The organism is Candidimonas nitroreducens (genome assembly GCF_002209565.1).
GTDB lineage: Bacteria > Pseudomonadota > Gammaproteobacteria > Burkholderiales > Burkholderiaceae_B > Candidimonas > Candidimonas nitroreducens.
On record NZ_NJIH01000003.1, the window covers coordinates 344,193 to 458,562 of the forward strand.

The 114,370-nt window shown below is 64.6% G+C and carries 97 protein-coding genes (2 of these 97 only partly in view); 44 read left to right on the forward strand and 53 right to left on the reverse strand.

Annotated elements, in window-relative coordinates; genetic code table 11:
• Positions 1–1,208: the 5' portion of an NCS2 family permease gene (locus CEY11_RS05280; RefSeq protein WP_088602309.1), read on the reverse strand. Its footprint begins 181 nt before the window's first position; the window shows 1,208 of its 1,389 coding nt (coding positions 1–1,208); its start codon is at positions 1,206–1,208; the stop codon falls past the left edge of the window.
• A gap of 546 nt (positions 1,209–1,754) precedes the next feature.
• Entirely contained in the window at positions 1,755–2,720 is a 966-nt protein-coding gene (locus CEY11_RS05285) for a LysR substrate-binding domain-containing protein (RefSeq protein WP_088602310.1), read from the reverse strand.
• Between the two features lie 298 nt (positions 2,721–3,018).
• Between CEY11_RS05285 and xdhA the strand changes: the two genes are divergently transcribed.
• The 5 genes from xdhA to CEY11_RS05315 all read left to right on the forward strand — a co-directional run bounded on the left by xdhA (position 3,019) and on the right by CEY11_RS05315 (position 11,165).
• Positions 3,019–4,500, forward strand: a complete 1,482-nt coding sequence (gene xdhA / locus CEY11_RS05290) for a xanthine dehydrogenase small subunit (RefSeq protein WP_088602311.1) — start codon at positions 3,019–3,021, stop codon at positions 4,498–4,500.
• 12 nt (positions 4,501–4,512) lie between these two features.
• Positions 4,513–6,873 (forward strand): xanthine dehydrogenase molybdopterin binding subunit, encoded by a 2,361-nt coding sequence (xdhB, locus tag CEY11_RS05295; RefSeq protein ID WP_088602312.1) that lies wholly within the window; start codon positions 4,513–4,515, stop codon positions 6,871–6,873.
• On the forward strand, positions 6,866–8,134 hold the full coding sequence (xdhC, locus tag CEY11_RS25655) for a xanthine dehydrogenase accessory protein XdhC (RefSeq protein WP_233154726.1): 1,269 nt from the start codon (positions 6,866–6,868) through the stop codon (positions 8,132–8,134). The genes xdhB and xdhC overlap by 8 nt, the downstream gene beginning before the upstream one ends.
• A gap of 477 nt (positions 8,135–8,611) precedes the next feature.
• On the forward strand, positions 8,612–9,982 hold the full coding sequence (guaD, locus tag CEY11_RS05310) for a guanine deaminase (RefSeq protein ID WP_088602735.1): 1,371 nt from the start codon (positions 8,612–8,614) through the stop codon (positions 9,980–9,982).
• A gap of 244 nt (positions 9,983–10,226) precedes the next feature.
• On the forward strand, positions 10,227–11,165 hold the full coding sequence (locus CEY11_RS05315; RefSeq protein WP_088602313.1) for a LysR family transcriptional regulator: 939 nt from the start codon (positions 10,227–10,229) through the stop codon (positions 11,163–11,165).
• A 123-nt stretch (positions 11,166–11,288) separates the two neighbouring features.
• Here CEY11_RS05315 and alc read toward each other — a convergent pair whose 3' ends face one another.
• From alc to CEY11_RS05330, 3 genes are all read right to left on the reverse strand, one after another.
• Entirely contained in the window at positions 11,289–12,332 is a 1,044-nt protein-coding gene (gene alc / locus CEY11_RS05320; RefSeq protein WP_088602314.1) for an allantoicase, read from the reverse strand.
• A gap of 165 nt (positions 12,333–12,497) precedes the next feature.
• Positions 12,498–13,445 carry an allantoinase PuuE gene (gene puuE / locus CEY11_RS05325; RefSeq protein WP_088602315.1) on the reverse strand — a complete coding sequence of 316 codons (948 nt, stop codon included), beginning with the start codon at positions 13,443–13,445 and terminating at the stop codon, positions 12,498–12,500.
• A 180-nt stretch (positions 13,446–13,625) separates the two neighbouring features.
• Positions 13,626–14,384, reverse strand: a complete 759-nt coding sequence (locus CEY11_RS05330) for a GntR family transcriptional regulator (RefSeq protein ID WP_088602316.1) — start codon at positions 14,382–14,384, stop codon at positions 13,626–13,628.
• Positions 14,385–14,550: 166 nt separating this feature from the next.
• On the opposite strand from CEY11_RS05330, the gene uraH reads away from it, so the two are divergent.
• The 3 genes from uraH (at position 14,551) to CEY11_RS05345 (ending at position 17,027) form a co-directional block, all read left to right on the forward strand.
• Positions 14,551–14,904, forward strand: coding sequence for a hydroxyisourate hydrolase (gene uraH / locus CEY11_RS05335; RefSeq protein WP_088602317.1), 354 nt, complete (start codon positions 14,551–14,553; stop codon positions 14,902–14,904).
• A 167-nt stretch (positions 14,905–15,071) separates the two neighbouring features.
• Positions 15,072–16,544, forward strand: a complete 1,473-nt coding sequence (locus CEY11_RS05340; RefSeq protein WP_088602318.1) for a urate hydroxylase PuuD — start codon at positions 15,072–15,074, stop codon at positions 16,542–16,544.
• 195 nt (positions 16,545–16,739) lie between these two features.
• Positions 16,740–17,027, forward strand: a complete 288-nt coding sequence (locus CEY11_RS05345; protein ID WP_088602319.1) for a 4a-hydroxytetrahydrobiopterin dehydratase — start codon at positions 16,740–16,742, stop codon at positions 17,025–17,027.
• 759 nt (positions 17,028–17,786) lie between these two features.
• Here the strand turns inward: CEY11_RS05345 and CEY11_RS05350 are convergent.
• A complete protein-coding gene (locus tag CEY11_RS05350) occupies positions 17,787–18,725 on the reverse strand; it encodes an AEC family transporter (protein WP_088602320.1) in 939 nt (312 codons plus the stop codon).
• A gap of 200 nt (positions 18,726–18,925) precedes the next feature.
• Between CEY11_RS05350 and CEY11_RS05355 the strand changes: the two genes are divergently transcribed.
• The gene (locus tag CEY11_RS05355) at positions 18,926–20,425 is read left to right on the forward strand and encodes an AMP nucleosidase (protein ID WP_088602321.1); all 1,500 of its coding nucleotides are present in this window, start codon (positions 18,926–18,928) and stop codon (positions 20,423–20,425) included.
• A 64-nt stretch (positions 20,426–20,489) separates the two neighbouring features.
• The gene (locus CEY11_RS05360) at positions 20,490–21,047 is read left to right on the forward strand and encodes a nucleoside 2-deoxyribosyltransferase (RefSeq protein ID WP_088602322.1); all 558 of its coding nucleotides are present in this window, start codon (positions 20,490–20,492) and stop codon (positions 21,045–21,047) included.
• A gap of 49 nt (positions 21,048–21,096) precedes the next feature.
• On the opposite strand, the gene CEY11_RS05365 is transcribed toward CEY11_RS05360, so the two are convergent.
• The 3 genes from CEY11_RS05365 to CEY11_RS05375 all read right to left on the reverse strand — a co-directional run bounded on the left by CEY11_RS05365 (position 21,097) and on the right by CEY11_RS05375 (position 24,948).
• Positions 21,097–21,894, reverse strand: coding sequence for an SDR family NAD(P)-dependent oxidoreductase (locus CEY11_RS05365; protein ID WP_088602323.1), 798 nt, complete (start codon positions 21,892–21,894; stop codon positions 21,097–21,099).
• Positions 21,895–22,028: 134 nt separating this feature from the next.
• Positions 22,029–23,918, reverse strand: coding sequence for a TRAP transporter large permease (locus CEY11_RS05370; RefSeq protein ID WP_088602324.1), 1,890 nt, complete (start codon positions 23,916–23,918; stop codon positions 22,029–22,031).
• A 13-nt stretch (positions 23,919–23,931) separates the two neighbouring features.
• A complete protein-coding gene (locus CEY11_RS05375) occupies positions 23,932–24,948 on the reverse strand; it encodes a TRAP transporter substrate-binding protein (RefSeq protein ID WP_088602325.1) in 1,017 nt (338 codons plus the stop codon).
• A gap of 232 nt (positions 24,949–25,180) precedes the next feature.
• On the opposite strand from CEY11_RS05375, the gene CEY11_RS05380 reads away from it, so the two are divergent.
• From CEY11_RS05380 to CEY11_RS05390, 3 genes are all read left to right on the forward strand, one after another.
• Positions 25,181–25,990 (forward strand): IclR family transcriptional regulator, encoded by an 810-nt coding sequence (locus CEY11_RS05380; RefSeq protein ID WP_088602326.1) that lies wholly within the window; start codon positions 25,181–25,183, stop codon positions 25,988–25,990.
• A 188-nt stretch (positions 25,991–26,178) separates the two neighbouring features.
• On the forward strand, positions 26,179–27,351 hold the full coding sequence (locus tag CEY11_RS05385; RefSeq protein WP_088602327.1) for an acetyl-CoA acetyltransferase: 1,173 nt from the start codon (positions 26,179–26,181) through the stop codon (positions 27,349–27,351).
• Complete coding sequence (locus tag CEY11_RS05390; protein WP_088602328.1) at positions 27,348–28,970, forward strand: acyl-CoA synthetase; 1,623 nt, start codon at positions 27,348–27,350, stop codon at positions 28,968–28,970. The genes CEY11_RS05385 and CEY11_RS05390 overlap by 4 nt, the downstream gene beginning before the upstream one ends.
• A 206-nt stretch (positions 28,971–29,176) precedes the next feature.
• On the opposite strand, the gene CEY11_RS05400 is transcribed toward CEY11_RS05390, so the two are convergent.
• From CEY11_RS05400 to CEY11_RS05415, 4 genes are all read right to left on the reverse strand, one after another.
• A complete protein-coding gene (locus tag CEY11_RS05400; protein ID WP_143322684.1) occupies positions 29,177–29,725 on the reverse strand; it encodes a hypothetical protein in 549 nt (182 codons plus the stop codon).
• 35 nt (positions 29,726–29,760) lie between these two features.
• The gene (locus tag CEY11_RS05405; protein ID WP_088602331.1) at positions 29,761–32,232 is read right to left on the reverse strand and encodes a YadA family autotransporter adhesin; all 2,472 of its coding nucleotides are present in this window, start codon (positions 32,230–32,232) and stop codon (positions 29,761–29,763) included.
• A gap of 345 nt (positions 32,233–32,577) precedes the next feature.
• Positions 32,578–32,790: a hypothetical protein gene (locus CEY11_RS05410; protein ID WP_088602332.1), complete on the reverse strand. Its 213-nt coding sequence runs from the start codon at positions 32,788–32,790 to the stop codon at positions 32,578–32,580.
• A gap of 128 nt (positions 32,791–32,918) precedes the next feature.
• A complete protein-coding gene (locus CEY11_RS05415; protein WP_088602333.1) occupies positions 32,919–33,542 on the reverse strand; it encodes an SET domain-containing protein in 624 nt (207 codons plus the stop codon).
• Between the two features lie 233 nt (positions 33,543–33,775).
• Between CEY11_RS05415 and ilvB the strand changes: the two genes are divergently transcribed.
• Positions 33,776–35,527: a biosynthetic-type acetolactate synthase large subunit gene (gene ilvB / locus CEY11_RS05420; RefSeq protein WP_408608101.1), complete on the forward strand. Its 1,752-nt coding sequence runs from the start codon at positions 33,776–33,778 to the stop codon at positions 35,525–35,527.
• A 9-nt stretch (positions 35,528–35,536) separates the two neighbouring features.
• Here the strand turns inward: ilvB and CEY11_RS05425 are convergent, their stop codons facing one another.
• Positions 35,537–36,319, reverse strand: coding sequence for an IclR family transcriptional regulator (locus tag CEY11_RS05425; RefSeq protein ID WP_088602335.1), 783 nt, complete (start codon positions 36,317–36,319; stop codon positions 35,537–35,539).
• A 94-nt stretch (positions 36,320–36,413) separates the two neighbouring features.
• Between CEY11_RS05425 and CEY11_RS05430 the strand changes: the two genes are divergently transcribed.
• From CEY11_RS05430 to CEY11_RS05445, 4 genes are read left to right on the forward strand one after another with little or no spacing between them, the layout of a single operon-like run.
• Entirely contained in the window at positions 36,414–37,217 is an 804-nt protein-coding gene (locus tag CEY11_RS05430; RefSeq protein ID WP_088602336.1) for an enoyl-CoA hydratase, read from the forward strand.
• Complete coding sequence (locus CEY11_RS05435) at positions 37,214–39,346, forward strand: acetate--CoA ligase family protein (RefSeq protein ID WP_158215187.1); 2,133 nt, start codon at positions 37,214–37,216, stop codon at positions 39,344–39,346. The genes CEY11_RS05430 and CEY11_RS05435 overlap by 4 nt, the downstream gene beginning before the upstream one ends.
• A 5-nt stretch (positions 39,347–39,351) precedes the next feature.
• Positions 39,352–40,215 carry an amidohydrolase family protein gene (locus CEY11_RS05440; RefSeq protein WP_088602338.1) on the forward strand — a complete coding sequence of 288 codons (864 nt, stop codon included), beginning with the start codon at positions 39,352–39,354 and terminating at the stop codon, positions 40,213–40,215.
• Positions 40,216–40,241: 26 nt separating this feature from the next.
• Entirely contained in the window at positions 40,242–41,234 is a 993-nt protein-coding gene (locus CEY11_RS05445; RefSeq protein WP_088602339.1) for a Bug family tripartite tricarboxylate transporter substrate binding protein, read from the forward strand.
• A gap of 76 nt (positions 41,235–41,310) precedes the next feature.
• Here CEY11_RS05445 and CEY11_RS05450 read toward each other — a convergent pair whose 3' ends face one another.
• From CEY11_RS05450 to CEY11_RS05460, 3 genes are all read right to left on the reverse strand, one after another.
• Positions 41,311–43,995, reverse strand: a complete 2,685-nt coding sequence (locus CEY11_RS05450) for a DNA topoisomerase III (protein ID WP_088602340.1) — start codon at positions 43,993–43,995, stop codon at positions 41,311–41,313.
• Positions 43,996–44,470: 475 nt separating this feature from the next.
• Positions 44,471–45,574: a tRNA glutamyl-Q(34) synthetase GluQRS gene (gluQRS, locus tag CEY11_RS05455; protein ID WP_088602341.1), complete on the reverse strand. Its 1,104-nt coding sequence runs from the start codon at positions 45,572–45,574 to the stop codon at positions 44,471–44,473.
• A gap of 201 nt (positions 45,575–45,775) precedes the next feature.
• Positions 45,776–46,237, reverse strand: a complete 462-nt coding sequence (locus CEY11_RS05460) for a DUF494 family protein (protein ID WP_088602342.1) — start codon at positions 46,235–46,237, stop codon at positions 45,776–45,778.
• A 334-nt stretch (positions 46,238–46,571) separates the two neighbouring features.
• Here CEY11_RS05460 and CEY11_RS05465 point away from each other — a divergent pair, with 334 nt between their 5' ends.
• The 4 genes from CEY11_RS05465 to CEY11_RS05480 all read left to right on the forward strand — a co-directional run bounded on the left by CEY11_RS05465 (position 46,572) and on the right by CEY11_RS05480 (position 50,858).
• A complete protein-coding gene (locus tag CEY11_RS05465; protein WP_088602343.1) occupies positions 46,572–47,726 on the forward strand; it encodes an acyl-CoA dehydrogenase family protein in 1,155 nt (384 codons plus the stop codon).
• A 10-nt stretch (positions 47,727–47,736) separates the two neighbouring features.
• Positions 47,737–48,768, forward strand: a complete 1,032-nt coding sequence (locus CEY11_RS05470) for an acyl-CoA dehydrogenase (protein ID WP_088602344.1) — start codon at positions 47,737–47,739, stop codon at positions 48,766–48,768.
• Between the two features lie 114 nt (positions 48,769–48,882).
• A complete protein-coding gene (locus CEY11_RS05475; protein WP_088602345.1) occupies positions 48,883–49,677 on the forward strand; it encodes a crotonase/enoyl-CoA hydratase family protein in 795 nt (264 codons plus the stop codon).
• Between the two features lie 38 nt (positions 49,678–49,715).
• A complete protein-coding gene (locus CEY11_RS05480) occupies positions 49,716–50,858 on the forward strand; it encodes a DSD1 family PLP-dependent enzyme (protein WP_233154728.1) in 1,143 nt (380 codons plus the stop codon).
• Positions 50,859–51,023: 165 nt separating this feature from the next.
• Here the strand turns inward: CEY11_RS05480 and CEY11_RS05485 are convergent, their stop codons facing one another.
• From CEY11_RS05485 to CEY11_RS05520, 8 genes are all read right to left on the reverse strand, one after another.
• A complete protein-coding gene (locus CEY11_RS05485; RefSeq protein ID WP_088602346.1) occupies positions 51,024–53,126 on the reverse strand; it encodes a TonB-dependent receptor family protein in 2,103 nt (700 codons plus the stop codon).
• Between the two features lie 47 nt (positions 53,127–53,173).
• Positions 53,174–53,716, reverse strand: coding sequence for a YcnI family protein (locus CEY11_RS05490; protein ID WP_088602347.1), 543 nt, complete (start codon positions 53,714–53,716; stop codon positions 53,174–53,176).
• A gap of 191 nt (positions 53,717–53,907) precedes the next feature.
• Positions 53,908–54,309, reverse strand: coding sequence for a DUF2946 domain-containing protein (locus CEY11_RS05495; RefSeq protein WP_088602348.1), 402 nt, complete (start codon positions 54,307–54,309; stop codon positions 53,908–53,910).
• A 138-nt stretch (positions 54,310–54,447) separates the two neighbouring features.
• Positions 54,448–56,472 carry an acetyl/propionyl/methylcrotonyl-CoA carboxylase subunit alpha gene (locus CEY11_RS05500; protein ID WP_088602349.1) on the reverse strand — a complete coding sequence of 675 codons (2,025 nt, stop codon included), beginning with the start codon at positions 56,470–56,472 and terminating at the stop codon, positions 54,448–54,450.
• Positions 56,473–56,606: 134 nt separating this feature from the next.
• On the reverse strand, positions 56,607–58,214 hold the full coding sequence (locus CEY11_RS05505; RefSeq protein ID WP_088602350.1) for a carboxyl transferase domain-containing protein: 1,608 nt from the start codon (positions 58,212–58,214) through the stop codon (positions 56,607–56,609).
• A 102-nt stretch (positions 58,215–58,316) separates the two neighbouring features.
• Positions 58,317–59,498, reverse strand: coding sequence for an acetyl-CoA C-acetyltransferase (locus tag CEY11_RS05510; protein ID WP_088602351.1), 1,182 nt, complete (start codon positions 59,496–59,498; stop codon positions 58,317–58,319).
• Positions 59,491–61,371: a bifunctional isocitrate dehydrogenase kinase/phosphatase gene (gene aceK / locus CEY11_RS05515; protein ID WP_088602352.1), complete on the reverse strand. Its 1,881-nt coding sequence runs from the start codon at positions 61,369–61,371 to the stop codon at positions 59,491–59,493. The genes CEY11_RS05510 and aceK overlap by 8 nt, the downstream gene beginning before the upstream one ends.
• 36 nt (positions 61,372–61,407) lie before the next feature.
• Positions 61,408–62,586, reverse strand: coding sequence for an isovaleryl-CoA dehydrogenase (locus tag CEY11_RS05520; protein ID WP_088602353.1), 1,179 nt, complete (start codon positions 62,584–62,586; stop codon positions 61,408–61,410).
• 223 nt (positions 62,587–62,809) lie between these two features.
• Between CEY11_RS05520 and CEY11_RS05525 the strand changes: the two genes are divergently transcribed.
• Positions 62,810–63,109, forward strand: a complete 300-nt coding sequence (locus CEY11_RS05525) for a helix-turn-helix domain-containing protein (protein ID WP_233154729.1) — start codon at positions 62,810–62,812, stop codon at positions 63,107–63,109.
• A 6-nt stretch (positions 63,110–63,115) separates the two neighbouring features.
• Complete coding sequence (locus CEY11_RS05530) at positions 63,116–64,336, forward strand: type II toxin-antitoxin system HipA family toxin (RefSeq protein ID WP_088602355.1); 1,221 nt, start codon at positions 63,116–63,118, stop codon at positions 64,334–64,336.
• A gap of 11 nt (positions 64,337–64,347) precedes the next feature.
• On the opposite strand, the gene CEY11_RS05535 is transcribed toward CEY11_RS05530, so the two are convergent.
• Positions 64,348–64,740 carry a MerR family transcriptional regulator gene (locus CEY11_RS05535; protein WP_088602356.1) on the reverse strand — a complete coding sequence of 131 codons (393 nt, stop codon included), beginning with the start codon at positions 64,738–64,740 and terminating at the stop codon, positions 64,348–64,350.
• Between the two features lie 132 nt (positions 64,741–64,872).
• On the opposite strand from CEY11_RS05535, the gene CEY11_RS05540 reads away from it, so the two are divergent.
• The gene (locus CEY11_RS05540) at positions 64,873–65,946 is read left to right on the forward strand and encodes an MBL fold metallo-hydrolase (RefSeq protein WP_088602737.1); all 1,074 of its coding nucleotides are present in this window, start codon (positions 64,873–64,875) and stop codon (positions 65,944–65,946) included.
• A gap of 62 nt (positions 65,947–66,008) precedes the next feature.
• On the opposite strand, the gene CEY11_RS05545 is transcribed toward CEY11_RS05540, so the two are convergent.
• Genes CEY11_RS05545 through CEY11_RS05555 form a run of 3 tightly spaced genes read right to left on the reverse strand, consistent with a single transcriptional unit; the run spans position 66,009 to position 68,680 of the window.
• A complete protein-coding gene (locus CEY11_RS05545; protein ID WP_088602357.1) occupies positions 66,009–67,025 on the reverse strand; it encodes a Bug family tripartite tricarboxylate transporter substrate binding protein in 1,017 nt (338 codons plus the stop codon).
• Between the two features lie 59 nt (positions 67,026–67,084).
• Positions 67,085–67,480 carry a hypothetical protein gene (locus tag CEY11_RS05550; RefSeq protein WP_088602358.1) on the reverse strand — a complete coding sequence of 132 codons (396 nt, stop codon included), beginning with the start codon at positions 67,478–67,480 and terminating at the stop codon, positions 67,085–67,087.
• Between the two features lie 3 nt (positions 67,481–67,483).
• On the reverse strand, positions 67,484–68,680 hold the full coding sequence (locus tag CEY11_RS05555) for an aromatic ring-hydroxylating oxygenase subunit alpha (protein WP_088602359.1): 1,197 nt from the start codon (positions 68,678–68,680) through the stop codon (positions 67,484–67,486).
• Positions 68,681–68,840: 160 nt separating this feature from the next.
• Here CEY11_RS05555 and CEY11_RS05560 point away from each other — a divergent pair, with 160 nt between their 5' ends.
• Positions 68,841–69,758 (forward strand): LysR family transcriptional regulator, encoded by a 918-nt coding sequence (locus CEY11_RS05560; RefSeq protein WP_088602360.1) that lies wholly within the window; start codon positions 68,841–68,843, stop codon positions 69,756–69,758.
• 131 nt (positions 69,759–69,889) lie between these two features.
• On the opposite strand, the gene CEY11_RS05565 is transcribed toward CEY11_RS05560, so the two are convergent.
• The 5 genes from CEY11_RS05565 to hutC form a co-directional block, all read right to left on the reverse strand.
• Positions 69,890–70,891, reverse strand: coding sequence for a Bug family tripartite tricarboxylate transporter substrate binding protein (locus tag CEY11_RS05565; protein ID WP_088602361.1), 1,002 nt, complete (start codon positions 70,889–70,891; stop codon positions 69,890–69,892).
• Positions 70,892–70,905: 14 nt separating this feature from the next.
• A complete protein-coding gene (locus tag CEY11_RS05570) occupies positions 70,906–71,877 on the reverse strand; it encodes a Bug family tripartite tricarboxylate transporter substrate binding protein (RefSeq protein ID WP_158215188.1) in 972 nt (323 codons plus the stop codon).
• 256 nt (positions 71,878–72,133) lie between these two features.
• Positions 72,134–72,760 carry a LysE family translocator gene (locus CEY11_RS05575; protein ID WP_088602363.1) on the reverse strand — a complete coding sequence of 209 codons (627 nt, stop codon included), beginning with the start codon at positions 72,758–72,760 and terminating at the stop codon, positions 72,134–72,136.
• A gap of 193 nt (positions 72,761–72,953) precedes the next feature.
• Positions 72,954–74,162 (reverse strand): cystathionine beta-lyase, encoded by a 1,209-nt coding sequence (gene metC, locus CEY11_RS05580; protein WP_088602364.1) that lies wholly within the window; start codon positions 74,160–74,162, stop codon positions 72,954–72,956.
• Positions 74,163–74,415: 253 nt separating this feature from the next.
• Positions 74,416–75,150: a histidine utilization repressor gene (gene hutC / locus CEY11_RS05585; protein WP_088602365.1), complete on the reverse strand. Its 735-nt coding sequence runs from the start codon at positions 75,148–75,150 to the stop codon at positions 74,416–74,418.
• Between the two features lie 397 nt (positions 75,151–75,547).
• Between hutC and hutU the strand changes: the two genes are divergently transcribed.
• Positions 75,548–77,269: a urocanate hydratase gene (hutU, locus tag CEY11_RS05590; RefSeq protein WP_088602738.1), complete on the forward strand. Its 1,722-nt coding sequence runs from the start codon at positions 75,548–75,550 to the stop codon at positions 77,267–77,269.
• Positions 77,270–77,505: 236 nt separating this feature from the next.
• A complete protein-coding gene (hutH, locus tag CEY11_RS05595) occupies positions 77,506–79,050 on the forward strand; it encodes a histidine ammonia-lyase (RefSeq protein ID WP_088602739.1) in 1,545 nt (514 codons plus the stop codon).
• A gap of 90 nt (positions 79,051–79,140) precedes the next feature.
• Here hutH and hutG read toward each other — a convergent pair whose 3' ends face one another.
• The 4 genes from hutG to CEY11_RS05615 all read right to left on the reverse strand — a co-directional run bounded on the left by hutG (position 79,141) and on the right by CEY11_RS05615 (position 84,065).
• The gene (hutG, locus tag CEY11_RS05600) at positions 79,141–79,959 is read right to left on the reverse strand and encodes an N-formylglutamate deformylase (protein ID WP_088602366.1); all 819 of its coding nucleotides are present in this window, start codon (positions 79,957–79,959) and stop codon (positions 79,141–79,143) included.
• 108 nt (positions 79,960–80,067) lie between these two features.
• Positions 80,068–81,696 (reverse strand): formimidoylglutamate deiminase, encoded by a 1,629-nt coding sequence (locus CEY11_RS25660; RefSeq protein ID WP_233154764.1) that lies wholly within the window; start codon positions 81,694–81,696, stop codon positions 80,068–80,070.
• 208 nt (positions 81,697–81,904) lie between these two features.
• Positions 81,905–83,137 carry an imidazolonepropionase gene (gene hutI, locus CEY11_RS05610; protein WP_408608102.1) on the reverse strand — a complete coding sequence of 411 codons (1,233 nt, stop codon included), beginning with the start codon at positions 83,135–83,137 and terminating at the stop codon, positions 81,905–81,907.
• A gap of 13 nt (positions 83,138–83,150) precedes the next feature.
• Positions 83,151–84,065: a HutD/Ves family protein gene (locus CEY11_RS05615; RefSeq protein WP_088602368.1), complete on the reverse strand. Its 915-nt coding sequence runs from the start codon at positions 84,063–84,065 to the stop codon at positions 83,151–83,153.
• Positions 84,066–84,753: 688 nt separating this feature from the next.
• On the opposite strand from CEY11_RS05615, the gene CEY11_RS05620 reads away from it, so the two are divergent.
• Positions 84,754–85,548, forward strand: a complete 795-nt coding sequence (locus CEY11_RS05620; protein WP_088602369.1) for an SDR family NAD(P)-dependent oxidoreductase — start codon at positions 84,754–84,756, stop codon at positions 85,546–85,548.
• A gap of 17 nt (positions 85,549–85,565) precedes the next feature.
• Here CEY11_RS05620 and arfB (CEY11_RS05625) read toward each other — a convergent pair whose 3' ends face one another.
• The 5 genes from arfB (CEY11_RS05625) to arfB (CEY11_RS05645) form a co-directional block, all read right to left on the reverse strand.
• Positions 85,566–85,967, reverse strand: a complete 402-nt coding sequence (arfB, locus tag CEY11_RS05625) for an alternative ribosome rescue aminoacyl-tRNA hydrolase ArfB (protein ID WP_088602370.1) — start codon at positions 85,965–85,967, stop codon at positions 85,566–85,568.
• Positions 85,964–86,317 (reverse strand): DOPA 4,5-dioxygenase family protein, encoded by a 354-nt coding sequence (locus tag CEY11_RS05630; protein ID WP_088602371.1) that lies wholly within the window; start codon positions 86,315–86,317, stop codon positions 85,964–85,966. The genes arfB (CEY11_RS05625) and CEY11_RS05630 overlap by 4 nt, the downstream gene beginning before the upstream one ends.
• Positions 86,318–86,354: 37 nt before the next feature.
• A complete protein-coding gene (locus CEY11_RS05635; protein WP_088602372.1) occupies positions 86,355–86,642 on the reverse strand; it encodes a type II toxin-antitoxin system RelE family toxin in 288 nt (95 codons plus the stop codon).
• Positions 86,632–86,880 carry a type II toxin-antitoxin system Phd/YefM family antitoxin gene (locus CEY11_RS05640; RefSeq protein WP_088602373.1) on the reverse strand — a complete coding sequence of 83 codons (249 nt, stop codon included), beginning with the start codon at positions 86,878–86,880 and terminating at the stop codon, positions 86,632–86,634. Before CEY11_RS05640 ends, CEY11_RS05635 begins: the two co-directional genes overlap by 11 nt.
• A gap of 109 nt (positions 86,881–86,989) precedes the next feature.
• Positions 86,990–87,394 (reverse strand): alternative ribosome rescue aminoacyl-tRNA hydrolase ArfB, encoded by a 405-nt coding sequence (gene arfB, locus CEY11_RS05645; protein WP_088602374.1) that lies wholly within the window; start codon positions 87,392–87,394, stop codon positions 86,990–86,992.
• A gap of 482 nt (positions 87,395–87,876) precedes the next feature.
• Here arfB (CEY11_RS05645) and CEY11_RS05650 point away from each other — a divergent pair, with 482 nt between their 5' ends.
• A complete protein-coding gene (locus CEY11_RS05650) occupies positions 87,877–88,572 on the forward strand; it encodes a hypothetical protein (RefSeq protein ID WP_088602375.1) in 696 nt (231 codons plus the stop codon).
• A gap of 110 nt (positions 88,573–88,682) precedes the next feature.
• Here CEY11_RS05650 and CEY11_RS05655 read toward each other — a convergent pair whose 3' ends face one another.
• Together CEY11_RS05655 and CEY11_RS05660 are read right to left on the reverse strand one after the other, a co-directional pair.
• Positions 88,683–89,006 carry a helix-turn-helix domain-containing protein gene (locus tag CEY11_RS05655; RefSeq protein WP_233154730.1) on the reverse strand — a complete coding sequence of 108 codons (324 nt, stop codon included), beginning with the start codon at positions 89,004–89,006 and terminating at the stop codon, positions 88,683–88,685.
• Positions 88,996–89,376: a type II toxin-antitoxin system RelE/ParE family toxin gene (locus CEY11_RS05660; RefSeq protein WP_088602376.1), complete on the reverse strand. Its 381-nt coding sequence runs from the start codon at positions 89,374–89,376 to the stop codon at positions 88,996–88,998. Before CEY11_RS05660 ends, CEY11_RS05655 begins: the two co-directional genes overlap by 11 nt.
• A 433-nt stretch (positions 89,377–89,809) precedes the next feature.
• On the opposite strand from CEY11_RS05660, the gene CEY11_RS05665 reads away from it, so the two are divergent.
• The 7 genes from CEY11_RS05665 (at position 89,810) to ubiA (ending at position 95,284) form a co-directional block, all read left to right on the forward strand.
• Complete coding sequence (locus CEY11_RS05665; protein WP_088602377.1) at positions 89,810–90,439, forward strand: hypothetical protein; 630 nt, start codon at positions 89,810–89,812, stop codon at positions 90,437–90,439.
• Positions 90,440–90,913: 474 nt separating this feature from the next.
• The gene (ddpX, locus tag CEY11_RS05670; RefSeq protein WP_198958836.1) at positions 90,914–91,561 is read left to right on the forward strand and encodes a D-alanyl-D-alanine dipeptidase; all 648 of its coding nucleotides are present in this window, start codon (positions 90,914–90,916) and stop codon (positions 91,559–91,561) included.
• A gap of 93 nt (positions 91,562–91,654) precedes the next feature.
• The gene (locus CEY11_RS05675; RefSeq protein WP_332888356.1) at positions 91,655–91,975 is read left to right on the forward strand and encodes a type II toxin-antitoxin system HigB family toxin; all 321 of its coding nucleotides are present in this window, start codon (positions 91,655–91,657) and stop codon (positions 91,973–91,975) included.
• Positions 91,965–92,324 (forward strand): helix-turn-helix domain-containing protein, encoded by a 360-nt coding sequence (locus tag CEY11_RS05680; RefSeq protein WP_088602379.1) that lies wholly within the window; start codon positions 91,965–91,967, stop codon positions 92,322–92,324. The genes CEY11_RS05675 and CEY11_RS05680 overlap by 11 nt, the downstream gene beginning before the upstream one ends.
• Before the next feature lie 96 nt (positions 92,325–92,420).
• A complete protein-coding gene (locus CEY11_RS05685; protein ID WP_088602380.1) occupies positions 92,421–92,681 on the forward strand; it encodes a hypothetical protein in 261 nt (86 codons plus the stop codon).
• A 219-nt stretch (positions 92,682–92,900) separates the two neighbouring features.
• Positions 92,901–94,103 (forward strand): aminotransferase-like domain-containing protein, encoded by a 1,203-nt coding sequence (locus CEY11_RS05690; RefSeq protein WP_088602381.1) that lies wholly within the window; start codon positions 92,901–92,903, stop codon positions 94,101–94,103.
• Positions 94,104–94,396: 293 nt separating this feature from the next.
• Positions 94,397–95,284 carry a 4-hydroxybenzoate octaprenyltransferase gene (gene ubiA, locus CEY11_RS05695; protein WP_088602743.1) on the forward strand — a complete coding sequence of 296 codons (888 nt, stop codon included), beginning with the start codon at positions 94,397–94,399 and terminating at the stop codon, positions 95,282–95,284.
• 24 nt (positions 95,285–95,308) lie between these two features.
• On the opposite strand, the gene CEY11_RS05700 is transcribed toward ubiA, so the two are convergent.
• Positions 95,309–96,208 (reverse strand): LysR substrate-binding domain-containing protein, encoded by a 900-nt coding sequence (locus CEY11_RS05700; protein ID WP_088602382.1) that lies wholly within the window; start codon positions 96,206–96,208, stop codon positions 95,309–95,311.
• A gap of 286 nt (positions 96,209–96,494) precedes the next feature.
• On the opposite strand from CEY11_RS05700, the gene CEY11_RS05705 reads away from it, so the two are divergent.
• The 4 genes from CEY11_RS05705 (at position 96,495) to CEY11_RS05720 (ending at position 101,774) form a co-directional block, all read left to right on the forward strand.
• Complete coding sequence (locus CEY11_RS05705) at positions 96,495–97,784, forward strand: metal-dependent hydrolase family protein (protein ID WP_158215189.1); 1,290 nt, start codon at positions 96,495–96,497, stop codon at positions 97,782–97,784.
• A gap of 13 nt (positions 97,785–97,797) precedes the next feature.
• The gene (locus CEY11_RS05710; RefSeq protein ID WP_088602384.1) at positions 97,798–98,751 is read left to right on the forward strand and encodes a Bug family tripartite tricarboxylate transporter substrate binding protein; all 954 of its coding nucleotides are present in this window, start codon (positions 97,798–97,800) and stop codon (positions 98,749–98,751) included.
• A 349-nt stretch (positions 98,752–99,100) separates the two neighbouring features.
• Positions 99,101–100,354, forward strand: coding sequence for a Zn-dependent hydrolase (locus tag CEY11_RS05715; RefSeq protein WP_269845253.1), 1,254 nt, complete (start codon positions 99,101–99,103; stop codon positions 100,352–100,354).
• Between the two features lie 85 nt (positions 100,355–100,439).
• The gene (locus CEY11_RS05720) at positions 100,440–101,774 is read left to right on the forward strand and encodes an amidohydrolase family protein (protein ID WP_158215190.1); all 1,335 of its coding nucleotides are present in this window, start codon (positions 100,440–100,442) and stop codon (positions 101,772–101,774) included.
• Between the two features lie 100 nt (positions 101,775–101,874).
• Here the strand turns inward: CEY11_RS05720 and CEY11_RS05725 are convergent, their stop codons facing one another.
• From CEY11_RS05725 to CEY11_RS05745, 5 genes are all read right to left on the reverse strand, one after another.
• Entirely contained in the window at positions 101,875–102,696 is an 822-nt protein-coding gene (locus CEY11_RS05725) for a citryl-CoA lyase (protein ID WP_088602744.1), read from the reverse strand.
• A 228-nt stretch (positions 102,697–102,924) separates the two neighbouring features.
• A complete protein-coding gene (locus tag CEY11_RS05730) occupies positions 102,925–104,124 on the reverse strand; it encodes a CaiB/BaiF CoA transferase family protein (protein ID WP_088602387.1) in 1,200 nt (399 codons plus the stop codon).
• Positions 104,125–104,151: 27 nt separating this feature from the next.
• A complete protein-coding gene (locus CEY11_RS05735) occupies positions 104,152–105,138 on the reverse strand; it encodes a Bug family tripartite tricarboxylate transporter substrate binding protein (protein WP_088602388.1) in 987 nt (328 codons plus the stop codon).
• A gap of 132 nt (positions 105,139–105,270) precedes the next feature.
• Positions 105,271–106,023, reverse strand: a complete 753-nt coding sequence (locus CEY11_RS05740) for an RraA family protein (RefSeq protein ID WP_198958837.1) — start codon at positions 106,021–106,023, stop codon at positions 105,271–105,273.
• Positions 106,013–107,011 carry a hydroxyacid dehydrogenase gene (locus tag CEY11_RS05745; RefSeq protein WP_088602746.1) on the reverse strand — a complete coding sequence of 333 codons (999 nt, stop codon included), beginning with the start codon at positions 107,009–107,011 and terminating at the stop codon, positions 106,013–106,015. Before CEY11_RS05745 ends, CEY11_RS05740 begins: the two co-directional genes overlap by 11 nt.
• 442 nt (positions 107,012–107,453) lie before the next feature.
• On the opposite strand from CEY11_RS05745, the gene CEY11_RS05750 reads away from it, so the two are divergent.
• The 3 genes from CEY11_RS05750 to CEY11_RS05760 all read left to right on the forward strand — a co-directional run bounded on the left by CEY11_RS05750 (position 107,454) and on the right by CEY11_RS05760 (position 112,015).
• Entirely contained in the window at positions 107,454–108,383 is a 930-nt protein-coding gene (locus CEY11_RS05750; RefSeq protein ID WP_088602389.1) for a LysR family transcriptional regulator, read from the forward strand.
• A gap of 352 nt (positions 108,384–108,735) precedes the next feature.
• Entirely contained in the window at positions 108,736–110,373 is a 1,638-nt protein-coding gene (locus CEY11_RS05755) for a GMC family oxidoreductase (protein WP_088602390.1), read from the forward strand.
• A gap of 235 nt (positions 110,374–110,608) precedes the next feature.
• On the forward strand, positions 110,609–112,015 hold the full coding sequence (locus tag CEY11_RS05760; RefSeq protein WP_088602391.1) for a putative Na+/H+ antiporter: 1,407 nt from the start codon (positions 110,609–110,611) through the stop codon (positions 112,013–112,015).
• An 81-nt stretch (positions 112,016–112,096) separates the two neighbouring features.
• Here CEY11_RS05760 and CEY11_RS05765 read toward each other — a convergent pair whose 3' ends face one another.
• Positions 112,097–113,593 (reverse strand): carboxylesterase/lipase family protein, encoded by a 1,497-nt coding sequence (locus CEY11_RS05765; RefSeq protein WP_088602392.1) that lies wholly within the window; start codon positions 113,591–113,593, stop codon positions 112,097–112,099.
• A gap of 227 nt (positions 113,594–113,820) precedes the next feature.
• Positions 113,821–114,370 carry the 3' portion of an ABC transporter permease gene (locus tag CEY11_RS05770; RefSeq protein ID WP_088602393.1) on the reverse strand. Its footprint extends 239 nt past the window's final position, so 550 of the gene's 789 nt are visible here — the last part of the coding sequence; the start codon falls outside the window, past its right edge; it ends in the stop codon at positions 113,821–113,823.

Below are 114,370 nucleotides of genomic sequence, written 5' to 3' on the forward strand. Positions count from 1 at the left end.
GACATGGCGTCCACCATGTCTTCCATGTCCAGCCGGCGCAGGCTGCCCAGCATCAGCAGGCCCACGTACATCAGTGCGGGCGCCGTGGCGTAGGCGGGCACCAGTCCGGCCAGCGGCGAGACGAAGATCAGCGCCAGGAACAGCACGCCGACCACTGCCGAGGCCAGGCCGGTCTTGGCGCCGGCCGCGACCCCGGCCGCCGATTCGATGTAGGCCGCTGCGGGGGCGCCGCCGAACAGCGACGAGAAGATCGAGCTGACCGAGTCCGCGGTCAGGGCGCGGCCGCCGTTGATGATGCGGCCCTGCTCGTCGAGCTGCCCGGCCTGGCCGGCCACGGCGCGTATCGTGCCGGTGGCGTCGAACACCGCCGTCATCACCAGCGCCAGCACGCTGGGGATCACCGCCGCCGACAGCGCGCCCTTCAGATCCATGGCGCCGATCAGCGAGGCGTGGCCCGGCGCCGCCAGCGAGGGCAGGGCGAAGATGCCGTGGAACTTCACGTGCGGATCGAAGGCCAGGCCGAAGGCCGACAAGGCCAGGATGACGATCAGTATGCTGCCCGGCACGCGGCGCCGTTCCAGGCCGAAGATGGCCGCCAGGCCTACCACCGAGGCCAGGGCCGGCAGCGCGTTCAGGTGGCCCAGCGCCACCGGCAGGCCCGGCCCGGGGTTCTTGACGATCAGCCCCACGCCGTTGGAGGCGATCAGCAGCAGGAACAGGCCTATGCCCACGCCCGTGCCGTGCGCCACGCCGGCCGGCAGGTTGCGCAATATCCACGAGCGCACGCCGGTGACGGAAATCGCCGTGAACACCAGGCCCATCAGGAATATGGCCCCCAGCACCACGGGCGGCGCCATGCCCTTGCCCAGCGCCAGGTCGAAGGCGGTGAAGGCCGTCAGGGATATGGCACAGCCGATCGCGATCGGCAGGTTGGCCCACAGCCCCATCAGCAGCGAGCCGAAGGCCGTGGTCAGGCATACGGCGATGAATACCGCCGAAGTGTCGAAGCCGGCCTTGCCGTACATCGAGGGTACGACGAACACCGAGTACACCATTGCGAGGAAGGTCGTGAGCCCCGCCAGGGTTTCCTGGCGCAGCGAAGAGCCGCGCGCGCCGATGCCGAAATAAGCTTCCAGGCGCCGGCGCAGCCCGGGCGGTGCGGCCGCGACGCCTGCTGCGGGGGTAAGTATGTATTCTTGGTCTGCCATTTCTTCTAGCTCCTTTATCAGCGTGCTGAAACGGGCGCCTGGGCCGCGTCATCAGGTATGCTCGTGCCGTCCTTTCGAGTGACGGCTGGCCTGGTCTGTGTAGTCCATGTCGTTGCGGGCGTCGGCATGCCGCGGGCCTTGTCGGGTGCCGCGGCATGCCGGCGTTTCTGACGCGTAGGGAATGAGTCTGGCGTCCCTGTTTGCCCGGCTCTCGAGCCAGTCGGACAGGGCACTAATGCGGGAGACTGCGCCGCCCGTGCTTCACGGGCGTGGCGCCTGCCCGTATGCCTGCGCCTTGAATAGGGCTGGCGTGCCGGGAATGGCCGCTGCGCCGCCGCGGGTAAGCGGCATGGCCGGGCCTGGGGCCGCCCCCGATCATGGGGCCGCCGTTTGCATCTTTGCCGTTACGGCGAAGGCGCCGTGTGTCTCCTCGCGTTTTTCGGCAGCCGGCAAGCCGGCTGCGGCTTTCTCTGCCGGATCGCGTTTCTTGCGAGGCCATTCTATCGGCGCATGCCGCGATCCTGCGTATGCCCGAGATGATGATGACTATCCATCTGTGGTGATAATGGCCGCACCCGCTTGCGGCGCGCTTTCCGTCAGGCCCAGCGCAACCTCGGCGACCAGGCGGCGCAGCCAGGTTACCTCGGGCGCGTGATGGGTGCGTTCGTGCCAGAGCTGGTAGAAGCGCATGGGGGGGAACTCGACGGGGGCGGGCAGCACGCGCACCGGCAGGTGGCGCGCATAGTGCTGCGCGAACTGGCGGCCGGTGGTGAACACCAGGTCGGTGGACATCAGTATGTAGGGTACCAGCCCGAAATACGGGATGGTCATGTGGATGTTGCGATGCAGGCCGCGCTCGGCCAGCTGGCCGTCTATGAAGCTGCTGCGTTCGGACACGTAGGGCGTGGGCGCCAGGTGGCGCAGTTCCAGGTAGTGCCTGAGCGAGATGCCGCGTTCGGCCAGCGGGTGCTGGGCGCCCAGCATGCACACCACCTCGTCGTCGAACAGGCGCGATATGTGCAGCTGCGGCGGCGGCTCCAGCCAGTTGCCGATGACTACGTCGAGATCGCCGTTTTCCAGCGCCGCCTGGTAGTCGTAGTCGGCGTTGATGGGCTGCACGGTCAGCCGGGCCTGCGGCGCCAGGCGGCACAGCGCCTCGGCGATATTGGGCAGGAACAGCGCGTCGAGATAATCGGGTGCGCCCAGCCGGAAGCTGCGCGTGGAGGTGTGCGGGTCGAACTCGCCGGCCGGCCGGGTGATGCGGTCTATGGCCTGCAGCGCCTCGCCGGCATAGGCCAGCAGCTCGCGGGCGCGTTCGGTGGCCACCATGCCGGCCTTGCCGCGCACCAGCAGCACGTCGCCCGTGATGTCGCGCAGCCGGCGCAGTGAATTGCTGACTGCGGGCTGCGACAGGCCCAGCTTCATGGCCGTGCGCGAAACGCTCTGCTCGGTCAGCAGCACGTGCAGCACGCGCAGCAGGGAGGTCTCCAGGAGTTCGCGTTGTCGTTCCATCGGGCTTATTATGGTGTGCAGGCGCGGCGTTTGTCCACGGCGGGCGTACGGCGCGGGTGGGTAAATAGGCTTGCGGTAGGCTTGCGGCGTTGCGGCGGGCTCCCTTTATCAGGGAAATCCCGAGGCCGGCGTGGCCCGCCCCGTTCCCCCTGGCCGGCGGTGATACGCACCATCACGGGCCGTGAATGCCGCCGGCAGTCTTGCGATGCTATCTTCAATCCGCTGCGTCGGACAGCCCCCGCAACCTCGGGCGGCCGCCTGTCCGGAGCGCAGGATCCTCGACGAAGAAGGGCAGGCCATGGAGACGCAGAATATCCGCTTTTATCATCGCGGCAAGGTGCAGGAAATCGGCGGCAGCGCCGCGACCCGCACTGTGCTGCAGTACCTGCGCGAAGACGCGCACTGCACCGGTACCAAAGAAGGCTGCGCCGAGGGTGATTGCGGCGCCTGTACCGTGGTGGTGGGCGAGCTCGATGCCCATGGCGCGGTGCAGCTGCGCGCCGTCAATGCCTGCATCCAGTTCCTGCCCACGCTCGACGGCAAGGCGCTGTACAGCGTCGAAGACCTGCGCCAGCCCGACGGCTCGCTGCATCCGGTGCAGCAGGCGCTGGTCGATTGCCACGGCTCGCAATGCGGCTTCTGTACGCCGGGCTTCGTGATGTCGCTGTGGGGCATGTACCTGGATCACCAGCCCGGCGACCCCATACCCGCGCGTGCGCAGATCGACGACGTGCTGTCGGGCAACCTGTGCCGCTGCACCGGCTATCGCCCCATCGTCGACGCCGCCCAGGCCATGTTCGACCTGCCCGCGGTGCCGTTCGACCGCGCGGCGCTGGCCGCGCAGCTGCGCGCGCTGCAGCGTGGCGACACCTTCACCTATCAATGCGGCGAGCAGGCCTTCCATGCCCCGCGTACGCTGGACGAACTGGCGCGGCTGCGCCTCGAGCACCCCGATGCGCGCATGCTGGCCGGCAGCACCGACGTGGGCTTGTGGGTCACCAAGCAGATGCGCGACCTGCCCGAACTCATTTATATCGGCCAGGTGGCCGAACTGCGCGAGATCCGTGCAGACGCCGGCTGGCTCTACATCGGCGCCGGCGCGCTGCTGAACGACGCCTACGGCGCGCTGTCCGCGCGCTACCCTGAACTGGCCGAACTGCACCGGCGCTTTGCCTCTTACCCCATCCGCAATGCCGGCACGCTGGGCGGCAATGTGGCCAATGGCTCGCCCATCGGCGATTCCGCGCCGGCCCTGATCGCCCTGGGCGCGCGCATCGTGCTGCGCTGCGGCGAACGCGAGCGCGACATGCCGCTGGAAGATTTCTACCTGGCCTACCAGAAAAACGCCCTGGAGCGCGGCGAATTCGTGCAGGGCCTGCGCGTGCCGCTGCCCCACGACGGCCAGCGCTTCCGCACCTACAAGCTGTCCAAGCGCTACGACCAGGACATTTCCGCCGTGTGCGCGGCCTTTGCCGTGACGCTGCAGGACGGCAAGGTGCAGCAGGCGCGCATCGCCTTCGGCGGCATGGCGGCCACCTCCAAGCGCGCCGCGGCGGCCGAACAGGCCCTGGCCGGCCGCGACTGGGACGAAGCCGCCGCGCGACTGGCCATGCAGGCCCTGGCGCAGGACTACAGCCCCTTGTCGGACATGCGCGCCAGCAGCGCCTACCGGGTCGCGGCGGCGCAGAATCTGCTGTACCGCTTTTATCTCGAGACCCGCCCGCAGGACGCGCTGGCCGAGGACGCAGTGAACGTCTATGCCGCCGTTGCGGCAGCGTAAGGAGAGGCCACCATGAACAAACAGGTCGAAGCCTTCATGGCGCCGCCGGCGGCCGCCGCCGGCCAGGCGGCGGGCAAGCCGCTGCCGCACGAGTCGGCCGCCCTGCACGTCAGCGGTGAAGCCACCTACACCGACGACATCACCGAACTGCAGGGCACCCTGCACTGTGCGCTGGGCATGTCGCAAAAGGCCCATGCGCGGGTGCTGGACATGAACCTGGACGCCGTGCGCGCCGCGCCCGGCGTGGTGGCGGTGCTGACCGCGGCCGACATCCCGGGCGAGAACAACTGCGGCCCGGTGCTGCACGACGATCCCTTGCTGGCCGACGGCCTGGTGCAGTACCTGGGCCAGCCGCTGTTCGCGGTGGTGGCCGACAGCCACGACGCGGCGCGGCGCGCCGCGCGGCTGGCGCAGGTGCAGTACGAAGAACTGCCGGCGATACTCACCCCGCAAGAAGCCAAGGCGCAGAACGCCGCGCTGCTGCCGCCCATGCGCATGCGCCGAGGCGATGCCGACGCCGCGCTGCAGCGCGCGCCGCACCGCATCACCGGCACCTTCGAATGCAACGGCCAGGAACAGTTCTACCTGGAAGGGCAGATTTCCTATGCCGTGCCCAAAGAGGCCGACGGCATACATGTCTGGTGCTCGACCCAGCATCCCAGCGAGATGCAGATGCTGGTGGCGCATGCCCTGGGCTGGCACTCGCACCAGGTGCTGGTGGAATGCCGCCGCATGGGCGGCGGCTTCGGCGGCAAGGAATCGCAGTCGGCGCTGCCGGCCTGCATCGCCGCGCTGTGCGCCACGCGCCTGCGCCGCCCCGTCAAGCTGCGCCTGGATCGCGACGATGACTTCATGATCACCGGCAAGCGCCACGGCTTCTATTACGAATACGACCTGGGCTACGACGACGAGGGGCGCATCGTCGGCGTGCGCCTGGACATGACCCTGCGTTGCGGCTTCTCGGCCGACCTGTCCGAGGCGGTGGCCACGCGCGCGGTATGCCACTTCGACAACGCCTATTTCGTGCCGGACATCGACGTTGCCGCCCTATGCGGCAAGACGCATACCCAGTCCAATACGGCATTCCGCGGCTTCGGCGGCCCGCAGGGCGCGCTGATGATGGAAGTGCTGATGGACATGATCGCCCGCCGGCTGGGGCGCGACCCGCTGGACGTGCGGCGCGCCAACTTCTACGGCATCGGCGAACGCAACACCACGCCCTACGGCCAGATGGTGGTGGACAACGTGCTGCATCCCCTGGTCGCCGAACTCGAGGCCAGCAGCGCCTACCGCGAGCGGCGCGAGGCGGTGCGCGCCTTCAACCGCGCCAGCCCGGTGCTGCGCAAGGGCCTGGCCCTGACCCCGGTGAAATTCGGCATTTCCTTCAACGTGCCGGCCTTCAACCAGGCCGGCGCGCTGGTGCATGTATACCGCGACGGCTCGGTGCTGGTGAACCACGGCGGCACCGAGATGGGCCAGGGCCTGAACACCAAGGTGGCGCAGATGGTCGCCGCCGAGTTCGGCCTGGGGCTGGGCCTGGGCCAAGTGCGTGCCACCGCCACCGACACCAGCAAGATCGCCAATACCTCGGCCACTGCGGCCTCCACGGGTTCCGACTTGAACGGCAAGGCCGGCCAGGACGCGGCGCGCAGGATCCGCCGGCGCCTGGCGAAGTTCGCGGCCGAGCGCTGGGGCGGCACGCCCGACGCGGTGCTGTTCGCCGACGGCATGGTCAGCGTCAATGGCGTGACCAAGCCTTTCGCCGAAGTGGTGGACGCGGCCTACTGGTCGCAGGTGCAGCTCTGGTCCGAAGGCTTCTACGCCACGCCGGGCATACGCTGGGACAAGGCCACCATGACCGGCAAGCCCTTTTATTACTATGCCTATGGCGCGGCCGTGTCCGAAGTCGTGGTCGACACGCTGACCGGCGAATGGAAGCTGCTGCGCGCCGACCTGCTGCACGACGTCGGCCAGTCCATCAACCCGGCCATAGACGTGGGCCAGGTCGAGGGCGGTTTCGTGCAGGGCATGGGCTGGCTGACCACCGAAGAGCTGTGCTGGAACGACCAGGGCCGCCTGACCACGCACGCGCCGTCCACCTACAAGATCCCCGCCGTCAGCGATTGCCCGGCCGATTTCCGCGTCAAGCTGTTCCGCAACCGCAATGTCAAGGACACGGTGCATCGTTCCAAGGCGGTGGGCGAGCCGCCCCTGCTGCTGGGCTTCAGCGTCTACAACGCCATTCGCGATGCGGTGGCCAGCGTCGGCGGCTACCGCCGCGAGCCGCAGCTGAACGCGCCGGCCACGCCCGAGGCGATACTGGCCGCGGTCATGCAGCTGCGCATGCAGGAACAGGACGCCAGCCATGCATGACTGGATCGCACAGGCCTGCCGCCTGCTGGAAGCGGGCGTACCCACCGTGCTGGTGACCGTGGCGCGCGCCGAGGGCTCGACGCCGCGCGAGGCCGGCGCGCGCCTGCTCGTCAGCGCCGAGGGGCTGTGGCAGACCATAGGCGGCGGCCACCTGGAATGGCGCGCCACCGGCATTGCGCGGCAGATGCTGCTGCGCCGCGACGGCCCGCAGGCCGCGCGCCTGGAGCGCCTGCCGCTGGGCCCAGCGCTCGGCCAGTGCTGCGGCGGCGCCGCCACCCTGGCCTTCGAGCCCCTGGATCGCGCCGACCTCGATTGGCTGCGCCGGCTCGACGCCGATCTGCGCGCCGGCCGGGCGTGCCGGCGCAGCAGTTTTTTTTCTTCTGCGCCGCAACGCAAAGAACGGCCCGTCGCAAGGCCCCGGCCCGATGCGGTGGGTGCGGTAGAGCAGACTGGTGCGGCAGAGGCGGCCGGGGCAGCCGGGGTGGCAGGGGTCAAGCCAGCAGGGATCAAGCCATTTTCCGCCGCCTTGCTCCAGGAAAGAATCATCTCCCCCGGCAGGCCGCAGGCCGGCGCGGGCGCCGCGGCGGCGCGGCCGTCTGGCGGCGCTGCCATGCCGGCGCTTGCCGCCCCGCGCGTCATGGTCGAACCGGCATCGTCCGGCGCGGACTCGCGCGACGCCTGCGAGCTGGTATGTGCGCACGACGGCAGCGCCGTCATGTCCGAAACCCTGGCGCCGGTCGACTTCCACATCGTGCTGTTCGGCGCCGGGCACGTGGCCCAGGCGCTGGTGCGCCTGCTGGGCACGCTGCCCTGCACCGTGCAATGGGTCGACGAACGCGACACCCTCTTCCCTGACCAGGTGCCGGACAACGTCGAGATCGAGGCCACCGACACGCCCGAGGCCGTGATCGAAGAAGCGCCGGCCGGCAGTTATTTCCTGGTCATGACCCATAGCCACGCGCTGGATCAGCACTTGTGCCAGCACATCTTCCGCCGCGACGACTACGCGTACTTCGGCCTGATAGGCTCGCGCACCAAGCATCGCCAGTTCGAGCGCCGCCTGCGCGAGCGCGGCGTATCGGCCGAGCGCTACGCCACCATGACCTGCCCCATAGGCGTGGCGGGCATCACCGGCAAGTCCCCCGCGGTCATCGCGGTGGCCGTCGCCGCCCAGCTGCTGCAAGTGCGCGAGCGCCGCGAGCAAGAGAAAATTTCCGTCCAGGCCGATGCCGCCCTGGCGCTGCATGCCTGCTCGCACTGAGGGGTGCAATACTGCCGCCGTGCCCTTATTCCATTTCCAAATCAATCGTGAACGCGAAAGCGAAGCGCAGACAGTACACCTAGTACGGCAAGCGAAGCTGACCACGAGCCAGAGCGCGAGCCCGCCCTTTGGGGCGGGGACGAGCGAGGCCTGGTTCATTTCGGCGCCGTAGGCGCCCCCGAATAGTGGCGGAGAGTCTCCGGCCGAGAGGCCGGAACTCTTCACAAAGTGCACGGTTGATTTGGAAATGGAATTACGTGTTTTATGGGCTGTGCCTGGCAGGATCGGGCAGCTGGAACACTGGCGGGCAGCACGGCCCTGCCGCAACAGAACCACGGGGGCTTGCCATAGCGCGGCTTGCCATTGCGTTGTAGGAACAGGCCCTGCATGTTGAACAAGGAAAATGGATTGATGGATGCCAAGCAAGGAGCCGGGCTGCCGGCATCGCCGGACGGCCCCTGCGCCTATCGCGCGCGCATGCTGTACTTTAAAGCTGCGCCCTGTGTGGAAGGGGCAGGCGTCGCCACGCCGGCCACTGCTGCGTTCGGTGCCGCTGCATCGCGCGCCACGGCTTCATCCGCGGGCGCCTGGACGGAGACTGCCAATGAGGCCGTAGCCTACCTGGACGACGGCCTGATGATCGTCGACCAGGGCCGCATCGTACGCATCGGCGACTACGCGGCGCTGGCTGCCGAGCTGGACGCGGGCGTGCACCTGACGGACTGGCGCGGCCGGCTGATCGTGCCCGGCTTCATCGACACGCACATTCACTACCCGCAGACCGACATGATCGCCTCGCCCGCGCCAGGCCTGCTGCCCTGGCTCGAGAATTACACCTTTCCGACTGAGCGGCGCTTCGAGAACCCGGAATACGCGGCCGAGGTCGCGAGCTTCTTCCTTGACGAGCTGCAGCGTTGCGGCACCACCACGGCGCTGGTGTATTGCACCGTGCATCCCGGCTCGGCCCAGGCCTTCTTCGCCGAAAGCCATGCACGCAACCTGCGCATGGTGGCCGGCAAGGTCATGATGGATCGCAACTGCCCGGAATTCCTGCGCGACACCGCCGAGTCGGGCGCGCGCGACAGCGAGGAACTGCTGCGCCGCTGGCACGGCACCGGGCGCCAGCTGTATGCGCTGACGCCGCGCTTCGCGCCCACTTCCAGCGCCGCGCAGCTGGGTGCCTGCGGCGAGCTGGCGCGCGCCTACCCGGACGTGTTCATCCAGAGCCACGTCGCCGAGAACCGCGACGAAGTACGCTGGGCGCACGAGCTGTTTCCGGGGCGCCGCAGCTATCTCGACATCTACGACCACTACGGCTTGCTGCGCCCGCGCTCGGTCTACGGGCACTGCATCTGGCTGGACGAGGCCGACCGGCTGCGCATGCGCGACGCCGGCGCGCTGGCCGCGCACTGCCCGACCTCCAACCAGTTCCTGGGCAGCGGCCTGTTCGACTACGCCGCAGCGCGCGGCGCCGGCATGCCCACCGCCCTGGCTACCGACGTGGGTGGCGGCTCGTCGTTCTCGATGCTGCAAACCATGAATGAAGCGCACAAGGTGGCGCGGCTTTCCGGCCACCACCTGAGCGCGCTCGAGATGTTCTACCTGGCCACTGCCGGGGCCGCGCAGGCCCTGGGTTTGCAGGACAGCATCGGCACGCTGGCCGCAGGTGCCGAGGCCGATTTCATCGTGCTCGACCCGCGCGCCACTGCGCTGCTGGCGCGGCGCACCGCCGGCGCCAATTCGCTGGAAGAACTGCTGTTCGCCTTTGCCATGCTGGGCGACGACCGCGCCGTGGCCGCCACCTATGCCGCGGGCCGCCTGCTGCACCGCCGTCCCGACAATTGCTGAGCCCGCAGGACGTGGCGCCGCCTGTTCCGTGCAAAATCGCGTGCGTGGGCTCGTGTAACGTTGCGCGCCGCGCCGTGTCGATACGCGCGGCCGTGCGCGGCTGCGGGCTGGCATGTCCTGGGCGGCGTACTCCGTACGCCGGGGCTACACAGACCTTGATATCCTCTTTATGATACGTACAGCGGATCCGCAGCCCGGGGCGCCGCGCGTCAGGAGAACCACGCCCGGGCTCTACGGAGGCGCGATGTCGGCCCGGCGCAGCGACGAATTGCTCGATACCTATTTACTGAAGGTGTTCAGCCTGCTGGTGGCCGAGCGCAGCGTCTCGCGCGTCGCGCTCAAGCTGAACCAGTCGCAGCCGGCCGTCAGCGTGGCACTGAAGCGCCTGCGCGAGATCTTCGGCGACCCGCTGCTGGTGCGCGAGAAGGGCGGCATGGTGCCTACCGAAAAAGCGCTGTCGCTGCTGCCGCACGCACGCGGCGCCCTGGCCGAAGTTGAACAGATGCTGGTGCAGCCCGAGGCCTTCGACCCGCACTCCAGCCGCCACGATTTCCGCATCGGCTCGCCCGATTATCTTGCGCCCTTGTTCATGGGCAGCGTCTCGGCGCGGCTGCGCCGCCAGGCGCCGCACGCGCGCCTGAGCATGCATGCGCTGGGCCCCGACTTCGATTTCGAACGCTCGCTGGCCGAGGGCGAGCTGGACGTGGTCATCGGCAATTGGCCCGAGCCGCCCGACCGCATGCATTTGTCGGTGCTGCTGGAAGACGAGATCGTCTGCCTGGTGGCCGCCGATCACCCCCTGGCCGCCAAGGGCCTGGGCCTGGACGACTACCGGCGCGCGGTGCACGTGGTGCCCATGCCGTATTCGGTCAGCCAGCGCGGCGTGATCGACGCCGTGCTGGCCGCCAATCGCATCGAGCGCGACGAGCGCGTGGTGGTGCAGTCGTTCAATCTCGCCCCTTACCTGCTGCCCGGCACCGACCTGGTGTTCACCACTTCGCGGCACTTCGCCGCCTTCTATGCGCGGCTGCTGCCGCTGGCCATCGTGGCATCGCCCGTCGCCTTTCCGCCCATGCGCTTCTACCAGCTGTGGCACCAGCGCAGCCATCATGCGCCGGCGCAGCGCTGGCTGCGCGGCCTGCTGGGCGAGTGCGGCCGCCGCCTGCAGCCCGCCCAGCCCTGAGGCCGGGCCCCAGCGCGTCTCGTGCGCAGAGTGGGTGGAGGGTGGGCGGGGTATCGGCCCACTGCAGTACGGCCGGCACGCATGGCCGGCGCGGTGCCCGTGGTGCCACCGGGCGGAGCTACGTCAATCGGCCAGCCGGCCCCAGATGCGCACGCGGCTGATGCCGCCGTCGGGGTACATATTGACCCGCACGTGGGTCACGGCGCCGATGCTTTGCACCGCGCCGCCCTCGAAGAAATGCTGGTGATCCATCTGCATCTTCTGCTCGCCCAGCAGTTCCGGCCAGAACATGGCCTGCGTGACCAGCGACTCGTCGGTGCTGGCCTCGACGCGCGCCGCCTGCACCGATACCCGGTCGGGATAATTGCCCTTGAAATAAGCGGTGTCGATCTCGATCTTCTGAACCAGGGCGGCGTGGCCCAGTTCGATGATGCACCAGTCGTAGCCCGGTTCGCGGCGGCGCCGCGTTTCCCAGCCGTCGCCCATGTTCACGCCGCGCCCCGGCATGATCAGCCGGAACGGCACGCCGAAATGCGCGTCGTTGTAGGCCGCGATGCGCCCGCCATTGGCCAGCGCCGAGACCTCGTGCAGGGCCTGCGGATCGCGCGCCGCCCAGTCGCAGGCCGGCTGCCCGTAGACGCGCAGGCGCGCCACGCCGCCGTCGGGGTAGATGTCCAGCCGCAGGTGCGTCCAGACCCGGTCGTCGCCCGCGATTTCCACGTAGTGGTGGGCATTGCCCTGCAGCGGGCGCGGCGCCACGATCTCCGTCCAGGCCGTGGAGTCGTCGGGCTCGCCCTCGCAGCGGCAGGCGTGCACCGACGCGGCGGGCGGGAAGTTGCCGGTGAAGTGGCTGGTGTCTATGTCCAGGCCGCGGATGGCGCCGGGCAGGCCCAGGCGCACGATGGCCTGGTCGTGGCCGCCGTTGCGGCGCCGCCGCGTTTCCCAGCCGTCCATCCACTTGCCGTGCTCGTCGAACTTGCCGACGATGAATACCGGCTCGGACGCCTGCAGCATGCGCTGGGCGCTGGCGAAGAACTCGTCCGAGCACGACAGCACTTTCGCGCCGAAGTCGGCGCTGGCCAGGTTGGCGTGGCGGGTAGCGTAAGGCGGTGGCTCGCTGTGCGGCGCGTTGACGATGGTGCCGTCGGGCAGGGCGGGCTTGGACATGGTGGTCGTGTCTCCAGAAAACGGGTTGATGCTTTGTTGCAGTCGGTGTTGCGGCTTCGCAGCCGGATCGGCAATGGCATTGGGGTATTGCGTTGCCCCGCCTTGCCGTTTCGATTGCAGGCTCGTGTGGATGGAAGATATTGCTATCGGTGCCGGCGGCGGCCTTCAGGCCCGGGCGCCTGCCTGCGGCGCCTGCCAGGGATGGCGCTCGGCCCAGTGGCGGGCGATCGCGGCGCGGGTGGCGATCCATACGCCGTCGTGGGCCTGTACATGGTCGAGGAAGCGCTGCAGGGCCTTGAAGCGGCCCGGCCGCCCCACCAGCCGGCAATGCAGGCCCACGGACATCATGCGCGGCGCCTGCGCGCCTTCTTCGTAGAGCACGTCGAAGGCGTCCTTCAGGTACTGGTAGAACTGCTCGCCGCTATTGAAGCCTTGCGGCGAGGCGAAGCGCATGTCGTTGGTGTCCAGCGTATACGGCACCATGAGCTGCGGCCGCGTGCTGCCGTCGCTTAAATGCACTTCGCTCCAGAAGGGCAGGTCGTCGCCGTAATAGTCCGAGTCGTACAGGAAGCCGCCTTCCTCGGCCACCAGGCGCAGCGTGTTGGGGCTGTCGCGCCCGGTGTACCAGCCTTCCGGGTGGCGGCCGATCAGTTCCGTGACGATTTCCACGCAGCGGCGCATATGCTCGCGTTCCACTTCTTCGGCCACCGACTGGTAGTGGATCCAGCGGTAGCCGTGGCAGGCGATCTCGTGGCCGAGTTCCACGAAGGCGCGCGCCGTCTCGGGGTTGCGCTGCAGCGCCATGCCGATGGCGAATATGGTCAGCGGCAGGCCGCGCCGCTCGAATTCGCGCAGCACCCGCCACACGCCGGCGCGCGAGCCGTATTCGTAGATGGACTCTATGGACATGTGCCGCGCCGGGTAGGACTCGGCGCCGACGATCTCGGACAAGAACTGTTCCGAGCCGGCGTCGCCGTGCAGCACGCAGTTCTCGCCGCCCTCTTCGAAATTCAATACGAATTGCACGGCGATGCGCGCCTTGCCGGGCCAGTTGGCCTGCGGTGGGTTGCGGCCGTATCCGGCCAGGTCGCGCGGGTAGTTCTGTTCTGGCATTTGCTGGGGCTCCGATCTGTTGAGGCCGCAGATCAGCCTGTCGCGCCATGCCGGCGCGGGGCGGGTCTGGTGTGCTTGGTTTTGTGGTCTGGGGTTGGCCGTGTCTGCTGTGTCTGTAGGTGTATGTGTATGTTCTGTATATGGGATGCCTGCACGGGGTGCCGGGCGCCGGCCTGGCCCTCAGCGCTTGACGCTGAAGGCCAGCCAGGGATCGGCCGCCGGCGCCTTGTCGGGTTCGCCCATGCGCTCTTCACAATCTTGCAGGTGATGCTGCATGGCCGACTTGGCGCCGGCGGCATCGCCCTGGGCCAGCTTGTCGAGTATGTCCTGGTGCTCGAAGTACGAGCAGGCGCTTTGGCCCGGCGTGTCGTAATAGGCGATGATCAGCGAGGTACGGGCGCACAGGCTGTGCAAGATATCGGTCAGCACCTCGTTGTCCAGCAGCTGCGCCAGTTCTACATGGAAGGCATTGGACAGGCGGATCCAGCTGATGCGGTCGCCGCACTCGAATGCCTGGCGTTCGCGGCCCACCATGGCGTACAGGGGTTCCAGGCGCTGCGCCAGGTCGGGCAGCGCCAGCAGCATGTCGACCACGGTGCATTCCAGGGCGCGGCGCATGGCGAACACATCGCGCGTTTCTTTGGCCTGCGGCTGCCAGACGAAAGCGCCGCGGTTCGGTTCGATCAGCACGATCTTGTCGTGCGCCAGCTGCCCCAGCGCCGCGCGCACCGTGGCGCGCGTGCAGTCGAACACCGAGCACAGCGTGGCCTCGGTCAGCTTGGCGCCGGGCAGCAGGCGGCGATCCATCACGGCATCGAAAATGTCGTCGTAGACGCGGTCGACCTCGGTTCTGGCGCCGGCATGCGCATGGCGCAGCGACGAGGCCCGCGGCGCCTGCAGGTCTTGGGACACATCCCGGCTAGCGTTCAGACTGAGCATGAGAAAAAACCTTGAACGAAGTATTGACAATTATTGGGGATGCGCCCAGAATCGTCAACATAAATTGTAAATAATAATTGGTGATCGGAAAAATATTTCTTTTCCCGCTCATTTCCCAGGGCCCGGCGGCGGCCGGCACCTGGCACATATCGACAGGAGGAGCCCGATGGGCAAGCTTTCCACTCATGTCCTGGACACCATGCATGGCGTGCCCGCCCAGGGCGTGCGCATCGACCTATATCTGGTGCAGGACGGCCAGCGCCAGCTGCTGGGGCATGCCGTCACCAACCATGACGGCCGCTGCGACCAGCCCCTGCTGCAGGGCGCGGACTTCACCCGCGGCGTTTACGAGCTGGTCTTCCATGCCGGCGATTACTTCGCCGCCCGCGGCGTACAGGCCGCCGAACCGCGCTTCGTCGACGAGGTGGCGCTGCGCTTCGGCGTGGCCGACCCCGGCCAGAACTACCACGTGCCGCTGCTGGTAACCCCCTGGACCTGGTCCACCTACCGCGGCAGCTAAGACGCAGTGGCGGCCGCGGCAAGCCCGCTGGCACAGCAGCTTCGGCGGCGCCGCCCGTCACCCCGGAGCCCGCAGGGGCCCCAACGTGTCCGCTACGGTCACAGGCATTGAATCCAGGCCCGCGGGCCAGCCAGGCAGGACACTGGCGCAACCAGAGTACCCACACTATGCAAGCTTACGTTCTCGAATTCGGCAACCTCCTGCTGCGCTGGCTGCACGTGGTCGCCGCCATCGCCTGGATCGGCGAATCCATCTACTTCGTCATGCTGGACAACAGCCTGCACCCGCCGCGCGGCGAGCAAAGCCGCCAGCGCGGCGTGTTCGGCGAAATGTGGGCCGTGCACGGCGGCGGCTTCTACCACAACCAGAAATACCTTACCAACCCGGCCGAACTGCCCGACGACCTGCACTGGTCGTTCTGGAAGTCGTACGCCACCTGGCTGTCGGGCTTCGCGCTGTTCTCGCTGCTGTACCTCACCAACCCGCAGCTCTACCTGGTCAACCCCGCCAGCCCCTGGCACTGGGCCGCCAACCTAAGCGGCCCGCAGGCGGGCGTCCTGGCAGTCGCCTTCCTGGTCGTGGGCTACATCGTCTATTCCCAGCTGTGCCGCCGCATCAGCCCCACCATGGAGCGCGACGGCTGGCTCAGCGCCGCCGTAGGCGTGATGATGGTCGTGGCCGCCTACCTGGCTACCCACATCTTCGCCGGGCGGGCCGCGTTCCTGCTGACCGGCGCCGTGATGGCCACCTGCATGTCGGCCAATGTGTTCTTCTGGATCATCCCCGGCCAGCATCGCATGATCAATGCCCTGAAGGCCGGCAAAAAGCCCGATCCCCTGGACGGCAAGCGCGGCAAGCAGCGCTCGGTGCACAACACCTACTTCACCCTGCCGGTCGTGTTCCTGATGCTCAGCAACCACTACTCCTTCGCCTTCAGCAGCGAGTACTCGTGGATCATCATGAGCCTGTTCATCTTCGCCGGCGCCGTGATCCGCCAGTACTTCGTGCTGCGCCACGTCGGCAAGAACCAGCTCGGCTACCCCATCGCCGGCATCGCCATGCTGCTGGTCATCGCCTGGTTGGCCGCCCCCACCCCCGCTCCCGCCGTGGCGGCGGCGCCCGCCGCGGCCTTAGCCTCGGCCAGCGGCAATGCCGCCAGCGTGTCGGGTGCCGCGGCCAACGGCACCGCCACCGCAGCCTCTTCCGCCAGCGCCTCCGCCGGCAATACCAACAGCAATACCAACAGCAATACCAACAGCAATACCAACAGCAATACCAACAGCAATACCAATGGCGATACCGCCGGAAACACCGTCGCCTCGGCTGCCGCCACGGCAGGTGCTGCAGCCGGCACCGCGGCCCACACGGCCAGCACCGGCGTCGCTGCTCCGGCCGCCGACGAACTGCAGCAAGTGCGCAACATCATCGGCCTGCGCTGCATCGAATGCCACTCCGCCAAACCCACCCAGGCCGGCTTCGCCTCCGCGCCCGCCGGCATCATGTTCGACACACCCGCCCAGATCCGCGCCCACGGCGCCCAGATCAAGCAAGTCGTGGCCAGCCGCTACATGCCGCTGGGCAACCTGACCAAGATGACTGACGACGAACGTGCCGCCATCGCCGCCTGGGCCGGCAAATAAAGCGGCAGGATCCGGGCGCATTTCACACCCCGGTCATGGTCTTGTCGCAGGCTGTGGCCAGGGTATTGGCCCCGGCCCCGGTGACGCCGTGCACCGCAGGCGCTCGAGCGCGCCGTTGCGGCCGATGAGCCAAGTACAATGGCCCATAGCATCTGCAGTCCTGATGCCGTGTCCCGCAACGGAAAAGGAGCGCACATGAAATCGCAACCCCAACTGGTGGGCGCGCCCGCCGCCCTCCTGCTGCTCGACGGTTGGTCGGCCGTGCCATCGCGCGACGCCATCCAGAAGACCTACGTCTTCAAGAACTTCAGCGAAGCCTTCGGCTTCATGACCCGCGTCGCCCTGCAGGCCGAAAAAATGGATCACCACCCCGAGTGGTCCAACGTCTACAACAGCGTCAGCGTCGTACTCAGCACCCACGACGCCAAAGGCGTCACCCAGCTCGACGTATCCCTGGCCGCCCACATGGATCAGCTCGTCTGATACGGCCTCGCGATCGGAAAGATAACGACGTTGCTTCGCCTTGCCTACTATTTGTATTGTTTTCCGGCTTCGCGCCTTGTTCTGTCAACGCGGTTGCCGTTTTGATCGCGAACCCGCATGCATGCTATTTTTGAATGAAGTGGAACCTTTGCGGCCCCTGCAGCCCGCCTGCTGGCTACGGCAGGGCTGCCACGATAATAGGACACAACCCTAAAGCAATTTTGACGCAAATGTTTAATGTGAAAGAAGCCTCTTTCATCCTCGGGGGTGGCCGCAACTGCCATCATCGTTAGGGATTTTTCGCAGCACCGGCTCGGTGCGACGCTTCGAAGACTGTAAACATCTGGATCGAAAATGTTCTAGAGCCGCGAACAAGCTCCAAAATCCCCCAACCCCGACTCTCTCAATAACTCTCCGGTCCAGCGTTGCGGTGGGCTGGGGGCTGGTCGGCGGTTTGTGCGCCCGCCGCTGCCGCAGGGACTTGCGTGGGTGCACGAGCGCTGTGTCTGAGCCGTGTTCGGAGCCCGGGGGGCTCCGGGCGCGGCGAGTTCGGCGCGAGCCACGCAAGTTCTTGCGACAGCGGGTAGCCCCGGCTACGCCGGGGCCGGGCGGACCTAGCCGGCCAGCCCCCAGCCCGCCGCAACGCGGCTTAGCACCATCAATCCCCCGATCTGACCAGCACCAGCACCAGCACCAGCACCAGCCCCAGCCCCAGCCCCAGCCCCAGCCCCATAAACCCCCTGGCGCTAATCAGCCCCGTCAACCCCCCGGCCTCATCACCGCCACCAGCGCCGAAACCGACACCACCGACAGCACCGTCGAAATCAATATCGCCCGCGACGTCACCGCCGCCTCGCGGTCATACAGCTTCGCCAGCATGAACGGCCCCGTGCCGATCGGCAGCGCGCTTAGCAGCACCGCCGACTGCGCCCACATCGGCGGCATATCGAACACCCAGTACGCCAGCACCGCCGTCACCGCCGGCTGCAGCAGCATCTTCAGGCCCACAATGCGCCACACCGCGCGCCCATGCCCGGCCGGCACCGACTGCGCCAGGAACAAACCTATCGTCACCAGCGCGCAAGGACTCGCCGAGTCCGCAAGCAGCCCCACGAACTGCTCCAGCGGCCCAGGCGGCCGCACATGCAGCAGCGGAAACACCAGCCCCGCCAGCGGCGCCACCACCAGCGGATTGCGCAGCACCGACAACAACACCTTGCGGATCGTGCGCGGCAGACTGCGCGTGCCCTGCAGATCAATCTCGATCAGCACGATCGAAAACGCGAACAACACACAGGCCGTCAACAAAGCAGAAATAATCGCCGCCGGCAGACTCTCGCGGCCGAACACCGCAAGGCACAGCGGAATCCCCATGAAACCCGAATTCGGATAAGACGCCGCCAGCCCCTCGATGCTCGCATCCGCCAGCCGCCCGCGGCGCTGCCGATCCAGCGCATACGAAGCCGCGAACACCACCGCAATGCCCAGCAGGAACGCCCAGGTGAAGCCGGGGTGATCCAGCTGATCCCAGGTGATGTGCGCCATCGCCTGGAACAGCAGCGCCGGCAGCGCCAGCCACACCACATACTTGTTCAGTGCGTCCACCGCGCCCGGCCCGAACAGCCGCTTGCGGGCGCATAAATAGCCCGCCGCAATCAGCGCGAACAGCGGCAGCACCGCGGTCAATACCAGATCCAAGCCACTTCCTTGCGAAAGTCCGAAAGTGTAGCGCCTTTACCCTTCATTCTCCTTGCATCGCTCCCCCCTGGGCGGCGCCGTATTGCACCGTATTCCTGTCGCATATTTGCGGTAAAGTGGTCGACACGGCCGGTGCGCAAGCCGCCCGGCGCAAGCGGTGCCGCCGCGTCCGGCGCCCGCATCCTGTAGGCCGACACAGCATGTACGACTCATTCAGCTACGACAGCCCGCCCCTGCTGCCCGAGCTCATCCCCTTCACCGGGTTCTCGGACGCCGCCGGCGCCGTGCAGCGCCTGGTGGAAATCTACCAGCGCAACACCGCCTTCATCCGCAGCGCCTTCGATGACTACGTGGCCGGCCGCCTGCCCGCCGGCCAGCGCGTCCGGGCCTACTACCCGGCCATACGCATCAAGGTGCGCACCTACCAGAGCGTCGACAGCCGTTTGTCATACGGCCACGTGATCGAGCCCGGCACCTACATGACCACGGTCACCCAGCCCGCCCTGTACGCCAACTACCTCAAAGAGCAGATCGGCCTGTTGCTGCGCAACCATAGCGTGCCCGTGGAAATCGGCGAGTCCAGCCTGCCCATCCCGCTGCATTTTTCCTTCACCGACGGCAAGTACGTCGAGGCCACCTACAGCGATGCCCATGGCGACGCGCTGCGCGACCATTTCGACGTGCCTGACCTGGCCGTCACCGACGACGCCATCGTCAACGGCACCTGGCAGCCCAGGCCCGGCGAGCCCATGCCCCTGGCACCTTTCACCGCGCCGCGCGTCGACTATTCCCTGCACCGGCTGCAGCACTACACCGCCACCGCGCCGCGGCACTTCCAGAATTTCGTGCTGTTCACCAATTACCAGTTCTATGTCGACGCCTTCTGCCAGTGGGCGCGCGAGACCCTGGCGCAGGGCGAGGGCGGCTACCTCGCCCTGGTCGAACCGGGTAATGTCATGACCCCGCGCGGCGCCGACGCCGAGCGCAGCGGCCAGGATCCGGCGCGCGCTCCGCAAATGCCTTCCTACCATCTGGTGCGCGAGAACCACTCCGGCATCACCCTCATCAATATCGGCGTCGGGCCTTCCAACGCCAAGACCATCACCGACCACGTCGCCGTGCTGCGGCCCTCGGCCTGGCTGATGCTGGGCCATTGCGCCGGCCTGCGCACCACCCAGCGACTGGGCGACTACGTGCTGGCCCACGGCTACGTGCGCGAAGACCACGTGCTCGACGCCGACCTGCCCACCTGGGTGCCCGTGCCGCCCCTGGCCGAGATCCAGGTGGCGCTGGAGCAGGCCGTGGCCGAAGTGGCCGGCCTGTCGGGCTGGGAACTGAAGCGCATCATGCGCACCGGCACCGTCGCCACCATCGACAACCGCAACTGGGAACTGCGCGACCATCGCGAGCCCATCATGCGCCTGTCGCAGTCGCGCGCCATCGCGCTGGACATGGAATCTGCCACCGTTGCCGCCAACGGCTTCCGCTTTCGCGTGCCCTACGGCACGCTGCTGTGCGTATCCGACAAGCCGCTGCACGGCGAACTCAAGCTGCCCGGCATGGCCAGCGACTTCTACCGTACCCAGGTCGGCCAGCACCTGCACATCGGCATCCGCGCGCTCGAGCTGCTGCGCGACATGCCGCGCGAGCGCCTGCATTCGCGCAAGCTGCGCAGTTTCATCGAGACCGCCTTCAAATGACGCGGCCATGCGCAGGCGCCCGGCTCTGTCGCAGAGGCCGCGAGGCGGCGGGGCAGGCGCGGCGATGAAACAGGACGGCATAGCGGCGCAAGGGCGGGCCGCGGCCCGGAAGGCCAAGACCATCTACCTGGCCGGCTACGACGTGTTCCGTGCCGATGCGCTCGAACACGGCGAGCGCCTGCAGCAGGCTTGCCTGCGCCACGGCTACACAGGCCTGTATCCGCTGGACAACGCCGCGCCGCCCGATTTGGCCGGGCGCGCCCTGGCGCAGTGGATCTGCGCGGCCAATATCGGCTTGCTGCGGCGGGCCGACAGGGTCATGGCCAATCTCAACCCGTTTCGCGGTGCCGAGCCCGACTCGGGCACGGTGTTCGAGGTGGGCTACGCCGCGGCCCTGGGCAAGCCCGTATGGGTCTACACTGGCAGCGGCGCCAGCCTGGTCGAACAAGTGGCTGCCGGCCGCGACGGCGCGCGCGCCGTCGATGCCCAGGGCTATACCGTCGAAGACTTCGGCCTGAATCTGAACTTGATGATCGCCTGCAGCGCGCAGGTGGTGGTGGGCGACGCCGAGGACTGCCTGCGCGCCATGGCGCGGGCCGAGCCGGGCCGTCTCATGCCCTGAGCGGATCGCTGCGCCGTGTTTGCCGCCCGTCTGCGCCGCGCGCAGGGTTTCAGCGCGCCGCCAGGTGCACTCCGCCGTCCACCGGCAGGCATACCCCGGTGATGTAGGCGGCGTCGTCCGAGGCCAGGAACACCGCCGCGCGGGCGATGTCCCAGGCCGTGCCCATGTGGCCCATGGGGCACAGGGCGTTGCGCTGTGCGACCATTTCTTCCTTGCTGCCGTACTGGCCCGAGATGTCCTTGTAGATGAGCGGCGTGTCGATGTAGCCCGGCATGATGGCGTTGACTCGTATGCCGCTGCCGGCATATTGCAGCGCCAGGCCCACGGTAAGCTGGTTCAGGCCTCCCTTGCCGGCGTAGTAGGCGGGATACGGGTAGCCGGTGTAGCGGATCGCAGCCAGGCTGGAAATATTGATGATGCAGCCGCGCTTGCGTTCCAGCATGCAGGGCAGCACATGCTTGCTGGTAAGGAATGCGCTCTTCAGGTTGACCGCCAGCGCCAGATCCCAGTCGGCCTCGCTCAGCTCGGTGACCGAACCCATCTTCGCCATGCCTACGTTGTTGTGCAGGATGTCGATGCGGCCGTCGCCGGCCAGGGCCGCGGCCACCGTCTCGGCAACCTGCGCCGAGTCGGTCGCGTCGGCGGCCAGGGCCTGGCAGCGTCCGCCCTCGGACTGGATGATGTCGCGGGTTTCTTCGGCCGCCGCGCGGTTCATGTCCACCGCCAGCACGCGCGCGCCTTCGCGCGCATAGGCCACCGCCGCCGCCTTGCCGTTGCCCCAGCCGGCTCCGACGGAGCCGGCGCCGAACACCAGGGCCACCCGGCCCTGCAGACGTTTTTCGCTCATGATGGTTTCGATCCGGGATATGAAAGTGGAAGAGAGAAGGGCCGGGTGGCTCCGGGCGGGATTCTTGCGGTGAATCTCGGGCCCGGGGCGCTGGGCGCGTTCAAACCGGGCCCGTTCAAGGCTGGCGCGTCGCGCTACTTCAGGAAGCCCGTCGACAGCCAGGGCACCGCGGCGACGATGATCAGGCCTATGCCGATGGAGCACAGATAGCCGATGATGGGCTTGATGCCCTTGGCGGGCTCGACCCGGCCGATGGCGCAGGCCGCGTAATAGCCCACGCCGAACGGCGGCGCGAACAGCCCTATGCCCATGGCCAGCACCGCCACCATGGCGTAGTGCACTTCGTTGACGCCCAGTTCCTGCGCAATGGGGAACAGCAGCGGCCCGAGCAGCACGATGGCGGGTATGCCTTCGAGCACGCTGCCCAGTATGACGAAGGCCACGATGGACACGCACAGGAAGGTGGCGCCGCCGCCGGGCAGCGAGCCCATGAAGTCGGCCAGGTCGCTGGAAAAGCCCGATTGCGTCAGGGCCCAGGCCATGCCGGTGGCCGCGCCGATGATCAGCAGTATGGCCCCCGACAGCGAGGCGGTTTCCAGCAGCATCGGGTAGATGCGGCGCAGGTCGAAGCGGCGGTAGACCAGGATGCCGATCAGGCACGAGTAGACGATGCCTATGGTCGAGACCTCGGTGGCGGTGGCCACGCCTTCCACCACCGCGGTGCGGATCACGAAGGGCAGCGCCAGCGCCGGCAGGGCCACCAAGAAGCCCTTGAAGATTTCGGGCTTGCTGGCGCGCGGCACGTCGTCGAGGTTCTCGCGGCGGTTGCGCCACCAGACCACCAGGCACAGCATCACCCCCAGCACCGCGCCGGGCAGCAGGCCGCCGGTGAACAGCGCCGTGATTGACACGCTGGTGACCGAGCCTATGGTGATCAGCACCAGGCTGGGCGGAATGGTTTCGGTCTGCGCCCCCGCGGCCGACAGCAGCGCGATGAGCTCGCCCTCGTCGGCGCCGCGCTTCTTCATTTCGGGGAACAGCACCGGCGCGATGGCCGCCATGTCGGCCGCCTTGGCGCCCGAAATGCCCGACACCAGGTACATGGCGCCGATCAGCACGTACGACAGGCCGCCGCGCACGTGGCCCAGCAGGCTGGCCAGGAAGGCCACCATGCGCTGCGCCATGCTGGTCATTTCGATGAGCAGCCCCAGGAACACGAACAGCGGCACGGCCAGCAGGATCAGGTGCGACATGCCCTCGTTCATGCGATTGACCAGGATGGACACGGGCACCGTGGTGCTTAACAGCAGATAGGCATAGGTGGCCAGGCCGAACGAGAATGCGATGGGCACGCCGGCGAATACGCCCAGCGCCACCAGCCCGACGAAGAAGATCAGCAGGTTGTAGTTGCCCAGGTCTTCGAAGGTTGGGGTAAGCGAATACAGCAGCGCCCCGATTATGACGATGAGCAGCAGCGAGGCCGCCACCGGGCGCCAGTTGCCCGCCTTGTACAGGCGCAGCAGCGCGAAGACCGCCATGAATGCCAGGCCGACCGGCAGGGCGGCGGTGCGCCAGGCCAGGCTGATGCCCATGGCGGGGGTGGTGATGACGGATTCTTCGTGGGTGGCGTGCAGGCTGGGGCCCAGCACCAGCAGCACGAAGGCCAGCGCCGCCGTGACGGCGAAAACTTCCAGGAAGGCGCGCGTGCGCGGCGTGGCCTTGCTGACCAGCGCGGTCATGCGCATGTGTTCGCCGCGGCGGAAGGCCACGGCCGCGCCGAGCATGGCCAGCCACAGGAACAACAAAGAGGCCAGCTCGTCGGACCAGATGAGCGGGGTGTTCAGCACATAGCGGGCGAAGATGCCCGAGAACAGTATGACGACTTCCGCCAGCACCAGCAGGGCGACGGGGATTTCGATCAGGTGTCCCAGGAATCTGTCGAGCCTGGCGACCCAGGGCGCGGCCCCGGCGTCGCCAAGCCCGCCGCCCGCAATGACTTGCGGATCGGAGGCTTGCGACAGCATGGCGAGGCCTGGCTCAGGCCAGCGAGCCGACCGATTTTTCCAGAATGGCCCAGGCCGAGTCGCCGAACTTCTTCTTCCATTCGGAATAGAAGCCCGCCTGGCGCAGCTCGTCGCGGATCGGGCCGCTTTGCGGCGTATTGAAGACCATGCCTTCGCTGGACAGCTTCTTTTGCAGTTCGGCATCGAGCGCGGCGACGTCGGCGCGTTCTTTCACGCCGGCCTCGTTGACGTGCTTGGCGACGATGGCCTGGATGTCTTTGGGCAGGCGGTTCCAGGCCTTGCCGTTGCCCAGGAACCAGAAGCCGTCCCACATGTGGTTGGTCAGCGAGCAGTACTTCTGTACTTCGTACAGCTTGGCCGTCTGGATGATGGCCAGCGGGTTTTCCTGCGCGTCGACCACTTTGGTCTGCAGCGCCGAATACACCTCGTTGAAGTTGATGCTGGTGGGCGCGGACTTCAGGGCCTTGAACATCGAGGTCCAGAGCGGGCTGACCGGAACGCGGATCTTCAGGTCTTTGAAGTCGGCCGGGCCATTGATGGGATGGTTGCTGGTGGTGACCTGGCGGAAGCCGTTGTCCCAGATGTTCTTCATGACCACCAGGCCGCTTTTCTCGATTTCGCCGCGGATGTAGCCGCCCAGGTCGCCGTCCATGGCCTTCCAGACGGTGTCGTAGTTGGGGAAGGCGAAGCCGATGCCGCTGATGGCCGCCGCGGGCACCAGCGTGGACAGGATCAGGCCCGACAGCGTGAAGAATTCCACCGCCCCCGAACGCAGCTGGTTCAGGGTTTCGGTATCGGAGCCCAGCTGGCTGCTGGGGAATATTTGCAGTTTGAAGCGACCCTTGGTTTCTTCTTCGATTTTCTTTGCCATTTCCTTGGCGCGCACGTTCATGGGGTGCGTGAGGGGCAGATTGTTCGCGTACTTGTAGCGGAAGGTGGTGGCGGCAAGTACGTTCTGCAGGGGAGCGGCGGCGATCGCGGCCCCGGCGCCGGCGGAAGTGATGAGGAAGGAACGGCGGCTCAGCTTCATTGAAGTGTCTCCTTGGCCATGGCTTGGCTTATTGATTGAATCGGGTTGCAGGTAACCAGGTTTTACACGAAAGCCCTTGGTGTGTATATCGGCAACGCCACTTATTCTATGCGCCAATTCTATCTTATGGAACCAGGGAAAACCAAAATTTTCTAAATTCGTTGACAAGCCCTAGGCGTTACGTAGAATCGTGCTTTGGAGACTAAATAGATCAAGCTTTTGGGTTCATAGTATGGAACAAAATGAGAGTCCTGCCGTACGCCAGCAGGCCTCCGGCACTCAGGCCATACATCGCGCGGTCACCGTGCTGCGCTGCATTGCCCGCAGCCGCAACGAAGGCATAGGGCTGTCGGCGCTCAGCAAGCAGGCCGGGCTCATCAAGTCGACTACGCACCGGCTCACCACGGCCCTCATCGCCGAAGGCCTGGTCGAGCAGGAACCCGTCAGCCGCCGCTACTACGTGGGTTCGGCCTGCCATGCGCTGGGCCTGATCGCCGCCGACCGCTACGGCCTGCACAAGACCGCCGCGCGGCACGTGGCCAGGCTGGCGCATGAAACCGGCGACGCGGCCTTTTTTTCCATCCGCCAGGACGTGCACGCCATATGCCTGTTGCGCATCGAGGGCGACTATCCCCTGAAGTCGCATGCGCTGCTGGCCGGCGACCGCCACCCGCTGGGCGTGGGGGCGGGCAGCCTGGCCATGCTCGCCGCGCTCGACGACGCCCAGGCGGAACACTGCATACAGGAAAACCTCGACTACATCGTCGCCAACTACCCGCGCTACAACCGCGAGGTGCTGCGCGAGCTGGTCGCGCGCAGCCGCGCCAGGGGCTATTCGGTGAACCCCGGCCTGGTGCTGCCGGGCTCGCTGGGCATAGGCAGGGCGGTGCGCGGCGAGAACGGCGATGTCGTCGGCGCGTTGAGCATCGCTACGGTCGAGGGCCGGCTCGGGCCCGAGCGCGAGGCCGAACTGGCCCAGGCGCTCGAGCGCGAAGTCGGCAAGCTGGAAAAAAGCCTGCGCACGCAGGCGCTGTCGGGCTGAACGTGGCCCCGCTGGCGGCGTGCGGCAGGGGTGTGGCCGGCGTGCGGCGCGATAGCCGCGCGGCGCCCGCGTTGGCCGCGCAGCAAGGTGGCCGTGCAACAGGGCGGCCACCCAACAAGGCGGCCACTCAACAGGGTGGCACGACGGGCGGGCTTTGGGATATCAATTGTTTTTCTAGGACATTCATCATGGCACACAAGGCAGTCATCGCGGGGTGGTCGCACATCCCCTTCGGCAAACTCATCGAACCCGACACCGAGACGCTCATGGCGCGCGTGTCGCTGGCCGCGCTGCAGCACGCGGGTCTGGCCGGCAAGGACGTCGACGGCATCTACGTCGGGGTCATGAACAACGGCTTCCAGAAGCAGGACTTCCAGGGCGCGCTGGTGGCCCTGGCCGACCCCGACCTGGCCTATGTGCCGGCCACGCGCCTGGAGAATGCCTGCGCCACCGGCTCGGCGGCCTTGTACACGGCCATGGACTTCATCGAGTCCGGGCGCGGCCGCGTGGCTCTGGTGGTAGGGGCCGAGAAAATGACCAGCCGCCCCACGCCCGAAATCGGCGACATCCTGCTCAATGCCAGCTACCGCAAGGAAGAGGCCGACATCGAAGGCGGCTTCGCCGGCGTGTTCGGCAAGATCGCGGCGGAATACTTCTCGCGCCACGGCGACCGCAGCCGCGAGCTGGCCATGATCGCCGCCAAGAACCACCACAACGGCGTCAGCAACCCCTACGCGCAGATCCGCAAAGACCTGGGCTTCGACTTCTGCAACGACGTCTCCGACAAGAACCCCTACGTGGCGCAGCCCCTGCGGCGCACCGACTGCTCGCTGATCTCGGACGGCGCCGCGGCCATCGTGCTGGTGTCCGAAGACCTGGCCGCCGATGTGCCGCGCGCCATCCGCTTCAAGGCCCGCCAGCACGTCAACGACATCCTGCCCCTGAGCCGGCGCGACCCCATCGCCTTCGAGGGCGCCGCGCGCGCCTGGCGCCAGGCGCTGGCCGAGGCCGGCGCCACGCTCGACGACCTCGACCTGGTCGAGACCCACGACTGCTTCACCATCGCCGAACTCATCGAGTACGAGGCCATGGGGCTGGCGCCGCGCGGCGAGGCCTATAAAGTGGTGCAGGAAGGCATTACGCGCAAGGACGGCCGCCTGCCGGTCAACCCTTCGGGCGGCCTCAAGTCCAAGGGCCATCCCATAGGCGCCACCGGCGTGTCCATGCACGTCATGGCCTGCATGCAGCTTACCGACAGCGCCGGCGGCATGCAGATCCCGGGCGCGGCGACGGTCGGCGTATTCAATATGGGCGGGGCGGCCGTGGCCAATTACGTCAGCATCCTGGAGCGCGCCAAATGACGCAGGCCGGCGTGCAGGATCCCAAGGGCGGGCTGGCCCCCGTCTCGCGGCGCGTCATGAACCTGGCCACTTTTCTTGCGCAGGCGGCGGCGCGGCTGCCGCAGCGTCCGGCGCTGATCTGCGACGATGTGCCCCACACCTGGGCGCAGCTGGAAGCGCGCGTACAGGCGCTGGCGTGCGCCTTCGAGGCGCGCGGCCTGGGCAAGGGCGACCGCATCCTGGTGCATTCTTCCAACTGCCGAGAAATGCTGGAAGCCATGCTGGCCACCTTCCGCATCGGCGCGGTCTGGGTGCCGACCAATTTCCGCATCACCCCGGACGAGGTCGCCTACCTGGCGGCGAGCGCCGGCGTGTCAGGCTTCATCTGCCACGCCGACTTTCCCGAGCACGCCCGCCTGGCGGCATCCATTCCCGATCTGAAGCTGTTTGCACGCATCGGCCAGGCGCCCTTTGCGCAGGCCTCGATCGACGAGCTGGCGCGGGAAGGCGGCCCGCAGCCTGCGCACCAGGCCGCGCGCGTCGATTACGACGACCCCTGCTGGTTCTTCTTTACTTCCGGCACCACCGGCAAGCCCAAGGCGGCCGTGCTTACGCATGGCCAGATGGCCTTCGTCATCACCAACCATATCTGCGACCTGATGCCCGGCCTGTCGGCCGACGACGCCAGCCTGGTGGTGGCGCCGCTGTCGCACGGCGCCGGCGTCCATTTCCTGACCCAGGTGGCGCGCGGCGCGGCCACGGTGTTCTCCACCAGCCCGCGCTTCTCGGTAGAGTGGGCCTGGGCCTCCATCGAGAAATACCGGGTCAGCAACTTCTTCACGGTGCCTACCATTCTGAACATGATGGTGGGCGACGCCAGCGTCGACCGCCACGACCATTCCTCGCTGTCGCGCATCATTTATGCCGGCGCGCCTATGTATCGCGCAGACCAGAAGCGCGCGCTCGACAAGCTCGGGCCGGTGCTGGTGCAGTACTACGGCCTGGGCGAAGTCACGGGCAACATTACCGTGCTGCCGCCGTCCGAGCATGCGGCCGACGATGCCGGCATGGCCAAGGCCGGCTCCTGCGGCTATGCGCGCACGGGCATGCAGGTTTCCATCCAGGACGCCTCGGGTCGCGAACTGGCGCCGCACGAAACCGGCGAGATCTGCGTCTGCGGCCCGGCGGTGTTCGCCGGCTATTACGACAACCCCGAGGCCAACCGCAAGTCGTTTCGCGACGGCTGGTTTCGCACCGGCGACCTGGGCCACATGGACGAGCAGGGCTATGTGTACATCACCGGACGCGAGTCCGACATGTACATCTCGGGCGGCTCCAACGTCTACCCGCGCGAAATCGAAGAAAAGGTGCTGGGCTACGGCGGCATCAAGGAAGTCTGCGTGCTGGGCGTGCCGCACCCCAAGTGGGGCGAGGTCGGCGTCATGGTGTGCGTGCTGCAGGACGCGGCGCAATGGGACGAGCCGGCCTTCCGCGCCTGGCTCGACGGCAATGTGGCGCGCTACAAGCACCCGCGCAAGATCGTCGTCTGGCCTGAACTGCCCAAGTCGGGCTACGGCAAGATCACCAAGAAGATGGTGTACCAGGAACTGGAGAAACGCGGCCTGCTGCCGGTGGAATGAGGCAGCGACACCAGGGCCTGCTCATGCAAAAGGGCGCGACGATAAGGAGAGGAAGGCCATGGACAAGCAATCGAATGTCGTGCTGGTAACCGGCGGCGCCTCGGGCATCGGGTAGGCCTTGGCGCAAGGCCTGCTGCGCGGCGGGCCGCTGCGTTCTCCGCTGTTGGTATTGGCCGCGCCGGCATCGCTGCCTGGCGTGGCCCGCCTCATCGCCGGGGTGCGAGGCCCACGGCGTTGGCGATGTCGATGGCGGCCCGCTCCGATGCAACGGGCAGATCCAGCGTCCCATTGCCTACTGGCCCGTCTAGCCGCATCAGGCCGATGATCGAGCTTCCCACCGCCACCACCAGGATCTTTCCCTTGTAGCGGCTGCTGATGTTTGCCAGCTTTTTGGCGCCCTCCGGCGAGAAGCCGAAACGCACGAAGGGCTGCCCTTTGTCCCAGCGGCGCGCTTCTACCCGGCCCAGGTCTGCCTGCGTCATGGCTGGTCGGGGCAGAACCCAGATCATGCCCTTGGCGGTCTTCAGCGGCGACAGGCCCTGGGCTTGCTGGCCCTGCGCGAGCATGAAGCCCACCGCAGCCTTCTGTGCCTGCTGCGGCGGTGGCCGGGGCGCGACGAAGGCGGGTGGGGCGGCCATCGTCGGCGCCGCGGGCGGCGCTTGGGCGGCGTCCGGCTTGGGCGCCAGGTGCTGGCAGGCCGTTAGCGGCAGGCAGCATAGCAGGGCCCCGTAGACAAGGGCGGAACGCGATCTCATGAAACCGTCCATGGCTGATTCTTGGAGTTGCCGGCCTAGCGCCAGCGGTAGCCGACCCCGACCCCGGCGCCGATGTCGCCGCGCGAGGAGCCCATGGCCGCCCCCTTGATCACCCATTTGCCGTTCTGCGTGGCGGTCGATACGCCTAGTGCGTAACCGCTCTCGCCGCGCCAGGTGCCGCTGGCCAGGCTGATCATGTGTTCGCCCGCAAAGGAGGCCTGCGGCAGGCTGGCTGCGGCGATCGCCACCGCCGTGCCCGCGCTGGCACGGCTTTCCACACTGTCGATACGGTTGTCCAGGCGCCTGACCTGCTGGTTCGTCTGGTCGGCCAAGTTGCCGATGGCCTGGTTTGTCTGGTCTGCCAGGCTGCCGATGGCCTGGTTGGTGGCATAGAGCTGCGAGCCGTTCACCGCATCGGTGCTGGTGGCGCTCAATTGCCCCGCCGCGACGTTCTGTACCTGGCGCTCGGCGCCGGGCGCCCCGACGCTGACCACGCCCAGCGGGGCGCCGCCCGCGAACACATAAGCCTTGCCGCCTATGGTGGCGCCGCTGACCGCCACTGCGGCGCGGTCGGCCGAGCCATTGCCCAGCACCACGCTGTTGGCCTGGGTAGTGACGACGTTATTGCCCAGGACGAAGGTGTTGTCCTGAGCGATGGTGTTGTCGTTGCCGAAAGCGTAAGAGCCTGCGCCCGTGACGATGTTCGGATCGCCGAAGGCGCCCGAGTTGTTCCCCGCCACTTGGTTCCCCGAGCCCACCGCAGTGCTGTGGAAGCCCGCTACATTATTGCCCGTGCCTACCGCGGTGCTCGAGGCGCCCGCCGCGGTGTTGCCCGAGCCCAGGGCCGTGGCGTATGTGTCCTGCGCCAGGTTCCGGTACCCCAGGGCGGTGCCGTAGTCCTGCTCGGCGGCATTGTTTGCGCCCAGGGCCGTACTGCCGCCGCCGGTGGCTGTATTGTTGTACCCGGTCGCCGTACTGGCGGTGCCGTTGGCCGTATTGTCGGTGCCCAGGGCGGTACTGTCGGAACCCGCGGCCTTGTTCGTATGGCCCAGAGCGGTACTGCTTATGCCGGTAGCCTGGTTGCTCAGGCCCAGCGTCGTGCTGTAGTCGCCGTCGGCGGTATTGCCTGAGCCCACGGCCGTACTGGACTCGCCATTGGCATTGTTGAAGTATCCCAAAGCCGTGCTGTCGGTCTCATTGGCCTGATTCAGGTATCCGACAGCAGTGCTGGCGTTGCCGTCGGCGTGATTCATTGCACCCAAAGCCGTGCTGCTGTTGCCGCCGGCGGTATTCGCCATACCAACTGCCGTGCCATACAGAAAGGCGTTATTGTCCCTGCCCACCGCCGTGCCGGAAAGGGCCGCCGTGTTCGAGTCTCCGAGGGCAGTGCTGTTGTTCCCGGTCGCCTGGTTGCCCTGTCCCAGCGCTGTGCTGTGTTCGCCCCCCGCTGTGTTGGTATCCCCCAGGGCGATGCTGCTTTCCCCTGTCGCGGCATTGTCCTGCCCCAGCGCCGTGCTGCGGTCGCCGTCTGCCGTGTTGGTATCCCCCAAGGCGATGCTGCCGTCCCCCGTCGCGGTGTTCTCGTGCCCCAGCGCCGCACTGTAATCGCCATTGGCAGTATTACCGCTGCCCATGGCCGTGCTGTGTGCGCCGATGGTCTTGTTCGCCCGGCCCATGGCGTTGCTGTAAGCGCCCTCGCTGATATTGCCCATGCCCATCGCACTGCTGTAGTCGCCCTGGGAAAGGTTGCCCATGCCTACCGCGCTGGAGTCCAGCCCCAGGGCCGTATTGCCCGAGCCGAAGGCGCTGCTATTCTCGCCGGACGCGGTATTTCTATGGCCGGCCGCACTGCTGCCCTGCCCGGATGCGGTATTGCTGTACCCCAAGGCGCTGCTTTCAGCGCTCGAAGCCGTATTGCCATACCCCAAGGTACTGCTTGCGGAGCCCGAGGCCTTGTTGCCGCTGCCTACCGCGGTGCTGTTGTCCTGGCTTGTGCTGTTTGACAGGCCCAGGGCGGTGCTGCCGTCGCCATAAACAGTGTTGAGGTAGCCAAAAGCGCTGGAGCCGTCCGTGGGCCTGTCGTGTGACGCGGTCCAGCCGACCTTGTTGTAGGAACCGACCGCTGTGCTGTGCAGTCCCTCCACGTTGCTCTCCGAGCCCACCACGGTGGAATAGGTCTTCTGGCCAATGAGAGATGAGCTGCCATTCACGTCGACCCAGGATCCGATCGCTACGTCGTAATTTCCAAACGCGGAAAGATTCACCCCGACGGCCACCGACATCTCCCCCTCGGCATTCGAGTTGAAGCCCGCCTCGTAAGTGCTGGCGCCGGCAGCCAGTGGAAAAGCCAGTGCCAGCGCCGCCAGCAGCGGCGTGCCGCGCAGCGGGCCGCCCAGCTCCCGAGCCGGGCTTGCGGCGGACTTTCTTGCGCCGCGTGACTCCGTGGTTTTCCCTTCGGCTTGCGGCCGGCCGGCCCTCAAGTCAAGTTCGTAAGGCTTTGCGCACATGATGTTGTGTTCCTCCGTTTCGTGCCTGGCTGTATTGATGTTTTAAAAAACCTTGTCGGACATTTTGTCTAGATTGCGGAACATGCTCATCCTTCGAATGGATGAAGCGATGTATCTCCAGCAGCCGGAAGAGACGCAGGGGTTTGAACAGTGGCGGGTGCGCGGCATCGAAAGTGCCGCCTTCGGGAGGCCGTCGAACTGATGGGCACACGCTTTGGCGGCGAGACGGCTCTGGCTCGGGCGGTCGAAGGTGTTCGGCGCCGCCGTGGCCGCCCCGTGCTTATTTACGGATCGCCGGGCTGATCGTTCGCAGGCGCCGGTGCGCGATGGCGTAAGCGCTTCGAACTACGCGCCGGGAGCGCGGGCCGGCCGGCCGAGCAGGCGCCGCGGCACATCGGCCGGCTCTATGAGATTGAGCGCCAAGCCATGGATCAGGCAGACGAGATCCGGCAGGCGGGGGTCGAAGGCAAATGCGCCGGGAGAAGGGAAACTGCTGGTCGATGCTTTACATGCGTGGCCGCTCGCGCGCCGAGAGCGGACGGTGTCGAGCTTGGGCATGTGATGCCGGGGCTCTCATGGCAGATCAAGCCCTATTGGGATCCAAGGCCGGCGCAGCCAAGTGTCGGGAATTTGTGAAATGTCCGTGCCGGCCGGACGCGCCGCCGGCCGCCGGCACGGTGCGGCGGTCAGTCCTGCGCGTCCTTATCCTTGTTCTTCGCGGCGCGCTTCTTTTTGTCCTTTTTCCCCTTCTTTTCCTTTTTTTCCTTCTTCTGCTCCTGCTTTTTGTCCTCCTTGTCTTCCCTATCTTCCTTTTCTTTCCCTGCCTTTTTTTCCTTCTTCTCTTTCTTGTCCGGCAGCGCCAGCATGGTGCCGCGGCACTCGGGCGTGCCGCACAGGCAGCGGTATTGTTCCTTGAGTTTCTTGGTCAGGCGCTCGTCCAGCACCAGCCCGTAGTCGTAGAACAGCTCTTCGCCGGGCTCGATGTCGCGCAGGGCGACGATGAACACGCGTTCGCCCGCGGCGTTTTCCCTGGCCTCGCAGTTCGGGCTGCAGGAATGGTTGATCCAGCGCGCATCATTGCCGCGCTTGCCGCCGTCGATGACCTTGCCCGAGCTGAGCGCGAAGAAGAAGGTGTGGAACGGGTCGTCCGGGTTGACCGGATGCAGCGCGTCGGCCTGTTCGTTGCTGATGCGCCTGCCGCCGTATTCGACGATGCGGGTGCCGGCCGGTATGTGCCTGGCGGCGAATACCCCATTGCCGTGCAGGGTGGATTTCCTGACGGCATGCCAGGGGGCGGAGGATCGGGTCATGGGTGGTGTCGCTCGAGTGTGGCCGGGATGTCGGATGGGCGGCGGGCCGCTTGCGGCCCGAGTGGTGGATAATAGGGAAAACCGTGCAACGAGCCGCCTGCCTTGCCGGCCGCCCCGCAGTCGGGGCGCACCGGGCCTGGGCCGCGGCTTCGGGCCGCCCGCGGGCGATGTGTGCAGAGCACCCCCGGGCAGTGCGTAATCTTATGAAATTTCAGCCTCCGCGTGAATCCCCCGTGACTACTTCTTCTTCCGACACCCCGGCGCGCAACGGCGCCGAAACCCTGCTGCAAACCCTTATCGCCATGGGCGTGGACACCGTCTTCGGCTACCCCGGCGGGGCGGTGCTGCCCCTGTACGACGCCTTGTATTCCGAGCCGCGCATCCGCCACGTGCTGATGCGCCACGAGCAGGGCGCGATGCACGCGGCCGAAGGCTATGCGCGTTCCAGCGGCCGGCCGGGCGTGGTGCTGGTCACCTCGGGCCCGGGCATGGCCAACACCACCTCGGGCTTGCTGGACGCCATGTGCGACTCGATCCCGGTGCTGTGCATCAGCGGCCAGGTGGCCACCGGCGCCATCGGCACCGACGCCTTCCAGGAATGCGATGCCGTCGGCATTTCCCGCCCGGTCACCAAATGGAATGCGCAGATCCGCCGCTGCGAAGACGTGGCCGCCATGACGGCCAAGGCCTACCGCCTTACCACCCAGGGGCGGCCCGGGCCGGTGCTGCTCGACTTTCCCAAAGACATACAGATGGCCATGGTGCCGGCCGATGCGGCGGCCAGCACCGCCGAGGCCGAACCCAGCGGTGTGGAGACCGCCAGCCCCACGGCCGAGGCGGCCGTCAAGCGCGCCGCGGCCCTGATCGCCGCGGCCAAGCGGCTGGTGTTCTACGGCGGCGGCGGGCTGGTGAACTCGGGCGTCGACGCCTGCCATGCTTTCACCAGCCTGGTGCAAGACCTGGGCGCGCCCTGCACACTGACGCTGATGGGCCTGGGGGCCTTCCCGGCCGACGACCGGCACTTCCTCGGCATGCTGGGCATGCACGGCACGCTGGAGGCCAACCTGGCCATGCATCACGCCGATCTGATCATCTGCGTCGGCGCGCGCTTCGACGACCGCATCACCGGCCGCCTGTCGGACTTCTGCCCGCACGCCAGCAAGATCCACCTGGACATCGACCCGGCCTCGATCAACAAGGTGGTGCGCGCCGACGTGGCCATGGTGGGCGACTGCTACCCGCTGCTGCGCGCGCTGCGCAAGGAACTCACGGCCACGCCGCTGGATCCGGCCCGGCTCGACCCCTGGTGGCAGCGCATCGGCGTCTGGCGCGCGCGCGACTGCCTGCGGGTTCAGCCTTCCACCCAGCACATCCTGCCGCAGCACCTGATGCAGCGGCTCGACCACGCCCTGACGGGCACCGACGCCATCATTTCCACCGACGTCGGCCAGCACCAGATGTGGGCCGCGCAGTACATCAAGTTCAACCGCCCCAATCGCTGGCTGACCTCGGGCGGCGCCGGCACCATGGGCTACGGCGTGCCGGCGGCGCTGGGCGCGCAAATAGCCCACCCCGACAAGCCGGTGGTGTGCGTCAGCGGCGACGCCTCGGTGCTCATGAACATCCAGGAACTGGCCAGCGCTTCGCAGCACCGCACTCCCATCAAGGTGGTGTTGTGCAACAACGGCCACATGGGCATGGTGCGCCAGTGGCAAGAGCTGATCCACGAGGGCCGCTACAGCCACAGCTACAACGCCTCGCTTCCCGATTTCGTCGCGCTGGCCAAGGCCTTCGGCTGGAACGCCGCGCGCGTCGAAGACCCCGCCGGGCTCGATGACGCACTGCGCGCCTGCCTCGACAGCGACGGCCCGTACTTCCTGGACGTGGTCGTGCTGTCCCAGGAAAACTGCTTCCCCATGATGCCCGCCGGCTACGGCCACCAGCAGGTCATGCTGTCCGAAGACACCTGGTACGTCGAGGACTGAGGCGGCTACTCAGGATGCCTCGAGTACAGCAATTTGCTTAGCGGCTATTTGGCATTTTTTGGCTATTGTCTGTAATCGGTCTTCTTGCATTCGTGAGCTAATTGCGGCCACGCTCACTGCGAGGTACGGGTAGCCAATGGCAGAAGGAATGGCAAAGCCAATGCCGACGACTCCAGAGGTAATAAGCCCCTTGCTTATCGAGTATCCGTCCGCGCGAGCAATGTTTGCCCTCTCGTGGATCACGGCGCTGCTAATGCCCGAACGTTCCAGCGCAAGTAGATTGCGCGAGACTACGTCGTCCATCTCGGCATATGGCAATGCGGCGAGTAAAGCCAGCCCGGCTGCTCCGATGCCTAAAGGCCGCCGAGCGCCTAACTCGAAGGTGCGGGCTCGAATGGGATAGCTTCCTTCCTCAATAGCGACACACACGACCTCGTCACCGCTGCGCATTGTCAAGTAGGCCGTATCCTCTGTTGCCTTAGCCAGGCGCTTGAGCACAGGTCTCAAGCGGTCAATCCGCTTTACGGGGCTCGGCGCCGCAAGGCCGAGCTCATATAGCAAGGATCCCAGGAAGTAGTGCTTTGTGGTGGGCTCCTGCGCGAGTACGCGCTCAACACAAAGGCGTTTGACGATTCTGTGGATCGTGGGATGAGCCATGCCCGACTCCTTCGTCAGGTCTAGAAGTCGAGCCCCTGCATGGCCATGCATCGCCACAAGCCTCAACAATTCAATTGCACGTTCCACCGTCTGCGCGGAAGGCATTGGTTTTGGCTTTTCAGATAATTTGTTCATTATTCGGACTTTATATATAAAAGTTTGTACGAATAGAGATGGAGAAATATATTAACTGATATTAATTAATAATGTTCAAATAATGGACTTTTAAATGAGCTATCAGTATATTCTTGTCGAGCACCCAGCCGAGGGCGTCGCTCGCATCTCACTCAATCGCCCTCAACTTCGAAATGCTCAAAGTAAGACGCTGCTTGTAGAGTTGAACCAAGCGCTGGTAGCGGCTGAGCACGATGAAACCGTTCATGTCATCATCATCGCGGCCATCGGCCCCCACTTTTCTTCGGGCCACGATCTGAAGGCGGCAAAGATAGAGCGGCCCAACCCTACTGTAGAAGAACGTTGGGAATATGAAGAAGAGCATTTCTACGAGTACAGCTTACGCATCCACGATCTGAAGAAACCGACCATCGCTCAAGTACAGGGCGGATGCATCGCCGGCGGCTTCATGATTGCCAACATGTGCGACCTCATCGTGTGTTCAGAGGATGCCTATTTTTGGGATCCGGTTGCTCACTCCATGGGGACGGCAAGCCTGGAGGTACTGGTTCATCCCTGGGTGATGAGCATGCGCAAAGCCAAAGAGTTTCTGTTTACCGGTCGCAAGCTAGGAGCCGCGGAGGCAGAGGCCATGGGCATGATCAATAAGGTCGTGCCCTTCGATCAACTCGAAGCGCAGACGCTTGAATTGGCAAAAATGATCGCCATGGCGCCGCCATTCGGCATCCGATTGGTGAAGCGCAGCCTGAATCGCACGTGGGATGCCCAAGGGTTTCGTGTTGCGCTTGCGGCGCACTTCGACCTGCATCAGCTTTCTCACGTCACCAAGGAATTCCAGGAGCACCTCGGGCGCGGCCTGGACTCGACCATCAAGCGTGCCAAGGATATGTCGCGGTGAGCAAAACAGCCAGGAATTTGGATCCGCTGCTTGCCCCAAAGTCATTTGTCGTGGTTGGAGCCTCGGCGCAGGCAACACGCATCGGCGGCCGTCCGCTACATATGGCTCAAGCGTTCGGGTTTCAAGGCAAGGTGTGCGGTGTGAACCCAAAATACACCGAGGTACAAGGCTTTCCGTGCTATCCCGATCTGTCTGCAGTGCCCTTCACCCCCGATCTGGCGATTATTGCCTTGGGCGCCCAGGATGTGCTGGAAACCCTAAAGCAGTGCGTTGCCAAGGGTATCAGGGCAGCAGTAGTCTTCGCGGGCGGTTTCGCTGAGACCGGAACAGACGAGGGATGCCAATTGCAGCGCGCGATTGCAGCGCTATGCGATGCAACGGGACTACTGCTGGCAGGCCCCAACGGCATTGGCCTGGTGAACGTTGCAAACAAGAGCTACGCGACTTTCATGAGCGCCATGCTCGAATCGCCGCCGATTCCTGGCGGTGTCGCAGTTGTTGCCCAGAGCGGAGGCGCTTGCATCGCCGTGCACAACAGCTTGCACGCTCGAGCCGTGGGCGAAAACTACATTTTGAATACCGGCAATGAAATCTGTGTCGGGTTTTCGGACTATGTGTCCTATGTGGCTGCGGATGCATCCACCAAGGTGGTAGCCGGCTACATTGAGGGCTTGGATGGCTCGGATGGCTTTGTTGAGCAAATGATTGCGCTGCGTAAGCGAGCGCTGCCAACGGTTCTTTACAAAGTTGGCGAGACTTCCGCTGGCGCTGATGCCGCAGCATCGCACACCGCTCGAATGGCCGGATCGCACAGTGTTTTCAAGACGGCTCTCAAGCAGTTGGGGGTCATGCGAGCTGACGATATGGAGCAACTGGCAGAACTCGCCTATCTTGCCCAGTTCTCCCGGAGAACCGCGGGCACCAGGGTTGGCATTCTTACCACTTCTGGCGCCTTCGCAGCCATTCTTACAGATAAATTTGTTGCTGCGGGCTTGACCGTGCCCAGGCTGTCAGATGACCTCCAGGCTGCAGTACGCCCGCATGTTCCTGCCATTGCCACGATCGTGAATCCGGTCGATATCACAGCCAATGTTGTCAATTCACCGGACGGCTTTGAGGACGGCTTGCGTGTGCTGCTGCAGGCAGAGGAACTGGATACCGTCGTTTTCTTTTCTACTGCCAACTTGATTGATGGATTGACACCGCAGTTGATCCGAGCCGTTGGAGGCTCGGGAAAGCTGCTTTGTGTGCTTGTAACTGGGCGATGCAAGCGGGTTGCCGATCTAGAGGCAGCTGGAATTCCCGTCTTCAACGACACGGGCCGTGGGGCGAGCGCGATAGCGACTATCGCGCACTGGAATGTGCAGAAAGAGAAGTGGCAGCACTGGCCTCGGCCGGTTGAGCAGAATCTGGTGCGGCGTGAGGCGGCGCTCAGCCTCCTCGGCAAAGCAAGGGCAGGTGGCCGCCGGGCCTTGAACGAGAAAGAAGGGAAAGAAGTCCTGGCGCTTTATGGCGTGCCCGTTCCCAAAGAAGGCACGGCCGCGCACGCGCAAGAGGCACTGCGGCTTGCCGAGTCGTTCGGCTATCCGGTGGTGCTAAAAGTGTTGTCGCCCGATATCGTGCATAAGTCGGAAGCAGGCGGCGTCAGGCTTGGACTGAATTGCGCGGCAGAGGTGGCGCATGCCCATGACGACATCCTTGGCAGCGTATATCGGCATTGTCCCGAGGCGCGGATCGAAGGGGTTCTGGTGCAACAGCAGGCTGCTGGGGGCGTCGAGTTGCTCGTCTCGTGTGCGCAAGACCCGATCTTTGGCCCGGTTCTGACTCTTGCTGCGGGCGGTGTGGCCGCGGAGCTGATTTCGGATGTCGTCCAGCGCGTGCTGCCGATTTCCGTGCGCGAAGCGGGCGAGATGCTTGCCGAACTCAAGACCTACCCGTTGCTTGCGGGCTTTCGGGGTGCGCCTGTGGCGAATTTCGACGCGGTTGCAGAGACTCTCGCAGGAATATCCCAATTGGGCATGGAGCTCCGGGATGACATCTCTGAGATTGAAGTCAATCCAATCATCGTACATCCAGGCGCGGCCAGCGGTGGCCTCGTCGCTGTCGATTGTGTTGTCAAACTGAGATAAACGCCATGTACATCGATTTCAGCAGCAAGCCACCCACTCCCGAGTTTCAAGATCAGGGCAGCCATATGGCGAACTACAACCATGTTTACGAAAGATCGAAGAGTGCGGTGGCCAGCGCTCGCGAATCTTCCGATGCAACACTGCTGGCCCAGTACCTGGATGTCTATGAGCATACAGGTGCGAAGCATGTGATTCTCAAAGGACGAGACCTCGAGAGCACCTATGGATTCAAGGTGTCGAATGAAGATGTGGCTGCCTTCTGCATGCAACACGGCCCTCGATACATCGGCTACGCCGGCATTGACCCGCACAAAGGCATGGCGGCTGTTCGAGACCTTGAGCACGCAGTGAAGAATTTGGGCATGCGTGGATGCAATTTGCCTTGCTTCGAACTGAAGCTGGCGATCAATGACCCACGGATGTATCCCATCTACGCCAAATGCATCGAGCTGAATATTCCCGCCGTTGTGCACTGTGGAGTCAACTTCTCCACGACTTCTCCCATCAGAAACAGCCATCCCCAGTTGCTGGACGATGTCATGGTGCACTTTCCCGAGCTTCGGGTGATTGCAGCGCCGCCTGGCTGGCCATGGGTTCAGGAGCTTATCTCCGTAGCTTGGCGTCATCGTAATGTGTACATCGCGCTGGCTGCTGTTCGTCCCAAGTATCTGGCAACTCCCAACAGCGGATACGAGTCGCTGTTGCAATACGGTACTACCGTCCTGAAGGATCGAGTCATCTTTGGCTCTGCGTTCCCTCTTATGCCCGTAACGCAAGCGCTGGACGACATCCAGGCCTTGCCCATGAGCGATGAGATTCGCTGCAAGTGGCTGCACGACAACGCAGTGCGAGCGCTCGGCCTAGTCTAAGTAAGGCATCATTTTGGAGAAATTGAATGAATCTTTTGGCTTTCTGTCGTGCGTTTTTTCGTCCCGTTGCCGTCGCCTTGGCGACGCTTTGCTTCACCGTCCATCCTGCTGCTAACGCGGCAGATCTTTATCCATCCAGGCCTGTAAAAATCATCGTAGGCTACACGCCGGGCGGATCGTCGGACACGGTTGCGCGCTTGCTCGCACGCAATCTACAGTTGGAGCTCAAGGAAAGTTTTATCGTTGAAAACAAGCCGGGCGCCGGGGGGTTATTAGGGGCGCAGGCTGTCGCAAAATCACCGGCCGATGGATACACGCTGTTGATGGCAATCAGCAGCCACACTATCCTGCCGTCAGTGCATAAGAAGATGCCCTACGACACGGAAAAGGACTTCCTGCCAATCGCGACGGTTGGCACGTCTCCGAATATGCTGGTGGTACGTACCGATTCTCCATGGAGGTCTTTGGCGGACTTCATCAAGGCCGCCAAAGCTGCTCCGGGAACTATCAGCTATGCCACTCCAGGCATAGGCACGACGACCCACGTAACGGCCGCTATGGTGGCGCAAGCAGCAGGCATTCAAATCAACCACATCCCCTATAAAGGCTCGAACGAAGTGATGCAGTCGGTGCTATCCAAACAAGTTCCCCTTGCCGTGGCATCTATCATTACCGCCGGGGCCGCCATCCGTGACGGCCGGCTTCGGGCGCTGGCCATCGTCGGCCCCGAACGTTCGCCGCTGCTGCCGGACGTTCCGACTTTTGAAGAGCAAGGCATCAAAGGAATTCTTGGCGATAACTGGCTCGGCCTCCTGGCGCCTGCACATACCCCTCAGGCCATAGTAAGCAAACTGGAATCCACAATCAAAGGCTTGTTGGCCCAACCCGAGATACAGCGTAGCCTTGAAGCCCAAGGGGTGGCTCCGCAGTTTGGCACCGGTGCGGCCTTTGGCAAGACGATCAGCAGAGAGCTGAAGGTGTACGCCGAACTCTCCAAGGTAACCAAGTTCGGCGGCTGAGGCTTGGTGGCTGAGACCGCGCTGAAATGCAGTGGGTCTCGGTGCCACGTTTGTTCCACGTAAGTGCATGCCCTGATTAGAACGGCGGATCGTCGTCGTCCGGCACGCTCTGGACGGCCGCCGTCTTCGAGGCGCGCTTGGCGGCGGTCTTGCTGGCCGCCTTTTTGGCGGGCGCCTTCTTGGCTGCCGCTTTCTTTGCCGGAGCCTTCTTCGCGGCCTTGGCCGGCGCCCCCGCTTCCTGCGCCGCCGTCGCGCCCTTGGCAGCCGTCTTGGTGGCGGTTTTCGCGGCTGTCTTGGCGCCCGGTTTCTGCGGCCGCGGTTCGAACTCGAAGCCGATCTTGCCGTTGGCCTGCTTGACCAGGAAGGCCTTGAACTTGCGGTTGGTGCGGCTGGAAACGAAGCCGTCGAGCAGGTCGGTGCGGCCGTCGGCCAGCAGCTTGCGGAATTGCTCGGCCGAGATTTCCTGCTGCAGGATCACCTTGCCGGAACGGAAGTCGCAGCTCTTGTCCGGGCCCACCGACTTCTCGCACACATAATTCATGCCGTGCTCGTACACGCTATGGCCGCACTTCGGACAGCTGCCCAGCGCGGTCTGGCCCGAGAAATCCACGGGCTCGGCGTCGTCGGCATCGCTCTGCCCGAAATCGAATTCCAGCTTGTAGTCGCCGGTGATGCGCAGGATCGCGGCGAAGGGGCGGCCCATCTTGCTGATGAAGCCCGACAGCGGCCCGATTTCGCGCTTCTGCAGCAGCTCTTCGACTTCGGAAATCTCGAAAGTGCGGCCGCCCGGATGCTTGCCTATGGAAAAGTCGCAGTTGGTGCAGGCGTAGCGGCGGTAATTTTCCTTGACCACGCCGCCGCACTTCGGGCAGGGCGTGGACAGCGTGGCGTAGTCGCCCGGCACCGTGTCGCGTTCGTATTCCTTGGCGCGCTTGACGATGACCTGGGTCATCTGCGCGATTTCGCGCATGAAGGCCTGGCGGTCGAGCGCGCGGTGCTCGATCTGCTTGAGCTGGTGTTCCCATTCACCGGTCAGCTCGGGCGAAGTCAGCTCGTTCACGCCCAGGCCCGACAGCAGCGTCATCAGCTGGCGTGCCTTGGCGCTGGGGATCAGGTCGCGGCCTTCGCGCCGCAGATAGCCTTCGTTCAGCAGGCCTTCGATGATGGCCGCGCGCGTGGCCGGCGTGCCCAGGCCGCGCTCGGACATGGCCTCGCGCAGCGCTTCGTCGTCGACCAGCTTGCCGGCGCCTTCCATGGCCGACAGCAGCGTGGCTTCGTTATAGCGCGCCGGCGGCTTGGTGACCAGGCCGCGCGCCTCGATCTCGTCAGTCTTGACGGTCTCGCCGTCTTCGACCGCCACCAGGTTGGTGTCGTCGCCCTGCGCCTCGCGGCCGTAGATGGCCAGCCAGCCGGGCTTGACCAGCACCTTGCCCTCGGTCTTGAAGTGATGCCCCGAAACCTCGGTGATGCGCGTGGTGACGCGGAATTCGGCGGCGGGGAAGAACACCGCCAGGAAGCGCCGCGCCACCAGTTCGTAGATCTTGCCCTCGGCTTCGCTCAGTTCGCGCGGAATCTGCAGCGTCGGGATGATGGCGAAGTGATCCGACACCTTCTTGTCGTCGAAGATGCGCCGGTTCGGCTTGACCCAGTTGTTCTCGCACAGGGTTTTGGCAAAGGGCTGCACGCTGGCCGCGGCCGCCGAGCCGCCCTGGGACAGCGCCTGCATGGTGCCGCGCACGGTCTGCAGGTAGTCTTCCGGCAGATAGCGCGAGTCGGTACGCGGATAAGTCAGCGCCTTGTGGCGTTCGTACAGGGCCTGGGCCAGCGCCAGCGTGGTCTTGGCCGAGAAGCCGAAGCGCGAGTTGGCCTCGCGCTGCAGCGAGGTCAGGTCGAACAGCGCCGGCGACATCTGCGTGGACGGCTTGGATTCTTCCGTTACGGTACCCGGGCAGTCGCGGCAGGCGGCCACCACGCTCTGGGCTGCGGCCTGCGACCACAGGCGCGAGTCGCGCTGTTCCGGGTCTTGCTCGTTCTTGGTGAACTTGGGGTCGAACCAGCGCCCGTTATAGAAGCCTGCGGCGGCTACGAAGGTGGCGTGCACTTCCCAGTAGTCGCGCGGCACGAAGCGGCGGATGCGTTCCTCGCGCTCGAAGACGATGGCCAGCGTGGGCGTCTGTACCCGGCCCACCGGGGTCTTGAAGAAGCCGCCGTCCTTGCTGTTGAAGGCGGTCATGGCGCGCGTGCCGTTGATGCCCACCAGCCAGTCGGCCTCGGCGCGCGAGCGCGCCGCCGCCTCCAGCGGCTTGAGGGCCTCGTCGTCGCGCAGGTTCTCGAAGGCCTCGCGGATGGCGGCCTGGGTCATGGAGCGCAGCCACAGCCGCTTGATGGGTTTTTTCACGCCGGCATACTGCACGATGTAGCGGAAAATCAGCTCGCCCTCGCGCCCCGCATCGCAGGCGTTGATGACGGCGGAGACGTCCTTGCGCTTGAGCAGCCGCAGCAGCAGCTTGAGGCGTTCGGCCGATCTCTTGTCGGTGGGGCCGAGTTCGAACTGCGGGGGGATCACCGGCAGATGGGCGAAGCTCCATTTGCCGCGCACCGGGTCGTTGGGGGCCACCAGGCTCAGCAAATGGCCGATGCTGGAGGCGAGCACGTAGCGCTCGCTCTCGAAGTAGTCGCCCTCGCGGCTGAAGCCGCCGAGCGCGCGTGAAATATCCAGGGCCACCGAGGGTTTCTCGGCGATGATCAGCGTTTTAGTCATGTAATTCCAGTTACTGCTTCTCGGCAGTGATAGCGCGGATGATAAGTGGGGAAACTCGCACAGTGCAAGTCAAGCCCCTGCCGCGCATGGCTTTTTTATCCATAAATGGATAAATAAATCTCCTGTATCGGAGTTTGTCTTGGCTTTGGAGGCCGATCTGGCGGCGCTTTCCCGGCTCGCGCCCGTCCGCTGGCGCGGCGAGGCTGCTCCGGGGCCATGTCGCGGGCAGGCGGCCGTTGCGCCGCAGTGCCGTCCAACGCCGGCAGGCCCATACATCGCCCGTTCCGCTCGCCAGTGCGGCTCCCTTTTAGGGCAAGCTTGGCTCAAGTGTTTACCGGGTTTTCGTGGCGCTTGCCTAACGAGGATGGCAGTTGCGGCCACCCCCGAGGATGAAAGAGGCTTCTTTCACATTAATGCAATGCTTCGAAGCATGTAAATACCTGAACTGAAATGCTCTATCTAGTGTGTGCAAGCCCTAATGCGGCCCGTAGCGGGCCGCCCACTGCGTCTGGGCGCGCTGCCAGAAATCGTCCAACCCATTTGCCGCCAGCGGCGCGAAGCGCAGGTGCCGCCAGGCGGCTTCCAGCATTTCCAGGGGGCGGCTGCAATCCAGGGCCGCGGCATGGTTCTGCTTCGACAGCTTGCGCCCCTGCGCGTCGCAGACCAGCGGCACGTGCATTACCGATGGCGGGCTCAGCCCCAGGCTGCGCGCCAGCATGCGCTGGCGCGCGGTGGAGCCCAGCAGATCCGCGCCGCGCACGATGTCGCTGACCTGCTGCTCACCGTCGTCCACCACCACCGCCAGCTGGTAGGCCCACAGGCCGTCGGCGCGCCGCAGCACGAAGTCGCCCACTTCGTGCCGTACGTCCTGGCACTGTGGGCCCAGCCAGCGGTCGTCGAAGCGTTCCAGGCCCGCCGGCACCCTGTAGCGCCAGGCGCGGGCCGTACGTCCCGCCGGCAGGCCGTTGCGGCAGGTGCCCGGATACGGCCTTTCGGAATAGGACTGCTCGGGGGCGGCCGGCATCGACTGGGCGAGGCCCGGCCGGGCCTTCCCCGGATGCGCCCGGCCTGACACCTGTGCGAGTCTGGCCTTTCGGGCTTCCGTGGCCTGCGCCGGCCAGTCGGCGCTTTCTTGCCCACGCGCAGGCGCGTGTTGTAGCTCCGGGAGTCGCCACTCCGGGAGCCGCTGCTCCGGGAACTGCCGCTCGGCAAGCCGCGCCTGCCGTATGGCTTCCTCGATTTCCCTGCGCGTGCAGGCGCAGCCGTAGACCAGGCCTTGCGCGGCCAGGCGGTCGTAGGCGTGCTGGTACAGCGCGTGGCGCTGCGACTGCCGGACGACCGGCCCGTCCCAGTGCATGCCCAGGGCCTGCAGCTGCTGCATGATGACCCGATCCGCCCCGGCCACGCTGCGCGGCGTGTCGATGTCCTCGATGCGCAGCAGCCAACGCCCGCCATGGGCTCTGGCGTCCAGATAGCTGGCCAGCGCCGCGGCCAGCGAGCCCGCGTGCAGCGGGCCGCTGGGGCTGGGAGCGTAGCGGCCGACATAGCCGGCCCGGGAGGCATTGGCGGATAAGGTCATGGACGGTGACGAGGGCGTCGCGGGGCGTCGGGCACGGTTGCAGCCGGCAGTGTCCGCGGCCGCCGCAGCGCACTAATATATATACCTGCGATATGTGCGGGTACGCACACGCTGAGGCGGATATATGGCGCGTTGCGGCGCGCCGCTATTCCGGCGCGGCAATGGGCGATATCCCGCTGGCGTATGCGCCGGCGCGGCAGGCTAGTGCGACGGCCGGCTGTGGTCGTCGGTAAGCAGCTCTTCGAGCACCAGGTGCTCGATTTCCGCTTCCTGGCTCCAGAGCACCATCAGGGCGATGATCTTGATTTTCTGCAGCGAGATCGGCGATTCGTTGGTGGCCTGGGCCCGGTCGATGACGATTTCGCGCAGCACGCCCGGCAGTACGCCGGAATTTTCCAGGAAGCTGATGAAGCCTATGGCTTCGGTGCCCAGGCTGCGGTATTCGTGATCGGTGAAGATGCGCCGGCTGTCGTCCTGCGGATGCTGCGCGAACTGTACGCATTGCTCGGTGGTCTGGGCCAGGCCGTACAGCCAGTTGAGTGCCTCGTCGATGTCGTCGTGTTCAAAGCCCGCGGCGGCCAGCTTGTGCGCCAGCACGTCGGCTTCAGGGCATGCCTGCGGAGTGTAATAATTTTCGAATAAGTAAACCAATATATCGAACATAGGCGATTCGGGTTGCCCCTTAGAAGTTTCGATGTGTCAAGGGTTAACCGGGCAAGTCACGGTGACTGTACGCTGATTTGCCGGTGCGGGCAACCCGCCTCGGGCGGCCGTGCCGGATGGTGTTGGGTGGCGGCATCATGGCCGTGCCGCGTGCCCCGGAAAAGCGGCCGGGCTGCCGCCGCGGACACGGCAGGCATAGCGGGGGCGCCGGAAAAAATATTAGACAAATCGCGGTCTGAAGACCGATAGTTGTGGAAAATCAATCGCCGTAATGCCGGCGGCCTTTCCCGGCCGGTGCCATACAACATACAAGACGGAAGCGAAGCCACTGCACATGATCGAAACGCTGGAACTTGCAGCCATTCCCGCCGAAGACGAGCGGCTCAGGCATGAAATACGGGCCTTCCTGGCCGAGAGGCTGCGCGATTTGCCGGCCGACCGGCGGGCCCGCTCCTGGCTGGGCTACGACGCGCAATTCAGCCGGGCGCTGGCCGGCCACGGCTGGCTGGGCATGACGCTGCCCACCGAATATGGCGGTGCCGGGCGCAGCCAGTTCGCCCGCTTCGTATTGTCGGAAGAGCTGCTTGCCGCGGGCGCGCCGGTTTCGGCCCACTGGATCGCCGACCGCCAGAGCGCGCCGCTGATCCTGAAGTACGGTAGCGAGAGCCAGCGCCGCTTCTACCTGCCGCGCATATGCCGGGCCGAGGCCTTTTTCTGCATCGGCATGAGCGAACCGAACTCGGGCTCGGATCTGGCCAGCATCCGCAGCAACGCGCAGCCGCGCGAACCGGGCGGCTGGCTGTTGAATGGCAGCAAGATATGGACGACGAACGCGCATCGCTCGCACTACATGATCGCGCTGGTGCGCACCAGCGGCACGGCCGCCGACCGGCACCAGGGCCTGTCGCAGCTGATCGTCGATCTGTCCCTGCCCGGGGTATCGATACGCCCCATCACCGACCTGGCCGGCGACGCGCATTTTTCCGAAGTCTTCTTCGATAACGTGGAACTGGGCGCGGACGCGCTCATCGGGCAAGAGGGCAATGGCTGGCAGCAGGTGAATGCCGAGCTTGCCTTCGAACGCAGCGGGCCGGAACGCCTGTATTCGAGCATGGCGCTGGTGCAGTGCTGGCTGGACTATTGCCGGCAAACCAGCATGGACGACGACGCCACCCGCAGCAGCCTGGGCATGATCCTGGCGCATTTGGCCAGCTTGCGCGCCATGTCGCTGGCCATCGCCCGCAAGCTGGCCGAGGGCCAGAGCCCCGCGCTGGAGGCGGCTCTGGTCAAGGACATGGGTACCGAACTGGAGCAGCGTATTCCCGACCTCATAGCCCAGGCGCTGGGCCGCTGTCCCGATCGGCCCGTGCCGCCGGAGCTGTTGCGTACACTGGCCTACCTCGAACAAATGGGCCCCTCGTTTTCGCTGCGCGGCGGAACGCGGGAAATCCTGCGCGGCATCATTGCCCGCGGCCTCGGACTGAGATAAGGGGCATGTAATGGATTCACTCTTCGGCGATGCCGCACGGCGCTTGCTGGCCGAGACATTTTCCCCGGAAGTCCTGGACGCCGCCGAACGCGGCGAGCCGCCCGGCCACGCATGGCAGGCTATAGAAGACTCGGGCTTTCTCGATGCCTTGGTGCCCGAATCGTCGGGCGGCGCGGGCCTGCGCCTGCCCGACATTCTGCCCCTGGCCCTGGCGTCGGGCGCGTGCGGCATAGGCGTGCCGCTGGTGCAGACGCTGCTGGCGCGCGCATGGCTCGACGCCGCCGGGCATACCGCGCCCAGCGGCCCGATTGCACTGGCCGCTTTCGGCGTGGACGTAGACAAGCAGCGGATAACGGCCCGGGCGGTTCCCGGCGCGCTGGGCGCGCAATGGGTGCTTGCCGATACGGGCGAAGACATTTTGCTGCTGTCCGCGCAGGCCGCCGTTCGTACTCGCACCGAAGGCCATGGCAACCAGGACGCCGATCTGCGCTGGCCGGCGGGCGCAGGCATTGATTTTTCCTGCCCGAAGCAGGCAGCGAATTCGGGTTCGGATAAAACCAGCCTGGCGGCCATGCTGGCCGCCGCTTGCTCGGCGCTGATGGCGGGCGCCATGGAACGTGTGTTGGCGTTGACTACCGAATACGCCGGCCAGCGCGTCCAGTTCGGCAAGCCCATAGGCCGCTTCCAGGCCGTCCAGCAGCAGCTCAGCGTCATGGCGGAATATGTTTGGGATGCGCGCATGGCGGCCCAACTGGCTTTTCAAAGCGATGGCGCGCTGCCGCGGCCGCTGCTGGCGGCGCTGGGCAAGGCCCGTACCAGCACCGCGGCGCCCGTCGTGGCCGACATTGCCCACGCCGTGCACGGCGCCATCGGTATTACGCAGGAATACGCCTTGCAGCGCTACACGCGCCGGCTGCGCGAATGGCGCCGCGCCGCCGGCGCCGAGACCTACTGGGCCGGCATCATCGGCGCCGATGCGCTGGCTGCCGATTGCTCCGCCTTGGACTATATCCGGCAGTCCCTGTTCACGGTGACCGAGTGACGGCTGGTACGTCTATGATTGAACGGCTGCGCATGGCCATCGGCGCGCCGATCGGTGGCGGCGCCTGTCCCGGCGCCTTCTGGCATCGCCGCATTACCGCTGACTAGGAAAACCATGAAACCATTACTGAATTTCGACCGGGACGACCGCGGCGTCGTTACCCTGACCATGAATGACGACGCCACGCGCAATGCCTTGACCGGCAGCGCGATCGTGGACGAGTTCCTGGCGGCCTTCGAGCGCATCCAGGCCGATCACGGCGTGGGCGCCGTCATTATTACCGGCAGCGGCAAGGCGTTTTCGTCGGGCGGGAATATCGCCGAGATGGGCCGCCAGACGCGGCCGGAATACACGCCCTCGGCGCTGCGGCACGAATACCGCCAGGGCATCCAGCGGCTGCCGCTGGCGCTGCAGGCGCTGGAAGTGCCCACCATCGCCGCGGTGAACGGGCCGGCGATCGGCGCGGGCTGCGACCTGGCCTGCATGTGCGACATACGCATCGCCTCGGAACAGGCCTTGTTTGCCGAAAGCTTCGTCAAGCTGGGCCTGATTGCCGGCGACGGCGGCAGCTGGTACCTGCCGCGCCTGATCGGCATGTCGCGCGCGGCCGAAATGACATTTACGGGCGATGCCGTCAGCGCCAGCCAGGCGCTGGAATGGGGCCTGGTCTCGCGCGTGGTGCCGGCCGCTGCCTTGATGGACGAGGCCTACGGCCTGGCGCATCGCATCACCGCCAACCCGGCCGACGCGCTGCGCATGAGCAAGCGCTTGCTGCGCGAAGGCCAGTTGGGCCGCCTGGACACCGTGCTGGAAATGGCTGCCGCCTTCCAGGCCCTGGCCCACAAGTCCGACGAGCACGCCCGTGCGGTGCAAGACTTCCTAGAGCGGCGCGCGGCGCGCAAGAAATAGGCGGGCTGCCTGTAAAATGGCGCCAAGGAGGGTGGCCCATGCAGATGCTCAATCCCGTGGAACACATGGCGGCGCCGGCCGCGGCCCGCGTAGGCGACACGCTGGCCGATGTCGACACGCCCAGCCTCATCCTCGACCTGGATGCCTTCGAAGACAATCTGCGCATGATGCAGGCGCTGGCCGAGCGCCACGGCGTGGCGCTGCGCCCGCATGCCAAGGCCCACAAGTGTCCCGACATCGCGCTGCGCCAGATCGCCCTGGGCGCCCAGGGCATATGCTGCCAGAAGGTCACCGAGGCGCTGCCTTTCGTGGCGGCCGGGGTGCGCGACATCCACATCAGCAACGAAGTCGTGGGCGCGCCCAAGCTGGCGCTGCTGGCGCGCCTGGCCGGCAGCGCCCGCATCAGCGTGTGCGTCGACCACCCCAGCGCCGCCCAGGCCCTGTCGGCTGCGCTGGCGCAGACCGGCGCCACTGCCGGCGTGCTGGTGGAAATCGATGTCGGCCAGAAGCGCTGCGGCGTGCAGCGGCCCGACGAAGCCGTGGCGCTGGCCCGTACGCTGGCCGGCCTGCCGAATCTTGAATTCCTGGGCCTGCAGGCCTACCACGGCGGCCTGCAGCACAAGCGCTCCATCGGCCAGCGGCGCCGCGGCGCCGAAAAAGCCGCGCGCCAGGTGCGCCGCTATTTGCGCGCCTTCCAGCAAGCGGGCATGCCCTGCCCGCGGGTCAGCGGCGGCGGCACCGGCAGCGCGCTGTTCGACGCGGCCGGCCAGGTCTATACCGAAATCCAGGCGGGTTCCTACCCCTTCATGGATGCGGACTACGCCCGGCTCGACTGGGGCGATGCCTTATTGCTGCGGCACAGCCTGTTCCTGCTGGGCACGGTCATGAGCACGCCCACGCCCGAGCGGGCCATCGTCGACGTCGGCCTGAAGTCCACCAGCGCGGAAAGCGGCCTGCCGCGCGCGGTGGCGGGCAAGGGCCTGCACTGCGTCGCCATCAATGACGAACACCTCATCCTCAAGGCCGACCACGCGCGCGACCGCCCCTCCCTGGGCGCCAAGCTGCGCCTGATACCCGGCCATTGCGACCCCACCTTCAACCTGCACGACAGCCTCGTCGCCATGCGCGGCGATCGGGTCGAGGCCATCTGGAGCATCTCCGCCCGCGGCCTGAGCCGCTGAGCGGCACAAGGCCCGGGTGGGCCTCAAGGCACAAACCGCAGCGATAGCCGTAACTGTCGCGAGGCAGGGCCTCTGGCCCGGCGCGGCCTGCAAGGCTTGCAATGCTGCCCTGCACGCGAAGACGCGGTTTCTTGGGTGCGAATTTCTGAGACACGGCACCAGGCGTCAGAAGGCATAGCGGACACCGGCAAAAATGCTGCGGCCCTCGCCCGGATAGAAAATCTGCGTGCTTGCGCTGCGCGCATCGGCGACGGTGCTGATGTCGCTGACGTAGCGCTTGTCGGTCAGATTGCGCGCATCGATATACAGCGATACGCCGTTGCGCAGGTCGATGCCGGCCTCGAGCCCGAGCAGCGTGTAGCCCGGCACGCGCAAGGTGTTGGCGTCGTCGGCCCAGGCGCCGGCGGGCACCCAGTCGACCTTCGCCGCAATGTGGAAACCATCGGGGCGCGCATAGCCCAGCGAGGCGCGCAGTAGGTTCACCGGAACGCCGGCAATGCGGTTGTTGCCGTATTGCGGATCGTCCTGGAAGCGGAAGTCGCTCAGGTTCCACAGCGCCGACAGGGTGATCTTGTCGCCCGCGCCGGGGCCCGCGACATTGCGCCACAGATCCACCGATGCGGCGGCTTCTATGCCCTGCAGTATCGTCTTGCCGGCATTGAAGGTCGAGGCGGGAATGTCCGGGCTGGTGGTGTATTGCAGCAACTGGTCGCGCACCATGGAACGGTAGGCGGTCAAGTCCCAGGCGAAGCGCCCGCGGCGGCCGCGCGTACCGGCTTCCAGCGTCCACGCGTGCTGCGCCTGCAGCGGCACGAAGCGCGTGGTGTTCGAGAAAGTCTGGTTCAGGTCGCTGAAGTCCGGCACGTCCTGGCTGCGGGTCACGTCGATGAACGCCTGGACGTCGCGGCTGGGCTGCCAGAGCAGCCCGAGCTTGGGGTTGACGCCGCTATACGTCTGGCTGGCCGATTTATAGGCCGGGTCGGAGGCCAGGCCGCCGTGGTCGATGTACTGGCGCACGTCGCGCAGCGCCTTGGCGCCCGTCATCAGCGCGACCGTCGGCAGGAAGAACAGGTGGTTCTCGAAATAGGCCTCGTAGTTGTAGGCATTCTGCGTCGAATCGAGCGTCTGGGCCCCGGCATTGCCCGACACATTCAGGTACTGGCGCGCCCGCGTGTTGCCGCCGAAAAAGCGCGCCCCTAGCGTCAGGTCATTGCGCATGCCGCCCAGCTTGAACGTGCTCGTGTAGCGCGGCGCGAAGCCATAAGTCCAGCCGTCCTGCTCCAGCACCTGAAAGATCGGGTGATACAGGTTCTTGTGGATCGCCCAGGTATCGAAGTCCAGGCGTCCGTTGGCCAGCCGCACTGTCGTGCGGTTGGCTATGCGCTCGGTGCGCGTATTGCGCGCCTGGTCGCCGGCAAGCGCGCTGGCCTGGGCCTTGGTCGGGTTGTCCAGGGCGTCCGACAGCGACAGGGTGCCGGGCAATTCCTGATCCACCACGTACGCGCCCAGGTAGAAGCGCGTTTCTACGTCGGGGCTGAACCGGTAGCCGATGTTGGCATTGAATTGCTGGTACTGGCCCTGCGAGTGCTGCCGGTAGCCGTCCGTATGGTTGGTGCTGAAGGTGCCGATGAAGTCCAGCGGGCCGATGACGCGCGAGAACTGGGCGCTGCCGCGCAGGGTGCCGTAGCTGCCGCCTTCCAGGCGCAGGATATTCGGCGCGATCGCCGTATAGGCCGTGGGGGTCAGGAAATTGACGGCGCCGCCCAGGGTCGACGAACCGTAGGCCAGTCCGTTGCCGCCTTTGTACACCTCGGCCGACTGCAGCGCGAGCGGGTCGATCTGATAGTAGTCGCCGCTGCCGTCGGCCTGGTTGGTCGGCACGCCGTCCTGCAGGATCTCCAGGCCGCGCGTGTGATAGGCGCGGGCGATGCCCGAACCCCGGATGGACAGGCGCAGTTCCTGTCCGTAGCGGCTTTCCACGAAGACCCCGGGGACGTCCTTCAGCACATCGCGCAGCGTAAAGGCATAAGTGTCGGCGTATGACTCGCTGTCGACGAAGCCGACCGAGCCCACGGTCTGGTCGAGCGCCTGCTTCTGCCGGGTGACCGACTGCGAAGTCAGGGAAGGGCTCGCGCTGCCCTGGACGACGATTTCCGGCAGCGTACGGGCGCCGTCCGGGCCGGGCGCCGCCGTTTGCGCGCCGGCCGATATGGTAAAGAGCGCGGCTGCCCATGCAAGCGTGCCGCGGCATAAAAAGGTTTTCGACATGACTGGTTCCTTGTTCCTGAATGAAGAGAGCGGCATCGGGCCGTGCCTCAATGCGCGGGCTGCAGGCGTATATAGGGCGCCGGTTCGGGTACCGCGTGCCACGCCTGCCCTTCAGCGGGAATGTGGATCCATGCGCGCCGGCCGTCTTTGCAGGTTTGCTCGACCGGGAAATAAAGGGTCTTGCCCGCCTCAGCGGGAAGTTTCATGACCAGGCCGAACGAATCGTAGAGATCGTCGGGCAGCGGACCTCCGCGCCATTGCACCGTAGCCACGACGCGGTCGATCGTCGTCCCCGCTTCGTTCTTGATCGGCGGGTCGATCCGGCGGTACGTCAGCGAGACTTTCCAGCCCGGCTTCATTTGCGGCTTCACCGACGTCACGCCGGCGGGGATCGTGGCGCGCAGCGCGACTGTCGGCGAGCCGGCGCAACCGTGCGGCACCATGAATGCGGTTTGGAAATAAGTGCCGGCGGGCGCCGTGTCGGGATGAAGCGTGATGTGGGCATGTGCCGGCCAGGCCAGGGCCAGCCCGGCCGCTGCGGCGGAACAAAACAGTGCGCGCGCGTTGCGGCGCCGAGTATCGTGATGCATGACAGGAATTCCATACGTGGCGCGCCGGATCGCCCGATGTGCACGCGCGGCCGCCGCGGCTGCGCTGCGGAAAGCGCTGGCCGGGTGGGCGGACTATGCGTGGTGTGGGACGTGGCGCGGCCGGTGTCGCCGGAGGCGACAAGCCGCGCAGCGGGCCGGGGCGGCCCGCTGCGCAGAGCGTGGGCGTAGCGTCAGGAAAGCCGCGAGGGCGGAGCGCGGGGCGCGGCCGGCGTATGGGCCGGGCGCAGATAGACGGCCACGTAGGTGGCCGCGGCAGACGGACGGTGGGGCGCGTCGGCGTCTATCGCCAGCGCCGCCACGTGCGGCACCGGCATGTGCTGGGCCAGCAGGCCGCAATAACCGCAAGCCTGCCAGTCATGCGCGGCATGATGGCTGCCGGTGTTGTGGGTGTCGGTGGCGGGAACCTGCACGTGCCGATCGCCGTCGGCCACGCAATACGTCAGGCTCAGCTCGCTGTCGTGATGCCTTTGCAGGCTCTGCGACGCAATCGGCATGAGCACGCCCAGCCAGATGGCCAGCAGCCCCAGCCATGCGGTGAGCTTACGATGCGCGTGCAAAGACCTTGCGGACATGAACGAGTGGAGTTCCCCTGTTGATAGCCCGCTATTCTAGGCGTGCCGGCGGCGGAGCACAATGCATTACCAGAACGCGCCTCGCGTGGCCGGCTGCGGCCAGCTGTTGCTGCCGCGTTACGCTTGCCGCCCCGCGTCTTACTCCAGCGCAATCAACTCGGCGCCGTCGGCCACTTGATCCCCTACGGCGTAGAACAGTTCCTGCACCGTGCCGTCGCCCGGCGCGTGGATGGTGTGCTCCATCTTCATGGCCTCCATCACCAGCAGCGCGTCGCCCGCCTTGACCGCGTCGCCCTGTTTCACGTTGATGGCGATGATCTTGCCCGGCATGGGCGCCGTCAGGCCGCCCAGTTGTTCGGCGCCTTCGTCTTGCGCGTGCCTGAGGGGGTCGTGCAGTTGCAGCGCATGGGCGTTGCCGTCGACATACACTTGCAGCTGTTCGCCGCGCACGATGACCGTGCCGTGCAGCCTGCGCTCGTCCAGCTGCAGGTCGAGCCGGTATTGGCCGCTGGCCGCCGGCCCCTGCAGCCGCCATTGCAGCGCGTGCTCGGCGCCGCCGTCATCGCAAGCCAAGTGCCACTGGCCTTGGTTGTGCACCAGGTTCACGTTGCGCGTGGTGCCGGCGTCGAGCAGCTGCACCTGCTGGCGGTAGGCGCCGCCCAGGCGCCAGCCGTCGGCCTGTGCCCAGGGGTCGGCATGCACCACGCGGTGCCGCGGCGACGAGGATTCCAGCCCCTGCGCGGCCAGCACCGCTGCGGCGGCCAGGGCCAGCGCCGCTTGCGGCGCGGCGGCAGGCGGCGGCAGCAGGCTGTCGTGGCGGCGTTCTATCAGGCCGGTGTCCAGATCCGCGGCGGCAAAGGCCGCGTCGCCCGCCAGGCGGCGCAGGAAGGCGATATTGGTGGTCACGCCCACGCACTGGGTGGCGCCCAGGGCCTGGATCATGCGCGCCAGCGCCTGGTCGCGGTCGGCGCCGTGCACGATGAGCTTGGCGATCATGGGGTCGTAGTAAGGGCTGATCGTGTCGCCGGCGGCCACGCCTCCGTCCACCCGTACGTCGCCGTTGCGGAAAGCCGCGTGGGTGGGGAAGTTCAGGGCGGTAAGCGTGCCAACCGACGGCAGGAAGCCCTTGTCGGGGTTTTCGGCGTAGATGCGCGCCTCGATGGCGTGGCCATGGATCTGCAGCTGTTCCTGCGTTACCGGCAGCGGCTCGCCGGCGGCCACGCGCAGCTGCCACTCCACCAGGTCGTGTCCGGTGATCATTTCGGTGACCGGGTGTTCCACCTGCAGGCGCGTATTCATTTCCATGAAATAGAAGCGGCCGTCGGGTTCGACGATGAATTCCACCGTGCCCGCGCCCACGTAGCCTACGGCGCGCGCCGCGGCTACGGCGGCCTCGCCCATGGCGCGGCGCCGCTCGGGGCTCATGCCGGGGGCCGGCGCCTCTTCGATGACCTTCTGGTGGCGGCGCTGCACCGAGCAGTCGCGCTCGAACAGGTACACGCAATTGCCGTGGGTGTCGGCAAAGACCTGGATCTCGATGTGGCGCGGCTTTTGCAGATAGCGTTCGATCAGTACCTTGTCGTCGCCGAAGCTGCTGGCCGATTCGCGTTTGCAAGAGGCCAGCGCCTCGCCGAAGGCGGCGCTGTCGGTCACCACCCGCATGCCCTTGCCGCCGCCGCCGGCACTGGCCTTGATCAGTACCGGGTAGCCCATGGCGTCGGCCTGCTCCTGCAGGAACGCCGGATCCTGGTTGTCCCCGTGGTAGCCCGGCACCAGCGGCACGCTGGCTTTTCCCATCAGCGTCTTGGCGGCGGATTTGCTGCCCATTGCGGCGATGGCGCCGGTGGGTGGCCCGACGAAGACGATGCCGGCCTGTGCGCAGGCCTCGGCGAAGGCCTCGTTCTCGGACAAGAATCCGTAGCCCGGATGCACCGCCTGGGCGCCGGTCTGGCGCGCGGCCTCGACGATGGCCTCGGCGCGCAGATAGCTGGCGCGCGGTTCCGGGCCGCCGATGCGCACCGCCGTGTCGCAGGCGGCCACGTGCCGTGCGTCGGCGTCCGCGTCGGAATATACGGCTACGGTGCGCAGCCCCATGCGGCGCGCGGTGGCGGCGACTCGGCAGGCGATCTCGCCGCGGTTGGCAATCAGCAGGGTATCGAACACGTTGGACTCCTAGGGGGTAGCCGGATGGCATGCGGCCGTGGCCCGGCACGCCGCGGGGCAGGGCAGAGCGGCGGCGCGCTGGTTGCGGCTGGCCTGGTGGCCGTGCCGCTTGCGCCTTTGTTGCGGGATGGCCGTCACATTCTGAACACGCCGAAACGCGTGTCCTCGATGGGGGCGTTGAGCGCGGCCGACAGGCCCAGCGCCAGCACCCGGCGCGTGTCGGCTGGGCGGATGATGCCGTCGTCCCACAGGCGCGCCGTGGAATAGTAGGGATGGCCTTCTTTTTCGTACTGGGCCCGGATCGGCGCCTTGAAGGCTTCTTCCTCCGCGGTGCTCCAGGCGCCGCCCTTGGCCTGGATGCCGTCGCGCTTGACGGTGGCCAGCACGCTGGCGGCCTGTTCGCCGCCCATTACCGAGATGCGCGCGTTGGGCCACAGGAACAGCAGCCGCGGCCCGAAGGCACGGCCGCACATGCCGTAGTTGCCGGCGCCGAACGAGCCGCCGATCAGCACCGTGAACTTGGGCACCGCGGCGGTGGATACGGCGGTGACCATCTTGGCGCCGTGGCGCGCGATGCCTTCGTTTTCGTACTTGCGGCCGACCATGAAGCCGGTGATGTTCTGCAGGAACACCAGTGGTATCTTGCGCTGGCAGCACAGCTCGATGAAATGGGTGCCTTTCTGCGCCGCTTCGGAAAACAGGATGCCATTGTTGGCGATGATGCCCACCGGCATGCCGTGGATGTGGGCAAAGCCCGTGACCAGCGTGGTGCCGTAGCGCGCCTTGAATTCATCCAGTTCGGAGCCGTCGACGATGCGTGCGATGACTTCGCGCACGTCATAGGGTTTGCGCGTGTCTTTGGGGACGATGCCGTTGAGTTCTTCGGGGCTGTACAGCGGTTCGCTGTAGGGCTTGCGGTGCAGCTGCACGGGCTTGTGCAGGTTCAGCCGGCCGACGGCCTCGCGCGCCAGGTACAGCGCATGCATGTCGTTGTTGGCCAGATGGTCGGCCACACCCGAAAGCCGCGTATGCACGTCGCCGCCGCCCAGGTCTTCGGCACTGACTTCCTCGCCCGTGGCCGCCTTGACCAGCGGCGGGCCGCCCAGGAAGATGGTGCCCTGGTTCTTGACGATGATGGACTCGTCGCTCATGGCCGGCACGTACGCGCCGCCGGCCGTGCACGAACCCATTACCACGGCGATCTGCGCAATGCCTTGCGAGGACATGACCGCCTGGTTGTAGAAGATGCGCCCGAAGTGCTCGCGGTCGGGAAAGACCTCGTCCTGGTTGGGCAGGTTGGCGCCGCCCGAGTCCACCAGGTAGACGCAGGGCAGGTGGTTCTGCTGGGCGATTTCTTGCGCCCGCAAATGCTTTTTGACGGTCAGCGGGTAATAGGTGCCGCCCTTGACCGTGGCGTCGTTGCAGACGATGACGCATTCCGTGCCGTGCACGCGCCCGACACCGGTGATCAGGCCCGCGCCCGGCGCGGCGTTGTCGTAGACGTCGTGCGCCGCCAGCGGCGACAGTTCCAGGAATGGCGTACCCGGGTCGAGCAATCGTTCCACGCGTTCGCGCGGCAGCAGCTTGCCGCGCGCCACATGCTTGGCGCGCGCCGAGGCGCTGCCGCCCTGCGCGGTATGTTCCAGCTGCTTTTGCAGGTCGTCGATCTGTTCCTGCATGACGGCGGCATTGTCGATGAAGGCCTGCGAGCGCGGATTGATACGGGATTCGATGATGGGCATTGCGATTCCTGAAGCTGGGGGCGTAAACAGCCGGCACGGCGCACGGGTGTGTGCGCCGCGCCGGCCGCCGTTACGGCGGTACAGCGTTGCAGCGATATGGCGCTACAGCATTTCGACGGCCATGGCCACGGCTTCGCCGCCGCCTATGCACAGCGAGGCCATGCCGCGCTTGCCGCCGGTCTTGCGCAGGCCGCCGATCAGGGTGACCAGCAGGCGTGCGCCCGAGGCGCCGATGGGGTGGCCCAGGGCGGTGGCGCCGCCGTGGATGTTCACTTTTTCGTGCGGCAGATTCAGTTCTTTCATGGCTGCCATGGTGACCACCGCAAAGGCTTCGTTGATCTCGTACAGATCGACCTCGCCCACCGACCAGCCGGTCTTGGTGAACAGCTTTTGCATGGCGCCCACCGGTGCGGTGGTGAACCACTGCGGCTCTTGCGAATGCTGGGTGTGGGCGACGACGCGCGCCAGGGGCTTGGCGCCGAGCTTCTCGGCGGTGGAAGCGCGCATCAGCACCAGTGCGGCCGCGCCGTCGGAAATCGACGAGGAATTGGCCGCGGTGACAGTGCCGTCTTTCTTGAAGGCCGGCTTGAGCGTGGGGATCTTATCGGGCATGGCGCGCATCGGCGCCTCGTCGGTGTCGACCACCGTGTCGCCCTTGCGGCCGGCGATGGTGACCGGCGCGATTTCCCACTTGAAGCTGCCATCTTCCGTGGCGGCGCGGGCGCGGCGCAGCGATTCCAGCGAGAAGGCGTCCTGCTGTTCGCGCGTGAAGGTGTATTTGGATGCGCAGTCTTCGGCGAATACGCCCATGGCAGTGCCGCGCTGGTAGGCGTCTTCCAGGCCGTCCAGCGCCATGTGGTCGTAGACGGTGGAATGGCCGTAGCGGTAGCCCTGGCGGCCGCGCAGCAGCAGGTAGGGCGCGTTGCTCATGCTTTCCTGGCCGCCGGCCACGATGACATCCGCGCTGCCCGCCAGCAGCAAGTCGTGGCCCAGCATCGCGGCCTTCATGCCCGAGCCGCACACCTTGTGCACGGTGGTGCACGCAGCGCTCTTGGGCAGGCCGGCGCCCAGCGCGGCCTGGCGCGCCGGCGCCTGGCCCTGACCGGCCTGCAGCACGTTGCCCATGATCACTTCCTCGACGGCCTCGGGCTTGATGCCGGCGCGTTCGACGGCGGCCTTGATGGCCACGGATCCGAGCTGGTGCCCGGCCAGCCCCGACAGGGCGCCCATCATGCCGCCCATGGGCGTGCGTGCTACAGAAACGACAACGATTGGATCAGACATGATTGACTCCTTGAGTGGAAAGGGCACCGGCTGCGCTTGGGGTGTTCATCGCTGGCCGGCGTAGTCTGCGGGTTTGATCGTAGGGATAGAAATCTTCGATGCGCCCCTGCGCGGCCCGCTCGCGGCATGCTTGCCACCAGCCGGCCTCGAGCAGTTCGGCATGATGCTTCATGAACGCGGCGCGCACGCGTGCATCGCCCAGAAGAAAATGGCCGAACTCTTCCGGAAACACATCGTTGACGCGTACAGGATACCAAGGTTCGCCCGACATTTCGGCTTCTTCATTGGGCGCGGGCGGAATCACGCGGAAGTTCATTTCCGTCATGCGCTGGATTTCGTCGTAGTCGTAGAACACGATACGGCCCAGGCGCGTGACGCCGAAATTCTTGAACAGCATGTCGCCGGGGAAAATGTTGGCGGCCGCCAGCTCGCGGATGGCGTTGCCGTATTGCTCCACGGCCTGCTCCAGCACCGGCGGCGGGGCGTGCGCCAGGTGGATGTTCAGCGGCGTCATGCGCCGTTCGATATAGACGTGGCGCAGGATGATGGTGTCGCCGTTTTCTTCCACCAGGCTGGGCACTTCGCGGCGCAGCTCCTGCAGCAGCGCTTCCGAGCAGCGGCTGCGCGGCAGCGCCACCTGCGAATATTCCCAGGTGTCGGCCATGCGGCCGACGCGGTCGTGCAGCTTCACCAGCTGGTACTTGCGGCGCACCGTGGCGTGATCCATGCCGTCTTTGCCGATGCGGTCGCGTATCAGCTTGAACACATACGGGTACGAGGCCATGGTGAACACGGTCATGACCATGCCGCGGATGCCGGGCGCCACGTCGAAGGCATCGTGTGAATGCGCCAAGTGGTGCAGGAAGTCGCGGTAGAACAGCGTCTTGCCCTGCTTTTGCAGGCCTACGGTGGTGTAGAGCTCGGCCTTGGCCTTGCGCGGTATCAGCGTGTTCAGGAACTGCACATAGGCGGCCGGCGCCTCCATGTCGACCATGAAATAGGCGCGCGTGAAGCTGAACAGCGTGCTCAGGTCGTCGCTGCCGTGCAGCAGGGCGTCGAGCCTGATGTGGCCCGAAGGCGTGCGCAGCAGCGCGATGGCAAACGGATACGTGGCGCTTTGATTGATGAGCCGTCCGACGATGTATGCGCCTTTGTTGCGCAGGAACAAAGAATTCAGCACATGCACCTGGCAGTCGGGCGCGATGCGCCGCGCCCCGTCGCGCGGCAGGCGCCGGCGCAGCTGATGCACCGCCATGCGCGCCAGCAGGCGGGCGTCGGCCGGCAGGTCGGCGAACGGTGCGGCTAGGCCGAAGGCGGCCACGATATCGATCAGGCAGGCCTGCAGGCCCTTCTCTTTGGGGTAGTAGACCCGGTACGACGGCACCTCGCTGTCTATGTATTCCGTGGATGCGGCCGGGCGCACGAACAGAAAATCATTGCGGAAATAGTCGCGATGCAAGACCCGGCAGGACACCGAGTTGAAGAAGGTTTCGGCGCATTCCGGCTGGCGATGCCCCAGCAGCAGCGCGATGAATTCCGTCTTCACGGCCTGCCAGAAATCCATCTGCGCCGTCGTCAGGCCCTGCCCGGCCGAGGCGCCTTCGGGGCTGGCGTCGCTGCCCTTGAGCGCGGCGCGCAGCGCCGTGGCGCATTCCTGCACACGGATGTCGTAGTATTCGATGCGCTCGCGCGCCAGTTGCTGGATGCCGTGCCAGTTGCCCGACTCGAACAAGGTCTTGGCGCGCTGCGCGCTGTAGCGGAACAGCGAATAATGCCGGTCGAAGCCGGCCAGCAGCATGGCCGCGACCTGCTGCGGCGCCGGGGCGGCGCGCGCCACGGGCTCGATGCGCTGGTGGTCGCCGATGAAGCTCATGCTCGACTCTGGGTTTTATGCGTGTTGTGTGCGGCCTCAGGCGGTTTCGCTGAACAGCTCGCGGCCGATCAGCATGCGCCGGATCTCGCTGGTGCCCGCGCCGATTTCATACAGCTTGGCGTCGCGCCACAGGCGGCCGGTGGGGTATTCGTTGATGTAGCCGTTGCCCCCCAGGATCTGGATGCCTTCGCCCGCCATCCACGTAGCCTTCTCGGCGCAGTACAGAATGACCGCGGCGCAGTCCTTGCGCACCGTGCGCACGTGCCCGGCGCCGAGCCTGTCCAGGTTCTTGCCCACGGTATAGCAGAAGGCGCGGCAGGCCTGCAGGGTGGTGTACAGGTCGGCCATCTTGCCCTGGATCAGCTGGAATTCGCCTATGGACTGGCCGAACTGCTTGCGCTCGTGCACGTACGGCACCACCACGTCCATGACCGCCTGCATGATGCCCAGCGGGCCGCCGGCCAGCACCGCGCGTTCGTAGTCCAGGCCGCTCATGAGCACCTTCACGCCGCCATTGAGCTGGCCGAGAATATTTTCTTCGGGCACTTCGCAGTCCTGGAACACCAGCTCGCCGGTGTGGCTGCCGCGCATGCCCAGTTTGTCGAGCTTTTGCGCAATGGAAAAACCCTTGTAGCCCTTTTCGACGATGAAGGCGGTGATGCCGCGCTGCCGCGCTTCGGGGTCGGTCTTGGCATAGACCACCAGCGTGTCGGCGTCGGGGCCGTTGGTGATCCACATCTTGCTGCCATTGAGCACGTAGCGGTCGCCCTTCTTGTCGGCGCGCAGCCGCATGCTGACCACGTCCGAGCCCGCGCCGGGTTCGCTCATGGCCAAAGCCCCCACTTGCTCGCCCGAGATCAGGCCGGGCAGATACTTGCGTTTCTGTGCTTCGGTGCCGTTGCGGTTGATCTGGTTGACGCACAGATTGGAGTGCGCGCCATAGGACAGCGCCACCGAAGCGCTGGCGCGCGAGATTTCTTCCATGGCGATCATGTGCGCCAGGTAGCCCATATGGGTGCCGCCGTAGGCCTCGTCCACCGTCATGCCCAGCAGGCCCAGCTCGCCGAATTTGCGCCACAGATCCATGGGAAACTGGTCGCTGCGGTCGATCTCGGCGGCACGCGGCGCGATCTCGGCCTGCGCGAACTCGCGCACCGCATCGCGCAGCATGTCCAGGTCTTGCCCTAGGTCGAAATCCAGGCCGGGAAGATTCATGTCGGTCTCCATGATTCGGGGTAGGCGCCAGGACGGCATCTCGGCATTATGCGCGCAAGCGCGGCGTCCTTGGCAACAGCTTGCCGGAAAGTGTATTTATATTACGTTTACGTAAACGTAATATAGCAGGGGAAACCCGGGTTTTTGCTTTTTGTCCGCCGGCGGGAAGGGTGGCCCAAAAAAAGCGTGCCGCTTGGCGTTGCCGATGCCTGCAAGTTATATCTTGCAAAAAACCAAAGATAATCTAATAATGTCAGCTATGACTGACAAAATTAGAGTCCTCAGCGAGCTTGCTCCACTATTGAAAGCCCACCGGGAAGCCGCCGGGCTTTCCAAATCCGCGCTTGCCCAACGCGCCGGCAAGGTGCGCGAGGTCATTTATCGCCTTGAGTCCGGCGAAGATGTCACGGTTTCATCCTTGCTGGCCGTGCTTGGGGCAATGGGGCTGGCGATTCAAATCGTCAAGGCCGGCCTGCCCACCATGCAGGAAGTCGCAGAGCGCTTCGCGCAGGACGAGGAGTGAGCCCGGATGCTGCCCGAGAAGATCCGCGAACTGCAAATCGCCATCGGGCGTGACCTCAGTGCGGGGCAGCTGCTCAAGCAGTCGACCTATGAGTTTCGCTACTTGGCGTCGCAGCCCGATCAGGCGTCCGTTGCTTTGCTCATGCCGGCCGGCACGCAGCTCACTTGGCAGGACGGCGACCTGTTTCCGGTTATGGATCAGAATCTGCCGGAAGGCGACCTGTTCCTGCGGCTGCGCGAGGCGTTTCCCAAGCAGCCGCTGACGCCCATGCACCTGCTAGCCCTGATAGGCGATAACGGCATCGGGCGGCTTGGCTATCGCCTGCCGCGTAATCCACCCGCGGCGGCGGCGCCGGTCTTGACCAAAGAGGCACTCCTTAACACCGCCTACACGCCCGAGGTGTTCGATGAGTTGGTGCGAGCCTATCTTAGTACCGGGGCCGGAATAGCGGGGATGCAGCCCAAGATCATGGTTCCGGACAGGCCCACCGTGCCCATTCCGTCCCTGATCGTCAAGGCGGCCAGTCCGGCCTACCCGGGCCTGGCTGCCAACGAATATTTGTGTTTGACGGCAGCCCGATTGGCGGGCATCGCCACGCCGGAGTTTGCCCTATCGCACGATGGACAGATGCTGGTGCTGGATCGCTTCGATCTGGTGGCAACGGCCGATGGAGGTATCGAGCGCCTGGGGTTCGAGGACATCGCCGCTTTGGCCGGATTGCGCGTACGCGATGTATTGGCCGATCGCAAGTACCAAGGGAGCTACCAGCGTGTGGCCGAACTGCTCAAGCAATTGCAATTGCCTCGTGTCAATCTGCACCGCTTTTTTGAACAAGTCGCCTTCACTATCATGGTTCGTAACGGCGACGGCCATCTGAAGAATTACGGGGTGCTGTATCGATCGGCCCAAGATGCCTGGTTGGCACCCATGTTCGATGTCGTCACGACAGCAATTTATCGCTATACCCGCTACGATGGTGGCCCGGAGCTGGAAGACCGTACCTTGGCATTGAAGCTATTTTCCGGCAAGCATCAGAACCGTAGCTACCCTACACCCGATGAATTGATGCTGTTCGGTAGCAAGGTCTGCGAAGTCAGCAACCCCCGCGAGGTTCTGCAGCGCATCGCCGAAGGCAAGCGCGAAGCGATGCGCCAAGCCAAGCGTGATGAGCGCATTCCCCCCGCGCTGCGCGCGGACATGGCCGTGGCCTGGGGTGTTGCAGGCTGAGCCAGGCCTTTTCACGTTTGCCGCGGTTCGCGCTCGGCCAGCAGCGCGTGGCAGTTCTGCTGCTGCTCGCGGATCTCGGCCAGCGTCAGATCCAGGTCTCGGCGCTGCTGCTCCAGCGACTTGCGCTGGGCTTCCAGCATTTCCAGGTACACGCGCAGCTGCGCGGTGGTGTCGCGCGGGCTTTCGTACATGTCGATCAGGTTGCGGATCTCGGCCAGCTGCAGGCCCAGCCGCTTGCCGCGCAGCGCCAGCTTCAGCCGGGTGCGGTCGCGCGGATGGTAGACCCGGTTGCGCCCCGAGCGCGTCGGGCTGACGATGCCCTGGTCTTCATAGAAGCGTATGGTGCGCGGCGTGATCGCGAATTCGCGCGCAAGCTCGGAGATGGTCCAGGTGGCTTGGGACATGGGGGCGGGCGGGGCAATTTACGTTAACGTAAATTATGATGCCATAATACAGCGGTCTAGCCTATGGTTATCGGCCGCCGGCTGCGCGGCGAACCGGCTATGGCGCAGGAAGCGCAAACGGAGAAATATCTGATGAATCCCAACGAACAGAAGTTGCAGTATCCCTGGGGCGATGCGCAGCCCGAGCCGGGGCGCGCCTTGGCGGTGGCCGATGGCGTGCGCTGGATCCGCATGCCCCTACCTTTCGCGCTGGATCACATCAACCTTTGGCTGCTGCGCGACGAGATCGACGGCCGCCAGGGCTGGACGGTGGTCGACTGCGGCATTTCGCGCGACGAGGTCAAGACCTTGTGGGAACAGGTATTCGAGCAAGAGCTGGACGGCTTGCCGGTGCTGCGCGTGGTCGTCACCCACATGCACCCCGACCATGTGGGCCTGGCCTATTGGCTGTGCCAGCGCTGGCAGGCGCCGCTGTACATGAGCATGACCGATTACATGGTGGCGCGGCTCTGGTCGCGTCCTCCGGCGGCCGGCACGGCAGCTGTGGGCGGCCCTGGCGGACAAGCCAATGTCGATCATTTTTCGCTTCATGGCATGCGCGACCCCGCTGCCCTCGAGCAGATCCGCCAGCGCGCCGGCTACTACCCGAACCTGGTGCCTGACGTGCCCGCGGCGTTTCACCGGCTGATGAATGGCCAGCGCCTGTCCATAGGCGGTCGGCAATGGAGCCTCATCGCCGGCTACGGCCATGCGCCCGAGCACATGTCCTTGTATTGCGAGGCGCTCGACGTGCTGATCTCGGGCGATATGGTGCTGCCGCGCATTTCCACCAACGTCAGCGTGTTCGCCTACGAGCCCGACGCCAACCCGCTGCCGCTGTACCTGGATTCGCTGCGCCGCTACGACCCGCTGCCGGAAGACACACTGGTGCTGCCCTCGCACGGCCGGCCGTTCAAGGGCCTGCACGAACGCGTATCGCAGCAGCTGACGCACCATGCCGAGCGCCTGCAGGAGGTGCTCGATGCCTGTAGCGAGCCGCGCAGCACCACCGACATCGTGCCGGTGCTGTTCAAGCGCAAGCTGGATCTGCACCAGATGACCTTCGCCATGGGCGAGGCGCTGGCGCACCTGCACGCGCTGTATTTCGACGGCAAGCTCACGCGCGCCGTAGGCGAGGACGGCATCATGCGCTTCGTGCGCGCGTAGCAAGCCTGTATCGGGCGTTTCCGGCTCGATCGGCCGCGGGGCTGGGCCTGTGCGGCCTGGCCCTATTGCCGTTCGATGCCCAGCTTGGCTATCAGATCCGCATTTTCGCGGGTCTGGGTGGACAGGAATTCGGAAAAGCTCGCGGCAGTTCCGCCTACGGGCTCCGAGCCGAAAAGCTTCGCCATCTGGGCAGTCATCTTGGGGTCGGACAAGCCTTTCCGGAAAGCGGCGTTCAATTTTTCTATGTATGCCGAAGGCGTTTTGGCGGGCGCCAGGAAGCCATACCAGGAAGTCACTTCGACGGATTGCAGCCCTTGCTCGGCCAGCGTGGGAACGTTGGGCAATTGGCTCGAACGCCGTGCGCTGGTTACCCCGAGCGCCCTGATGGTGCCGGATTTGATGTAGCTCATGACTGTGGGCAGCGCCTCGAACATCAGTTGCAATCGCCCGCCCATGAGATCGACCATCGCTGGAGCGCCGCCCTTGTAGGGGATTTCGGTCAATCGCACTTTTGCCGCTTTCTGGAATTTCTGGGAACCCATTTGTTCCTGCGAGCCATTGCCCAGTGTGCCGACATTCAGCGAAGAAGGCTTGGCCCGCGCGGCGGCGATGACGTCTTGCGTGCTGTGAAATGGCGAGTTGGCCGCTACCACCAGCGCCAGCGGCCCAGCGCCGATGCGTATGATGGGCGCGAAATCGGCAACGGTGTAGCGCGGGCTTTTCATCAGAAGAGGAACTACCGGAAAACCATAGGTGGCGATATAGAGCGTGTAGCCATCGGGTGCCGCTTTGGCGGCATATGCGGTGCCTATCATGCCGTTGGATCCCGCCATGTTTTCCACGATAACGCTTTGGCCCAGATTCTTCTGCAGCGATTGGGCCCACATGCGCGCTTCCAAATCGGTGCCGCCTCCCGCCGCATAAGGAACGATGATGCGAATGGGCTTGCTGGGATAGGACGCCGCCGGATTCGCGGCGCCCTGCGCCGCCAGCGGACAGATCGCCGCGATGGCCATTGTGTGTGCGGTTGTAATCAGGATACGGCGCCTTGCCCGGGAAATTCCACGCAGCACCTTCATGCTATTGCCTCCTTCTTTTATAGGTATTGAAAATAGCCGGAGCCAATAGAGGCGCCGCTTCAGCGCACTGTCGCCGGATGCGGGTCGGCGTGGCTGCGCTGGCTGATCGAGCGGAACTCGAAGGCCTGCCAGCGATAGGCGCCGGGAAAATCCGTGTCCTTCCAGCCGAGGTCTATGGGATGGGATGTCTCGACGAATGTCATTGCCAGATCGAACAGCGTGCGCGCCTGCGCCGGCAGGTCGTGCAGCTTGAACTGGCTCAGGTAGTCCATGATCGCCGGCAGGCGGGGCAGCATGACGTCGTAGAAAGCCCGGAGATCCTCCAGCTTGACCGAATGCAGTTTGTAGAAACGCTTTTCTTCAGAGGGCAGAGCCCATTCGGGCACGAGGGCGGCGAGATCCGAGAACGCTTCGGGCAGTTCGCGCGTGCAGGGCGGTGTTTGGGTATCGGTCATGGTTCAGTCCTGTGCCAGCATGTCGTCGATGGCGCGATAGTGGTTCTGGATGACACGCTCCTGCTTGGACAGTACCGTGTGCGGGATGGCGCCGGACAGAATGCCTATCAGGTTGGTTTCCATCGTATTCATGTCTTCACGGATCACCTCGCGCGCGCGGGTGACCGAATATGCCTGGGCGATGGCGTCTGCCGGGTTGTCCGACTGGTACGCGAAGCGCCAGTTGCGGATTTCGGTGTGGTTGTGGTCGATAGGCCAGAAAGTCATGTACGAATGGGTGTTGGCCTGCGGCGCGAACACGCAGTTGGGAAAGATATGGACGATATCGAATCCCCATTCCTCGAAGCGCGAAGGGTTGATGCCGGGCGGCTGCGTCGAATAATCGAATTTGGGAAACCACGGGAACATCGGCTTGGAATACCGGAACACGACTTCTTCGGTGGCGGTTTTCTTGTGATTCTGGTTGCCGTGCGTGGAATAGCGGCCGAAATGCCGGCCGACTTCCAGGTAGGCGCGGTGGCGATCCGGGTTGTTCGGGCCGCCTTGATAATCCGGTACGGTGTTCTTGTGAATGTACAGGTTGTGATAGCCCTCGCTGAAGGCGTTGGTCGCGAGATTCCAGTTCGTGTTCAGCACCAGCCGATGGTCGGCGATCTTGACCCGGTTTTTCGCGAAACCCTTGTACTGGTCGTACATGTCGCCCAGGAATTCCTTCAGCGTTTCGCGCGGCGTCTTGTCCAGGTTGACGAAAACCACGTCTTCCCAGACTTCGCAGTGCACGGGCACCAGGCCATACTGGCTTTTGTCCACGTCCTCGAACTGGCTGGCGTCGGTGATATTGAGCAGGCGCCCGTCGGTGGCATAGGACCACGCATGGAATGCGCAGGTGAAGGCGCGGGTGCAGCCGTTCGGCGTATGCACCAGCCGGTCGCCCCGGTGCCGGCAAACATTGTGGAATGCGCGGATCTTGCCGTCGTTGGAATGTACGATCAGGATCGATAGCTTCAATGGCGGGATGTCGGCCAGCACGAAGCTTCCCGGTACTGGGATCTCGGTCGTACAGGCGGCCACCAGCCAGGCCCGTCGAAAGACCTTTTCTACTTCCTGCTGGTAGAACGCGGGCTGCATGCGTTCGTACATCTCGATTCTTGAAGAAAGCCGGCTCATGTCTCCGACGAATTTGGTCTCGATTTCTGCCATGGTCTTTGATGATTTTGCGATGGTGTGAAGAGGTCGGGCGCCGCGCGCTCGAGAGCAAAACCAGTATAGATATGATGCCGGCACCGGGCTATATTCCTATCCCGAATGTCTGAAATGCAAGATAATAAATACTCAAGCGCAGCGCGCTCTGGAGCACGACATGGAAACTTCGGAAATGCGCCTGTTTCGGGCCTTCCTGATACTGATGGACGAGCGCAGCGTCAGCCGTTCGGCGGAACGCCTTGGTTTGTCTCAACCCGCCACCAGTCATCTGTTGGGCCGCCTGCGGGAATGGTTCAAGGATCCGCTGCTGATCCGCTCGCAGGCCGGCATGATTCCCACCGGGCGGGCGCTGGAAATCCAGGAAATCGTGCGCGACATCCTGGCGCAGCACGAGCGCCTGACGCGGCCGGTCGAGCGGTTCGATCCCACGGTGTCGCAGCGTACTTTCGTGATCTCCGCCTCCGAGTTCTCGGAACGGCTGCTGACGCCGCCGCTTATCTGGCTGCTGCGCCGCGAGGCGCCCCATGTCAAGGTAATCGTGCGTCCGCCGGATCCCGAGCGTGCCTATGAAATGCTGGAAAACGGCTCGCTCGACCTGCGCATTGCCTGGCTGTCGACTTCCTTCAAGTCGCTGCGATCCACCCCGCTGGTGCACGACCGCCTGGTGTGCCTGGCCGACAAGCGCCACGGCGAGACGTTGTCGCTGAAGCAGTTCCTTACCATGCCCACGGTGCGCACATACAACTACAACCAGACCGCGACGCGGCGCATCATCGACCAGGCGCTGGAAAAACAGGGGTACAAGATTTCCTGGAAGTTCGTGGTGCAGAATTTCCAAGTGGTCCCCGACCTTCTGGTGGACACCGACCTGATGGCGATCCTGCCGTTTCTGCTGGCGCGCCTATATATCGAACGACGGCCGCTGCGCATCTACGAACCGCCGGTGCGGCTGCCTCCGGTGCGCTACACCGCGTACTGGCACGAGCGCTTTCAGAAAGACGCGGAACACAAATGGCTGCGCAACGCGCTGGTCGCGGCCGCCAAGACCCTGGCGAGCAAGCCCGCGCGCGTCTGATACCATTTCTAAACCTGTCGTGAAAGCGAACGCGAGGCGCAAGCAATGCGCCTGCTGCGGCAGGCGGAGCCGACGAAGCCGGCTGCCGGTTTGGACGTGGAATAACGGCTTGTGCCAGGTTTTGGGCGCGTTTACTTCTGCTGCTTGTGCACCTCTTCGGCCAGGGGCCGCCACTGCGCGAATTGCGAGCGTATGAAAGCCGCCGCCTTGGCAGGATCCGAATCGAGCACCGGCCTTACCGCCATGGCCAGAAGCGCCTGCTGGAATGCCGCATCGGCGGTTACCTGGCGCGTCGCATCGAGGAGCTTGTCGATCACCGCCGATGGCGTCTTCACGGGCGCGGACAGGATGAAGGCGGTTTCGGATGCGAATCCCGGCAGGCCGGACTCCGCCACCGTGGGAATCTCGGGAACCGCCTTGGCGCGCTGTGTGCCGGTGACCGCGAGGATCTTCACCTGTCCGCTCTTGTACAGAGGGATCGCGCCGTTGAGCACGTTGAAGTAAATGGGCACCCTGCCGGTCAATAGATCCTGCACCATCAGTGTCCCGCCCTTATAAGGCACCGCCTGCATCTGCAAGCCGGCCTTCTGGGCGAACAGCAGGGTCGTGAGATGCACGAAGCCCGCCGGCCCGTTGGTCGCGTACGAATACTCGCCCGGGTGCTGCTTGATCAGGTCGATGAATTCGCGCACCGTGTTTACGTGCAGCCCCGGATAGACTTCCAGGCAGAACGGCACCAGGCCCACCACCGCGATGGCTCGCAAGTCCTTCTGCGTGTCGAAGGGCACCTTCATGGTCAAGGGATTGATGACGTTGGTGCCGGTGGTGCCCATGAGCAGGGTGTAGCCATCGGGAGCGGCGTGGACGACATCCGCGGTGCCGATGGTGCCGCCCCCGCCCCCCTTGTTTTCGATGTACACCGAGGTGCCGAGCACGCTTTCGAGTTTCTGTGCGAAGCGGCGGGCAAATACGTCGGTCGCCCCGCCTGGCGCGGCGGGCGTGACCAGCTTGATGGGCTGGTTGGGATATGCCTGCTGCGCCCGCCCTGCCGGCGGGAAGCCCGCAAGCCCCGCGAATCCGAGCAGGAATGTGAGCAGCGGAGAGGCGAAAAACTGGCGGCGCATCTTCGACATGGTTGCTCCTGGCGCTATTGCACGCTGATCTTCGCGGCTTTGATGACCTTGCCCCACCGCACGTATTCCTCATCCATGTAGGCCTTGGTTGCCGCGGGCCCGCCGTCGCCCGGCGAGAGGCGGATGATGCCTATCCGGTGCAGGTCGGCCTTGGCCTGCGGCGTGGACAGGCTGGCATTGATCGCTTTGTTCAGCGTGTCCACGATGGCTTGCGGCGTGTTCTTCGGCGCGAGAATGCCTTGCCAGAACCGAAGGTTGTACGAGTAGCCCTGCTCGGCATAGGTTTTCACGCCCGGCGCCAGATCGGCGCGCTGCTGCGTATCGACGGCCAGCATCTTGACCCTGCCCGCATCCGCCTGGGGCTTTGCCATCGACGCCGGTACGATCATCGAATCCACGTGGCCACCCACCACGGCCTGCAGGGCCGGCGCGGATCCCTTGAATGGAATGTGCCGCAGCTTGATGCCGGTTTCGTTCATGATCACGGCCATGCGCACCTGCCCGCCGCTGCCCAGCCCCCAGCTGGAGAACGTCAACTTGTTGGGGTGGGCCTTGGCGTACCGGATGAAGTCCGGAAAGGTCTCTATGCCCAGGTGCGAGTTGACGATGAGCACGGTGGGGTTGTATCCGATTATTGCGACGGGTACGAAGTCGTGCCGTGCGTCGTAAGGGATGTTCGGGAACAGGTGCGGGTCGACTGAATGCGAGTCGGCAACGGTGTATTGGATGGTGTATCCGTCCGGTGCCGCCCGCGCCACATACTCGCTGCCTATCATGCCGCTCGCACCGGTGCGGTTTTCGACGATCACCGGCACCTTCAATTGCTTCGACAGGTGGTCGGCGACCACGCGTGCGGGAATGTCGGTTCCGCCGCCTGCTGCCCAGGCCACCACCATCTTGATCGGGCGATTGGGATACGCCGCGGCTTGCACCGAACCGAACACCGTACAGGCGACCAGTCCTATGGCGATCATAGGAGTACGCATTGTCTCGCTCCACGTGTCATTGATTTGGGGGAATAGTATAGGGATGAGCCAGGACAGCGGCCATCTTCGAAGTTCGATAATCATCATGCAGGCATGTGCATGATTCCCCGCCGCGGCGCCGTCTGTGTCCGGGCCCGCCTTGGCCGACGGAATGGCCCGCCGCCGCAGGCTTTAAGCAAGAGGATGTAAAAAGAGGATACTGAAAATGGAGCGCCGCATCGGATCGGCGCTTGCCGGATCCGGCAGGCGCCGGCGCTCAGCGCCCCGACAGCGCCAGCTTCACTGCCAGGCCCAGGAACACCACGCCGGCGCAGCGGTTCAGCACGCGCCGCGCGCGTGGCGAGCGCTGCACGTGCTGGCCGAACAGCCCCGAGAAAAACGCGATGCAGCCGAACACCAGCAGCGCGGCCAGTATGAACAGGGCGCCCAGCTGCAAAATCTGCAAGGCCACCGGGCCGCGCGCCGGAGCGGTGAATTGCGGCAGGAAGGCCAGGAAGAACAGCGACACCTTGGGGTTGCTGAGGTTCATCAAGATGCCGCGGCGGTATAGCACGCCGGCCGGGCGCCGCGGAATCTTGTCGTGCGAGTCGAGGTGGCCGCGTGCGCGGAACGCGCCCCACGCCAGGTAGGCCAGGTAGGCTGCGCCGGCCAGCTTCAATACCGTGAAGGCGCTGGCCGACGCAGCGAAGATCGCCGCGAGCCCCAGGGCCACTGCCGCCGTGTGCACCAGCAGCCCGGTGCACAGCCCCAGCACCACGCATATGCCCGACTTGCGGCCCCACATTGCCGACTGCATCAGCACGAACAGATTGTCCGGGCCCGGCACCAGCGCCAGCACGACGGCGATGCCGAAAAACGATAGCGCGACTTGCAGGCTGAGCATGGCGTCTTTACTTGTAGGGGTGGCGCTTCAGGCAGTAGTGCCTAAAGCGGCAGTGCTTCGGGTGGCAATGCCTTATATGGGTTTGCGATCAAAATGGCAAGCGCGATGAAAGAACAAGAGGTGAAGCCGCAAACAGTACAAATAGTATGGCAGCGCCAGGCAACGTCCTTATCTTCTTGATTGCGAATCCGTATCAGGCGGCGGCGCGGCTGGCGGCGTCCAGGGCCTGGGCCAGGTCGGCAGCCAGGTCGTCGGGCGATTCCAGGCCGATGTGCAGGCGCACCAGCGCGTTGCCGCTGCGCTGCCAGTAGCGGTGCTGCGCCAGCGAGCCGGCGTCCACGAGCTGCACCAGGCTTTCGAAGCCGCCCCACGAGAAGCCGATGCCGAACAGCTGCAGCGCGTCGACGAAGCGCCGCGCGGCCGCGGCGTCCAGCTTGAGCTCGACGGCCATCATGCCGTTCGAGCCGCTGCAGTCGCGCCGCCACAGCGCGTGGCCGGCATCGTCCGGCAGCGCCGGATGGTACAGGCGCGCGACCTCGGGGCGGGTGCGCAGGAAGTCGCAGATGCGCAGCGCGTGCTCGGCGTGCTCGCGCATGCGTATCGGCAGGGTGCGCACGCCGCGCAAAGCCAGCCAGGCGTCGTCGGCGCTGATGGAATAGCCCATGGCGTAATGGGTTTCGTTGAGGCGCTGCACGACTTCGTTGTCGCGCGCCATGGCTGCGCCGAGCATCAGGTCGGAATGGCCGCCCACATATTTGGTGCCGGCCACCACCGACACGTCGGCGCCCAGATCCAGCGGCCGGTAGATATAGCCCGAGCCCCAGGTGTTGTCGGTGACCAGCAGCAGGCCGTGCCGGTGCGCGAATTCTGCCAGCGCCGGCAGGTCGAGCATCTCGAACAGCAGCGAGCCGGGCGACTCCACGTACAGCACGCGCGTTTCGGGCCGCAGCAGCGGCGCCAGGGCCTCGGGTGTGGCGGGAGCATAGTCCACCTGTATGCCCATGCGCCGCAGCACGGTCTTGTCCAGGTGGCGCACCGGGCCGTACACGCAGTCGGCGGCCAGCATGTGCGAGCCGCTATCCAGCAGCGCGAACAGCGCCAGGGTGATGGCCGACAGGCCCGAAGGTGCGAGAAAGGCCCGGCTGGCGCCTTCCAGCTCGCAGAACACTTGCTCCAGCGCCGCGTGCGTCTGCATGCCGACCCGCCCATAGGTGACGACGCGCTCGCCGCGCGCCTTGCCCGCCTGGGCGCGCTCCAGCGCCTGCAGCGATTCGAAGCGCACCGTGCTGGTGCGCATGGACGGCAGCGCCACCGGCGCGCAGCCGGTTTCCGGGTCGAAGCCGGCCACGCCGGTGTGCTGCAGCAGGGTGTCGAGATGGGTGTCGGACGGGTTTTGGGACATGATGTTGCCTACGTTGACGGTATGGGCGATTAGCGGATGTTGGCGAGGGTATCGGAGTGACGGTGTTGGGTCGGTCGCGCCGGGCGGATGCCAGTGCCTGTATTGTCCGACATTTTCCATTGCCGGTGGCCCGTCAGCCGCATGTGCGTCGTTGCGCCGGGTTCAGGCTTTCGCGCCCCGGGCTTTCGCGCGCCGGGCCATCGCGCTCCGGATCGTTGCACCGCCCGGCAGTGCTGTAGGAGCGCTTAGCCTTTCAGTACCGGCCGGTGAACTTGTAGCGGTTGCCCGGATGCCACATGGTTGCGTTCGAGGTGAACGCGTCATTGGAAAAAGTGACCCGATCCATCACCAGGCAGGGCTGGGTGGCCGGGATGTCCAGCGCCGCGGCCACTTCGCGGTTCGGCAGCTGCACCTCGATGCTGTACTGGCCGGTGGGCAGCGGCGCCACGCGCATCAGGTATTCGTTCGGGGTCTGGGCGCTCCAGTCCTGTTCCAGGTAGGCGGGCGCCGCCTGCGCGTCCACCAGCCGGTCTTCCAGTTGGATCGCGGTTTCGTTCTCGTAGTGCACGATCACGGAATGGAACAGGCGCGCGCCGGGGGCGATGCGAAAGCGCCGCGCCTGCGGCTCGCTGGCGTGCACGCTGTCCAGCCGCAGCACCTTGCTGCCGTGGCGATGGCCGCGCTCGCGGATGTCCTGGGCGATGCTGCGGATCTCGATCAGGGTGGACTGGAATTTCGGTTGCGCCACGTAGGTGCCCGAACCCTTGTAGCGCACCAGCAGCTGGTCGGCCGTCAGTTCGCGCAAGGCCCGGTTGACGGTCATGCGCGACACCTTGAAGGTATCGCACAGCGCCAGCTCGGTGGGAATCAGGTCGCCTTCCTTCCAGGCCCCGCTCTGGATCTTTTCAAGCACGAAATTCTTGATCTGCTGGTAGGCCGGCTGGCCGTCCTTGGCGGTGTGGTTCGTAACGGCGCGTGGCGCGGGCATGGCTACTCCGGCGGGCAAGGAAAATCGAAGATCGTGGCGTATCGAATGTCGAAAGCGCGTGTCGCAACAAAACCGGCCGATGGAAAACCGCCCGGCCTGCGGAGCCCGGCGCCAGCCTGCGGCTAGTTGGTCTGATATGTATAGACAAATTCCCGCTTTGCATATACATTATGAACTGAGCTTACAAGAATTCGGGCAGTTTGTCGGCATGTTGCGATGCTGCGCCGCCGGATCGCTGGATCCGCCGGCCGTCGCGGCGCCGAGCCGGGCTGGGCCGGTACCGCGCCGCAACGTCGGATGCCTAGCGATACTGCAACTGGGCCCGCGCGCCAGGCGTGGCACGGCCGGCAGCCGGCAGGCCGTGGTGCGCCTCGCCGGCCCACTGCCCGCACAGGAGATGAACATGTCCAAGGATTCCGCCGCGGCCGTCAGCCATGACCCGCGCTACGATGCGAGCCGCGAAATTCATGCCCCCACCGGGCCTAAGCTCAGCTGCAAGAGCTGGGTCACCGAGGCCGCCTATCGCATGATCCAGAACAACCTGGATCCGGCCGTCGCCGAAAACCCGGCGCACCTGGTGGTGTACGGCGGCATCGGCCGCGCTGCGCGCAACTGGGAATGCTACGACAAGATCCTGGAAACCCTGCGCGCGCTCGAAGACGACGAGTCGCTGCTGATCCAGTCCGGCAAGCCGGTGGGTGTGTTCAAGACTCACCGCGACGCGCCGCGCGTGCTCATCGCCAATTCCAACCTGGTGCCGCGCTGGGCCGATTGGGAACACTTCCACGAGCTCGACCGCGCGGGCCTCTTCATGTATGGCCAGATGACCGCCGGCAGCTGGATCTACATCGGCAGCCAGGGCATCGTGCAAGGCACTTACGAGACCTTTGCCGAGGCCGGCCGCCAGCACTACGGCGGCAGCCTGGAAGGGCGCTGGATCCTGACCGCCGGGCTGGGCGGCATGGGCGGCGCGCAGCCGCTGGCCGCAAGCTTCGCCGGCGCCTGCTCGCTGGTGGTGGAATGCCAGCAGTCGCGCATCGATTTCCGCCTCAAGACCCGCTACCTGGACAAGCAGGCACACACGCTGGATGAAGCGCTGGAGCTGATGCGCCACCACACCGGCCGCAAAGAGGCCGTGTCGGTAGGCCTGCTGGGCAATGCCGCCGAAGTCGTGCCGGAACTGGCGCGCCGCGCGCGCGAGGGCGGCCCGCGGCCCGACCTGGTCACCGACCAGACCTCCGCCCACGACCTCGTCAACGGCTACCTGCCCGAAGGCTGGAGCCTGGATCAATGGCATCAGGCGCAGCGCGATCCGGCGCGCCATGCCGAGTTGCAGGCCGAGGCGGGCCGGTCTTGCGCGCGACACGTGCAGGCCATGCTGGAATTCCAGGCCATGGGCGTGCCGGTAGTCGACTACGGCAACAACATCCGCCAGGTGGCGCGCGACAACGGCGTCGAACGCGCCTTCGACTTTCCCGGCTTCGTGCCCGCCTACATCCGGCCCATGTTCTGCCAGGGCAAGGGGCCGTTCCGCTGGGTGGCGCTGTCGGGCGACCCGGAAGACATCTACAAGACCGACGCCAAGATCAAGGAACTGTTCCCCAGCAATACGCACGTGCATCGCTGGCTCGACATGGCGCGCCAGCGCATCGCCTTCCAGGGCCTGCCGGCGCGCATCTGCTGGCTGGGCCTGGGCGAGCGCGACGCGGCCGGCCTGGCCTTCAACGAGATGGTGCGCAGTGGGGAACTGAAAGGCCCCATCGTCATTGGCCGCGACCACCTGGATACCGGCTCGGTGGCCAGCCCCAACCGCGAGACCGAGGCCATGCGCGACGGCACCGACGCGGTGTCCGACTGGCCGCTGCTCAATGCGCTGCTGAACACCGCTGGCGGCGCCAGCTGGGTCTCGTTCCATCATGGCGGCGGCGTGGGCATGGGCTACAGCCAGCACGCCGGCATGGTGATCGTGGCCGACGGCAGCGACGCCGCGCGCGAGCGCCTGGCGCGCGTGCTGGTCAACGATTGCGCCAGCGGCGTCATGCGCCACGCCGATGCCGGCTACGAGCTGGCCATCGAGACCGCACGGCGCTATGGTTTGACGCTGCCGATGATAGGGTGAGCGGGTTGGACGCCTGCGGCGGCAGGCGCGTTGATGTACTGGCGATGAATTTCGATCGGCCGCGGCGCATCAGCGCTTCGACAAGGGGATGACGGTGCGGCCTGGTTTTGCCGTACTGCTTATGCGGCCGCGGCTTCGAGCCGTGTTTTTCGGCACGCTTGCCGCGCCGATCGCCGGCTCGTAAGACGCCGATCGCAAGCCCCGGAAAATAAATGGCAGACAACACAGGCAACACCATGAGCAAACCCATATTGCAGACTCGACCCGGCGCACTGGGCCTGAACGACATACGCCGCATCTGGCGCGGCGAAGTCAGCCTGGGGCTGGCCGCCGGCGCGGTCGAAGCCATGAGCGCCTCGGCGGCCATAGTCGGGCGCATCATCGCCCAGGGCGACGCCGCCTACGGCATCAACACCGGCTTCGGCAAGCTGGCGCACACACGCATCCCGGACGTCGACCTGGAACGCCTGCAGAAAAACCTGATCCTCTCGCATTCCGTGGGCGTGGGCGAGCCGCTGCCCGAAGCCATCGTGCGCCTGGTCATGGCGCTGAAGATCGGCAGCCTGGCGCGCGGCTACTCGGGCATCCGCCCCGAAGTCGTGGCCACCCTGCTGGACATGTACAACGCCGACGTGCTGCCGCACATACCCGCCAAGGGCTCGGTGGGCGCCTCGGGCGACCTGGCGCCCTTGGCGCACATGACGCTGGCGCTGATGGGCGAAGGGCAGGCGAGTTTCCGCGGGCGCCTGATGCCGGCTGCCGACGCGCTGCGCGAGGCCGGTATCCGCCCCGTGGCGCTGGCCGCCAAGGAAGGCCTGGCGCTGATCAACGGTACGCAGGTGTCCACGGCCCTGGCGCTGCACGGTCTGTTCCTGGCGCAGATTCTGTTCGGCAATGCGGTGCTGGTAGGCGCGATGAGCGTGGACGCGGCCAAGGGCAGCGACGCGCCCTTCGACCCGCGCGTGCACGAGATCCGCGGCCAGCCTGGCCAGATCCGCGCCGCCGGCCTGTACCGGCGCCTGCTGGCGGGCAGCGCCATCCGCCAGTCGCACGTGCTCAACGACAACAAGGTGCAGGATCCGTACAGCCTGCGCTGCCAGCCCCAAGTGATGGGCGCGGTGCACGACCTGCAGCGCCAGGCCGCGCAGACTCTGCTGATCGAGGCCAATGCCGTCACCGACAACCCGCTGATCTTCCCTGGCGCCGACGGCCGGCCCGACCAGGTGATATCGGGCGGCAATTTCCACGCCGAGCCGGTGGCCTTCGCGGCCGACACACTGGCGCTGGCGATCGCCGAGACCGGTGCGCTGGCCGAACGCCGCGTGGCGCTATTGATCGACGCCAGCATTTCGGGCCTGCCGCCGTTCCTGGTGCCTTCGGCCGGCCTGAATTCCGGCTTCATGATCGCCCACGTCACGGCCGCCGCCCTGGCCTCCGAGAACAAATCGCTGGCGCACCCCGCCAGCGTCGACAGCCTGCCGACTTCGGCCAACCAGGAAGACCATGTCAGCATGGCCACCTTCGCCGCCCGGCGGCTCGACGAGATGGCGCGCAACACCGCGGCCATCCTCGCCATCGAGTTCCTGTGCGCCGTGCAAGGCATCGACTTCCACGCACCGCTGCAGACCTCGGCCGCGCTGCAGGCGGTGCATCGGCGCATACGCGCCGAAATCCCCTTCTACCAGGAAGACCGCCTGCTGGCCCACGACATCCAGCTCATGACCGAGCGCGTGCTGGATCAGTCGCTGCTGGCCGGGCAGGAAGAGCTGCTGGAACATTGATACGGGTTTGGCGGCGTGCCGCTAAGCGCGTTGCATGGTTGGTATTCTTCTTGGCGTAGCGGCAGCCAGCCGGTCGAGCGGGGCAAACGGTCAACCCTCGTACTTCTTCAACCATTCCAGCGCCAGCTCCACCGCCTGCCGCACCACCACGGCCGCTGCGTCAGCGAGTTCAGGCAGGTACGGATACGGCCGGCTTTCCTGCATGTAGGTGATTTGCGACTGCTCCAGCTGCACCGCATACACGCCTTCGGCGGGCCGGCCGTAATGGCGCGTGATGTAGCCGCCGGTGAAGCGGCCATTGGCCACTGCCGTGTAGCGGCCGTCGCGCGTTGCCAGGTCGGCCAGCGCCTGGCCCAGCCCCGGCGGCGCGCTGGCATCGCGCGCCGTGCCGAAGTTGAAGTCCGGCAAACGCCCCTCGAAAAATCGCGGCACGTGCGAGCGTATCGAATGCGCCTCCCACAGCAGCACCCGGCCGTGCTCGCGGCGCAGCCGCGCCAGCTCGGCCTCGATGGCGGAATGATAGGGTTTCCAGTACAGGTTCAGCCGACGCTGCTGTTCCGCCTCGTCGGGCAGCCCGCCCGCGGGGTACAGCGCTTCCTTGTCGAAGGTGTCCACGGGCAGTAGGCCGGTGGTGTCCTGGCCCGGGTACAGGCTCGCGCCGTCGGGCGGCCGGTTCAGATCGATCACATAGCGCGAATAGCGCGGCTGCAGCACCGAGGCGCCCATGTCCCGCGCAAAAGAATACAGGCGATCCAGGTGCCAGTCGGTGTCGTCATAGTGCTGCGCCACCGGCGTCATGCTGGCCGCGATATCGGGCGGGATCTGCGTGCCCATGTGGGGAATCGAGACCAGTAGGGGGATGGATCCCTGGCTTAGTGTATAGACGGGGGCTTGTTCGGTGTCGCTCATGTCGGGTTCCTTGTTGCAATAGTTCGTTCAGTGCCCTGTTAGGGTGAACAGGCCCTAGACCCATTGGCTTGAGTGCGGATAGCGGCGTCGCCCAGGCCGGCATTCGAATCAACCCAGCAGAGAGCCCAGCGCGCGGCGATAGTCCGCGCGGGCCTGGTCTTCATCGGCGTGGTGGCCGTCGGCCACTCGCTGCACGCCGCCCACATACACATCGCGTATCGGCGTTCCGCCCAGCTCTCCGAACACCACGCCAGATAGCCAGGCCTGCGGCGGCCTGCCCGCCAGCGCGGGGTGATCCGCGTCCAGCACCATGAAATCGGCGCGCCGGCCCGGCGCCAGCCAGCCCGTGGCGCGGCCGCCGGCCTGCGCGCCGCCCGCGGCGGCCGCGTCGAATAGCCGGTCGGCCACCCACGGTTGCGCGGCGCTGGCCAGCACATTGCGTTCGTGGCGCAGCAGGCGCTGCCCATATTCCAGCAGCCGCAGCTCGGATCGCCAGTCCACGCCGATGTGGCTGTCCGAGCCGATGCCATAAACCCCGCCGGCCTCCAGGTATGGCGCGGCAGGAAAAATCCCGTCCCCCAGATTGGCCTCGGTCGTCGGGCACAGCCCCGCCACGGCGCCGCTCGCCACCAGCGCGGCGGTTTCCGCGGTATCCATGTGGGTCGCATGCACCAGGCACCAGCGGCGATCCACCGGGAACTTGTCCAGCAGCCACTGCACCGGGCGCGCGCCCAGGCTGTCCAGGCAGGCCTGCACCTCGCCGGTCTGCTCGGCTACGTGTATGTGTACAGGCGCCCCGGATTTGGGGGCACCCGGCACAGGGGCACCCGGCGTAGGGGCGCCCGGCAAAGGGGCTCCCGGCGTGGTTGTGCCGGGCAGGGTAGCCGCTGTTTGGGCCGTGCCGTGAGAGGTGCCTGACATATGGCTGGGTTCGTGCGTGCTGGCTTGGATCGCGCCTGCAGGGCGGACACCCGCCTGGGCGGCATCCTTTCCGTATGTACCTGAAGATGAGTCCGGATCAGGCTCACCAGGCAAGACCTGATCCAGTCCTTCCAACAGCGCCGCCAAGCCGCCGGCATCCACTGCCCGAAGCGAGTGCGGCGCCACGCCGTAGCGGCGCTGCGGCGTCTCGGGATATTCCGCGCGCAGGCCTTCCAGCAGCCGCAGCAAGCCTTCGGGCGTATTGATGAAGCGCCGTTGGTCGGCGCGCGGCGCCTGACTGCCGAAGCCGCTGTACTGATACAGCACCGGCAGCAGCGTCAGGCCCAGGCCCGACGCCTCGGCCGCCGTAGCGACGCACGCCGCCAGCTCGGCCGGTCGCGCGTAAGGCACGCCGTCCGCGCCATGGTGCACGTAATGGAATTCGCACACCGAGGTATAGCCCGCCTTCAGCATCTCGATATACAGCCAGCGCGCGATCGCGCCCATGCTTTCCGGCGACAGCCGCGCCGCATAGCGGTACATCAGGTCACGCCAGCTCCAGAAACTGTCGGCGGCATTGGCGCGATATTCAGTCAGCCCCGCCAACGCCGCCTGGAAGGCGTGCGAATGCAGATTCGGCATGCCCGGCAGCACCGGCCCACGCACCTGCCGCAAGCTCGGCAGGCCTTCAGCTTCCGTCGCCGACACGTGGCTGCGTACCGCCGTCAGCGTGCCGTGCTCGTTCCATTGCAGCAGCACCTCGGGTTCCCAGCGGCCCTGCAGCCAGGCGTAGGGCGCGTACAGCGCGCCGGGCATAAGCGCCTCTGCCTGCTGGATCGCCGCCTGTCCGGTTCCTGCGCTCACTGATTGGCCCCTATGCCGCTGCACCGCATCTGCACAAGCAGATGTCGCCTGCGTCCTTTGACCGCTTCGGTGATTGCGATAGATGGACGGCCCTCTTCCTGCCGCGCGGCATCCTTGCTCGAGCAAGCGGAGCGCCTTTCGTACCGTTGCGCAGCCATACTCATGCCGTGCGCCCTCGCTTGTCCAGGGCCACCTCGCCATGGCGCACCACCAGGCGGCAGCGATCCAGGCCGCTCCAGTAGGCCAGCTCGGCCAGCGTGTCCACGTTCCAGACCACGAAGTCGGCCGGCGCGCCGGGCTCCAGCCGCCCGCGCACCTGCGGGTGGCCCAGTGCACGCGCAGCGTGCGTCGTCACCCCCGCCAGCGCCTCGCGCACCGTCATGCGAAACAGCGTGCAGGCCATGTTCAGCATCAGCAGCAGCGACGTAGTGGGCGACGTGCCCGGATTGCTGTCGGTGGCAATCGCCATCGGCACGCCGTGCCGGCGCAGCAGGTTCAGCGGCGGCAGCTGTGTTTCGCGGATGAAGTAATAAGCGCCAGGCAACAGCACCGCCACCGTGCCCGCGGCACGCAGCGCCTGCACCCCCGCCTCGTCCAGGTATTCCAGATGGTCGGCCGACAATGCGCCATAGCCGGCCGCCATCGCGCTGCCGCCCATCAGCGACAGTTGTTCCGCGTGTATCTTTACCGGCAGTCCCAGCCCGCGCGCTGCCTGCAGCACCCGCTCGGACTGCGCCAGGCTGAAGCCTATGTTTTCACAGAACACATCCACCGCATCGACCAGACCTTCGCGTGCCAGCGCCGGCAGCATTACGCCACAGACCAGATCGATGTATTCGTCGGGCCGTCCCGCATATTCCGGCGGCAGGGCGTGCGCGCCCAGAAACGTCGTGCTGACAGTTACTGGCCGAGTCTCGCCCAGGCGCCGCGCCACGCGCAGCATCTTGCGTTCCGTCTCCAGATCCAGCCCATAGCCCGACTTGATTTCCATGGCCGTCACGCCCTCGCCTCGCAGCGCATCCAGCCGCCGCAGCGCACTGTCGTACAGCGCTTCCTCGCTTGCGGCGCGCGTGGCACGCACCGTCGAAACAATACCGCCGCCGCGGCGCGCAATCTCTTCATAGCTGGCGCCCGCCAGCCGCTGCGCAAACTCCTCGGCGCGATTGCCGCCGTACACCAGATGCGTGTGGCAGTCGATCAGCCCCGGCGTAACCAGCGCGCCCGCCAAGTGGCGCCGATCGCCCACGTCGCGCAAGGCCTCTGGCAATTCTTGCGCCGGCCCGCACCATTCCACCGTGTCGTCGCGCACCGCTATGACGGCATCGTCGATGACATGTTCCGGATCCGCGGCCGGCGCCACCCGGGCGTGAGTCCACAGCGTCATAGTGCTCATGTGGCGGCCTCTGTCATGTGGTGGCCTCTGTGGTGGTGCTAATGTCGTTGCCGGTACCGGTTATGGCCGAGTTGTCGGTAGCGGCCTGGGTGTCGCGAGCGGTATCCGTACGTGGCTCTGAGGCTTCCAGACGTACATCGATCAGGCGTGCGGCCGGTTCGGCCATATCCACGGCCAGCGTAAGCGCCGTACCGGCCACCATATCCAGGCGCAGCGTGTCGCCCTCGCTCAACTCCAGCCGAGCACGCGCTGCAGGCAGCCCTGCAGCGTCTGGCCAATCCGCATCCAGCGGCGTCACCGCGCAGGTGCCGGCCGCGCAATACAGTATTGCCGTACCCGTACCCGTACCCGTACCCGTACCCGTACCCGTACCCGTACCTATGCCTGCATCTGTACCTGTGTTTGTTCTTATGCCCGAACTTGAGCCCAACACCAACGTTTGGGGCAATTGTTGTACCGTGATCCGTGCAGCGATTGCGCCGCGCCGACTCATTACATTGAAGTCCCGCGTGGGGCCGGCCGGCAACTGCGCGCTTACCGCGGCCTCGCCGGCAAAATGCCAGGGTTCCCAGCGGCCCAGTTCATGGATGTTGCCGTTCTCATTTGCGCCGCTGCTCGCATGCGCGCCGCCACGTTCATGAACACCACCCTCATAAGCGCCGCCGTCCCCGGTGAGCAGCAGCATAGGCCCGCCCCGCAGCAGCACAATGCTGCGGTCGATCTCCGGAAAGCGCGAGAACGGCCCGGGCCGTTCCACATCGGCCACACTGATGCGCCAAAGAAAAGTGTCATAGCCCGCGCCCGGCGGCTCGCAGACAATCTCACGCGTCACCCCGCCGCCATTTTTCCAAGGCGCCGCGCGCAGCTCAGTTGCGCGAATCAACTGCGCGCGCGAGGCTGCTGCATGGAGCTGTGGCCGATCTGTCATGAGACTGTCTCGATGATTCGTTGCGACGGTGTCGCGCTGCGCGCCCGCACGGCACGGGGCTGCAGAGCCACGCAATAGCAGGGCGTTACGCCATGCCCGGCAAATGCGAAAAGGCGCAATTGTTTTGTATATACAATTATTCATTAATTGCGGGAAGTTGGCAATTGCTGGTCAGCCGTTGCTTAGCCACGATACCCAATGGTCACTGACAATAAAGTTCTGTTCCGTGGCAATAAGCTCTATGCCAGCCATTCAGCGACAATAAGATCTGTTCCGAAACGGGCTTATCCACAGGTTTTCAGTGACAATAACTCCTGTTCCTCCCTATGAGTATGAGGGTCAAGGCCAACCCCAGTGAACAGGAGCTATGAGGCCATCTGCGTGGCCGGTTCGGGCAATATCAGGCCGTCTTTGGAAGTCATACGTCGCGCTCTGATGAGTTCCGCTATCGCACCAGCCCCTGTTTCCAAGGGGCGTAAGATGCCACCTTGAGGTTTAATCAAAACGAAGCAAGAACTTGACACTTCGCCGGGTACAAAGCCTCCCGCGGTCTGGAGAACAGACGCGTCGCACTTGTAAGGGGTGGCGCAATGGGTGTTGGGGCGGCTGTGGGTTTAGCTGCCTTGCTTTGAATTGCGGCGCAAACCCTGATTATCTCCAACAGCTTTAAATATCTTCAAAACTTAATATGACAATTCTCTACTCCTCTTTACCGGTCTGTGTCGTAACCGGCGCCGCGCGCGGCATCGGGCTCGCAACCATTCGATGGTTTCTGGCTCACGGCCACCAGGTGGCCATGCTCGACATCGATGCCGAGGAACTCACAAAAGCCGCACTCGAATATCAAGGTGACAAGCGCGTACTTGCGCTGCCCTGTGACGTGTCGAGCCCCGAGCAAGTGCAAGAGACCGTGGCGCGGGTCGAGGCGCACTTTGGCCGCATCGATGCGCTGGTGAACAATGCCGGCGTTGCTGTGTTCAAGACCTTGGGCACGACCTCGTTCGAAGAATGGCGCTACGTAATGGCGACAAACCTGGATGGCGCCTTCCTCTGCTCGCAAGCCTGCGTGCCCGTGATGTTAAAGAACGGCGGCGGTTCAATCGTCAACATCGCGTCGATCTCGGGATTGCGCGCCAGCACCTTGCGCGTTGCCTATGGCACCAGTAAGGCAGCGCTCATCCACCTTACGCGCCAGCAGGCGGTTGAATTCGGAACCATGGGAATCCGGGTCAACGCAATCGCGCCAGGGCCCGTCGAAACCGAAATGGCCAAGAAAGTCCATTCGGCAGCAATTCGGGCCGACTATTACGACAGTATTCCGCTCGGCCGCTATGGCACTATGGAAGAAATTGCGTCGGCGGTCGGTTTTTTGTGCACACCGGACGCCAGCTATGTGAATGGCCAAGTGCTCGCCGTCGACGGCGGATTCGATGCAGCGGGCGTCGGTTTGCCAACTCTACGCCGTGAGGCCGGTGAACGCTAAATGCTTTGAAGTCTTCCTTAGGCCACGCGCTCCCGTCCCGCTTTCACCTCGCTGCGACGCGCCTTGTTTTCGAGGCGGCGCCGCTGCGATGCCCGGGTCGGGCGCGTTGCCACACGGACTTTGCGGGTGGTGCAAACGCTGGCGATCAAGGCTTCGAGGCGCTCCAGCGCTGCGGCGCGATTCTGCTCCTGAGTACGGTATTCCTGCGCCTTGATGATGATCACACCATCGCGTGTCACGCGTCGGTCGTGAAGTGCCAATAGACGCTTTTTCAGCGCTTCCGGCAACCCGGAAGCCCGCACGTCAAAACGCAAATGGATAGCGCTCGACACTTTGTTCACATTCTGCCCACCCGCGCCCTGTGCACGCACGGCGACAAGTTCAATTTCGTGAGGAGCGACGGTGTAGCGTGTGGTCATTGACTTAATGCGGACAGAACCAGATCGTAAGAGCGGCCGATCCAGGCCGCAGAATCGCGATGATCGCGCACGGCGTCACCCGTATTGGGATGCACGAAAATATCGAGAGCGCCGTGGTTCAGCGTCAACCAACTGATCAATTCCGTGAAACAACCCACAGTAAACGCAATCTGAAACGACCACTGCGGATGAGGCCCGACCGGGCGTTCGTGAAACCGGCCGAGTTGCACGGAAGCGCCGAAACGTCGATCGATCTCCTGCCGGAAAGCCCAGGCGGCATCGCGGCTTGCCGCGTCGAAATAGACATGGGCATGCCAGTTGTCGATGTGGTTTGTGTCGAGAATAGTCATGTCGCTCCGTCTTACTACCTATCTTCGTTGCCGAGCATCAGTGCTTGGCTGCTGTGGCATAGGCCGCATTGCGTTCGCGCTTGACGACGGCGACAACGACTACGACTACGACGACCTCTACGTCGCGTACTTCATAAACCAGCCGATAGCCACTAGATTTCAGCTTGATTTTGTACCGATCGGCGTGGCCAGACAGTTTGGCAGCTGGCACGCGTGGGTCGTGCACACGCTCAGCAAGCTTTTTCTTGAATTGTTCGCGCAGTGTGCTGTCGAGCTTGTGCCATTCTTTCAAGGCCTCGTCTTTGAACTTCAGCCTATAGGTCATCCAGGGAGGCCTCGATTTCCGCTTGGCCTTGGCGAGCATCGGCGATAGCGTTCAGCTCAAGGTCTTCCAGTCGGTTCAGCAGGGCTTCATAGGCTTTTGCAGGGACGCAATAGAACGCGGGCTCGTTGCGGTTGAGAATGGCTACAGGCGCCCCTTCGCCCGCCGCCACGGTGCCCATGGGGTTGCGCTTGAGTTCGGAAACGCTGGCCGTCGTTTCAGCGAGAACGGTGTGAGCCATATATAGCTTCCTCAAGAAGTATTATTAGTAGCTCTCACAATAGCGCTTTTAATTGTGCTTTTCAACGGACGAATCCGCTTGAAACAGACGGGCGATGACTCCGGCTTATTCAGTCGGACACACGCCCTCGTCCTGCTTTCACCTCGCTGCATTGCGCCTTGTTCTCAAGGCGACGCCGCTGCGATGCCCGGGTCGGACGCGTTGGCACACGGACTTTGCGGGTTGTGCGAACGCTGGCGATCAATGCTTCGAGGCGCTCCAGCGCCGCGGCGCGATTCTGCTCCTGGGTGCGGTATTCCTGCGCCTTGATAATGATCACGCCATCGCGTGTCACTCGCCGGTCGTGGAGTGCCAATAGGCGATTCTTCAGCACTTCGGGCAGCCCGGAAGCTCGCACGTCAAAACGCAAATGGATAGCGCTCGACACTTTGTTCACATTCTGCCCACCCGCGCCCTGCGCACGCACGGCGACGAGTTCCATTTCGTGGGGGGCGACGGTGTAGCGTGTGGTCATTGACTTAATGCGGACAGAACCAGCTCATAAGAGCGGCCGAGGCGCTCCGACGTCTACAATTTCTTTGCGAGCGAGATAATTCACGCCGCAAGACATAGTGATAACGGACGGCGGCTTCCGACCCGCAAGAGACGGCCATTCATCAACCGCAAAGTGGACTGTCATATCCTCTGCACGACCATGCCAACGAATGAAAAAGCGAGCTCAGTACAGTTAAGCTATCTCAATACCGAGGCTATAGTGAAGAAGGTAGCGAACGCGCTCGCGGAACTGATCCAGCAGTCGTATCTAACGCAAAACAGGCGTACCGGGAGCCATGAAAACTTTATATCTGTGTTTCTACACGGCTTATCGATTGCTAAGCTAGGCTGCAAGCCACTTTGCGGAGGAAATCATGCCTAGGATATCCCGCATCGCCCAGGTTATTCCGCACGTTTTGCGGGATACATTACGTTAGGCCCCCCAACCAGCAGGAGCGTACATTGCCATCCGCCCGACAAGAACTGATTGCTGAGCTAGAGCAGATCCTTGCTGCCCTACGTGAAGATCGACTGTATCCCGAGGAAATGCAACGCCGGTTCATCTATCCCATGAGCAGTCTGGGTGTTCATCGGCACTTACTGGAGGTAGAGTCACAGATCCGAAGCCTTCGTGAAGAGGTTTTGCGGAGTCGCGACAAGCCCGTACGCTGTGCCTACACCGAAGACAGAGGCCAAGTCATTCATATGCTCACCGGCGTATCCGGTGAGGTGGAACGCGATCACAAGTACCTCAAGAAGAAATCTCATTCGAACGAATGGCTGATCATCACCGATCCCTACTTTCTGCAGTGGGACGGTCCAAACAAGGCATTTCCCTCCGAGAAGAAGTACACCGATTACATCGTTGACTACATCCCGCGGGAACTCAAAAAGCTTGAGCTATTCATTCTCCCTGATCCTAACAAGCGGATACTCAAGAAATTCAATGATCGGGTTCGAGGCAGAGGTACCCAGGTGTCGTACTGGCCGACGACCGAAATCCATGATCGAACGATCATTCGAGATAACATGACTGGCACTCTGATGGGAACCTCGTTTGGAGGCCTTGGCAACAAGCTGGCGTTTGTGCTTGATATTCCAGACCAAGACCTGAAAATGTTTATGGAACAACTCAATCGAATCCGCGGAGTGGCCTGACGCCTAACCTCTTGGTCAACCGGACGTGCCTACCACACGCCGGTTACCTCAAACGTTGAACGACTGCATTTCCTTTGTCCGATTGACTGCTTCTGGCCGTGATCCGCCCTTCAAAGAACGGCCTCCAACCCTTTTCGGTCTAGCAAATTCAAAAGCTTTAGCGATGGGCCGCTGGGCTTTTTGTCGCCTTGCTCCCATTTTCGAATGGTCGAAACGCTGGTGTTGAGTATTGCTGCCAGCACCGCTTGGCTGACCTTGAGCTTCTTGCGCATGGTTCTGATTTCTTCGCTGTCGTAGGCGGGAATTGGCTCAAGGCAGAGTGCATCATACTGGCGCATCCGGCGTTTGGTGATGAGCCCTTTGCGATGCAGGCCGCTGGCCGTCTCGTGCACGGCGGCAAGGACGGGGCTTTTTAGTTTGGTCTTACTGGTCACGGCAGATTTCCTGTAACGATCCGTCCTCGACGGCTTCCTTCAATTGCGCTTGTGTCAATTGCAGCAGGTCGGCAGCTAGGGATTGCAGCGCTTCCAGTTCTGTGTCGTTGACATTGGCTCTGACGTTCTTGGCAAACCCGAACATGAAAAACCAGCGATCCCCCTTGTTGGTCGCGACCAGTGTGCGCATGCCTTTGCGCTTCCCTCGCCCTTCAACAGGGACACGCTTCTTGACGACACAGCCGCCAAGGTCGGCGTCAATCAGACCTTGATGCATTTCGATGACGGCCTTGCACAAGGCCTTCTCGGTCAGGTTTATCTTGCGCATCCAGCGTTGGAAATGGCGAGTTATGAACGATTGCTGTGCCATGGATATTATGCCACTTAGTGATACTATTCTCTAGTTGGAAAAGTGCCATTCCGTGCCAGACTGGCGATCGAGATCACGCGACTGGTCGGCCCGCCACCGTGATGTCGGGCGCGTGTGACCGCAGGGTCAGGAGCACCATCGCTTCCACATGTCCGGTTGCCTGTATGCCTGCTGATGGGTTGGGCACATCGCCGGTTGTACCCTCTGGCCAGCCTCGCGACCATTGGGCAAATTCAGCCAGCCCTGTTGCGATGCGGAATTTCCAATGTATTTATTGGCGGTAAGCTGCGAGTATTGCCAGGAAATGTTTGATCTTATTGTTGCCAAGATGTCTTGCGGGCGGCGGATTTCTCCGGTTGTGAACAGCCTTCCCGGTTAAATGTTGGCTTCCACAATCACTGTCATAATCAGATCCAGAAGAGGGGGCGTGGTCATGGAATACGACGAAGACGCTGCGTCGGAGCAACGCGTGGTGATACGCCTGGCAGCAGAGGGTGCGAAGCGCACGCACGAAACCCTGTCCGACGAGCAGATCCAGGCTGCGATCAAGGCATTTGCGCGGGTGACGCCGCCGCGGCTGCCCGAAGAAAAGATAGACATAACCTTCGGGCTGATAACGGTTGATATGTTGCGTAATGTGCCCTCGGCGGAATCTCGCAAGCCGGGCAATGTGGTTTTGAACTGGCGCAAGCTTGTCGATATCGTTCCCGATATATATTTTGCTGGGCTTGGCGCCGCGACGGCTCCCCTCGCACCGGCATTGTCGATGATCTTTGCCGGACTCTATATCTGGAACAAATTATGGAAAGGCAGTGCAGAGGATTTCAGCAAAGACGAAGCCATAGCGATATTGGCGCTATGGAAGAACCGGGATGCAGGAAACAAGATCGGTGAGGACGATGGTTTGATGAGGACGAATGAGCTGCGAGTCCGCTACGATCTGCCCCCGATAAGCCGGGGCCAGTTTGCTGCGATTGTGGATCGATTCGTAGGAATCAATTGTATAGAGCTTGAAAACGGCGTCATTTGGCTGCGGGAGTCGATACGCGTAAGGTATGGATAGCGTGCCGCTCGGCAGCATTCCATGGTGTGCGGGCCGATTCAAATACCCGGCGCAAATACCCAGCGGTTGCCACCGTAATTCTGAATACTGTTGCCGAGCTACCCAGCGTACGCTTCCGGGCAGGGGCGCAATGCCTGCCAGGGACTAGCAATCCGCCCCCAGAAGCAGTCTAATCAAGGTATGGCCCTTACCGGGGTATTCCAAATGGAGAGTGGCCATGGTTACGACTCCCATCATTGAGCTGTTCATAGGTCTGGGGGCGGCCTGCTCCCTGATTCTGTTGTGCGCGCTGGTGTATTTGATCAGGCGCGAGCGTCGCCGGCATAGAGGCTGATACCTGCCTGGCAGTATGCGGGCTCAGGATTCCGGCGCGGCCGGGGCGCAACACCGGCTCAGCCATGACAGCGGGCGGCATATTTCCGATATGCTGGCTTGCGCCTTGTGGCGCGACAAGGCGATAGGGCGCAAGTACATATGCAAGAAAACCTGGAATCCGGCACCTTGCGGGGTGCCTCCCAGCTTACCGCGGAAACATCTGCCCTTCCCGCGGGGGCATCTTCCGTGGCCGGCAGCGAGCTGGTGGAAATCACCTCCTCGCAATACCGGGTGGACATAGACTTAGTCTATGCCACCGCCAACAATTTCGCCGGCCGCCCGGTATACGCGCAGGCGCGCTGCGCCTTGCGCCCGGAGGCGGCTGCGTGCCTGTTGCACGCAGCGCGTGCCGCGTATCGCGCTGGTTATAGGCTGAAGGTCTTCGATGCGTATCGTCCGCCGCGCGCACAGCAGATATTCTGGGCGCTATGCCCCGACCCGCGCTATATCGCCGATGCCAGTCAGGGGTCGAATCACACGCGCGGCGTGGCGGTGGACGTGACCCTGATGGACGCGCACGGCAAGCCGCTGGACATGGGTACTGGCTTCGATGCCATGGAAGACCTTTCGCACCACGACCGCGACGATCTGCCGCAGCAGGTGCAGCGCAATCGCTGCTTGCTGCTGGGCATTATGCTGCAAGCGGGTTTCTGTTCCATCGCCACGGAATGGTGGCATTACGAGCTGCCTGATTCGAAGAGTTATGCGCTGCTGGATGACTCTGTCGTGACGGCGGTGCCGGAGTGAAGTGCCACGTATGGATGATGTATTTATGACGGCGTATTTTCCAGGCTTGAGTAGGGTGGCCGAGACCTAGTATAATTCTCCCAAAACGGGAGAATGAGTGAAGATGTGAGGATCATCGCAAAGAGCACCCTGAAAAAATTCTGGGAGCGGCCTGGGCGTGAAGACTCCCGAGGGCCACTCGAAAGCTGGCATGACGAGGTGCTTGCAGCCAACTGGCGATCGCCTCAGGCAATCAAGAACCAATACCGTAGCGCAAGCATGTGTGGCAATAACAGGGTTGTGTTCAACATAGGCGGGAACAAATACCGTCTAGTGGTACAAATGCATTATCAGGCGCAGATTGTCTGGGTCAAATTCCTTGGTACACACGCCGAATACGATTTGATCGATGTGGAGACCGTCAATGAATATTAATCCCATCCGCAACGACGATGACCTGCAGCAAGCGTTTCAGCGTCTCGAGGCTGTGTTCCAAGCCGAAGAAGGAACTCCCGATGCAGACTTGAGGGATGTCCTGGTGGCTCTGATCGAAGCTTATGAAAACCGGCACTACCCGATCGGCCCTGCCGACCCCGTCGAGGCGATCAAATTCAGAATGGATCAGCAGGGCCTGGCTCCGCGCGATCTGGAGCCTTTCATAGGCCCCAGCGGAAGGGTATCCGAGATCCTGAACAGGAAACGCCCGTTGACGCTGCGCATGATACGGCGGCTGCATGACGGGCTTCGCATTCCATACGAAAGCTTGTTGGCCGAGCCAGGCTGATCATCAGTTCTCGAGACGCTTTCAGGCAGGCGGTTCGTGCGGCTTACGCGGCCGTGCAAAGTTTTCCTCTGTAACTCTGCTATCGAGGATAGCCTGGTGCTGGCGCGCTATTTCGAGGCGTGCCAGGAAAGCATCGAGAAGGCGCTCCAGCTGTATGAGAACACGCGGCGCGAACGTACGGCAAAGATCGTGCGCAGCTCGGCCGCCCAGGTCACGCGTGTGCATTCGTCGGAACTGGCCAACCCGGAAGGTTCCGCGCAATATGTGGCGCGCGAATGGGGCAATAAAGAAGTGGGCGATCGCTATCAATGGATCTATGGCTACGACGCACGCACTGCACCCTTGGGCGAGTCTTAGGCGAATGGCATGTCGGGCATGGCCAAGAAACAGAATCAATAGCCAGCCCTGCCCGATGCCCGGTGAGGCTGGAGCGGCCGGATCCCTTGCCTGGCCGCTGCCCCGCCAGCGGCCTCCTGCCAGCAAATTCTTGAAACTTGCAGTAATCTAGGGGCCTACACACTGTCGGGCGCCCTTGGCGCCTTTTTGCGTCGTATCTCTTTATACTTCCCCAGAATCATGAATGCCCCCCTACCGCCGTCCCGCTATGCCTTCTCGCAACGCGCCTGCAACCTTACCAGTTCGGCCATACGCGAGATTCTCAAGGTCACTGAAAGGCCTGAGATCATTTCTTTTGCCGGCGGGCTGCCGGCGCCGCAGGGGTTTCCGGTAGAGGTCATGCAGGCTGCATACGACCGCGTGCTCAGCCAGCAGGGCCGGGTGGCCCTGCAATACGGCCCTACCGAAGGCTACGCGCCGCTGCGGGCCTGGGTTGCGGAAGACCTGAAGCGTGTCGGCGCGCATGATATCTCGCCCGATGAAGTGCTGATCGTCTCGGGTTCGCAGCAGGCGCTGGACATGCTGGGCAAGTTGTTCATCGACCCGGGCAGCAAGGTGCTGGTCGAGGCCCCCAGCTACCTGGGCGCGCTGCAATCGTTCTCGCTGTTCGACCCCGCCTACGTGTCGGTGCCCACCGACCAGGGCGGCCTGATGCCGCAAGGCCTGACCGATGAACGCGTGCGCGATGCGCGCTTCATCTATGCGCTGCCCAATTTCCAGAACCCGACCGGCCTGACGCTGAACCTGCAGCGACGCCAGGAACTGGTCGAGCGCTGCGCCGCGGTGGGCCTGCCTATTATCGAGGACGACCCCTACGGCGACCTGCGTTACGCCGGCGAGGCACTGCCGGGCCTGCTCGGACTGGGCCGCGCGGTGGGGGCTACCGTGATCCGCCTCGGCTCATTTTCCAAGGTGCTGGCCCCGGGCCTGCGCCTGGGCTATATTGCCGCGTCGCGTGAAATCATTTCCAAGCTGGTGCAGATCAAGCAGGCCACCGACCTGCATACCGCCACGCTGACGCAGATGGCCGTTTACGAAACCGTGAAAAGCGGCTTCCTGGCGACGCACTTGCCCAGCGTGCGCGAGCTGTACCGCAAGCAGTGCGGTTTCATGCTGGATGCCATGGCCGAGCATTTCCCGGCCACCTGCAGCTGGACGCGCCCCGAGGGCGGGATGTTCATCTGGGTCACGCTGCCCGAACATATAGACAGCGGCGAACTGCTGGCGCGTGCCGTAGAGCGCAATGTGGCCTTCGTGCCGGGTGCGCCGTTTTATACTGACGCGGTGCGCCCGAACACCATGCGCCTGAGTTTCGTCACTGTGCCCGAAGACAAGATCCGTTCGGGTATCGCGGTGCTGGGCGAGCTGATCCGCCAGAGCTGATATTGGCAAGGCCGGCGCCGCCGGCCGGTTCGGCGGGCTTGGTTTTCCCAGATGCTCTGTGCTCGGGCTGGTGGTGTAATTCCGTTTTTGAATTGATCGTGAATGCGCAAGCGCGCACGCAAGCGAAGCGCAGACAGCGCACCTAATACGGCAAGCGAAGCTGATTAAGTGCATGATTCTGACTAAGCACACGATTGATTTAGAAATGGATTAATCCGTTTAATCTCAGTAGTGAGCGCAGCACCTTGAGCATAGCCCCAGAGACTTCGTCTTCCATCCCCGACCTGTCCGACATGCGGCCCGACGACTGGGTCGAGCGCTGGCTGCCGCGCTCGTGGGGGCCTTATGCGCGGCTGTGCCGGCTCGACCGCCCGGTGGGCACCTGGCTGACGCTGCTGCCCTGCCTGGCCGCGCTGGTGCAGGCCGCCGGCGGCTGGCCGACGCTGTGGCGCCTGTTCATTTTTTCGCTGGGCGCGCTGCTGATGCGCGGCATCGGCTGCACCATCAACGATATCTTCGACCGAGATTTCGACCGCCGGGTCGAGCGCACGCGCTTCCGGCCGCTGACTAGCGGCCAGATCAGCCTGCGGCAGGCCCTTTATTTCTTGTTCGGCCAACTGGTGGTGTGCGCCTTGCTGCTGCTGGCGATCAACGCCTACAGCCGCTGGCTGGCCTTGCTGCTGCTGCCCTTCGTGGTGGTGTATCCGCTGTGCAAGCGTTTCACCTACTGGCCGCAAGTGGTGCTGGGCATCGCTTTCAATTGGGGCATGCTGATGGCCTGGTCCGACACGCGCGACATGGTGCCGCTGGCCGGCATCGCCATGTGGGTCGGCGCCGTGCTCTGGCAAGTGGGCTACGACTCCATCTATGCCTATGTGGATGTGCGCGACGATCTGGAGCTGGGCCTGCATTCCACCGCCATGCGCTTCGCCGACAACGGCAAGCTATGGATCAGCGGCTTCTACGTCGCCACCATGCTGTTGTGGCTGTATGCCGGCGTGGCCCTGCACATGGCCTGGGGCTATTACCTGGTCATGGCCGTCATCGCCGCGCATTTCGTCTGGCAGATGCTGCTGTTCAGCCTGCAGCGCCCCGATCGCAGCTTCATGCTGTTCCGCGCCAATATCTGGGTGGGGGTGCTGATGATCGTCGCCGCGCTGGGCGGCACGCTGTTGGGCTGATCAGTGTGATCTTGATATGTTCATTTATGATCCTTTCACAAGATCATGCATCAATGTTACGAAGGTCTTGGAAATCCGCGACATGGGTTCATGGCACCGATGAATAATCCGGCTCTGTAGTACGGGGGCTCCGGATATGGTCATTATCCTGAGCCCGCGCGAGCCGTGCGAGAACTCCTCCGCCGAGTACCTATCCACTATGCCGCTCGCTTCGATTCCGGCTCTAATGAGGCTACAGGTCTCATGGGGAGTGCCGGCCTGGGCACGTATGCTTTTGGGGTATCCGCTGTTGGCAAATATTTCGTCAAGCAGCAAGCCAAACGGTGTGCCTGGCTCGTAACTTACGATAGGATGGCGGCACAAGTCGCGGGCTGTAACCTGTACGCGCTTGGCCAGCGGGTGCCCATTCGCTACGACGCATACGATAGGAACGTTACAAAGCTTGATGGCGCCCAGATTGGGGTGCTCCATCGGAAAAAGGGTGATTCCCAGGTCTGCCTGCTGGTTCAGCATCCGTTCCTTGAGTTCGGACTGTCGAACACATTCCAATCCAATGCCAATGTTGGGGTGTGCCCGCTGAAATTGGCTGAGCGCGCGCGGGACGAGAGAGCCTCCAATCGTAGCGTGCGCGGCTATCCGCAAGCTGCCGCGCTGGTTTTCGAGTAGCTCTCGGGCAACCGTATTTACCTTCTGTATACCGAGGTAGGCGTTTTCGACTTCAATGAACAGCCGGCGAGCCTCGGGGGTGGCATGTAGCCGCCCCTTGATACGCTCGAACAGGGCCATTCCCAGCGTAAGCTCCGCATGCGCCAACAGGCGACTGACTGCTGGTGGAGAGACATACAGCAGTTTCGAGGCACCGTTAATGGTGCCTGTCAGCATGACGGCTCGGAATACCTCGATTTGACGCAGATTGAGTGCCATGTCAACGATATCCTGGCATAGCCGTCTTTGGCCCGTCAGGGCTGCTCAGCGAGCCGCAAGCATACAGCCTTTCTCTCTATGCCGGCAAGCCGGGGCCGGGAGAGATCCGAGTGAAGTCTCGTGGCCGAGAACGGCGGTCGGGCTTGGTGGCTGCACCCTCGGAGCGTCTTGAAGGGCTTAACCTGGTGTTACGCCTGCCATACATAAAGGCAAGCGACTATATGATCCGATAGGCTTAATATCCATGCTTGCCTTCCAGGAATATAAGAAAACACCCGAGAGACATATGCAAGACGAAATTGAACTTCCCGATTCCTACGTTCTATTGAATTGCCGCCTAATCGACGGGATTTCGGACGAAAGTCGAGACAAGATGTGGATCTCGGTGGCCGAAGGAAAAATCAGTCGTATCGGATCGATGGATGCTCTCGGCTCAGAGTCGTCGGGCAGGCGAATCGATGTCGAGGGTCGAACTGTGATGCCTGGATTGATTGATTGTCACGTTCATCTGGTCTACGGCGGGTTCCGCAATATGGAGGATGCAATCCGATGTCCGGTGGAAACAGCCGTCATCAACGCGTCCTTGCACGCCTGGATCATGCTGCAGGCCGGCTATACGGCTGTTCGTGAGGTTGGCTGTATCGGGAACACTAGTGTTGCCGTCCGGGACGCGATCCGCCAAGGGAAGATTCAAGGCCCCCGGGTTGTCGCAAGTGGTAGGCCGATTGGAACTACGGGAGGCCCCGCCGACATACTTCCTCCACATTGGGAATCGACCGGGGGGCGCCTCGTCGTGGATGGCGTCGAAGGATTCAGGAAAGCCATACGTCGCCAAATCAAGGAAGGTGTAGATAACATAAAAATCCTTGCCAGCGGCGTGGAAGTGAATCCGACTTGCTGGACTTGGATGACCACCATTTCCCAAGAGGAATTGAGTGCTGCCGTGGAAGAAGCGCATCGATGGGGGAAAACGGTGGCGATCCATGCGCAGTCCTACGACTCGGTGAAGTTTGCACTTCGAGCGGGTGCCGACACGATCGAACATGGAACTCGACTGGACGACGAGTCGATTGCAATGCTCAAGGCGTCTCCGTCGATCTTGGTTCCGACGCTTTGTACGCTTTATAGCGTATTAGAGCTCGGGGCCACCTTGAACCTCGGGCAGAAGCAGCGCGAAGAAATGGCCACCAATGAATCGCTGTGGGTCGAAAGCATCCGGTCGGCGCACAGGGCGGGGGTTTCGATTGCGGCGGGTGGGGATATCGGTAATCGATACAAGCACGGGACGAATGCACGCGAGCTGGAACTTCTAACCAAGATTGGCATGACACCTATGGAAGCCATACATGCCGCAACGTCCACTGCTGCGCGTGTACTCCGCATGGCGGATCAAATCGGCAGCCTCGATGAAGGCCGCTTCGCGGATCTGCTTGTGGTGGACGGCGATCCAACAGAAGATCTTGCAATACTGCAGGACAAGACCAAGCTTAAACTGGTTATCAAAGAGGGTCAGGTTGTCGCGGGCACCGCGAGTCCACATAGAGGCGGTGGCGGCTGGCTTACTAAAAAGGCATAAGGGGGATTGGATCATGGTCAAAAAGATTGCTGCTGCGATATTCGTTGGATTGGCATTGGTCAGCGTAGACGTAGCCGCGCAGGATAGTGTTTGGGTAGAGGTTCCATATACGCCTGGCGGCTCTGCGGATCAGTCCGCTCGATTGGTTACCCATCGATTGTCATCGGTGTCCAATAAGAATTTCGTCATTGAGTACAAGCCCGGCGCCGGCGGTGTGACCGCGGCAATGAGCGTAATTCAATCGGAACCGAAAGGTAGCAAACTCCTGCTTGCATCCATATCGACGCTTGCTCTCAATAAGGCATTATTCAAGAGCTTGCCATACGATCCGAGCCGTGATTTCGTGCCTGTCGTAGGCCTGACGCAATCACCTATGGTTCTGGTGGCAAGGCCGAGCATACCGGCGTCCAACTTGAAAGAACTGGTTGCCTACGCAAAAACCAAGAAGGACGGCCTTGTTCTAGGGTCTCCGGGCGTCGGCAGTATTCCGCACCTTGCCGGTATGTATTGCTTCAGAAAATTGGGGGTGGACGTTCTACATGTTCCATTCAAAGGAATTGCTCCTGCAATCGTGGCATTGCTTTCCAACAATGTGGATGTCGTATTCGACACCTTGTCCACAGCAGAGGCGAACATCAAGGCCGGCAAGGTGAAAGCGCTTGCGATTGCAAGCGATCATCGGTTCAGTGATTTGCCGCAGCTTCCTACGTTCAAGGAGCAAGGCATGGATCTGGAGGTGTCGTCTTGGTTCGGTTTAGCGGCTCCGGCCGGAACCCCCAAGGCGCAAGTCGACGAGTTGAATAGACAAGTCAATGTCGTACTGAACGACGCCGACTTCCGGAAACAATTATCGAAGTTGGGTCTTGAACCCATACTCGGTAGCGCTAAAGACTTCGAAGCGTATGTTCGCGCGCGAAGTGACCAATGGCTCCCGGAACTGACTCGGCTTAATCTCAAGCCGTATTGACCAGGTATCGCTAGTACCCAGCCACACTATTGCGCTTCACGTATTCAGGGCTTGCTGTGGTCTCGTTGGGTGGTCTCGCGGCCAGCTGTTCCCGGTGTACTCCAGCAGCCGCGGATTGGCGGGGTGTGCCAGCTCGTGGGCATGGCCGCCGTGCTCCACACATCGTCCTCAGGCTCTCCGGGCCTCGTGTTTCGCGTCTTGTGGATGCGCCAATGATTGAATTGAGTACGTTCTAGCAGGTTACGCCTCAATCCGGTGTTGATGCCGGCTCATATAAAAGTAAGCGGTGCAATGTTGCTGCGTATCTAATATTTGTACTTCACGAGCAAGTATCTATTCGGGGGCACGGGTGGTGAGTCGGGCGGCGATAACAAATGTGAGAGTGCAGGCAGACCGGCTATGGTCTTCTATGATGCGGCTTGCCGAGATTGGCGCAACAGCTCGTGGAGGTGTGTGCCGGCTTGCTTTGACAGATCTGGATCGTGTTGCTCGGGATCAGTTCCTGAGTTGGGTTCGGGAGCTGGGTTGTGAGATCAGCATCGACACGATCGGCAACATTGTTGCCCGGAGGCCGGGCGCCGATCCTGCGCGGCTTCCGGTAATGACCGGAAGCCACTTGGACACGCAGCCGACGGGTGGCAAGTTCGACGGTGTCTATGGCGTCATGGCCGGGCTGGAGGTGATGCGCACCTTGAACGATAAAGGCATCCGAACCGCCGCTCCGTTGGAACTGGTGGTCTGGACGAACGAAGAAGGAACCCGGTTTTCTCCGATCATGATGGGTTCGGGTGTGTTCACAGGGCAGCTATCCTTGGATGACATGCTGAAGAAACAGGATCGTGACGGTGTATCGGTACAGTCGGCTTTGGCGGCTATTGGATATGATGGCAAGCGAAATCCTGGACACCCAGTCGGTGCATACTTCGAAGCGCATATCGAGCAAGGCCCCATACTTGAAAATGAGGGTATCAGCATCGGCGTGGTAACCGGCGCGATGGGGCAGCGTTGGTACGACATCGAGGTCATCGGGCTAGAGTCTCATGCGGGTACGACGCCTATGGACTCCCGCCGGGACGCGCTGCTGGCCGCCTCCCGGCTTACTGTCAGGGTAAATGAGATTGCGCTCGAGAAGGGCGGCAACACTCGCTCAACCGTCGGCTATATGGATGTTCATCCAAACTCGCGCAACAGCATACCTGGGCGGGTTCATCTTACCGTGGAATTTCGAGGCCCGGAAGAGAACATGTTGGCCGCGATGGAGCAAGAGTTGAACCAGGCGTGCGACAGATACTCGGAGCCCGGAAAGCTGGATTTCAGTATTAGGCGTGTGGCCGACATTAAACCGCAGCCGTTCTTCCCGCCGCTGGTGGACGTCGTGCGTAACGCCGCACAGGAACTGAGCTATACGCACATGGAGATCCTGAGCGGAGCCGGTCACGATGCGGTCTATATGGCTAAAGCCGGGCCCGCCGCAATGATTTTCGTGCCGTGCAAGGATGGCCTCAGCCACAACGAACTGGAAGACGCCAAGAAAGAAGACCTCGAGGCCGGAACGAACGTGCTGTTGCGCTCGATGCTATGTGCTGCCGAGATGTTGGAGTGAGCCTGCTGGCTACTGTTTGAACGGAGAATACAAAATGAGAGTGCAAGAAGGCGCACGAGCGAACTTCTTAGTCCGAGGAGCGCGTGTGATTGATGGAACCGGGCGCGACCCCATCGTCGATGGCTATGTGCTTGTCAAAAATGGCCGGATAGAAAGTGTCGGGGCCAACGATAAGCCGAGCGACCGCGTCGATATACAAGCCATTGATGCGCGGGGCATGACGGTCATGCCGGGTTTGATCGACTTCCACACCCATCTTACCTATAACACCGCGGAGCCTGATACCTGGCGACTGGAGATGCGGCAGAGCGTAGAACTCAATACTGTGTACGCCACCTGTAACGCATCCAGAGTGCTGGACATGGGTTTTACTACGATTGGGGACGGCGGATGTCGCGGCCTGATAGGCCCGGCTATTCGCGATGCCGTTGCCCGAGGGTTGATCCGGGGCCCGCGGATATTCTCGACCGGCCCCATCATGTCGGGCCCAGGGGGCTTGCACGATGACGTCCCACCCTGGGCTGATTTGCGGATCGCCAATGGCCTGAACGCGATTGTGTCTTCGGTTCAAGAGGCGCGGCATGAGGTCATTCAGCAGGTAAAAGGCGGCGTAGACTGGATTAAGGTTGCGGCCAGCGGTGTGGCGGGCTCACCATACAGCCATGCGGATCAGGACGATCTTTCCTACGAGATTATGCGCGAAGTCGTATCGACCGCCGCTCGATTCGGCAAAGCGGTGCATGCGCATGCGCATTCGATCGGCGGGATCCGTGCCGCGGTCGAAGCCGGGGTCATCTCTATGCATGCCGTCGAGTTTGTCGATCTGGAGACGCTTCAGGAAATCAAGAAAAAGGGCATCGTCATCAGCCCTACGATCGCATGGCTGCATGCGCGGGGCTTGAACCCGCCATTCGGTTCCGCTAACAATCGCATTCGTCACGAGGCATGGACTGCATACGAACGCGCCCGGAATATGTTGAAAGAGGCTCGCCGTCTTGATATCGATGTTGGAATTGGCACGGACGCCTGTCATCGGTTCCCCCATATCCGGGACGGTGTGCTCGAAATGGAATATTTCCTCGAGGCCGGCTATAGCCCGCTGGAGATACTACGCGCCGGCACCTTGATTTCCGCCAAGGGCATAGGGAAACAGAACGAAATCGGTTCCCTGGAGGCGGGCAAGCGCGCGGATATACTATTTGTCGACGGCGACCCCAGCGAAGACATTACGGTGCTTCGGGACAAGGCGAAGATCAAAAAAATCATCATAGACGGCATAGAGCAGAGCCGCGGCGAGCCGGCGGCCCACCCCTATCCTGATTTTCGCGTCCGTGACTGGGCACATCTCGAAGAAGGGCAAGTGCCTGTTGGCGTAGACGTACCGGCAGCGGTGGCGCCGTTTGTCCGGACAGGGCTCTGAAGTTCTTAATTGGGAGCCAGGCTACTATGCTAACGATTTGATAGCGGGCAGCGTTGCGAAGTGTTCCTCATTCCGGGGCTGAGCCTCCAGATCCGGATCCTCAGCGCGGCGGCACCTCGCGCGGCGCGGGGCCTTCGTAGGCGGGCAGGTATTGCCGGGGGATCGGGCCCTTGTTGCGACCGCCTTGCTGGCTTTGTTCCCAGGCATGCGCCAGAATGCCCAGCGAGCGCGACAGGCAGAAGATGCCGCGCGCCAGCGCTGCGGGAAAGCCCAGTTCGGCATAGACCACGGCCGAGGCGCCGTCGATGTTCATGGGGATGGGCTTGCCCTTGCTTCCGGTCAGCACGCGCTGCACCGCGCGGCCGATGGCGGCGTAGCGGCCGCCGACCACGCCCTGTGCCGCAGCCTCGTCGACCAGCGCCAGCAGGCGCGGCGCGCGCGGATCCAGCGGATGGAAGCGGTGGCCGAAGCCAGGTATGTACTTGCCGTGTTCCTCGACGAAGGCCGCCAGCGCTTGCTTGACGGCCGCGTCCTCATCCAGGCCGGCATCCAGGCGCGCCTCGATGTCGTGGTACAGCGCCACGGCCTGTTCGCCGGCGCCGCCGTGCACGTCGCCCAGCACGTTGACTGCCGAGCCCATGGCATTGTTCAGGCCCACGCCGCAGGTGGCAGCCATGCGCGAGATGGCGATGCTGGGGGCCTGCGGGCCATGATCCACCGACGAGACCAGCGCAGCGTCCAGCAGCGCGCTCTGCGCCCGGCTGGGCAGCTCGCCGCGCAGCATCAGCCACACCATGTCGGCGTAGCCGATGCGGCCGATCAGGTCTTCGATGGCATAGCCGCGATAGCGGATGCTGCCGGGCTTCATGTCGATGATGGATGTGCGCCACCACTGGCCGCAGGCCGCGCCCTCGGCGTCCATTTGCGGGGCAGTGTTGCTGTCGTCTTTGTTTACGGTGCTCACGTCCGGGTTCTCCTGTGGCCTTGCGGCGAATTGTGTGGGTATTGGGCGCGCCCTTCGGGCACGAGGCTTGTGGCGTTTACGCGGCGGATCGCCGGTCGGAATGGCCCGGATGGAGCCGGTTGCCGGCGCGCTGGGCCGCGGCGGCCGGCGCGTACGCCGGGCCAGATGCAAGGGCGCGAACCGCGCTCAAAGCGCTCCGGCGTCCGCCATGCCGCGGATCTCCTCGACGCTATAACCCAATTCCTGCAGCAGCGCCTGGGTGTCACGCCCCAGCGTGGGCGGCGGGGTGTCGACCGCGGGCGCCTGGCCGTCGAGCTTGAAGCCGCCGCGCACCACGCGGACGTCCCGATTCACGCCGGGCACGTCCGGGAAGTGCGCCACCAGCCCGCGTCCGCTGATTTGCGGGTGGGCCAGCGCCTGCGGCACGCTGTACACCGGGCCGGCCGGAATGCCGGCGTCGGTAAGCAGCGGCCACCATTCGGCGGCGGGGCGTGCCGCCAGCAGTGCTTCGATGCGCGCCTTCAGTTCGGCGCGGTTGCGCAGCCGCGCCTGGCGCTGCGCATAGCGTTCGTCGCGCGCCAGCTCGGGGCAGCCGAGCACGCCGCACAAGGCCTCGAACTGTTCCTGCTTGTTGGCGGCGATGTTCAGCAGCCCCTCGCCCGTCTTGAACGTGCCCGAGGGGCTGGCGGTGAAATTCTCATTGCCCAGAGGCTGCGGATCCTGGCCGGCATTCAGGTAGTTGGACACGACCCAGCCCATGGTGGCGATGACCGATTCCAGCATCGACACGTCGATGAAACGCGGCTGCGTGCGCTGCGGTTCGGCCAGCGCGGCGGCCACGGCAAAGGCTGCGGTCATGCCGCCTATGGTGTCGGCCACCGGATAGCCGACGCGATAGGGCGCGGTGTCGGGGTCGCCGGTAATGCTCATGGCGCCCGACATGCCCTGGATGATCTGGTCGTAGGCCGGCAGGCTGCGCAGCGGCCCGTCCTGGCCGAAGCCGGAAATGGCGCAATACACCAGCCGCGGCTGGTGCCGGCCAAGTTCGTCGAAGCCCAGGCCCAGGCGCTGCATGACGCCGGGCCGGAAGTTCTCGACCAGCGCATCGGCGCTTTGCACCAGGCGCAGGAAGGCTTCCTTGCCTTGCGGGTTTTTCAGGTTCAGGGTGATGGATCGCTTGCCGGCATTCTGCGCCAGGAAAGACAGGCCCATCAGCTTGCCGTTCAGGTCGGCGTCCGCCCCCAGCTGGCGCGCCAGGTCGCCGCTGCCGGGGGTTTCGACCTTGATGACGTCCGCGCCCATGAGCGCCAGTTGATGACAGCAGAAGGGGCCGGCCAGCACATTGGTCAGATCCAGTACCCGTATGTTGTGTAGAGGTTTGCTCATGGGAACAGGCGAGTTGCGTGTATCGGATTAATTATTGATGGTCAGGTGCCCATCTTTGATGATGGCCGACCACTTGGCCGAGTCCTTGGCGATGGTGTCGGTGAAGTCCTGCACCGAACCGCCCAGCACCACATTGCCCTCGTCCATGATTTTCTTGCGCAAGGTCTCGTCTTTCAGCGCTTCGTTGATGTGGCTGTTCAGCGTATCGATGACGGCGCGCGGCGTGCCGGCGGGCACCAGTATGCCGGTGCGCGAAGCGGCCTCGAAGCCGGGCAGCGTATCGGCCAGCGGCGGCACGCCTGGGAACTGGGGTATGGACTTCAGCGTGGTAATGGCCAGCATGCGCACTTTAGAGTTCTTCAGCTGGGGCAGCGCGGCGGGCGCCGAGGCGAAGAAGGCGTCCACCCGTCCGCCCAGCAGGTCGGTCATGGCCGGCGAGGCGCCCTTGTAGGGTACGTGCAGTACTTCAAGCCCAGCTTCCTTGGCGAAGTAGCGGCCGGTGATGTCGCCCACCGTGCCCGTGCCTGCGTTGCCTATGGTCAGTTTTCCAGGATTGGCCTTGGCGTACTTGATCAGTTCGGCCACCGACTTGTAGGGATGGTCGGCGCGCACCACCAGCACCATCGGCTGCGAAGCCACCGAGGACACCGAGGCGAAATCCTTGGCCACGTTGTACGAGATGCGCTTGTACAGGTAGGGGTTGATCGACAGGTTCGAGGTCTGGCCCAGGGCCATGGTGTAGCCGTTGGGTTCGGCGCGAGCCAGTACGCCCATGCCCACCGTGCCGCCGGCGCCCGGCCGGTTTTCAACCACGATGTCCCAGCCGAATTTCTGCGACAGGGCGGTGCCCAGGAAGCGCGCCATGGTGTCGGTGCCGCCGCCCGGCGGGAACGGCACCACCAGCCTGATGGGCTGGCTCGGATAGGCCGGGGCTGCTTGCGCGGCGGGCACCGCGGTCAGGCCGCAAGCCAGCACGGCAGCGGCAGCGGCGAAGTTGCGCAGGGAAATCATCATCTCTCTCCTTGGTTTTGATGTAGGTAGGTAGGGAAGTGTTGCATGAATTGAGTACTTGGTGGCCGGGCCCGGCCGGCGCGGTTTTCCGTTGACGGGTGCCAGTTCCGGGCTGTGGCACCGCCGGGTCGGAAGCTATACGGGCAGCCCCTTGGCCCTGAGCACGGCATCGAACCTTTCGGGATCTGAAGTGCCGCGTTCGTTGGACAGGCGTATGGCTGCCTCTTTTTCCAGGTGTTTGCGCACGCGCGGCAGCAGCGCCGCGACCTCGGCGGCGGGTATGCAGATTACGCCGTCGGCATCGCCCAGCACCAGGTCGCCGGCATGTACCACCATGCCCGCGCAAGCGACCGGAATATTGATTTCACCCGGGCCGTCCTTGCTCGGGCCGCGGTGCGTATGGCCGCGGGCGAACACCGGCATGCGGCCATCGGCCCATTCTGCCAGGTCGCGGATCGCGCCGTCGACCACGAAGCCGCCGATGCGGCGCGTGATCGCGGTGGTGCGCATCAGTCCGCCGATCAAGGCCTGCGAGGTGTCGCCGCCGCCGTCGATCACGACGATGTCGCCCGGCGACGCCATCATGAAGGCCTTGTGGATCATCAGGTTGTCGCCGGGGCGCACGCGCACGGTCAGGGCGCGGCCGCACAGGCGGGTGTGCACGTTCTCGTGATAGGCGCGCAGGCCCTGGGCGCCTATGCAGCGGCCCATGCAATCGCCGGCCACGGCGACCGGCACGTCGGCGAAGGCGGCCAGCAGATCGTCGCCGATCAGGGCCGGCATGGGCTCGATGCGATAGCCGACCGGCCAAGCGGCTTGCGGCGCGGCGGCGCCGCTGGCGCCGCTGTTGTCGCGATCGGCGACATGGTTCTTTGCATTACTGGACATGCGATTCTCTCTGTGCGGTGTTTATGCGGTCGAAGTTGACGGTGCCGGCGCGCTCCAGCGTGCCGTGATCCAGGAAGGCCAGCGCCTGTGCCACGGCGCCGCCGGCCATGGCCTGCAGCGCGGCCTGGGTCGAGCCGCCCACGTGCGGCGTCAGCACCACGTTGTCCATCTGCAGCAGCGGGCTGTCGGGCGCGATGGGTTCGCCGGCCGTGGTGTCCAGCGCGGCGGCCCGCAGCCTGCCCAGCCGCAGCGCCTCGACAAGCGCGGGCTCGTCCACCAGTTCGCCGCGCGCCGTGTTCACCAGGATGGCGTCTTCGGGCAGCAGCGCCAGCTGCGCCGCGCCGATCATGCCGCGCGTGCGCGCCGCCAGCGGCGCATGCAGGCTCAGCACCTGCGCCTGGCGCAGCAGTTGCGGCAGGTCGGCCGCCAATTCCACTTCCGGCTCCAGGTCAGCGGCCTGCAGCTGCGGGTCGTAGGCCACCACGCGCATGCCCATGGCGCCGCAGATGCGCGCCACCCGGCGCCCGATCTGCCCATAGCCCACCAGGCCCAGCGTGCGGCCATGCAGCTCCAGCCCGTCCTGGTGGCGCGGCCAGCCGCCGGCCCGGATGCCGGCGTCCATGCGGCACAGCGAACGTGCTGCGCACAGCATCAGCCCCACCGTCATTTCCGCCACCGAACGGGCATTGGCCCCCGGGGTGGTGCAGACCGGAATGCCGCGCTCGCTGCAGGCCTCGACGTCGATGTTGTTGACGCCCACGCCGTGTTTGGCGACGATTTTCAGGGTCGGGCAGGCGCGCACCGCCGCGGCGGAAAGTGCCACGGTGCGTGAGATTACCGCGTCCACCGGCTCGCTCGCCAGTATGTGCTCGACGTCGGCCGGCGTGCCCCCGGCGGGCAGGAACAGGCTGCGGCAGCCCGCCTGCGCAAGCAGCTCGAGCCCTGCGCTGCTGAGCGTGGGGGCGGTAACGAACACGGTGTGGGACATGGGCAGCAAGAATGAAATCGGTTGAATGGGTCGGGCGGTGCCTGTCGGTGGGCCGGGACAGCCGAAGAATCGTGCTGGCGGTAGTCCGCTCGATTCCTTGCCTGGCCGGGTTGGCTTCACCACCATCCCGCGTGGCCGAGCCTGGCCATTAAAGCCAATTACTGATATAAACGTCTATTCGATAATTCTCATTGATCAATTTCTTTGGGTTATGAATTGGGCGGCCGGACTGCGGCGCCGGACAAGCTTGGGGAATTGTCATGGTGCCTTGCTCAGGCCGCCGAGTCCCCTGGGCCCTGCGTGCCCGCAAGCCCATGGCAGCACGCGATGCGCGAACGCGCGAAGCCAACATAGGTAACGCACAGACTAAGCAACGCACAAACGCCTAGGCGCGGAATACATGGCGGCCCGCATAAAAAACCATGGCACCTGAGGTACGGACATGAATATCGAGCTGCGCGACCTGCGCTATTTCGAAATCATCGCGGGGCTCGGGCATCTGGGCAAGGCCGCCGAGGTGCTGTGCCGCAGCCAGCCGGCGCTGACCAAGTGCATACAGCGGCTGGAAGGCGAAGTGGGCGCGGCGCTGTTCGAGCGCAAGGGGCGGGGCCTGCAGCTGACCGCGGTGGGGCGCGAGTTCCAGGCGCGTGCGGCCAAGGTTCGCGCCGCCAGCGACCGCTACCTGAACGACATGCGCGATTTCGTGGCGGGTTCGGTGGGCAAGGTGCGCGTGGGCTGCGGGCCGATCACGGCCGATTATCTGCTGCCGATCATCTGCAACCTGGTGTTGGGCCACGAGCCGGGCATCTCGCTGGAAGTCACGATCAACACCAATTATGTGCTCAAGGATCTGATCCGCCAGGACAGGCTGGACATGATCGTGGGGGTGGTAACGGGCGACGACGAATTCCGCCACCAGGCCTTCATCGACGACACGGTGGTGGTGGCCGCGGGCCGCCATCATCCCATTTTCCGCCGCGGCAAGGTGCGGCTGGAGCAATTGCCGGACTACAAGTGGATATTGCCCAACGCCATGGTGGGCAGCCGCAAGTGGCTCGACGACGTATTCCTGGCGCACGATCTGCCGCGCCCGCACGCGCATATCGAAACCAATTCTCTGCCTTCCATACACGATGTAATAGGCAGTACCGATCTGCTGTGCTTTCTGTCGCGCCTGACGCTGGCGCATCCCAAGACGCGCGGCCTGCTGCGCGAAGTGCGGCTGCGCGAGACCACCATGGTGCGCCAGCTGGGTATCACTTACCCGCGTGGCTCGCTGATGCCCGCCACCGCCAGGCTGATCGAGCTGCTCGACCGCCACCATCCGGAACACATAGGCGTGGTGCCCAGCGAGCCGGGCCTTGCTTCCTGAAGTGCGGGCGGTGTCAATTCTGTCAGAACGGGCCGAGGTGCGGCGCTGCCCCGCTTGCGCCCGGGCGAGGTGCGCGGCGCTGGTAGCCGCACCCGGGCCGCACGCCGCCCGTACGCGCCTGGCGGGGGCGCCGTCCATACACTCGGTTGCACATTCGTGCCGGGCAGGCCGGCCTGCGGCGTCCTCCTGGGCGGCCGAGGGGCTGGCGGCCCCGGCTCGGGCCCAGCGCAGCCGGGGGTTTCGGCTGTCTGTCAGGTAATGCGGGCGTGCTTGCGATACAGTATTGAGTGCGGAACACCGAACGCGGGAGAGCCATGCGCCTGTGCAAGGGTGGCCGCATCTGCATAAGAATATGACGAGGAGGCGTGTCATCGTGACTCGAACGCCGCAAGCAAAGAATCTGGAATTTGATTACGTCATCGTAGGGGCGGGCTCGGCCGGCTGCCTGCTGGCCAACCGGCTGTCGGCCAATCCGGCCACCAAGGTGCTGCTGCTTGAAGCCGGCGGCCGCGACGACTGGCGCTGGATCCACATTCCCGTGGGCTACCTGTACTGCATCGGCAATCCGCGCACCGACTGGTGCTACAGCACCCAGCCCGACCCCGGCCTGAACGGCCGCACCCTGGGCTATCCGCGCGGGCGCGTGCTGGGCGGCAGTTCCGCCATCAACGGCATGATCTACATGCGCGGCCAGGCGGCCGACTACGACGGCTGGGCGGCGCAGGGCAATGCCGGCTGGGGCTGGGAAGACGTGCTGCCGGTATTCAAGCGCGTCGAAGACCATCATGCGGGCACCAGCGAATTCCATGGTGCCTCGGGCACTTGGCGGGTCGAGCGCCAGCGCCTGTCGTGGGAAGTGCTGGACTCTTTCCGCGAGGCCGCAGCGCAGGCGGGCATCCCCGCGGTGGACGACTTCAACCGTGGCGACAACGAGGGTTGTGCTTACTTCGAGGTGAACCAGCGGCGCGGCGTGCGCTGGACTTCGGCCAAGGCTTTCCTGCACCCGGTGGCGCAACGCCCCAATCTTACGGTGATTACCGGCGCGCAGGTGCGGCGCGTGGTGTTCGAGGGACGCCGCGCCTGCGGCGTGGAATTCCTGCAGGACGGCCAGCTGCAGCAGGCGCGGGCGCGGGCCGAAACCATATTGTCGGCCGGCTCCATAGGCTCGGCGCAACTGCTGCAGGTTTCCGGCGTGGGGCCGGGCGCGCTGCTGCAGTCCCTGGGCATTCCGGTGGTGCACGATCTGCCCGGCGTGGGCGAGAACCTGCAAGATCATCTGCAGCTGCGCCTGATCTACAAAGTGCAAAATGCCAAGACGCTGAACACCATGGTGGGCTCGTGGCTGGGCAAGGCGCGCATCGGCCTGCAGTACGCGCTGCAGAAAAGCGGGCCGCTGTCGATGGCGCCCTCGCAGCTGGGGGCGTTCGCGCGTTCCGGCCCCGAACAGCAACGCGCCAATCTCGAATATCACGTGCAGCCCCTGTCGCTCGACAAGTTCGGCGATGCGCTGCACACCTTCTCGGCCATGACCGCGTCAGTGTGCAATCTGCAGCCCTCCAGCCGCGGTCACGTGCGCATCGCCACGCCCGACGCGGCCGATGCGCCGCAGATTCTTTGCAATTACCTGCACACCGAACAAGACCGGCGCGTGGCGGCCGACAGCATACGCTTGACGCGCAAAATCATGAGCCAGTCGGCCATGGCCAAATACCGGCCCGAAGAGTACCGGCCCGGCTCGTCGGTGCAGGGCCAGGACGAGCTCGAGCGCGCCGCCGGCGACATCGGCACTACCATCTTCCACCCTGTGGGAACTTGCAAGATGGGCGTGGATGCGATGTCGGTAGTCGACCCCGAGCTGCGCGTGCACGGCGTCCAGGGCCTGCGCGTCATCGACGCGTCCATCATGCCCACCATTACTTCCGGCAACACCAACTCTCCCACCGTCATGATTGCCGAGAAGGGCGCGCAGTTCATTCTTGCGTCGGGCTGAGGGCACCAGTGCGGTGCCTGGCCGCCCGAAGCGCATGCTTCTTTCCAGGAGGAAGCCGCGGCGGGGGCTAGTCCATCGCGTTTGCCCGGCTGCACCCTTGCCCGCATGGCAGGTATGCTGACTGCGTCCTGAAAGGACGTGCGACAATAGGCGGCGCGCAAGCCCGTGCGCTGCCGGGCCGCGCGCCCGGTTGCCTGCCAATGCGGCGCCTCTTTTAGCGTCAATAATCCTAGCCATGCCCAATGCCATTGAACTGATGGCTACCGTCCTGTTCGCGGTGGCCGTCATCCATACCTTCTGTGTGCCTGTGTTCGCACGCCGTGCCGCGCGCGGCGGCGGCCATGCGGGCCTTTGGCACCTGTTGTCGGAAGTGGAAGTGGTATTCGGCGTATGGGCGTTCGTGCTGCTTGTGGCCATGGCGGCCCTGTCGGGTGTCTCGAGCGCCGTAGCCTACCTGGACGGGCGCAACTTCACTGAGCCCGCATTCGTCTTCGCCGTGATGGTCGTGGCCGCCAGCCGCCCCATACTCGCTCTGGTAGACATGCTGGTGCGCGGGATGGCGCGCGCGCTACCGCTGCGCGGCGAAGTCGCCACCTTTTTTCTGACTCTGTCCCTGGTGCCGCTGTCGGGCTCGTTCATTACCGAGCCTGCGGCCATGACGCTGGCGGCGCTGCTGCTGCGCGACACGTGTTTTCGCCATGGGCCGCACTACGGCTTCAAGTACCTGACGCTGGGTGTGCTGTTCGTCAACGTATCGATAGGCGGGGTGCTTACCGCCTACGCGGCGCCGGCCGTGCTGATGGTGGCCCACGCCTTCGGCTGGGACACGGCTTATATGGCCGCGCATTTCGGCTGGCGCGCCGCGCTCGCCGTTTTCATCAACGCCGGCCTGTTGACCGTGGTTTGCGCCCGGATCTTGCCCGGCCAGCCGAGCGGGCAAGGTGCCGCTGCCGTAGCGGCGGCAAGCTCCTCCACCGCAAGCTCCGCTACCGCAAGCGCCCCTGCCGCCGCTGCGGCCGGCGGTGTAAAGGGCCTGAGTGCAGGCGCGCTCGCCGGCAAAGGTGCGGCGAGCGACAGCGCGGCGCCGCGCCGCGTCCGCCCGCCGGTGCCGCCGGCGGTAATGGCCGTGCATCTGCTATTCCTGGCTGGCGTGGTGCTGGGCTCGCACCACGCCGCGGTGTTCCTGAGCCTGCTGATGTTCTTCATCGGCTACACCGAAGCCTACAAGCGCCATCAAGACCCGCTGATGATCAAGGAAGGCCTGATGGTGGGCTTCTTCCTGGCAGGCCTGGTGGTGCTGGGCGGCATGCAGGGCTGGTGGCTGCAAGATTTGCTGGCCGGCCTGGATCCGCTCGTGCTGTACTGGGGCGCAGCCGCGCTGACGGCAGTTACCGACAACGCCGCTCTTACATACCTGGGCTCGCTGGTAAGCGGCACCAGCGAAACCTGGCGCTATATGCTGGTGGCGGGCGCCGTAACCGGCGGCGGCCTGACCGTCATTGCCAACGCCCCCAATCCCGCGGGCTTCGCGCTGCTCAAGCGCTACTTTCCCGACGGCGCCATCTCCCCAGGCAAGCTGCTGCTGGCGGCGGCGCTTCCTACCCTGATCGCCGCCGGCATGTTCTTGCTGCCCGTGGCTTGATACCCGCCTGCGCCGAACATTTATCGGAATAATTTCCGTGGCCTGGCGCCGGCGCGGTTTCCCTTCCAGGGTGAACAGGTGCTAGTCCAAACCAGGCGCGATCCACGCGCGGCGCGGCTCTATCAAGCGATCGAAGTGCATCACGTTGCGGTTCTCGTCGCTGTAGGCATCCCATTGCGGTATGCCGGCGTGGCCGGGATCGCCGCTGCGGGCAAAGGCGGCCCATGCCTGCTGCATGGCGTTCGACAGGCCGGCGAACTCGCTTTCATCCATTCCCGCCAGCATGGGCGCATCGGCCCACAGGCGCAGGTCGCCGAACACGAAGGGCAGCTCCAGGCAGTGGCACGATTCATAGCCCGCCGGCGACTGCCAGTCGAACTGATATACATACGCCGACAGGCCCTTGCGCTTGAAAGTGGCCGCCAGCTCCAGGGATCCGAGGCGGAACACCTTGTCGGTATTCATGTCGCCCAGCAGCGCGGCGGCGTTGGGCACCGCGCGGCGGCGCCGGTAGGCGTCCATGTATTGCCGGGCCTGATCGCCGAACTCTGCGTGGAACAACTGCTCTACGACGTCCGCACCGGCATTGCGCACGGCTTCGTCATGCTTGTAGAACGCCGCCATTTCTTCGCGCGTGGTGCCGATCAGCAGGTCGATGCCGAGCCGGCGATCCGGCCCCAGGGTGTCGAGCAGCTCGCTGCGTATATAGTCGCCGTCGCGCACCAGCCAGAAGGGGGGCTTGGTCTGCGCCAGCTTGCGCTCGGCCGCGCCCAATGCCTGCTGCGCCTGCAGCAGCTTGTCGACCGGCACCTGGCGCAGTTGCGCGGCCTGGCCGGGGGCTATGTCCAGCAGCTTCAGGTAAGCGCGGCCCAGGCGCTCGGAATCTTCGGGGGAATTGAACATCCGGCCCATCGATGCGCTTTGCATGATGGCGCGCTTGAACAGGCCGTCCAGCTGCGGCATGGTCAGCATGGCCGCGATCGAGGCGCCGCCCGCCGATTGCCCCATGACGGTGATGTTGTCGGGGTCGCCGCCGAAATGCTGGATGTTCTGCTTGATCCATTGCAGCGCCTGCACCTGGTCTTTCAGGCCCAGATTGCCCGCGCTTAGGCCAGGCAAATACAGAAAGCCCAGCGCGCCGAGGCGGTAGTTGATGCCCACGGTGACCACGTCGCCGTTGCGCGCCAGGGTGCCGCCGCCGTACCAGGGCAGCGACCCGGCGCCGCTGGTGAAGGCGCCGCCGTGTATCCAGGCGATTACCGGCTTGCGCGAGCCGGGCGCGCCGTCGGGGGCGTAGATGTCCAGCGTCAGGCAGTCTTCGCTTTGCTGCAGGCTGAAGTCGCCCATGGCCAGGGCCAGGCGCGAGCGGCCCTGCGGGGCGATGGGGGCGGGCTCGCGCGCGTCCAGTTCGCGGCCGCGCGGCTGCGCCGGCAGCGGGTCGCGGAAGCGCAGCTCGCCCGTCATGGGCTGGGCGTACGGCACGCCTTTGTAGACGCGCACGCCCTCCACAAGCCTGCCGCGTACCGGGCCTTCGGCGGTATCGGCTACACAATCGGCGTTCTTGGCGGAATCGTTCATGTTGCTGTCGTCCTGTAATGGCTACGATAAAAAAACAGATGCTTCCCCCGAAATGCGGCCCGCGCGACGCCACGCGTAGCTAAGGCCTCGGGGCGCCGTCGCTGCGGCGCTGCCCCCGGGTTGCCGGCTTGCCCGGCGTGTGTGCTGCGGCTTGCGCGGCCCGGCCTGCGCGGCCCGGCCGTGCGTCACGATCCCAGGGCGGCGGGCCGCCCCGGCGACCTCCACCATCACCGGGTGACCGGGAATTTTCTTTCCAGCGGCACCAGGATCAGGCGGTCGCCCAGTACGAAGATGAACACGATCGAGAAGCACACGGCCAGGAAGGTGACGGCTTCGGCGGTGGACTGCGCCTGCAGCATCATGTAGCCCAGCCCGTTGGGCGCGCCCAGCAGTTCCGACACCAGCGCTATTTTCCAGGCGATGCCGTAGGAAATCCGGATGGCCGACAAGATGAACGGCGTCAGCAGCCGCAGGTGAATGCGCAGCCAGATGCGCGGGTTGCTGCGGGTGAAGCTGCGGCCCATTTCCAGCAGTTCCTGGTCGATGGCGCGAAAGCCCTGGTCGATATTGATCAGGCAGAACGGCGTAAGAATCGCCACCTGCACGAACACCACGCCGAAATTACCGGCCGGGAACCAGATGGAAGCCAGGATCGCCCAGCCTATGGACGGAAAGGAATTCAGGAAGGGTTTGATGCGTTCGTTGATGATGCCGTCGTAGGCCGGCCTGGCATTGGCCAGCAGCGCCAGCAGGCCGCCCAGCACGCAGGCCACCAGC

Bases quoted from the DNA above. Each gene is read 5' to 3' on its own strand.
- CEY11_RS05550 (WP_088602358.1), bottom strand. From the start codon at position 67,480: ATGACCGATACCCAAACACCGCCCTGCACGCGCGAACTGCCCGAAGCG.
- ddpX (WP_198958836.1), top strand. From the start codon at position 90,914: ATGCAAGAAAACCTGGAATCCGGCACCTTGCGGGGTGCCTCCCAGCTT.
- CEY11_RS05760 (WP_088602391.1), top strand. From the start codon at position 110,609: ATGCCCAATGCCATTGAACTGATGGCTACCGTCCTGTTCGCGGTGGCC.
- CEY11_RS05615 (WP_088602368.1), bottom strand. From the start codon at position 84,065: ATGACAGATCGGCCACAGCTCCATGCAGCAGCCTCGCGCGCGCAGTTG.
- CEY11_RS05285 (WP_088602310.1), bottom strand. From the start codon at position 2,720: ATGGAACGACAACGCGAACTCCTGGAGACCTCCCTGCTGCGCGTGCTG.
- metC (WP_088602364.1), bottom strand. From the start codon at position 74,162: ATGTCCCAAAACCCGTCCGACACCCATCTCGACACCCTGCTGCAGCAC.
- CEY11_RS05660 (WP_088602376.1), bottom strand. From the start codon at position 89,376: ATGGCACAGCAATCGTTCATAACTCGCCATTTCCAACGCTGGATGCGC.
- CEY11_RS05575 (WP_088602363.1), bottom strand. From the start codon at position 72,760: ATGCTCAGCCTGCAAGTCGCGCTATCGTTTTTCGGCATCGCCGTCGTG.
- CEY11_RS05470 (WP_088602344.1), top strand. From the start codon at position 47,737: ATGGATTCACTCTTCGGCGATGCCGCACGGCGCTTGCTGGCCGAGACA.
- CEY11_RS05505 (WP_088602350.1), bottom strand. From the start codon at position 58,214: ATGCCCATCATCGAATCCCGTATCAATCCGCGCTCGCAGGCCTTCATC.
- CEY11_RS05445 (WP_088602339.1), top strand. From the start codon at position 40,242: ATGAATCTTTTGGCTTTCTGTCGTGCGTTTTTTCGTCCCGTTGCCGTC.
- CEY11_RS05545 (WP_088602357.1), bottom strand. From the start codon at position 67,025: ATGAAGGTGCTGCGTGGAATTTCCCGGGCAAGGCGCCGTATCCTGATT.
- CEY11_RS05440 (WP_088602338.1), top strand. From the start codon at position 39,352: ATGTACATCGATTTCAGCAGCAAGCCACCCACTCCCGAGTTTCAAGAT.
- CEY11_RS05700 (WP_088602382.1), bottom strand. From the start codon at position 96,208: ATGGCACTCAATCTGCGTCAAATCGAGGTATTCCGAGCCGTCATGCTG.
- CEY11_RS05385 (WP_088602327.1), top strand. From the start codon at position 26,179: ATGGCACACAAGGCAGTCATCGCGGGGTGGTCGCACATCCCCTTCGGC.
- CEY11_RS05425 (WP_088602335.1), bottom strand. From the start codon at position 36,319: ATGAACAAATTATCTGAAAAGCCAAAACCAATGCCTTCCGCGCAGACG.
- CEY11_RS05755 (WP_088602390.1), top strand. From the start codon at position 108,736: ATGACGAGGAGGCGTGTCATCGTGACTCGAACGCCGCAAGCAAAGAAT.
- CEY11_RS05680 (WP_088602379.1), top strand. From the start codon at position 91,965: ATGAATATTAATCCCATCCGCAACGACGATGACCTGCAGCAAGCGTTT.
- CEY11_RS05640 (WP_088602373.1), bottom strand. From the start codon at position 86,880: ATGGCTCACACCGTTCTCGCTGAAACGACGGCCAGCGTTTCCGAACTC.
- CEY11_RS05555 (WP_088602359.1), bottom strand. From the start codon at position 68,680: ATGGCAGAAATCGAGACCAAATTCGTCGGAGACATGAGCCGGCTTTCT.
- alc (WP_088602314.1), bottom strand. From the start codon at position 12,332: ATGTCCAAGCCCGCCCTGCCCGACGGCACCATCGTCAACGCGCCGCAC.
- CEY11_RS05340 (WP_088602318.1), top strand. From the start codon at position 15,072: ATGCAAGCTTACGTTCTCGAATTCGGCAACCTCCTGCTGCGCTGGCTG.
- CEY11_RS05530 (WP_088602355.1), top strand. From the start codon at position 63,116: ATGCTGCCCGAGAAGATCCGCGAACTGCAAATCGCCATCGGGCGTGAC.
- ubiA (WP_088602743.1), top strand. From the start codon at position 94,397: ATGCGGCCCGACGACTGGGTCGAGCGCTGGCTGCCGCGCTCGTGGGGG.
- CEY11_RS05345 (WP_088602319.1), top strand. From the start codon at position 16,740: ATGAAATCGCAACCCCAACTGGTGGGCGCGCCCGCCGCCCTCCTGCTG.
- hutH (WP_088602739.1), top strand. From the start codon at position 77,506: ATGAGCAAACCCATATTGCAGACTCGACCCGGCGCACTGGGCCTGAAC.
- CEY11_RS25660 (WP_233154764.1), bottom strand. From the start codon at position 81,696: ATGCCCGGCGCGCTGTACGCGCCCTACGCCTGGCTGCAGGGCCGCTGG.
- CEY11_RS05620 (WP_088602369.1), top strand. From the start codon at position 84,754: ATGACAATTCTCTACTCCTCTTTACCGGTCTGTGTCGTAACCGGCGCC.
- CEY11_RS05745 (WP_088602746.1), bottom strand. From the start codon at position 107,011: ATGTCCCACACCGTGTTCGTTACCGCCCCCACGCTCAGCAGCGCAGGG.
- CEY11_RS05665 (WP_088602377.1), top strand. From the start codon at position 89,810: ATGGAATACGACGAAGACGCTGCGTCGGAGCAACGCGTGGTGATACGC.
- CEY11_RS05450 (WP_088602340.1), bottom strand. From the start codon at position 43,995: ATGACTAAAACGCTGATCATCGCCGAGAAACCCTCGGTGGCCCTGGAT.
- puuE (WP_088602315.1), bottom strand. From the start codon at position 13,445: ATGCCAGAACAGAACTACCCGCGCGACCTGGCCGGATACGGCCGCAAC.
- hutC (WP_088602365.1), bottom strand. From the start codon at position 75,150: ATGCCCGCGCCACGCGCCGTTACGAACCACACCGCCAAGGACGGCCAG.
- CEY11_RS05360 (WP_088602322.1), top strand. From the start codon at position 20,490: ATGAAACAGGACGGCATAGCGGCGCAAGGGCGGGCCGCGGCCCGGAAG.
- guaD (WP_088602735.1), top strand. From the start codon at position 8,612: ATGCTGTACTTTAAAGCTGCGCCCTGTGTGGAAGGGGCAGGCGTCGCC.
- hutG (WP_088602366.1), bottom strand. From the start codon at position 79,959: ATGAGCGACACCGAACAAGCCCCCGTCTATACACTAAGCCAGGGATCC.
- CEY11_RS05540 (WP_088602737.1), top strand. From the start codon at position 64,873: ATGAATCCCAACGAACAGAAGTTGCAGTATCCCTGGGGCGATGCGCAG.
- arfB (WP_088602374.1), bottom strand. From the start codon at position 87,394: ATGACCACACGCTACACCGTCGCCCCCCACGAAATGGAACTCGTCGCC.
- CEY11_RS05315 (WP_088602313.1), top strand. From the start codon at position 10,227: ATGTCGGCCCGGCGCAGCGACGAATTGCTCGATACCTATTTACTGAAG.
- CEY11_RS05630 (WP_088602371.1), bottom strand. From the start codon at position 86,317: ATGACTATTCTCGACACAAACCACATCGACAACTGGCATGCCCATGTC.
- CEY11_RS05330 (WP_088602316.1), bottom strand. From the start codon at position 14,384: ATGCTCAGTCTGAACGCTAGCCGGGATGTGTCCCAAGACCTGCAGGCG.
- arfB (WP_088602370.1), bottom strand. From the start codon at position 85,967: ATGACCACACGCTACACCGTCGCTCCTCACGAAATTGAACTTGTCGCC.
- CEY11_RS05750 (WP_088602389.1), top strand. From the start codon at position 107,454: ATGAATATCGAGCTGCGCGACCTGCGCTATTTCGAAATCATCGCGGGG.
- CEY11_RS05480 (WP_233154728.1), top strand. From the start codon at position 49,716: ATGCAGATGCTCAATCCCGTGGAACACATGGCGGCGCCGGCCGCGGCC.
- CEY11_RS05430 (WP_088602336.1), top strand. From the start codon at position 36,414: ATGAGCTATCAGTATATTCTTGTCGAGCACCCAGCCGAGGGCGTCGCT.
- CEY11_RS05765 (WP_088602392.1), bottom strand. From the start codon at position 113,593: ATGAACGATTCCGCCAAGAACGCCGATTGTGTAGCCGATACCGCCGAA.
- CEY11_RS05490 (WP_088602347.1), bottom strand. From the start codon at position 53,716: ATGCATCACGATACTCGGCGCCGCAACGCGCGCGCACTGTTTTGTTCC.
- CEY11_RS05475 (WP_088602345.1), top strand. From the start codon at position 48,883: ATGAAACCATTACTGAATTTCGACCGGGACGACCGCGGCGTCGTTACC.
- CEY11_RS05400 (WP_143322684.1), bottom strand. From the start codon at position 29,725: ATGAGATCGCGTTCCGCCCTTGTCTACGGGGCCCTGCTATGCTGCCTG.
- CEY11_RS05410 (WP_088602332.1), bottom strand. From the start codon at position 32,790: ATGCCCAAGCTCGACACCGTCCGCTCTCGGCGCGCGAGCGGCCACGCA.
- CEY11_RS05460 (WP_088602342.1), bottom strand. From the start codon at position 46,237: ATGTTCGATATATTGGTTTACTTATTCGAAAATTATTACACTCCGCAG.
- xdhB (WP_088602312.1), top strand. From the start codon at position 4,513: ATGAACAAACAGGTCGAAGCCTTCATGGCGCCGCCGGCGGCCGCCGCC.
- CEY11_RS05495 (WP_088602348.1), bottom strand. From the start codon at position 54,309: ATGTCCGCAAGGTCTTTGCACGCGCATCGTAAGCTCACCGCATGGCTG.
- CEY11_RS05365 (WP_088602323.1), bottom strand. From the start codon at position 21,894: ATGAGCGAAAAACGTCTGCAGGGCCGGGTGGCCCTGGTGTTCGGCGCC.
- CEY11_RS05705 (WP_158215189.1), top strand. From the start codon at position 96,495: ATGCAAGACGAAATTGAACTTCCCGATTCCTACGTTCTATTGAATTGC.
- CEY11_RS05735 (WP_088602388.1), bottom strand. From the start codon at position 105,138: ATGATGATTTCCCTGCGCAACTTCGCCGCTGCCGCTGCCGTGCTGGCT.
- xdhA (WP_088602311.1), top strand. From the start codon at position 3,019: ATGGAGACGCAGAATATCCGCTTTTATCATCGCGGCAAGGTGCAGGAA.
- gluQRS (WP_088602341.1), bottom strand. From the start codon at position 45,574: ATGACCTTATCCGCCAATGCCTCCCGGGCCGGCTATGTCGGCCGCTAC.
- xdhC (WP_233154726.1), top strand. From the start codon at position 6,866: ATGCATGACTGGATCGCACAGGCCTGCCGCCTGCTGGAAGCGGGCGTA.
- CEY11_RS05370 (WP_088602324.1), bottom strand. From the start codon at position 23,918: ATGCTGTCGCAAGCCTCCGATCCGCAAGTCATTGCGGGCGGCGGGCTT.
- hutU (WP_088602738.1), top strand. From the start codon at position 75,548: ATGAACATGTCCAAGGATTCCGCCGCGGCCGTCAGCCATGACCCGCGC.
- CEY11_RS05725 (WP_088602744.1), bottom strand. From the start codon at position 102,696: ATGGACGCCGAGGGCGCGGCCTGCGGCCAGTGGTGGCGCACATCCATC.
- CEY11_RS05485 (WP_088602346.1), bottom strand. From the start codon at position 53,126: ATGTCGAAAACCTTTTTATGCCGCGGCACGCTTGCATGGGCAGCCGCG.
- CEY11_RS05730 (WP_088602387.1), bottom strand. From the start codon at position 104,124: ATGAGCAAACCTCTACACAACATACGGGTACTGGATCTGACCAATGTG.
- CEY11_RS05380 (WP_088602326.1), top strand. From the start codon at position 25,181: ATGGAACAAAATGAGAGTCCTGCCGTACGCCAGCAGGCCTCCGGCACT.
- CEY11_RS05560 (WP_088602360.1), top strand. From the start codon at position 68,841: ATGGAAACTTCGGAAATGCGCCTGTTTCGGGCCTTCCTGATACTGATG.
- CEY11_RS05635 (WP_088602372.1), bottom strand. From the start codon at position 86,642: ATGACCTATAGGCTGAAGTTCAAAGACGAGGCCTTGAAAGAATGGCAC.
- CEY11_RS05510 (WP_088602351.1), bottom strand. From the start codon at position 59,498: ATGTCTGATCCAATCGTTGTCGTTTCTGTAGCACGCACGCCCATGGGC.
- uraH (WP_088602317.1), top strand. From the start codon at position 14,551: ATGGGCAAGCTTTCCACTCATGTCCTGGACACCATGCATGGCGTGCCC.
- CEY11_RS05520 (WP_088602353.1), bottom strand. From the start codon at position 62,586: ATGAATCTTCCCGGCCTGGATTTCGACCTAGGGCAAGACCTGGACATG.
- CEY11_RS05740 (WP_198958837.1), bottom strand. From the start codon at position 106,023: ATGTCCAGTAATGCAAAGAACCATGTCGCCGATCGCGACAACAGCGGC.
- CEY11_RS05565 (WP_088602361.1), bottom strand. From the start codon at position 70,891: ATGTCGAAGATGCGCCGCCAGTTTTTCGCCTCTCCGCTGCTCACATTC.
- CEY11_RS05690 (WP_088602381.1), top strand. From the start codon at position 92,901: ATGAATGCCCCCCTACCGCCGTCCCGCTATGCCTTCTCGCAACGCGCC.
- CEY11_RS05355 (WP_088602321.1), top strand. From the start codon at position 18,926: ATGTACGACTCATTCAGCTACGACAGCCCGCCCCTGCTGCCCGAGCTC.
- CEY11_RS05570 (WP_158215188.1), bottom strand. From the start codon at position 71,877: ATGCGTACTCCTATGATCGCCATAGGACTGGTCGCCTGTACGGTGTTC.
- CEY11_RS05675 (WP_332888356.1), top strand. From the start codon at position 91,655: ATGAGTGAAGATGTGAGGATCATCGCAAAGAGCACCCTGAAAAAATTC.
- hutI (WP_408608102.1), bottom strand. From the start codon at position 83,137: ATGAGCACTATGACGCTGTGGACTCACGCCCGGGTGGCGCCGGCCGCG.
- CEY11_RS05535 (WP_088602356.1), bottom strand. From the start codon at position 64,740: ATGTCCCAAGCCACCTGGACCATCTCCGAGCTTGCGCGCGAATTCGCG.
- CEY11_RS05375 (WP_088602325.1), bottom strand. From the start codon at position 24,948: ATGAAGCTGAGCCGCCGTTCCTTCCTCATCACTTCCGCCGGCGCCGGG.
- CEY11_RS05710 (WP_088602384.1), top strand. From the start codon at position 97,798: ATGGTCAAAAAGATTGCTGCTGCGATATTCGTTGGATTGGCATTGGTC.
- CEY11_RS05405 (WP_088602331.1), bottom strand. From the start codon at position 32,232: ATGTGCGCAAAGCCTTACGAACTTGACTTGAGGGCCGGCCGGCCGCAA.
- aceK (WP_088602352.1), bottom strand. From the start codon at position 61,371: ATGAGCTTCATCGGCGACCACCAGCGCATCGAGCCCGTGGCGCGCGCC.
- CEY11_RS05415 (WP_088602333.1), bottom strand. From the start codon at position 33,542: ATGACCCGATCCTCCGCCCCCTGGCATGCCGTCAGGAAATCCACCCTG.
- CEY11_RS05390 (WP_088602328.1), top strand. From the start codon at position 27,348: ATGACGCAGGCCGGCGTGCAGGATCCCAAGGGCGGGCTGGCCCCCGTC.
- CEY11_RS05465 (WP_088602343.1), top strand. From the start codon at position 46,572: ATGATCGAAACGCTGGAACTTGCAGCCATTCCCGCCGAAGACGAGCGG.